Origin of the sequence: Legionella steelei (genome assembly GCF_001468005.1) — a bacterium.
Classification (GTDB): Bacteria; Pseudomonadota; Gammaproteobacteria; order Legionellales; family Legionellaceae; genus Legionella; species Legionella steelei.
On sequence record NZ_LNYY01000019.1, the window covers coordinates 1,139,958 to 1,255,300 of the forward strand.

Genomic DNA, 115,343 nt, shown 5'->3' on the forward strand with positions numbered 1-115,343 from the left:
CTATAAAAAGGGTTTTGTCGCAGAAAATATCAGACTCTGTTAGAGTTGCCGAATTTTTTGGAGTTCGACAATGCTCAGTTTCAAGTAGAAGCATTTCAAACAGGATATGATCCTGCTGTTAGTCAGGTGCTATCTGGCTTATTCCCTGAGTTATCGTGAAGTTGAGGAGCTGGCTCTGGAGCGTGGCTTGAAAGTAGACCATTTGACCATTCATCGCTGGGTAGTTGAATATTCTCCTCAACTAGAAGAGGCTTTTCGCAAGCGTCACAAACACTCCACGGGTGGTTCCTTAAGAATGGATGAAACCTATATTAAGGTGAAGGGACAGTGGATGTATTTGTATCGTGCAGTGGATAAAGAAGGCCATACGGTTGATTTCATGCTGTCAGAGAAACGGGATGAATCGGCAGCGAGGGCATTTTTCGTGAAGGTCATTGGTTCAAGCGGTATTCCGCAGACGGTGACTATGGATAAAAGTGGTGCCAACAAAGCGGGTATTGATACCATCAACCTGCATCTGGCACTGCTTTTCACGTTGGGCGGACTGTTCCTTCAGATCAAAGTGAGGCAGATCAAGTACCTCAACAACATTGTGGATCAGGATCACCGATTCATCAAAAAAATAACCAAAGCCACGCTGGCTGGCATTGAACTTCACCACATGCTTCGAAAAGAACAACATCTACAGGCAGGAAACCAGTCCATTTTCGAACAGTTTTATGGCCTTGCAGGATAGCCTCATCCAGCATTTCTTCAGCTGCGATCTAAACAATTTTCGAGACAAAACCCGAAAGATGTTCTGCAGTTTGACAGACAGCTTTTAGTTGACCGGCAATCAGTCCTCTCACATCTTTATGAAGTTCAGTAAAAGGAGTAAAGAACAGGAATAGAGACTTTTGAATTACGTATTTAGTCTCAAACAAAGATTTCATTTGCTGTTTTTCGTCTTCTGTATTTCTACTATGCAAAAGCAAAGAAAGAACCAGCCTGGCTATCTCACAATTTCCTTTATTAAGCGCTGAGTTTACCATCTTAATATCTAGCTTCAGAGTGGAAATAGTTCCAGGCAAGTTGAGATTTTCGTAAATAGTTTTTACATTTTTCAAATGATTGCGTTCAATTGCCAGGCTCAATGCTTCCAATCTCTGATCTAGCTCGATATGAAGAAGTCTTTCAGCCAGAGAGGGATCACCATCCTTTTCCAGCGCATCCTTTAATGCTTTCTGACTGGATGCTTCTGCTTTTGCTTTTTCTTTTACTGCTATTTCTTGACGAAGAATATCCATCCATACCATACGCCGCGCTTCACGCCCTTGAACCATTATGCTCTCCTAAATTAAGAAAACCGTAATGCTACCAGATTTATCTGTCGACGAATCAAAATAATAGGGCGTGTTTACAATTCATCTCTAATGCTCCTCCCCTACTGATTTCATGCAAGGCTCTTTGCTGAGTAACCTCTATCAATTGGCTAATATCAGCATATAACTGCTCTTCATTAATCCGGTCAGGGGATTTCAATCTATGAAAAATGCCTATGCCACCATCAGGGGCTTTGAAATCATGCGCATGTTCAAAAAGGGACAGTTCAATGTATGGATGTATGGATGTATGGATGTATGGATGTATGGATGTATGGATGTATGGATGTATGGAAATCGTACTGAGATCTCGTTTATTAATGAACAATTCGGGTTATATTGCTGACCTGTGCCTGAAATTCAGATTTTGGGTTCTTGATCTTATTTGCAACGGAGCCCATTTTTTTATATCTGAAAATGAAAAAGATATCATCTATTGATGGGTGTAAGTACAGAAACGGGGCAAATGCGAACTATGTTTTCTATATTCGTTATCTAACATGATCCTAGTTTTAATAGAATAATAATTTTTTTATCTGCCTAAGTGATTTATCAATTTCTTTTATCGATAAAGGAGCAATAAAGATAGAATCATCCCCAGCGATGGTTCCAAGTATTTGAATGTTATTCTTATTATAATCAAGAACTCGTGCCACTAATTGTGCGGCTCCGGGGCTCGTGTTAACTATAATAGTCGTTTCATTGGCAACAACATCAATCACCAAGCTAGATAACTGGCTAGAAGTAGTTGGTGGGGCTGGTTCTCGAGCTAAACGATAAACAATCTGACCCAATTCGTTTTTAGATTTAATTGCATTGAGCTTATGAATAAGTCGCGAAATTTTTGATTGATTAACATGATGCCCTTTGGTTTGAAGAGCGATACATATATCTTCTTGTCTAGTGACCTTCCCTTCCAATAATAATTGTCTTAAATCATCTAATAAATCTAATTTATCATCCATTTTCATCTCTACAAAATAATTTTTATTCAATATAAATGCATATAAATATATTATTTTGCCATATTTAAGAATAATTTTTCAAATTTATGTTGCACCCAATTAAAGTGTGATTTATTATGCAATAACAATGAATAAATAATCATATTAAATGTCAAATACAGGATAAATATTCATGAAAACGCATTATAAAGTAGCCGTCATAGGAAGAAATGGTTATGTAGGTAAAGAATTAATAAACCTAATACAAAAACATCCTCATCTAAACCTTCTAAATCTCGGGAGTATAGCAGAGTGTGTACAAAACAGTTTCGAACTAGATACTATATTTTTAGCTACTCCGACGGTTGTTTCTATAGATGCAGCATCAAAACTAATTAATACTGATATAAACATAATCGATTTAAGTGGTGCTTTTCGTTTACCAAAAGATGATTTTACCCACTGGTATGGAATGCAGCATGATGCCAGTTTTTTAATTGAAAAAGCTTGCTACGGATTATGCCCTTGGGAGACATTGCAATCTAAATCTCAATTAATTGCTAATCCGGGTTGTTATGCTACGGCTGCACTTATGGCTCTTTTGCCTTTATTTAAAACAAATATTATTGATAAAAAATCAATCATAATTGATGCCAAATCGGGAGTATCAGGAAGTGGTAAAAAGCCAACTCCGGAATTAATGTTCTGTGAAATCGCTAATAATTTTTATCCTTATAAAATTGGAATACATCAACATATTCCTGAAATTGAAAAAGCAATACGTGATTTCAGTGAGAAAGAAACAAAAATAACATTAACAACATCAATTCTGCCCATTGTTAGAGGACTTGCCATGACAATCTATCTACAGCCAGCGTCTTCTTTTACACCTGATGAGGATATTTCAGAAGCGATTCTTAATGCCTTTCAAATTCACTATCAATCCTATCCCTTAATCCGATACCAAGAAGTTGGCAAAGGTTCAACAGAAGATGAACAAAAACTATTAGGATTACAACAGCTGATACATACCCCCTATTGCCACATTGGTTTTTTTGTAAAAGAAGGCCAAATTACTCTGTTTTCTTCAATTGATAATTTACTAAAAGGTGCTGCAAGTCAGGCTATAGAAAATTTAAATGCCATGTATCAATTGCCATTACAGACAGGTTTAACGCTTTAAGGAGACATTATGATTATGGGCTCAGGTATTTTTAGAACTAAATTACCAACTGGATTTAAAGCCGGGGGTATCAATTGCGGGGTTAGAGTATATCGACCTGACTTAGGAGTCATTATTTCGGAAACTCCTGCAACAACAGTCGGAGTATTTACTAAAAATCATCTTAAAGCTGCTCCTGTAAAATATGCGCAGCATTGTCTACCCGCGAATAGTATTAGAGCCATCATTACGAACAGCGGTGAAGCGAATGCAGCAACAGGCTTCGAAGGGGAAAAAAATAATTTAATGATGGCCGAGTCTTTAGCAAAAGAATTAAACTGCCACCCCAATCAGGTAATTACCGCTTCAACAGGTGTAATAGGTAAACAATTGTCAATACAAAAAATAACTGAAGCAATACCTGCTTTGGTTAAAAAAGTAACGAATATTGCTGAAAATTTTGCTACTGCTATTTTAACAACCGATCTTGTTCCCAAAACAGTATATAAAGATCTCCAATTATCCTCAGGCACCGTCCGAATTACCGGTATTTGTAAAGGTTCAGGCATGATCCATCCCAATATGGCTACTATGCTCGGTTATTTTTTAACAGACGCCCAATTAGATATACATCAAGCCCAATCACTCTTAAAAGATATCTGTGGTAAAAGTTTTAATATGATTAGTGTTGATGGAGAAACCTCAACTAATGATTGTACTTTTCTCATGGCGAATGGAGCGAGTGATGTTTCTTTAGATAACTCTGATGATTACGCTACTTTCTATCAAGCTATTTTAGAAATGGCTATCACTTTAGCCAAAAGTATTGCCCGAGATGGTGAGGGTGCATCAAAACTTATTGAAGCAAAAGTGAGTGGTGCGACAAACGATAAACAAGCAAAAAAAGTAGCTAAAGCGATCATTACTAGCCCATTAATAAAAACCGCAATTGCAGGAGAGTCGCCTAACTGGGGAAGAGTTTTAGCGCGACTTGGCCAGGAGGATATTTCTGAATCCTTGTTAATTCATTGCGTGATCTCAATCCAAGGTATTGATTTATTCGCACAAGGTAGTCTAGTCGAATCTGTTGATTTATATGAATTGAAGAAACAATTAGCAAAAGATCAAATCATCATTCATGTTAATTTTTTTGAGGGGGGGGGGTGTGCTACTGCCTGGGGCTGCGATTTAACAGAACAATACGTCAAAATCAACGCCGAGTATGTATCATGAGTGACCAAGTGTATCAAAAATTCATTTTATCTCCTAACAAACCAATTTTAATTAAAGTAGGAGGCTCAGTCCTTCACAATGAAGAATCGACATATTCATTATGCCAAGAACTTAAGGCTATGAGCATTTGTGGTTTCAAGGTAGTTATTGTTCATGGTGGGAGTAAAGCAATCAATGAGGCCCTAAATATCTATAGGATTAAGTCCACCTTTATTCAAGGCTTAAGGCAGACAACGCAAGAAGCGATGAAAATTATTGAAATGGTACTTTGCGGCCAAGTTAATCAACATTTAGTGAGAAATTTAAATCGACTTGGTGTACCAGCAATTGGCTTGTCTGGATCAACAAATCAAACTTTGGTTTGTGATTATGTCAGCGAAGAGCACGGCTTTGTTGGAGAGATAAAAAAAGTAAATACGACTTATCTTGAATGCCTGCTCAATGCAAAAGAAAACTTTCTTCCTGTTATTGCTTCACTTGGTGTTGATGAATTAGGAAATGCCATGAATATCAATGCCGATTTAGCAGCTTCCTATTTAGCTAACGCTCTAAAAGTTCAGAAACTAATTTACTTTACTGATCAAGAGGGTATTTACGACAAGCAAGGTAACTTATTAGCTCTGTTATCAGAAGAGCATTTAGATGAGTTAGTTCAAAAATCAATAGTCAAAGATGGCATGTTAGTTAAAGTAAAGGCCATTTTAGAATCATTAAGGCAAGGATTAAATCGCATTTTAATAGCAAATGGTCATCAAAAAAATATTTTAACTCACGCTCTTTTGTCTGAGAAAAATGTGGGCACCTTATGTGTGAAAGAATATTAACGTCAAGAGGAGCAAAATGATGAATTCAAATAATACAACAAAAATAGTGTTAGCTTATTCTGGTGGATTGGATACATCCGTCATGATTCCATGGTTAAAAGGACTCCGTTGCAAAAAAGAATCAGCTTGAGAAAAAATAAGTTTTGGACAGATCTCTGCTGTAAAGTCCAAATTGCGCATTAATAAAAGATATTTCTGTTCGTGCTCCATACATCTAAATATTAAACTGTCCTTTTTTAAACATGCGCATGATCTCAAAGCCCTTAATAGTTGCGTAGGCTGTCTTCATCGATTGAAATCCTCGCACTGGATTAATAAGTCGTTTGAGTTTCCCTCTCGAATAACTCAATACATTTGTACCTTCATAATTTTCTGTTCCCAAACTAAATATTTTGCAAAAAATATTTTTATAAAATTTTTCAGTTATCAAATCTAATTTGTTGTGATTTTTTGCATCTTCTATTTCATTTAAAACTAAAGGCTGAAGTCCATCAACACAAATAAATGTACAATGAAGTGATTCTTGGAGGAGAAAATAAGATTCTTCTATATTTTTTTTCGTTAATTCAATATCTTTTTGTACATTATATATTGCAGTTCTCAATAAACTCATAATTTTTAATTTATTATTAAAACGAGTTTCTCTTGAGATCCCGGTAGAAGTTTTCATACACACCAAGTGCTAATAGAATCCTTAATGCAGGATCCCACTCATAAGCCAAAAGAAATTGTTGATGATTAGTTTTAAATTTATAAACATAGACTCCAATTAAATCCCCTTTTTTCTCTTCTCCAATTTTAGAATTATTGACAATTATTCGAACAGCCTCGTTAACGATGGGTTTATGTGAGGCAGGCAATTTCTTATAGACCCTCTGAAACGCTGGCATTTGCCTTATTTCAATATCACTCACCTTCACCCTCGAATTGAAAAGGCTCAGCTAAAGACTTATCTTGAAGTTTAGAAAGCAAAACATCTTTTATAAACTCAATTGGTAAATCAGGATTATCCAATGCACACTTTCCTAACGTAGCCCAATATTCTATTTGATTCGGAATAGAACGAAATTCTGCAGCGGCAACTTTTTTGGCCTCATAATAAATGTTTTCGTCAATTCTTATTGGGATTCCCATTATTTCACCTACAATAGTATTCTTTTGCTACGTTTGTAGTACAGCATGGTTCTGGTTTAAATAAAGTTCAAGCAAATATTTTTCACACGTAAATAAACCGGGGCGGCCTGTTTACTTTTCTAAGACCGTTATAAAATTTCAAACTTTCAGCCTAAAAATGGTAAAAAAATATTGAGCATAGAGAGCCTTGCTTCGTGCTTACTTGCTACTTCTCAAACTTGTGTTTATTTGATAATTTCTGGGTTAAGCACACAGCAAGGCCTGACCCTCTATGTTTCGGCAGACCGTTTACCACATTACGTTGGAGATAGCTCTGACTTGGGATTAGGTTTATAGAAACGATAACTTGAAATTGGCTCCATATCTTTTTGTAACCCACAGCCATCATATCCCATGACACTTATTTTTTGGTAAATATCCCTCGCTGCAAGCTGGGCTAGCATTTTTGTAGTTCCTTTTTTAGAGCTCCACACGTCTTTGCCTTCGGGAGCGGCAAAAGGAGAGGTATTGTTCTCTGCATGACGGGCATAATGCCTTAAGACATCGTAGTTTCCTACTTTATATGCTTCAAGAATTTGAGTAAGGGCTGTAATTTTCATCTCTCTTGTATTATCTTGATGATATAAGCGAGGATGGGTATATCTCTTTTCCTTTAACTCTACTAAATGTAACTGAATTTTACCCACAATCTTATCATCAGGAGTGAATTTATCTAATTTTTTGCTTTCAGAAAATGCAATTTTAGCAGCTAAATCACGATCTTGAGTTAAATCTTTGTAAGCTGTTGCAGGAGACCCTACTAAAGGAAGGCCTATTTTAGGGAAAAATGTCAAATCACTCGTAACGATACAGTCGTCATTTCGAACCCAGCAACCGAGCTCAGTACTCAGTTTTCTTTGTGCCTCCTGTCGTTTGGCTTGCCCTTCCTGAAGTGAGTGCCCATGAAAAAAATCAGTACCCCAAAAAACACGTATTTCTCCATGTGATTTTACGAAATTTCGTGCTAAAAACATGGGATTTTTAGGATCTTCGGTTGCATTGACTTGATCATATTGTCTGGCATGAGCGAAAAAAAGGTCTATCTTACCCGTTTTTTCATTTCTACCCAGTATTGCTAATCCCATACATCCTGTTAGTCCAGGAGTCCATGTCATGTGAATGTCTTTATTTTCTACATCTTCTAAAATAAGACCCGGGCCGGGCCCAGGATTATTTCCATTTAAACCAACCAGATAGGGAATTTGTGTTTCATACCATGTATCTTGGCCAACATAGGCGGTTGTACCAGATAAATGAAAATCTGTTCCCCAATGGTGACCGCAACCATTTAATTTAGATTTTACTGACTCGAGTTCTTTAGAAAACATAGCTACATACACGTTTGGAATTCTTGACTTATAAAAAAAGTATAGCAGCACAAAAAACATACAAATTAAAAAGGAGACCGAAGCAGTACGCTTAATAAAGCGATAGATATGGCAAGAAGAACTATACTTACAAATACCTGGGTATTTGATTGTGGTAAGGAGTGCTCAATGCAAACAAATCGAGGTGTGATTTATACCGGAAAAGGAATGGTTCAAGTAGACTCAATCGACTTTCCAAAATTTGTTAATCCTAAAGGGAAAAAAATTAATCATGCAGTAATACTCAAAGTGATATCCACGAATATTTGTGGTAGTGATCAGCATATGGTGAGAGGAAGAACGACTGCGCCAGTGGGAATGGTTTTAGGCCATGAGATTACAGGTGAAGTCATTGAAGCAGGATCAGATGTGGAATTTATAAAAGTCGGTAGTTTATGCAGGCCCTTTAAAACCATTGGCTAGGCTAATACCTGCTTTTAGAGTGAGTTAGTTTTAATGCTCTCAATTCATGAAAGAACATTTAAGCTCGATTCATGAATTGAGGCTATCTTTCATTACCATAATCTACATTTCAGAAACTGGTTGACCACGTCAGCCTAATCTTTCATAGTAAAGACTATCTATTTGCCTTTTTAATTCCCTAACTGATCAATTTCCTTTAATGCATTATTGTTCATAGAAACTCCTTTTCTGCTCATCATTTATTTCTACTAGCATCTTAAACATGCGATATGAAATGCTATTTAAAAGCTCGTGAGGTTGAGCTTTAAACTGTGCCGACATCGTCGGCACTTTTTCAGTAATTTGTGTTAAACCCGAAAGCCCTTCATTAAATTGTGCTGACACTGTCGGCGCAATTTGAGTATAAGTCCGATAAAACTTAATATAGTCATATAGTTGTCTTTTATTGCAATTGCTGACTTGGATGATTTTTCGGCAAGCGTGCGTGACTAAAACTCAGGTTTCAATTAGAGTGTACCTACAATTAATTCAATTTTTGAAAAAAACCAATATCAGTTCTAAAATTTATTCTAACTACATGAAACATACTGAACCAAGTTTATACATATGTTTATTAGAAATAGTTTAATAATAATGAACTTGTAAGCAACAACTTTCAGTAATATTCGCTTGGAGTTTCTATATGAAAGATATTTAAATACTCAAACATCTAAATATAAGGGATTGCTATGACTCGTATTTTTGTGCACTTTCCAACCCCAGATTCTAATAGTGAAATTGATTTAAGCGTCTCACAATTTTTAGCTAATGAACTTAATGAAGAATGTATAGAAGTTATAGATCCAGAGCATATCCCTATTATTCCTCATACACAAACTCGCGTATCATTTATGGCTCATGGTCATCGAGAATCATTTGGATTTTTTAACTCTCCAGAGCAACTGTTTAATTACATAGTCCTATTTAAAAAAATTAACCCTCATGTTTTAGATATAGATTTGTTAGCCTGTAACGTTGGCCTGATTACTGATGAACATGATGGATTCGCCCAAAAATTGGCGGAAAATATAGATGGGATGAGATTTGAGAATGGTTTGGCGCTTCATACTTTCATGGTACCTGATGATAGAATAGGAAATATGAATTTAGTTATTGATTGTAAAAATAATAACTTTTTTATCGAAAAAACAAATGAATTTGTAGAGCAACTAGATATACAATGTAAGTTAATTCTCCCTGAGCTTAAGGGTATATCTGATGCTCTAGTTGTGGATGGGATGGATAGTTACACCTCCATTTTTAGAATTGCAAGATACTTAGAAGTAGATAATTTGGAGTTCTATCTTAGAAAAATGATCAGATTGAGAAAAGACGATCAAATAACTATTGAAACATCCGAGGACTACCCATATTCGTTTAACCTCAACAACATTAATCAATTAAAGGACAACAAAGATGGGTCATATACAATAAATTACGATAATGGAGAAACAGAAGTAATTGATGGCACAATTTTACGTGTGATTGCTCAAGAAAGTTTTATCACTTCAATTAAATATCAATATGAGGACCCTAGTATTAACCTTAGTTTCGATTACCCAGGTACAAAAATAGGTCAGCGAGATGAATTCTCTAACGCTATTGGAAATGCTTTATTTAAAGTTAAAAGGGTTAGAGGCAATTATACCAATGAAGAAGACATTCGAGTACCAATTAGATCAGACCATTTTATCTACTCTATAAAAGTGATTCGTGGTGCTCTAGAAACGTTTACTCAAAACCAATGTGACTTTCATCCTCAAGGACATCAAAAAACCTGTAAGCTATATAAAAAAATACTCCAACACCTCCTAAAGTTAGAGGACGATTTAAATGAAAATAAACCACTGGGAGGAGGACTTTACAGACTGTTGGATTCAACTGATAAAAAAATAGAAAAAGCTAAAGCAATAAGGTCAGCAAAAAGAGAAGTATTATTGTCCGCAGCCAATTATTTACTTGAACCAACATCATTAGCCAAATATTATGATTTTACACAATCAATGATTGATAATCATTTATTTAAAGAAACTGGTAGTGATACCCTAAATCTTTGCTTAAAGGTACTCGATTTAGCAAGAACAAACTATAGCTTCGTAGATTATTTCAATCTTACAAAACTGAATAATGATATGGTAATATTTGAAAACCATGCCTTTGATAAAAAATCATTAACTAAAGACATAGTTCAACTTAAAAGGGACTTTAGAGAATTAGAAATTAAGCTAAAGATTTTTGAAGAGAACTTAAACGAATTTAAAAACAGTGAACATTTAAATAATTTATTAGCTGAGTTAATTAATGATTATAATAAATTACGAAAATTAATATCGATTGCAGAAAAGATAAATAAAAAAGAACTGTACAATCATTGTACTAAAATAGTGGACTTTTTCAAAACATTTAAATCAGATTATCGAGAATTAGTATCAGTACTTTCTGAGGAGGAACCAGAGATAGTTTCTAATTTGAATTCATATACTTCATCTTATGATATGAGAACCTAATTCAGTTTGTAACAAATTATTTCGGTAAATTTCTGTATAACCTTCACTTCAGTCAAAAAACTCAATGCCTCTTTGTTTAAAATGAACATTATAGAGAGAAAGCTGGATTAAACGTAGCAACGCGCCCAATAGCCTGAAAGTAAAAATAAACAGAGTAATTCGTAACAGCCAAAAAGGCATGTTGCATAAAGGTATAAACTCCATATTTAGCCATTTAGCTATGGGCGAAACTCTTTTCTTTTAATGGAATTAGATGATATGTGCCTTTATCAGCAGAACATTGTATTGCCCTACCACTCATCAACTAAATTTAAAATATTTCAGCCCCATTATAGACAGATAACTCAAATTGAGAGATTTCTTACATGATTATGCGCTATTTTGAGTGTAACTCATTAGAATTATTCGCTATGATTAAATCAGTACGAGGAAGGACAGTGGATGTCTTATAAGGATTATTTGAACGCATCAAGGACGATGCACTACCACAAGGATGTGGTCTGCCTCCTCGGAACACTAATCACCTTCCCCAATTATAAATAATCAAGAACTTATTGTGTTTTTTATCACATCTCAAGCCAATGAAACACGAGGAAAATCCCGCTATTAACTCGATTATTTTGATATCAACTTGAACCTTGATTAATGTATAGAGTTTTCGAACTAGTTTCCCAGGTAAATTACAAATTTTTGCACATCAATATTAAGCGTCCACAAACCCATGGTTTTATGGAGTACTAATTGAAAGTAAGTCCGAATAGGGGTATAAAAGTCTTGAAAAGAAACGTACATTAAGAAATCCGATTTTCTGAACAAATTAAAAATCTCTATATAATTAAAAAATACCTGGACCACACTTTATATAAGTATTATTCGTCAGCGAAGAACAGTCCCTAAATGAATTTTTTTTATCCTTAAGAAAGACATTAAAAAAATCAAGTAAATACAGATTTATTGACTTAGCAATTTGCAATCCATTGCCGTTACCAAGATAATTTCCAAAATCCTGGCGAACTTTTTTTGAATGATCATGGTTCATAGAGGCTTGGTATACTGGCATATATTGCAATGTTGAAAAATCAGTAAAATTCATATGATAACTATAATGTTTATCATTTTCAGTTGGTGATAATGTCACTAAAAATCCATTTTTATTTAATCGATAATGAAGATTTAGCCAACGAAACATTGTCCGCCAATAGGCGGAAATAAAATGCATAGATGGAATGGCGTTTTTAGGCTCAAAAGAACCCATATGAACTTCCATATCAAAAGTTGCTAGAGCCTGAAACCACTTTTCATGACGGTTTGCCACATTAGCTATAGCCCTTCCCCCAAAAGAATGACCTAAGGCTCCAATATGTTTTAAATCCATTGATTTAAATACATTGTCTTGCGCTGTATCATGAATTTTTTTGTAAACAAATACAATATCTCGTTCCAATATGGGGATTGTTTTTTGCGTCACCACATCCCAGCTTTGTGGATCTATCATGCTTACAATCCTATTATTTGGTAAGATAATATCGCCGTTAATAAATACTGAATTGATCCCAACCACGATATACCCCTGACTCACAAGTTCAGTAATCATGTTTTCATATAATTGAGCAACCCCTCCCAATCCAGAAATGAAGAGGACAACAGGAAATTGTGCATTTTGAACAATTGAAGCATTTTCAGTTGTATGACTCTTGAGTAATAATAATTGTTCAATATCTTCTGATTTGACTCCAGGCTTGGTTTTTAAAATATTTTGTTCAGTATTAATAGTAGGTCGATAGTACGGTACACCACTATAATCTTTTAAACTAACTGGATAATAAATTCTGACCATTAATTCATGGCAATGTTTCGTGTTATCTGAACTAAAATCTTTTTCTTGTCTTTTTGAAAAGTTTGGATCGGGACAAATAGTATTGTTAACCCAATGTAGATCTTTAAAAGATACACCATACTTACCAGTTGGCTTGAGTAAATAATCTGTTAAAGGCTGCCCTGCCATGACTGTATAACTAAATAAGATGCTATATAAAAAATATTTTTTAAATACTGTAATCATGGTTGTTTAATTTAAGTCAGCAAACATAACGTGCTCAAGCCTAAATTTTTTGAAACCTATTGTTATCTATTACAAGAAATCGGCGCAAGAAATTTTTTTTTTCGATCAATGCACTTTTTCAATGATGATGGCTATACATATTCCATGGTAATTGTATAACCCAGCGATGGATCAGAATCTTTTTCTACCACGACATCCACTTTATTCCTCCTGGAACAATTGGGATCTCGGGCATCCCCGATTTCAATATGGTATGTTTGCTCAAGTGTTGCAAGTGCTCCATTTTCCTCAAAAAAAGGAATAGTCAGCTCTCCTCTACAAACAGAACTCCTTACAATGACGATAAGTATATCCCCTTGAGCGCCCTCTTTCTTTATTGAACCGCGATAAGGAAACGGCGTGCTGCTTAATTTAAGATAGTCATCATAACTTCTGTTCTTTATAAAGGAATAATCCATATTGTAGATGTGATAAGTGATCTTGGCAAAATCTACCGTTTTTATTTTTAGCCATTGCGTCAGCGGAGTGTAGTTTGCAAAGCTTAGGGTAGAATACAGTGTACAACATAGAAATAGAGATCTGGATTTAAAATTAATGAACACGATAATATCCTTATCACATGAAACATGAATAACCCTTAAATCTCGACTTTGGATCATTTTTGTCTCTCATCGGAGACATTTCTAAAGCCATGGGTTGTATATGCAAAAAAATCATTATTACATGTTTCGACGTAGAAATACATGGACTAATTTCGTTCATGCTGAGCTTTTAGCAGTTGAAGCATGCATCTATGATCAGACATGGTCCAATTCAGGTGTGCTGACTCCAGTATATTCTGCCATCCAAACTAGATGTTCAGGCTGGTCATTTTCACATAATAAGATTCTAAATCCATTTTGTTTAATGGTATTTTTCATATTTGCATGACTGTACTTGGACTTAATATTACTTTTCCTTCGCAAAATTTCACTAAGCCTTTCATGCGGTATTGATCAAGCAAACTAGAAAATGAAGCATCAAGAACATTAATATTATTTTCTCTTATGAAATCATGCACCGCTTTTCCATATTGTTTCATTTTACGCTCAATTCGCAGGTTCCAAGTACGTGTTACCGTTTGATTTGATGTTGAAAAATGACTTTGTAAATCTTTGCGAACCGCAGTTTCTGCCGTTTCTCTTTTTTTGTTTACAATCGTATTTTTTTCTTGTGAATTAAAAATTAATGAATTAAGTCCCCTACGCTGAGGTTGAATGGTCGTATCATCGTCAATATAGTGCAACCCCATCATCATTCTCGCTGGCAATGTAGGACAACGTACATAAGAAACATGGTTTTCCTTAAATGGATGCTCCATTTTCTTGCCATATTTTTTCATATGCTCCATGACGTTTGGAACATAATCTCGCCCAGGGGTTGCTAACAGCATCCCACCATCAAGAGAAAAATAAGTACAACTGGCTCCTTTTTGCATCATTAAATCAGATTCCCCAATTTCAATATGAGCAAGCGGAGAAATTTCGCTTACAAAATCATTGGTGATTAGAACATTGTATTTAATAAGCTGCGGAAATGGATCAATATGGGCGTATCTTACTGTTGGCGGATTCGTCGTTTTATCAATTTCAAACTCACCAAAACAACCATGCCCTCCATAATAAGCAATTCGAAATCTAATGATACGTTCAGAAGTCTCATTCTCTAATATTTTTTTAATTTGTTCGATTAATGAAGTTAACTGATCTTCTTTTTTAATAACAAAGACAGAGTTTTGGTACGTTTTTTTACTCATTTTAGCAGCTAATATTAACGCCATATCCTCGCCTTGAATTAACCCTAACTGAGTAAATAAATGATCAATTCGTTCTTCTGCACATTGTTTTAAAATCGAATAGTTTTCACTGTGTTCAAAATTCGGGAAAACCTGAATGATTCTTTTGTAATATTCATTAAATTTATCTGTTTTCAATTTTGAGAAAAGAGAGGGGGCATTTTTTAATATCCAGGAAAGCATTTCTTCGTCTTTATTATCTAAGGCAACATCAATCAAATTTTTGCCTGCATAAAAATCATAAAAACTGCCAAAAGGATTCCTTCCTTCTCTTAGCAGAAGGTAAGCTGCTTCATAATTTTTTTCCTCAAGAGCAATTTCTATTAACTCATCATGCTTAGGATCGATTTTTTCTATTTTAGCTCCCATTCTCGTAACAAGAGCGCCCTTATGGATTAAATAGCAGGCTAATCTTATTTTGGTATGAGGACTGATCTCATCGTGGGTAATTGCAGCGCATAAAAGAGTCTGTTTTCTAAATTTACTTTGGGGATTATCATAAGGAGCATCAATATCCTGATGAGATTCTATATATTGATTCATTCCTTCTTCATTAATGGTGCCGTCTCTTTTAATAAGAATATCTTTAATCTCTTCAACTTTTTCCATAAGAACATCTTTTGTAGCGGGTTCAGAATCTGGAGAAGACAGTTTTTGGAAAAAGAAATTGAAAATACCTAGCATAGAGCGTGCTTCTTTTGTATGGATTTAAAATTATAAATCAATGTTTAAATTTGTGTCAAATTAATCACAAATATCACACATTTGGCTTGCACGTAGGTTGGGTCAGGATTTATTGACTAAATGAAGCAATTGCATCTGCACATACATTTCTCTTATTTTGTCGGCCAAGGCCCGACATACCTTTCTTGTAAAGTTTCAGGTGACATTAGCATTTTATATATTTCACCAACATGTATTTCCTCTTCATCAATCATTTTTCTTGCAAAGTCTTCAACTAACACCGACTTTTTTTCTGAATGATGTAATAGTTGATGATACAAATTCAAACCTTGTTTTTCATGCTCAAGAGACTCCTCCAAAATAGTTCGAATATTATGCCGCCCTGTCCCATCTCCCTTCGGGAGATGGTGCCTGAAGGGTATAAATAATATTGTATGAAAAATAAGGCCATTTCTTTTATCTAGCATTTATTATTTATGCGCAGTGCATTAATAATGACAGCAACAGAATTCAAGGACATAGTCGTTGCTGCAATAATGGGACTCAAAAACAATCCAGTCACCGGCTTTTTCATTGTTCTAATAGGAACTTCGCAAAAATATCAGGGTCTTTGTTTTAACTCATTTTTTTGCTGACGATCAACCACATTGACCACATTGTACAACATCCCAGCCAATAAAACCGTGATGTCATCCATAGTAATAATACCAATTAGCGATTTACCCGCACCCACTACAGGTAGGCGACGCACCCCTTTTGTTTTCATGAGTTCAAGACAATCAAACACACTATCATTTTCTTGAGCCACTAATAATGTACGGGTAACTAGATCTTGCACAGTTAAAACTGTTGTTTCCAGCCCTACGGCCATTACTTCTACTACTAAATCGCGATCAGTAACAATTCCAATTGGAATACGTTGCCCTTTATTTTCTTCAACCAATACAACATCGCCAACATGGTGTCTGCGCATCAGTTCGGCTGCAGTTCTCACTGACTCATCACCATTCATTATTATCACATCCCTATTGCAAAACGCACCAATCTTCATGATTGTCTCCTGACATATTGATTCATTTGAATCAATTAATATTTTAACCGTAGTTTAACTTCTATATTTTTGCTTAATTTTAGCTTAAAAATCGGCAATTTTTTTATCAGGTCTGTTATTCACACATAAAAAAAATGATGAAGCATCTAATTAAGTTCAATTTGTATCACTATCAAGAGACTGTAATGCCGTTGTTTTGTCAAAATGAATGATACTGTCAAATTGGTAGGTTAAATGGGTAAAGAAATAGTGGCTCAGGCGCTCTGTTTCAGGCCGATAAATAACGCCCATAGCTCTTTGTAAGCGTGGAATTTTAAGAAAATGTTCCAATTGATCATGACCAATCAGATTTAAAATAAACTTTTATATCGAATAAAATGAAATAATTCCTCATAGCTTCCTGGAAGTCCTGGAGCAATTTTTTTGCATTGAGCTGGCTCATCCCAATTTGAAGCGGCAGTAACAAAACCATCCTAGGTTGAAAAACCAATCGAATAAGTATCGGTATGCTGCTCTCTTACCAGTTGACCGATATTAACCTCTCCTCGTGCACCCATTTCTGTAGCACGAGCGTCTCCTAAGAATTTATCCATTATTCACCTTGCTGAAAGGCTGCCAAGTACATAGTTAATTATAGATTTATTAACACTTGCCCATGCGCATGGACATAACCAAATGACATCTAATAAATGACATAGTTAAGTCTATACTTAGTTCATATGTGCCATAACGAATATCCAAACAAGGAGTCATTACAATGTATAAGAATATTATGCTAGCACTTGATGGGAGTAAGATATCTGACTCATTAGTAGACGAAGTAATTAAACTAACTAAAGATCAGAGCTCTAATGTGCGGATTATCCATGTTGTTGATGAAAGCTGCATGCGTTATGGTGGGCCTTCTTTTGACTATCTTTCAATTATTGCTGCGTGGAAGGAAGATGGAGAAAAGATATTAGATAACGCTGCAAAAAAAATAGCTCAGCAAACATCTATCAAACCTGAAACATCAATCTTGGAATTAAAACCATTTCATGGAAGAGTAGCTGAGGTAATTGTTGACGCAGCAAAAGAATGGCCTGCTGATTTATTAATTATAGGCACACATGGCCGGCATGGCTTTAGTCGTCTCTTTCTCGGTAGCGTGGCGGAGAATGTTGTTCGAATTGCGACAACACCCGTGCTTCTTCTGCGCAGTACTGATGTATAGCAAGAACATTCTTCTTTAATACGCTCATATTCAGTACCTCCAAATTTTAATCCATCGATAAATTATAGTGCAGAAGAGGTATTTCTTTTGACGGTTTCGATAATTTCAATTTTTAATTGAAAAACCAGATTTTTGATAGCATTTTCAATAGGTTGAGAAAGAATGGATTCCAAGACAATATTATCGATTTCTATTCCATAAAATTGAATATTATCTGGAAGTTCATTTAGAGCACTGGCTAATTGTAGCGCTTGTAAGATACTGGCGTCATGAGTAGAAAGTCTGCTTTCAAATTCCCATATGCTCTCCTTTTGAAACCTGTGAATGGCACCTATTTCTCTGCCTGATTTTATTGCATCAATGATAAAAACCGTATTAAATCCTTTCATCAGCTCGATAAGACGAGCTCCTGGTCGATCATGGCTTTCAATGCGTATAAAAGGGAATATATCAGTATGCTGGGATAGATTCTGCTTTAACGCTTCTGCTACTTCCCATCCTGCTTGATCATCTCCGAAAGGTGAGCCGATACCTAGAACCTTTATAATGTTCATTCGCGACTCACCTTTAACTTTAAAAAATGGGTGGAACAAGAAATACAAGGATCATAATTGCGGATAAGCATTTCACTATAAGCGCGCAAAGAATCCTCCTCTTTATCCAAACCAAACTGGTTTAAGGAAATCCGTAAGTCCTCCTCAATACGTGCTTGATTTTGGCTGGTTGGAGGTACAATGCGAGCCATTTTAACTTGTCCTTGCGCACCCAATTGAATATGCTGCCATAAAGTGCCTCTAGGCGCTTCAGTACAACCAAAGCCTATCCCAGCGCGTGGTTTAATTTCAGGGTGTGATTCTTCAGGAATTTTATAATGCTCCAAAATCCGGATGGACTCCAAAATACAAAAATAGATTTCAACAGCTCGAGCAATAATGCTGTGATACATATTATAAGAAGGAAAATTAATTTTTAAATCTTGTAATAGAAGATGTATCGGAATAGGCAGATGACCAAAACAATTGTTTACTCGCGCAAGGGGCCCTACTAAATAGGGTTTATTCTTGAACAAGCAATGTAAGGCAGTGGAATAAGGGACTTGATGTTCTTTGAAATAGGTATCAAATTCGTCAATGCCAATATTTAATCCTTGATTAGAAACTAATCTGCCCTCATTGAGGGGATATTCTGTGGGATGATAGAGTGAGACACAAGTAAATTCATGTGAGTTATCAGGAATTGAAAGCCCTGCAAGCCAGCGAATTAATCCTTCACAATCTTCAACTCTGGATTTTGCTTTCTCTAATAGGATGCTGATTTCAGAATGATTGGGTGCTTTATAAAACCCACCCACACAGGCACCAACTGGATGAACAGAGCGGCCACCAAATAATTTGATTAAATCATTACCAAATGCTTGCAAACGTAATCCTCGCCGTACTTCTTCTGGATAATTTTTTGCCATTTCAGGCGCAGATCTAAAACCCATAAAATCAGGTAGCGCTAAAAAATGAATGTGCATGCTATGGCTTTCCAGCCATTCACCACAATAAAATAAGCGACGCATCTCGCGAACCCAAGGAGTAGGTTTTATCCCAAAACAATGTTCAATTGCTTGGGTGGCACTCATTTGATATGCAACAGGACAAATCCCACAGATTCGAGCAACGAAATCCAAAACATCAGAATAACTTCTTCCTTCCAGAAATTTTTCAAACATTCGCGGTGGTTCGTAAATTTTTAGTTTTAATGTTGTAATTTTATTGTCACGAATTTGTAGCTCAAGTGCTCCCTCACCTTCAACACGTGCCAATATGGGAACATTAATGGATATTATGTTACTCATGGCTGATTTTAATTCCCTTGAAATAGTTTCCTGCTTCATTAAAGGCTGAGGCTTGATTGTTAATATGAAAAAACTTTTGGGCAATCGTATCTTTGGTTAATCCAAGTTGATGTTCAAACCAATTACCTAGGGATTTGGTATTCGGATTTTCTTTGGGACCATAACAAGCATAACATCCTCGTCCTACTGAAGGACAAAGTGATCCACATCCCATTTGAGTAACAGGCCCCATACAGGGCTGTTTTTTGGTAACCAAAACACAAACATTTCCTTTGCGCTTACATTCCATACATTCAGCATCTCGCTTGATGTGAGGTGTCGCATTCGATAATAAAAAACGAATCGCGTCTAATACTTGGTTTGAATTAACGGGACAACCCCATAATTCCCAGTCTACTTTAACATGATGCGTAATTGGCGTTGAGGTGCTTAAGCTCTTGATGTACTCTGGGGATGCATAAATGCTACTCACCCACTCTTTAGCATCAGCAAAATGGCGTAAAGCTTGGACGCCACCTGCTGTTGCACAGGCACCAATGGTAATAATGTATTTACTGTGTTTGCGAATTTCTTGGATGCGTAACTCCTCATCAGCTGTAGAGATACTTCCTTCTACAAAAGCAATGTCGACTTGAGCATCACTATTCACTTCCCCTGCTTCAGAGAAATGAATGATATCAACGAGCTCAGATAAAGTGAGCAAGGCTTCGCCCGCATTTAAAAAGGCCAATTGACATCCATCACAAGAGGTAAATTTATGTACAGCCACTCGTGGCTTCATCATCATTAAAATCCAGGCTCATTAAATAATTCCTTAATTTCAGAATAGGCAAATATAGGACCATCTTTACAGATAAATAGACCGCCGTATTGACAATGACCACACTGTCCAAGCCCACATTCCATATTTCTCTCCATGCTTAAATACATATCTTGCTCTGCAATTCCTTTTTTATTGAATACCTTGATTGCCGTATTCATCATCATTTCAGGTCCACACATCATCACCAGTGTATTTGCAACATCTAATTTGATTTGCTCAATCATATCCGTAACAAAACCTATAGCCCATGGCCATTTTGGACCTGCTTGATCAGCAGCAATATGAATTACAGTATTAGGTGATTTTTGCCATAATGCATATTGTTTTCTAAAAATAAAATCATCGCTGTGTTTTACACCTTGCAAGACACTCAAATGGCCGTATTGCTCTCTTCGCGCTAATATATATTGTATAATTGACACTGAAGGAGCACAGCCAAGTCCGCCTGTAAGCACAACAACATCTTTGTTTTTTGCTTGCTCAAGTGGCCAGCCACGTCCGAATGGACCGCGAACGCCAATTCGATCCCCGGGCTGTAGTTTTTGTAATGCTCTGGTTACCCTCCCTATTGCGCGAATAGTATGTATTAAAATATCCTTATGTTCTGGATCCGAGACGATGGAAATAGCCACCTCTCCAACACCATAGAGATAAAGCATATTAAATTGTCCTGGATAAAAGAGAAATCGCTCATGATGTGCGGGATCAAAAAATCGCAAATGTAAGGTAAAAATAGTAGGCGATTCTTGTGTTCGTTCAACAATAATTGCCTCAAGAGGCAAATAAGGGTCTAAATCAGGTTTACTCACTTTCTGGAATCCTCACATTTGATTCTCCGGAAATTGATGCCAGCTCTTCAGTAAGATCAATACCGACCGGGCACCATGAAACACAACGTCCACACCCCACACAACCACTCGTATCAAATTGATCAAACCAACTACCGACCTTGTGCGTCAACCATTGTCTGTATCGTTTGCTTGTATCATCACGAATCACTTTTCCACTCGAGTAACTGTGACCAGCAGTAAAACAAGAGTCCCATTCGCGTTGATGTTCACTACTGGTTCCATCCAAACTTGGTTTTTCAATTTCACTATGACAAAAACAGGTTGGACATACTGAAGTACAATTTCCACAGGATAAACACCGTTCAGCAACTTCTTCCCATCTTGGGTGATTTAAATTAGAGAACAGCAAATCCCGTAACCCTCTTTGATTATCTAATGGAATTCTTTTTGTTTGCATGGCTGCAGCTTGTGCTACATTCTGATTTGCCTTTTTACATTGAGCTACTTTAGCCTTAGTTAACTGTAACCCTGCAATAATGGCTTGTCCACGCTCACTGCCAACATTAACGACAAACCCATCATCAACTTCACTCATCAGCAAATCATATGGATTTTTAACTTCTGGTCCAGTTCCTGCAGAAACACAAAAACAATTGTTAGAAGAATAAGAACAATTGACGGCGACCACAAATAATTGTTCCCGTCGTTTTTTATAACGTGGCTCAGGATGCTTACTTTCAATAAAAACTTTATCTTGGATACTCATCGCGCTTAAATCACATGAACGTGCACCAATAATCGCAACAGGCTTTTCTTCTGCCAGATAGGGTTGAAAGATTAATTTTCCTTCATCGTTGCGTACCACTTTCCACACCGTTTCCTGTGGTTTAAATAAAATAGGCTTGATTGCTTGTGGACCATTTGCAAAAGCAAAAGCTTTGTGTTTATCAATTTTTTTTAATTGATAACTCCCTGGGGTTTGATCATCTTGAATTCCCCAGGGTAATTGATCCATGTGCTGAAGTACATCATAAACAATAGCTCCATCACGTACTTGGGGTCCAACACAGGAGTATCCTGCATCTATTAAGCCTTGCAATAAATGTTGCAATCTGTTGTAGGGTAAAAAATAGCTGAGATTATTAGTTGTCATAAAATTCCTTTAGTAAACGTTTCTCACCTCAACAAATTCTTGGCAATTGTTCTCCTACCAACCAATCAACAATTCTCATACCACCCAATTTTGTTTTAAGCTGCACAAAATGACGAGGGTCTTCAATGACTACCCCAATTATTTCTGCATGCATGCCCAAAGGATGTGAATGCATTACTGCTAATAATCTTTCTGTATCATTTGGAGAACAAATAGCAACTAACTTTCCTTCATTGGCTACATATAAAGCATCAAGTCCTAACAATTCACAGGCACTAGCAACTTCGGTTTGAATTGGAATTTTACTTTCTTCAATAATAAATCCAACATTAGATTGCTGTGCCAATTCATTTAATGTAGTTGCCAGACCTCCACGAGTGGGGTCACGCATACAATGAATATCAGGCACTGCGCTGATCATGCATGATACTAAATCATGTAATGAAGCAGTATCCGATTGTATTGTTGTTTGAAATTGCAAATTATTACGATGCGCCATAATAGCAACCCCATGATTACCAATGTGTCCGCTGACAATTACACTATCGCCTGGCTTTGCTCTATTTCCAGAAACATGAATTCCCGAAGGCAATACACCAATACCCGTGGTTGTAATAAAAACACCATCGCCTTTTCCACGTTCAACCACTTTGGTATCTCCAGTAATAATGGAGACATTGGCATGTTTCGCCGCATGAGTCATCGAAACAACAATTTTTTGCAAATCGGCCAATGGGAATCCTTCCTCTAAAATAAAACTGGCTGATAGGTACAATGGTTTTGCACCAGACATCACAATGTCATTTATAGTCCCATGAATAGCTAAAGAACCTATATCGCCACCTGGGAAAAATAAGGGAGAGATAACATGCGCATCCGTAGTCATAACCATCCGACCCGTAGATACTGCAAAACAGGCCTGATCATTTTTTTCTCTCAACCAGTGATTATCAAAAGCTTTCAAAAACATTTGCTCGATGAGCTGAGCCATCGCTCGTCCACCACTGCCGTGAGTTAAATTAATGACCCCCTCTTTAAAATTAAGATTTGGCGCTTTTAATTTTTTCCTACTTGTTGTTTCCGTCATCATGCATGAATCCGTCCATAAGCATACACTGCGGCACATGCACCTTCAGAAGAAACCATGCACGACCCCAAAGGAGTTTCTGGAACACAGACTTTGGCAAATAATTTACATTCCATTGGTTTTTTTACGCCGCGTAGTATTTCCCCACACAGGCACTGTTTGTGTTCTTTGGCGATAACATCAGGTAATTCAAAACGTTTTTCTGCATCAAATTCAGCATATTCAGCTCTTATTTTTAAAGCACTCTGTGGAATAAAACCTAAACCACGCCATTCAAATTGATCGCGTAATTCCAAAATATCTGCCACAACCTGTTGTGATAGCAAATTACCAGAACGAGTTACTGCTCGAGTATATTGAATTTCTACCTCACATCGCCCTTCATTGATTTGACGTATTAACATTAAAATAGAATGTAACACATCTAATGGCTCAAAACCGGAAATCACAATGGGTTTGTTATACTTTTGACCTACCGCTTCGTAGGGTTTGCTGCCAATAACAATACTGACATGAGCAGGTCCTACAAAACCATCCAATTTGACTTCTTTGGATTGTAATAAATGCTCCATAGGGACTGGGGTTAAAACATGATTGCAAAAAACACTAAAATTAGTGAGTTTCAATTTTTTAGCTTGTTTAATGACTAGAGCCGTTGGTGGAGTAGTAGTTTCAAACCCTATAGCAAAAAATACAACCTCTTTTTGCGGATTTTCTTGAGCAATTTTTAAAGCATCACTTGCTGCATAAATCATACGCACATCAGAGCCTTTTGCTTTAGCATGCAACAAACTTATCTGCCCTGTTCCGGGAACTCGCATCATATCGGCGTAAGTACAGAGAATAATATTGGGCTTCTCGCTCAATGCAATGGCTTTATCGGTGATTGACATAGGCAAGACACATACAGGACACCCTGGTCCATGAATCATTTCCACATTATCTGGAAGTAAACTGGGAATCCCATAACGATGAATGGCGTGAGTATGGCCACCACAAAACTCCATAAACTGATAATGTCTATTGGGATTAACAATAGCGGCAATTTCTTTAGCAAGTACTTTTGCATAATCCCCATTGCGGAATTCTTCAATATATTTCATACAGAAGCGCCCTCCAGCATTTGGGCAAATAATTCTAAGGTTTTTTGTGCTTCATCTTCATCTAAACGTGTTAATGCATAGCCAACGTGGATAATCACATAATCACCCACAGCAATTTTTTCTAATAACGCAATTGAGATTTCTTTAGTAATACCGCCTAAATTAACTATTGCTCGGGCATCATCAAGAATTTGTGTAATTTGTGCAGGGATTGCCAAGCACATAAATTATCCTTTTATTCCGGCAACCCAGGCTTGTCCCAGGGAAATGCCTCCATCATTTGGTGGAAGAACGCGTGGTAAAAAGGATTTGATACCAACCTCGTTCAAAGCCTTAGTTAATCCTTCCGATAATATTTGATTCAAAAAGCAACCTCCACTTAATACTACCATATCCATTGCTCTTTCTCGACATATCCCCTGAATCCATGTGCTAAGCCCAGCAATGAGTGTACCGTGAAAAAGATTAGCTCCTTCAATTGGAGAAGTTTTATTTGCTAACAATTCAAAAGAGGGTAACAGGTTAAAATGATTGTCCTTAATTCGCCACCCATTGGGGATTATTTGTAATTGAGTGACCTGACTTTCTAAACTCTGAGCTGCCTGACCTTCATAGTGTGATATCAATTGAATTCCCAATAAAGCACTTGCTGCATCAAATAAACGACCACAACTACTCGTGCTAGGACTATTTATTTTCTTGTTCAACAGTTGATGTATTGCGTTCGCTTGTGGATAATCTGCAAAACGTGTTGCAATTTCCTTGCCTCGGCCCAAATGGTACAACATACTTGCTGCCATCCTCCAAGGTTCGCGTACTGCAATTTCTCCTCCAGGTTGTAACAGAGGGAAAAAAGATCCAATCCGAGTACAAGTCGAATGCTCTAATATAAAAAGCTCCCCGCCCCAAGCCTCACCATGGATACCATATCCATATCCATCAAGAGCTAAACCTAAAACACGTTTTTGAATGCCATGTTCTGCTACAACTGAGGCCAAATGAGCATGGTGATGTTGTATTGCAAAAGTAGGTAGTCCATAGTCTTTTGCAAAGCGTGTGGTGTAAAAATCAGGGTGTAAATCATGAGCAATTCGCTCTGGCTTTATGCTTAAGAAATCAAGCAAATGGTTTAATGATTCGTGAAAAAATTCAATGGTTGCCTTATTGTTTAAACTACCAATATGTTGCGAAACAAATGCTTCTTGACCACGAGTAATACAAAACGTGTTTTTTAGATGACCACCTACTGCCAGCGTTGAGGGAATTGCATAAGGTAGTTCTATTGGGGTTGGTACAAATCCACGAGATCGGCGAATAAGCATAGGGGTATGATTGACCAAGTGCATCACTGAGTCATCTACGCGAGTGAGGATTTGGCGATTATAGGAAACAATTTTATCTGCTATTTCTTTCAACTCATGCTTTGCTGAATCATCTTCAATAATAAGCGGTTCACCGCCTATATTTGCACTGGTTACTACTAAGATCATGGATTGAAATTCATTTAACCAGTCACAACCGTTTATATTCCCTGCAAAAGCATTAAACAGTAAATAATGTAATGGCGTATAAGGAAGCATTATTCCCAGTTTGTTTAAACCTGGGGCTAATGCATTACAAATCAATCCATCTTCCTTCCTTAATAAAACAATTGGGCGTGCAGCATTTTCCAATAAGTTTTGCTCTTGTTTACTGATTTTTACAAAGCGTTTAGCACTTAAAGTGTTAGCAACCATCAGAGCAAAGGGTTTGGCATCTCGATTTTTTCGCTCTCGTAACTTCAATACAGTGGCCTCATTTCGAGCATCACAAATAAGTTGGTAACCTCCCAGTCCTTTGAAGGCAATAATTTCACCTTGCAAAATACATCGTGCTATTTCTTCTATAGGTAACGAAAGTTGGGGGCCACAATGACGACAAGCAGTAGGCTGCGCATGATAGCGACGATTTTCTGGATTAGCGTAATCTGCCATACACTCGTTACACAAAGGGAAGAAATCCATGGAGGTTTGGTCACGATCGTAAGGAAGACTGCGTGTAATTGTAAATCTGGGGCCACAATGGGTGCAATTTAAAAAGGGATAACGATAATAACGACTTTGTGCGGAAAAGAGTTCTTGCAAGCACTCAGCACAAATACTGATATCAGGAGGAATAATTGTATTTCCTTTGTCTTTTTGACTTTCAATAATTTGAAAAAACAGTTCATTGATTTTTATAGGGATCGTTTCAGGTTGAATACGATGGACCTTAGCAAGCGGTGGTAAATTTGCTTTTAAATGAGAAATAAATTGGTGGGCTTCAACTCCTTGGATTTCAATCAATACTCCTAGACCATTATTTTGTACCCAGCCTGTTAATTGAAGCTGCTTTGCCAATTGGTAAACGTAAGGTCTAAAGCCAACTCCTTGTACTTGCCCTTGAATGGTTATTCGTAATCGCTCCATTAACTCTACTCAGGCATTACAATATGCTTACTTTTTAACCACTCATACCAATCATTTAGACCTTCCTTATTAACGGTCGAAAGCATTAAGGATTCAATATTAGGATTGATTCGACGTGCGTATTCGAGGCATTGCGCAGGATCAAAATTCACATAGGGAAGTAAATCCATTTTAGTGATGACCAGTAAATCGGCACAACGAAACATATCGGGGTATTTAAGTGGCTTATTATCTCCTTCAGTCACCGAAAGAATAACTACTTTAAATTGTTCACCTAAATCAAACATCGCAGGACAAACAAGATTACCTATATTTTCAATAAACACGATGGATCCTTCCTTTAAAGAAAGATCTTCTAATGCATGACGAACACTATGTGCATCTAAATGACAGACTTTTCCTGTATTAACTTGTATGGCATGACCACCACTGGCTTTGATCTGTTCCGCATCGTACTGTGTTTGCTGATCCCCAACGACAACAGCAATTTCAAGTTCATTTTTTAAATCCAGAATTGTTTTCGCCAAAAGAGTCGTTTTACCTGATCCTGGACTGGACATGATATTTAATGCCAACACATTTTTATTGCTTAAGTACTTTTTATTATCAAGCGCAAATTGGTGGTTTTTCGCTAAAATATTTTGCTCTATATGAACGAAATGCTCCTCATGAACATGATGCCGGTGCTCATGACTATGCGCATGAGCCTCATGATTTTCTTCAGAGCAGCCACAAATTCCACACATTATTCCACCACCATTGATTGAACACGTAATTCCTCGCCTTGAGTAATATTTAATGCATGACTACCACAGATTTGACATGCATCATAATACTGTTGCACAGGTCCTAATTTTTGGCACGATTCACAAAATGCTTCTCCTGGGATATCAATGATCTCAAGCGTTGCGTTTTGGGCAAAAGTCCCTTCTGTTACTATATTAAAACTAAAAATTAAAGCTGCTTTATCAATTGCAGCAAGGCTCCCCATCTCTAAAACAATTTTTTTAACATGCGTACATTTTTTTTCAAGTACTTTTTGCTTTATGATTTCGAGAACACTTTTACACAGCCATAATTCATGCATCACGGACTCAATGTTAAATTTTTTAATTATGCATTTTACTCAAACTAATCATAGCAATAATAAGACTAAATAGCGCAATCAATAAGCCAGTAAAGCGAGAAAATATGAGAGAAATATTATCAGTCCTTTGAATTAACGCTGAAACAAACAATCCATTTAATCCATCAGACATCATCATCCCCAGCATAAAGACAACTCCTAATAACCCCGAAAAGAAAAAACCAGACATAGCTCTTGCTGAAAGAGAAAATAAAACAACTTGGCTTACTGTATCAAAAGAAAGAGCAAAAAGAGCACCAATAAGAATAATAAAAAAAGGATTAAATTTTTTCTGGATTACTCTTTTTGTTACATAGTTTTTAAAACTTGTAGGCAAAGGCGATTTAGAGGGATCTTGAAAAACATTCCAAAGATTTAATGCGCCAAAGACCAATAAAAAAGTAATAGAAATACTGTTGCCAACTCCGTCTAACCATTGGGGAATATGAGCTAATTTAAATCCACTACCCACAATTAAACTGATTAAAATCACTACAAAACCATGTCCGAGAGAAAATAAACATCCTACACTTTTGGCAAGCAGGCGATTGGCACTGACGATTCGTGTGACTCCGTCAATGGTAGCCAGGTGATCCAAATCAAAACCATGACGAATACCTAATAAAAATGCCATTGTGATTAAAAGAAGTCCAGAGTCCTGCATACCTCTTTGCATCCTCTTTGGTTTTGATGAACATCCCCTCATGTTAGCTTATGTTTTAATAGCAAGCTATATTCGAATTATGTGATATGTTTCTTATTATAAATAAAGTTACAGGGATTCCAACTTACGCTCAAGAGGTAACGATGGTGCATTCAATGAATAAGCCAGGTCAAAAGCTAATTTATAGTAGCGTGCAAAAACCGGCTCCGTTGCAAAAAAGATTCAATATATAAAATCTTAAGTTCTAGATCTCAACTGTATAGACAAATTGTTCGTTTTTGGCAATGGAGCCCCAAAGCGGGTGGTAATTACTCCAATTAGAGCGTAGTTTCAATTCGTGGCTAAAGATTATTGCTCGGAGCAGACCCAAGCCCTGAGATCCTTGCTTTAGCCTCTTTAAATATTTTCTCAACCGCCACATGGGAATCTGTATGCTTTAGACGAAGCTTTCCTAATATATAGGTTGAGCGGTCCTGGGCTGTGTCGATGATTTTCATTTCTTCAGATTTAAAGAAATTTGCTTTTATCTCTTTCAGCTCATCTTCTGTCGTTACCTCTTCTAAAGAGTCTTTGAGTTCTTTAAGAATTGTTCTCTTGAGGGTATCCCCTCTTAAACTCTGGTATTCTTGAGAGTTTTTCTATCTGTTTTATCCAACAATTCGTTTGAAAAAGTAATTTTTATAAAACCAATAAGAAATTTTTTTAAATTCCATTCTACATTCTTTTTTCTCCTAAAATCTGGCACCCACAAAACTGATCAAATATTAACCACCTATCGCAATTGACTCCTATACTAAATGTTAAGTGTTGTTACATTTGGAGTTGATGTATGTATAGTCGATTAGAACAACAAAATGCATTATTGGCTGATGGACCTATTTGTGTTGGTGAATGTCATAACCAATCTGCTGCTCGAAAAGAACTGTTTCAATTAATTGACAAGGGCAATGTAACAAAATTATTCCTTGAGATTCCAGCTTGTAGTTCAACGGTGCAAGAATTTCTTGCTAATCCTGACACGAGACTGGATGGTTCGGAACCTCAAGAGGTAAAAGATTACATTGCTCATATGACTATGGAAACCGTAGGGGATAATAGAGAAATTCCCTGGTCTTCTATTATTAGTTATGCAAAAGAACACCAGATATCGGTTTATGGCGATGACTTACCGATGATAGATTCTTGTTTTATTGGGGCAGGTAAAAAATTAGAATATACGTTTTCTGGCAATAATTCAGGCGAAAGCTTTGATGTTGATCCAACAGGCTATTTTAATAAAATATTGAAGGAACTACAAACCTCTGTAAGACAGATGTCCCGAGTAAGAAATAAACTTACAGAAGCACGTGGATTATCCGTTGGCGTGCGGTTAAGAAATGAATATTCAGAAGCTATTGTAAAAAAATTTACCGATGGACTATCGCCAGAGGAAATGAAAGGAGTGGTTATTTTTGGGGGTATCGATCACTTTAACGACAATTATAAATCCCAATCGCTTCGAAGCTTATGTCAAATTAATTCTGAACGATTATTTAGCTATTACATACCGACCGCCAAAACGCAACCGCGTATTGCCGCGTCCTCCTATAGTATTATTGGGGTTAGTATTTTTAATGATAACCAGAATAAAGACGATCCTCCATTACATACCGTTATTCATGACATGGGCTCTAGAAAGTAATCTTTCTCCACTCGCAGTGCCTTGTAGACTGGCATGTTTTCTTGCAAATAAAGATAGGGCCGCAGTGGCTACCATGTTAAAATCGGTGAATGGTGAGGGATTAACTCCTATGGAATTTGCTAAATCACTCGATAACATCAAACCGTTTATCCATTTTTTAGAGGACAAATTCGAGGAAATAAACCCGACTGCGAATCGTAGCCCAAAAAGCTTTTTGAGCTGTTTCGCAAGTGGGAACAATCCGTTTCCTTATCCTAGATAAAGAAACGAACTGCTCCCTAAGGGCTATCGTTCATATAATATAATTAAAACAATTATCGATAGCTGCACACTCAGCCCTTATTTACACGCTAATTTAATTATTTGTCTGTAAAAGAAATGGTGAGTAAAAGCAAATGGGGCATGCCCCTCTTTGCTGCCCCTCCATCCTGACTTAACGACAGTCATTTTGATTTTTGAATGGGAACCTACTCGGATGAAAAGAAAATACAGTATTTTTAATAGAAATAATGATCTAGATAAAAAAATAGCCACAGTAACCAAGAAGTTAAGGCTATTCGACTTAAATGAACCTTCTGGACGAAAATCAACCTTAAATAAAAGTGAAGGTAATGGTAAGTTAAAGAAAGTTTGCACGATGACTCAATCAGGTTATCAAAGTGAAGAACAATGGCCAGAATTTATTCAAAAAATCATTGCCAATCATCAGCTAAATCCGGATTGGTGTGTTAATCTTTATGATCGATATTCCGTGTCCCCTGAGTTAAAAATGGATCCTCAACTTGTTTTGAGAAATGCAGTCCCACATCTTAAACAAGAGGGAATGGGTGTTTTTATATTTAAAGATTGTAATGGTTCTATTAGTCTTCAGGAGAGCTCTCTCGAATATTGCACGCGCTTGATCATTACCAATGCCGAACACCACGTGGTTCTAGACAGCCATTTACAATTAGCAACAACAGAGATAAATGAATTTTTAAATGAAGATTTTAGAGATATAACGAGGTATTTACAGGAGAATAATGTCGACTTGCATAGTCCATCAACTCAAATTACTGTGATTTATGGACCTTATCCTGATTATGTTAATGAAGAAGAGGAAGAGCACGAAAACTCGGAGCTTCCTGGATTTTTACTCGCATTTATGCTGGAAGAAACGCTGAAGAGGCCTATTGTTTCCATAAAGGCCTGTCCTGAAAAAATATCTCAAATTGATTTGGCAACTGGAGTGATCCGCAGAGCGTCTTTAGCTAAGCCATCAGATAGTGATGCGGATGATGAATATTACGCCAATGATGAAAAACCTTCTTTTAGCATGCAATTTTAGATTAAAACCTGCCGTGGATTTTAGTACGCATGCATCTAAGAGTGAGTTTTACTATTTTAAAAGCCACTGAATTGACTCGTCTTGTCTGTAATCAGAAGACCAGACGTCATCAATTCAGATAACTCTTTATGAATAAAGGAATTTATTTTTGTTTGTAAAATTTATCTTAAATTGTGATTTCATTATCCGCTCTTGAAAAAAACTATACCATTGAATTCCTTAAACTGGATATTGAGTAGATTTAAGAATAACTCATTTAAATAGCCCTAATAGTCCCTCCATAATAAGAACTGAATTCTCGTAAGACTACAAGGCTTTATCTTTTGTCTTCTTAATGGAAACACCTTTTATCCTCTATGAGGACATGCTTCGCAAAAACCCTAATTAGACATAATTTTTCCTTAATGATTAACAATTAATCTACTCATAATTCTTTTCAAGAACAGTGAGTCATCTCAATGTCCAAGATAACTGGTCGTGATATTTATTCAATTAATGAATGGCAAACTATTTTGCTTTATTCTCATTACGATAAAGAAAATAGAGTTATTATTGAAATTACTGATGCATTAACAAAATACCATCAATTGGAAAAGCACAATGCAGACACCATCCTCGTTCGAAAAGAAGCTTTATCGCAAATAAACAAACTGTGTGCTCGCTATATTGCAGAACGTCATGACACTCTCGATCAAAGACCAAGTGGAAGCCACAAAAAAGTAAAAGACCGTATTGATCATTGGATTGTATCATTACAAAAAAAAGCACATCATAAGTCACAATACCTCGGTAAACTCGAATCCTTCTTAGCCAGTGCCAAACCATATCATATCCATCGTGACAAGATGATTGAGCATTTAAAAGTACGTAACCAATCGAATACCCCATCACGATTAAAATTATTCAGTGGGACCTATCTCGAAAAAATTGATCCCATACATCGGCAATTTGAATTTAATATGAATCAATTATCCCATAAAAATTCTGGGCTAAATTCAGCATTTTTAGACTGGATAAAAAGTAATGATTCGACGCCATTTTTTCTCTGGTTAGAAAATCATGAAGTGCTCACTCAAAACCGGGTTTCTAAGGAAAAGCATGAAATTAATTTAATTGATTACAATTTGCAGGAAGCACATGTGGCAACCATTAGTATGATTCAGGATCAAAATTATCTGGTTTCAAAGCTTAAAAATAGCGATGAAAACACCCAGAAATTAAATTCAAGACAAATGAAAAATTACAGCTTTAAAATGGGGACGACCTATGGTTCAACTGCATTTATTTGGTGCCATAATGAAAATGAGTTTCTTACTCATCCCCATCAAGCGGGTAAATTCCATCATTCGTCTTTGAGTGCGGGTCATAGTGTACGATGTGCCGGGATGTGGGTCGTCAACAATGGAGTAATTACCCACATTAGCAATAGTAGCGGACATTACCGCCCAAGCTCACTTTCATTTTATTTGCTCATCAAATTCTTGGAAAGTAAGCAGGTCCTTCATGAGAACACAAAAGTGGCCGATTTGCGCAAACCCATTGAATTGGTCAATCCAAACCAACCATTTGGCTCTACAAAAAGCCCATATATTTCCCTAAGTGATTATTTGAATTGGGCTGAACAATTACCAGAGGTACAGGAATATTTACAATCAAACAATCCTCCTGACGACCCGTCCAATGGAACATCCCCCTTCTTTTAAACCAACTCCCCAAAATAGAATTCAAATCATTGCACCTGAGGCAATTGGAACTTGATGCGCAAAAACTCTAAAAGGCACTGCTCACGACGATGGTGAGGCAAACTGCAGTGGTTCTTAGGATAGCAATCAACGCATACCTTACTTGAAGCTGTTACAGCGATGAGGGATGTAATATCGGAACAAGCACATATCCCTAGCGAATGTTCCTGATTTGGCCTGGTTAATCAGGCTCTTACGGTGTAGCATTGCTTTGTAAATCGCTTCCTGCTTCTTCTTTTTTCATATCAGGCGCTTTCGTTGCAAAGAAAGAGTCACTACTTTGACTTGGTTGCAAACACGATTTTTTTCTACACATATCAATTATATTGGCTACTTCAGCTTCAAATGCGGGTGCCCTAATACCTATGTTTTTCAATAATCCGACAGCCAAATCACCTAACTCCTCTAATTGTTTTAGTGTTTTCTGTTGTGTGAGTGGGGCACTGGGCAATTGATCTGCATGTTTATGAAGAGCATCTTTAATGAGTAACGCAGTATGAGCTGCTTCATTTACAGTAATTTTGAAGCTTCTCATTATCAAATATTGATGTAATTTTTGAATTGCACCATTGTTTGCAAATTCAGCTATTTTGCCTAAACGATTAGAGGTTGTATCTAAAGAATCGATTGAATTAACGACTCTTAAATCGCTTTGGTTCACACTACCTCTTAAGCGTTGCAATGCGAGAGCAGCTGTTTCTCCCCGTTGCCCCACGGTTCCCCATTTAGATACCCATAAAATGGCCGTTAAATCTAAACCTAGTGTTTCGAGTCTTGTTAAAATTTTTAACGTCATGTGGTCGTCTGGTTTAATATGTCCGCTATTGTTATCCATAGAATGAAAAAACCATTCGATACTACCTGTACTACCATTCATTTTAGACCGTAAAATAATTCGTCCTGCGCCATCGACTTGGCCACCTCCAAAAAAGCTCGAGTGATTGATAGTCCCTCTTTTTTTCGGCCCACCAAAAAAATCTATAGTATCTCCTTCAGAATTACCCAGAGCATAAATTATTTCTAGTTCTTCCCCAGGTGTATTGCCCTTTGGAACATTCTTACCTTCTACAATATTTCCTTTTTTAAAATGTAATAACCATGGCTCTCTTTGTGTGGGACTAACCATATAATTAACTTTGGGTATTTCACTTAAATTAATATCAAATTCGCTTAATTTTTTGGGGCATAACCCGCTAACCCATTGCAGAAAATCATTTGGATTTTTAGTTGCAGAATCCGTATTTAATAAATATTCATGCCAAATATCTAATAGCTTTGCTCCATACAGTTGGTTACCATAAATTTCACATTGATACTCAATACTAAGACCATTATTTTTTATATGCTTATCATTAAATTCGTTAGCCAATGGCTTACTCATTTTTGTGGCAAGTAAGCGTTGTAACGCTTGATGAGAAGAAATAAGATGTGGTAAGCCAACATTACCCCATTGTTTCCACATCATTTGCATGCTGTCACAACGTTCAATTAGCTCGATATCTCCAATTGTTTGATTCAGATCAGCATATTTTTTTTCATCTGCGATTAAAAAAAACATTGGGAACTTTTTAAAAATGGCTTGTGATGATAAAGCTCGCAGCACTTCATCAATATCAGCAATTTTTATTGAGCGATTTGTTGTATTCTTATTGGGAAAAATAGCATCATCGCCTTTACTCAGAATTTTATCCATGCCTTTTTTAGTAAATGCAATTTCTGGTTTTTTAGAATTAGTAATACCAACAATGTCGTCATGTTGAAGATTAAAATATTCTGCTAAGGCAAGGAGAAGCATTCCTTTTTTAACTGTTATTAATCCATCTGAAATAACATAATTTTGTTTCTTACCCATAAGAATTTAGGCCGCAATTTAAACCAATTGACCCAATGTTATTCTTAAATTATTAGAGAAATATTAAGGGTATTTCGCAAAAATCACACCTAATAAAACCATGTTTCCAATATGCCCAAAACAGGTAATTTATTTGTTTATGGATTGGATAAGTCTGAAACAGGCAGTTTGGACTTTTTAGCTGATATTCTGCTTCTACAGGTAAGCTTTCTCATTTAGAGAAAATGAGTATTTTGTTATCTTTCATTATAAATATTTCATGCAAATGTATTTAAAGTAAGACACCCCTCTTCCACGACTCACAGGACATCAAGAGATCTTAGTCTATAATCTGTATTAATAAATAAGCACTTAATCCAGGAAGATTTTGTGATAAAAAATATAGATCATGTTACTGTCGCAGTAACCAACTTACTAACTGCTAAAGAATTTTTTTCACACTTGGGGTTTGTGGAAGAACGTTCCGTCATCATAGAGGGTGAGCGTTTTGCCAATTATATGCATATAAAAAACTTGAAGGCAGATCATGTCACACTTGTGCTTCAAGACTCAAATCCACGCTTTGAAATTCAACTACTTCATTTTTATTCTCCAGAACCACAATATGACCCCTATATCAATCGACTCGATAAAGTAGGTTATAACCATATCTGCTTTGTTGTTGACGATATTGAGTTCGAAATCGAAAAACTAAAAAGTAATGGTGTACGAATTATAAGTGACATTTTAAGCTTTCATAAACGCAAACTTGTTTACATTGAAGGTCCTGATGGGATTATTGTGGAACTGGCCCAATGGTAAAGATTTGATAAGGAAATTTTTATGAATGAAATTTATTATATGTCAGCGACAGAGACATTACAAAAAATACAATCCAAAAACTTATCTTGTGTTGAAGTCATGCAAGCTTATTTAGATAGAATTGATAAGATCAATCCTATTATTAATTCCCTGCAACAAGTCTTACCCGCCGAGAACGCATTAAAGCAAGCAAAATTAGCAGATCAAGCTATTGCTCAAGGTTTGCCATTGGGCAAATTACATGGTCTACCTGTAACCATCAAAGATGCTTTTTTTGTAAATGATTTTGTGACTTCGTGTGGCAGTTTGGGTTTTCGTGATTTTTTTAAAAATCAAAAGATGCAAGAAGCAACTGCTGTCTCTCGTTTACGAAATGCAGGGGCAATTATTATTGGAATGACTAATGTACCCGAGATGCTCATCTGCCCAGAATCAGATAATCTGGTCTATGGCCAAACCAAAAACCCTTATAATTTTTCACGCACCTGTGGTGGAAGTAGTGGCGGTGAAGGAGCCACGCTTGCTGCAGGATGCTCTTCATTAGGAATTGGGTCTGATGGGGGAGGAAGTATTCGTGTCCCATCTCATTTCTCCGGTGTGGCTGGTTTAAAACCAAGCCAATATCGTGTTCCCAATACCGGAGGAGGTTTTGGTTTAGATTTAGGCCTACTTAGCCATTTTGTAGTAACAGGCCCTATGGCACGCGCTGTTGATGATTTGCTGTTATGTTTATCTATCATAGCTGGGCCTGATGGTTATGATCCACATACTATGCCTGTACCTCTTCATTCCTCCAGCCCTGCATCACTAAAAAATTTACGTGTTGCTTTTTATACAGACGATGGCAATAGAACACCAACACAAGATATCCAAGACACGGTTAAAAATGCAGCTTTTGCACTCAAAGATTTTGTTGGCATTGTCGATGAAAATCGCCCCGAATGTCTTAGTAAAACCTGGCCACTAGTATGGGAGGCTGCATTTTTAGGCGGTGACGGAGCTAAAGGGCATAAAGAAACGCAACAACTCTTTGGTAATCCACAAATATCATCACTGTACCAACAATTTTTTCACTTGGCCGAAGCCTGTAACCTCTCTGTGACTGAAATGAACAGCAGAATCAGAGCCATGGATCAATTTCGCGTCGAACTACTTGGTTTCTTTCAAAAATATGACATTATCCTTTGTCCCGTAGTTGCTACTTGTGCGAAACCACATGGTATGGCACTGAAAGAAATTATGGACCTTTCTTATTGTATGAGTTATAACCTAGGTGGAAATCCCAGTGTGGTTGTACGTTGCGGCACGTCAAAAGAAGGATTACCCATTGGTGTGCAAGTCATAGCTAAACCTTGGCTGGATGATGTAGCGCTTCTCGTCGCCAAACAATTAGAAAGCCTATTCGGCGGCTGGAAACCATCGCCACATCTTACTTAAACTCTAGTAACAAAAGTAGACCTGAGGGTGCAGGAAGCGTCTGCATTGTCCCTCTACAAGCAAATTAAATACTAAGAGTAAGAGCCATAAGAATTAGAAAATGGTGTCGGATGAAATGTTTGCTCCTCTGGCATTCTTTCTTCAGTTCTTATTGATTCACCTTCTTGCATGGATACATGTGTTCGTGCTTCTTGCTCTTCAGATTGAAGCGTTTTTAATGCTAACTCTTGTTTGGGTGGCATCAGTTGAAACATTTTTTTTGTACTATCAATGGGGCCAGTAACTTCTTCTGGAGATTGAGATATTTTCGGTGATTGTTCTTGATAGTGCATTCCGCGATTACATCGTACATTTTGCAGCGCCTCCCAATTTTCTTCCCAACCGGTGGCAAAACCATATTTCTCTTTAAACCACCTCATCGCATGCTCCAATTGGAAATAGGGTTTGATGAGTGTTTCAGCAAGAATATGTCCATTTCCTTCACTTGGCCCCTTTGCAAAATAAACTGTTGCTTTCCTTTCTTTTAAATCACCAGTTAAATCGATTGCAACCCACCCTCGCCATGGTCCCATGTCACCGGTCTTAAACGCGGTAAGTGGCTTGCCATTTTCATCGACCTCCAGTTGAAAGCCCAAACATTCAGCTACATATTTTAAATCCTGGTGATCTGACACTGTTTCTTTCGCCCAAGGATCCTGCGTCATAAGAATTTGGGGATTAAAAGCATATTGCAATGTTTCATCATTCATCCAAGCTTGCACAAATAGTGCATAATCTTCCGCGGTTGTGGTTAATGTATTTGCTGCACAGGGTTTTTTTCCAAAACTGCTGTGGTTCATATGTAAAGGGTTAAACACATATTTCTTAGCAAGCACATCAAGGTTTGCGGTATGACCACGTTTTGCTACTTCTTCAAGAATTTTGGGTAAATAGGGATTAAGCTCCTGGACATCAGTAAGCTTTTGTAAATTACAATTAAGTGCGTTTAAGTCTATGGTACTGGATGTTCCTATCCCCGTATTATCAAAAATTGTATATCTTAGATTTGGAGGATTGATTGAAACATACAGTTTATTTTCCTCAAAAAAATCATTATCCGGCATTAAAGCAAGTTTGGGCTCGTGAAGTTTTTCAATCACTTTCTGCAAATAAAACAAAGGTAATCCTGAATACCTATAATATTCTTGGCCAGGCTCAAACTGATGATTCACTTCATTTTTTCGATTTAAATCAAATCCCGTTTTATGAGCAAGAATCATAGCCGGGGTAAATGCATTAATGCGCGCCATATCTGCTTCATTGATTTCTTCATCATTTTTCCATGCAAAACCATGTTGTTGACAAAAGTCCTTAAAGGGCAAAATGTCATTAAGCCTCTTCATATCCAAGGAGAGTTTGCCTGCTTCTGCAAGCTTTAATACCAGATAAGTAAATACTGGCTTACTCAGTGATGCAGCGCCAAAAACTGTATCTTTATTCACGGGTCCATAACCATGGGTTTCAGGAATGCTATTACCCACCACTGTGGCCACACTTACTTGTTCTATATTGGCTGTCTTCCTAATCCGTTCCACCTCAGACTCGGTGCTGTTAGTCCTACTTAAATCCTCTCTAAATGATGCCATTAATTTGATAATTTTTGCTTTCATGCTGTTCTCCTTCGACTTATAAATCCATTATACCGAAACACAAATCGCTAATTGTATAATCTTTGTATCAATTGGATATACTTAGACAGGAGTAGGGGAATTACGAACGGCTCTATCTCTCAACACTTTTTAACTGATTTTTATTTGGCTTGTGGTTTTTATAAGACGTATACCTAGTATTTGGGAATTCTAGACCAACATGACTACACTAATATTAAACCGCATAGAAATATAAACGATGAACATAAATATATTGTTGGTTGAAGATAACTCCAAATTAGTCAAGTATTTAAAAAAAATGCTTACTGATGAAGGATATCATGTTGCTACAGAGTCTCGAGGAGATAGCGCCGCCTATCGCATTATTAGAGAACAGCCCGATTTAGTGATTCTTGATATCATGTTGCCTGGGATGAATGGTGAGCAGATTTGTGAGACCGTACGCGATGAGTATCGTGGTAAAATTTTAATGTTAACTGCCTTAAACAGTGAGCAAAACGAGGTAACTAGCCTTAAACTTGGCGCAGATGACTATGTAACCAAACCAGTTAAAGAAGAAGTATTAAAAGCACGAATTGCAGCACTCTTAAGGAGGCCGAAACTAACCGTAGAGCCTCAAAAAATTCAATTTGATAATTTAATAATTGACCTAATAAAAAGAAATGTAAGTTATGCTGGAAAACTAATTGATTTGAGTCCAACTGAATATGAACTACTCACACTACTCGCAAAGAATGCTGATACTGTTTTGAGTAGGGATAATATTGTTTATGCATTACGTGGCAGAGAATATGATGGTGTAGACAGAAGTATCGACCTTAAGATATCAAGATTAAGGAAGATGTTAGGTGATAACATTGAGAATCCTTATCGAATTAAAACTATTTATGGAAAAGGATATCTACTTTTATCGGACTCATGGAAAGATAAATGATAAAATTATACCTAAAAACAATCTTCTCCTCTTTATTAATACTCTTTTTTATCCTGTTTGCGTTTTATCTATCCTTTACATACTCAATACGAATAAGCTCTCAAAAAGTTCATGACATTTTAGAAATAGGCAATTTTTCAGTACTCGAGCAAATAGTACTAAAGTCAAACAAATCACAAGGTTCTCATGGTGAATTTAAGAAATTATTTCCGCTAAACAGCCATGTCGCGCAAGTTATTGAGATGAATTCACTGCCCTTTACTGATAAAGAAAAAGAACAATTGCGTGCAGGTCATATCGTTTATAAAGATAAAAAAAACCTTATGTTTTTAACTTATAGCCTCCATGATGCCTATGCCTACAAATTGATTGATAAGAGCTCTTCTGTTTTGAAAATCCAAGTAGGCACAACGATGAATGAGATTATTTCCAACTCAACCTATTTGATGAGAGCGATCATTTTAAATAGGTTAAATAGTATCCCAATGAACCAATGGAGTGGCGTATTAGAAAAGCTCCAACGTCAATATCAGATTCCCTTAAAACTTTTATCAATTAATAACAAAAATATTTCTCAAAAAGCAAAAAATGAATTAATAAATGAGGGTATTGGTTATGAGAATCCGGCGAATGAGAAACCGATAACAACTATTTATTTTATAATTCCTAATAGCGACAAAATAATAAGTGTTGGCCCTCTAAACTATCCCTATTTTTCACTTCGATTGTCAAAAATTCAAATCTACTTTGTCCTCACAATGACTTTTTTAGCTGTTTTTACTGTGGCCATTCTCACGTGGCTATTCAGCAGAAATAGCTTAAAAATATACAAATTAACTCAAGAGTACAGTCAGGGGCATTTTAACTATGATGTGAATCTAAATCGCTTTTCAACTTTAAGAGGCGTCTATGAAAATGTTGTTGCTATGGGTAATAAAATAAATAAACTGATGCAGTCACAACAAAATATGGCACGATTTGTCGCACACGAAGTCCGCACTCCTTTATATACCATACAGCTGGCACTAGATTCTTTAAAAAAACTTAAAACCCAGTCAAGTAAAGAGCAAGAACATTTTGAAAGCATCCAAGAAGACATCCAAGAATTGAATCAGTTAATTCACACTTTTTTACTCTACTCACAAAGTACTACACATGAACTTAAAATCAATAAGGAACTACTTAATCTACGCAAGTGGCTTGAACATTTAGTAAAAGCACATCAGTCCTATGAAATAAAAGTGTTATTTAATTACCAACAAAGTGATAATGAATTGATATTTTTTGATCCAAAAATTTTATATTTTGCTGTAAACAATCTTATTAGTAACGCGCTTAAATACGCCCATAACGAGGTGCTAATAAGCTTGGAGTATCAAAATAAATCCGCGATTATTCGCATAGATGATGATGGTCCTGGTGTGCCTGAAGGTGATAGAGTAAAAATAGTGGAACCCTTTACCACATTAAATTCTAGTGACACAACAGGAAAACATATTGGGTTGGGTTTATCGATCACGAAATCAATAATAAAATTACATGAGGGGATTCTCTCAATAAATGATTCCAGCATATTACATGGAGCGAGTTTTAGCCTTATCTTGCCTAGAAAAACTTAACGCTCAGGAAGCAGGACTTATAAAGAAAATGCAAATATAACCTTATTGAGTCACCACGTTCAAGTCAGAAAATCATCATGTATTAGGATATTTCAGTATTTAGTAAATAGCCTATCCTCCAGAACATCCAAGTGAATTTCTTCAAATGGCTGTGCTGAAAGAGATCTAATTTGAATAATAGCTTCCTTTATTTCTGCTGGCAGGATTTCGTTTGGAGCATCTTCTCCTGGCCAAGATTCATCACGAGTTTTCTTATCCGGCCAACACGAATAAGCCAGAAAAGCTCCATCATGAGTTTTATGTAAACGAGATCCCATTGCCCCTCTCTTTTCAATGAAGTAACTTGCGATAACTTTCCATAGTTTTTTATACTCTTCTTCATTTTCAGAGGGTATATAACCTCGATAAATAACAGCAAACATAATCTATATCCAAAAAATTAAAAATGCCTCTATTCTAAACAACAGGAAGAGTGTAATCCAATCTGTGGTTCTAACTCTTGTGTTTTTGGGCATAATTAGCCATGCGTAGTCTGGCTGCTTGCAGCCAGGAACTCACAGAAACTCTCCAGAAAGTCCTGGTTGTAAGCAAACAGGCTACAGTAATGACTTTTTAATAAAGCAATTTGCTAAAAATCTCAAACTGACTTCATTAACTCATCCTGGCTGCTTTATAATGAGTAATATAATTTAGAGTAACAGATTACTATTATAGGAGTTTGTAGTGAGTAAGGCTTTTACTAAAGAAGATGATGAGTATACGGAGCCAGAGCGCCCAGACTTAAAGTTACCAAGTATCAAAAATTATATGACTCCCATTGGTTTTACAATGCTGCAAACTGAATTACGAAATTTAGTGAGTCATGAGCGACCTGAAATTGTGAAAGTAGTAAGTTGGGCAGCGAGTAATGGTGATCGCTCAGAAAATGGGGATTATATTTATGGAAAAAAACGCTTACGTGAAATTGACAGACGCATTCGTTATTTAACAAAACGACTGGAAAGTGCTCAAATAGTAGACCCTAAACTCCAAGTGGGTCTTACGCAAGTTTTTTTTGGTGCCACTGTCGAATACATCAATGAAAATGGTGAATCCCATTCTGTCAAAATTGTAGGCCTGGATGAAGCTGATATTAATGCAGGAAAAATAAGCTGGGTTTCACCCTTGGCGAAAACATTATTGAAAGCTAGAGTTGGAGATAGTAGGACCTTACGCGTTGGTGATGAGGAATATAATTTAACAGTGACACATATTTCTTATGTGGTCTGATTTTATATTTAAATTCAGGCTCTTGAAAACCAAAGTTAAAAATAAAATCATCCTCGCGAAGAATCCATTTCAGAAATGTGGCATAGAAATGAGAAGCTCCCCTTTCTTCGCGAAAACAATAAGCGCTTTAACTGAATGACTGTGGTACAAAGGCTCTATAATTGAGTAACTCCACCATCGACGAAGAGCTCACTTCCTGTGATATAAGATGATTCCGATGCAAGCAAGAAAGCGACAGCCGCGGCAACCTCTTCTGCAGATCCGAAGCGCTTCATAGGATTGGATGCCTTGATATCCTCCAAAACCTTATTCACCTGATTTGCAGGCAATCCTCCTTCTACGAACCATAGTGGTGTATCTATTGGCCCTGGGCTGACTGCATTGACACGAATTTTTCGCGCCACAAGACTAGCAGCAAAAGTGCGAGCCATAGATCGCACTGCCGCTTTGGTCGCACTGTAAACCGAAGAGGTAGGACGACCTGTACTCCCAGCAACCGAGGCATTAACCACAATGGAGGCACCATCCGCCAAATGTGGAATTGCTTTTTGGAGGGTAAAGAAGACACTTTTGACGTTCATATTCATCAGTCTATCGAAATGCTCTTCTGTTACTTCTTCTACCGGTTCAAAGATTACCGTGCCTGCATTGGCAAAAAGTCCATCAATGAGACCAACATCTTTTTTAATAAAAGAGAACAAGGCATCAATATCACGCATACTACTGGCATCAGAAACAATGAACTGCGCCATTTTTCCAAGTTTTTTTACAGCAGCATCCAGATTCGTTTGATTGCGGCCAGTGATAATCACTCGTCCACCTTCATCAGTAACTCGTTTTGCGGCAGCAAAACCAATTCCACTACTTCCACCAGTAACCAGTACAGTTTTTCCATTAAATCTCATTATATTCTCCCTAATATTGTATGGAATAAATACATTCTAAGCGCTGTCCAGCCTCTTGACTTACCGAGCCAATAACCAACCCACACTTTAAACTTCAACTTTATAACCTACATCAACATCACAGCCTGAGAGACCACCAAGAATTCCCCAATTTTCTCGGCTGCTTTCTCTCAAAAGAATTTTTATATGATCTTTAGGTATACCACATTGTTCTAAGTTTTCTGTAATTCAACAGTAGTGATAGCGTTTGGTTTCAATGGTTCGCCCCGTAAAGCAATCAATGGTAATCATTGTATATAATTCAGGATGGCTATAATTTTCTGATTTATTTTTTACAATTGCTCTTTTAGGCATTAGATCGATGCTCACGCCTTTATCTCAGTACATACATGTTCGACAGGCTTTTCTGCAAAACGATCAGCAACCCAAGGGACATATAAAGGTTCCGCACTTGCTGGAGTGGTAAAGTGGTTTTGATTTCCAGGGAGTTGTACCCTTATAACTTGACCACCTATTTTGCACATTTGCTTAAAATAAAGCGATCCCATAATGGGAGGTACGGTTGTATCATTTGTTCCCCAATAAATGATTACCGGGGCAAGTGGGGCGATAGGGTTTACACTACCCTTTATGTTTGCTTTTACCCATGAATTAGCATTCTTGATATCTGAACGTAAAAAGTTCTGATATCTATCCCCATAATTAAAACTCAACGTATCGGAAGCGCCGTGCATGCATTTTCTTGCCATCAGTTTATTTACGACATCAGCCCCCTCATCAGTCAGAATATCGCTCAGTTTCAGCTCAGGAAATGCCGCAACCAGTCCCCAAAGATTTTGCGCATAATGAGTAAAATTAAACACATTGGTGCCAAATAACTTACTGATATTCTTTAAATGCCCTAAGGCCTCTTGCTCTGTTTTAATCTGAGCAGGAAAAGTCGCAGCGATATCGTAAGGTGCCATAGCAACAAAGCCGAGAATTTTAATCTGATTATTCACGGAGTTTTTAATTTTAAGATAATGCTGCATGCCTCCTACCGCAAGAGTTGCTCCGCCACCTTGAGACCATCCGTACACTATAGCTCTATTACCCGCATGAGCTTCCTTAAGCTGGGTGGCTGCTCTGATAGAGTTAATGACGTCCTGGGCTTGGGTTGTTGCAACGGCATATTGATGCTTGCCTCCGCCACCCAGTCCTTGATAATCCGTCGCTACAATCACATAACCTGCTTTAATGAATGCATTCATCGCGGGCAAACCGAAATCTGTCCAGGAAGTACCATTCATTAAGAAATATTGATTCAATGGCTGAGCTGGATTCAATACTTGTGATGGACCGCAATTTTGAGCGGTTCCTGTTGTACCATGAGCCCAAGCCATAACCGGGCGCGGCTTTTGAGAATCAGATAAAGGAGCCACCAAAATACCTGTGGCTAGTGTTTTATTTCCATTCACATCGGAAGAGAGATAGGCTATTTTCCAAGCCTGAATACCAGGAAAAGTAGTCGCTATAGATTCATATTTGATCAACGAACCTAACCTGCCTTCGGAAGGGACATTAGGCAGAGTGTTATAAAATTCGCCCATGTCTACAGGACCAAAATCAGGGGAAGCATTAATCAGTCCTGAGAACAAAAGGATAAGGCCGAGCAATAATTTTCTTGATTGCAGCATGTTAATATCCTTTTATAGACCAGTTCATTTGGAATGAGAGAGTAGCATGTGACAAATAAAAAAGTCACTACCATACACACGACTCGAGCAAGGTATTACATCTCATACAGTTTTGGGTAGATAAAAAAATGGACTGGCTGAGCGGTTAAACCCAGCCAAGGCTAATTCATTTAGGTTCTAAGAGCACAAAACCTGCTGCTTCAAATGGCGCATTCTCAAAAGCAGTATTGCCCGCTAAGGGGATAACCTTTAAAAGATTGTTTGCGGCTACTTTAGGTGTCATTCCTCTTGAAAGAATCATGTCAAAATAGAGAAATTCGATAATTGCGCTCATCGACCAGTCAACAGCAGTTGTATATCCTGAAATTGGAAATTGTACGTTTTGTGACATATGTTCATGAATTACTTTAGGAACACTTTCTTTCATCATTAAACAGGCTGAAAAATGTAACAGTTCTAAATTTACAGCATAGCTTAGAGCCTGGCTTATTTTTTCGCCGCTAATGGTTTCGTCACCGACAGTGATTCCATCAACACTTCCATGCGATGCTACTGATAAAACCACAGGTTCAGGAAGATACGCAATTTGTTGCACCCATTTAGTGAAACTTTTTTCACCCGTAAAATATCGATGACGAACTTGTACATTAGATATTCTTGCGAAAAAGCTTTTAAGCATGTCGCCAAAGGAAAACTCTTGTTGTTCAAGTGCAGTCTCCCAACGCGCTTCAACAATGACCAACCATTTGATCCCAGGCATTGGAAGCACTCTTGATCCTTGCCAATCAGTCCATTCTGTATTGCCTTTCGCACGCCATTTCCCTTTAAAACCATTACCGGCCTCATTTAATTGGAACCATCCCTCTCCCTCGGCATTTGGTTCTTTATAGGTAAAATTAAACCGATTATTTTCTAAAGTGCCATGAATCGTTGAATTCATTGATGGATCATAGACGCCATCAATTTGATTATCTTTTTGGATTAAACGCATCGCACCATAATCTGTTTTCCAAACCCCATCAAAATTCATTTCCTTCGTGGCAAAACGCTCACCTTTCCAGGGGTGCCAATCACTATGCCCTTTTTCACGCCAAAAACCTGAAAAACTCTGTCCGTCTTCAGAAAGTTTAAAGTATCCCTCACCACTAGCCTGAGGCTCGCGATAAGTAAAAACAAATTTTTGGCCATTGTTTTCAAGATGCCCATCAATCTGACACGATTGCTGACTTAAAATATATGCGCCTTTGAGCTGATTTTCTCCAGCACTTTCTAATTTCATAATTCCAAAAGTAGTATTCCAACTTCCTAAAAAGTCGCCCGCGGCATTAGCCGTAAAACTTACAATACTTATTAAAAAGAAAAGAAAAAAGACGCGTTGCTTCATGCTGAATATCCTTTTCACAGGTGAAAATCATTCTAAAACTAATTGGCGAGTATTTACAATTGCATGCGACCAATTGATAAATTTATTGATATAAACAATAAACGAGATTTTGTTTCCTAATCTCATTTATTTTTGCCTCTAATCGCTGTAAGAGCTTGATAAATAAGGTAAAATTATCGAGTCCAAGTAATTAAAAATTTTTATGCATTCCAGTACATTAAATCAGTCAATATCTATATAATCATCCATAGCTTTATTGCTGAAGAACTTTATATGTCAGCATGTTATTTTGCTCAATAGATTATAAAGGGTAAGTGAACATGGATTTTAATCTCCGTGAAGTGAAAATCTTAGCTCAAATTCAGCCCCATCAACTATGGATGAAAATTGGATTTCCCTTTCCTTCGAAAAACTCAAAATTGTCTCTCTGATATTCAAAAACAAAATACTAAATAGAATATTAACATCGAATCCAGCATAGCACTTGAGTGAGCTATCATTTGATTTTAAGTTTTTTTGAATTATTGATGAGGGAATCTATAAAATGGAAATGAAATTATTTAAACCGCAAAAACCGAACGCAAAAAAATGTCCATATGCTCCTAACACAACACAAAATTCAGCAACATCGCCGCATGCAGTACTGCCAAACATATCCGAAGCAGAGACAACCTCTAAAGTACTACCGCAGCACCAACAAGGGTGGCGCAACTTAGGACGTTTATTCGATCAGGGCCCCTCTCTTTTCTCTTACGAGATGGCTGCACGCACAAAACAAAAGTTTTTCAAAATTAACATTGGCCCACAGAACCTTTATATGATAACTGATGGGAAAATTGCAAAAGAGCTGCTGACAAAACATCCAGAGCTTGGGCGCGGAGATATTCTCGAGCCTTTTACACATATGGTAGGAAGAGTTTTTTTCGCAGAAGATGGACAGGCAGCTTCTGAACCACGTAATGTTTTTTTGAATACCATTGCTCGCGGGCCAATAAATTTTGAGCGAATCACCCAAGTCAATCAGCGTACCTTTGACTCTCTGCAACTGACATCCAATGGCGGCATTGATGATCTCTATGCCAGTGTCGCATGGCATACTATAGGTTGCATTGCAGCATGTTTTGTAGGCACTTATGATCTGTCGGCGTTACCACCAGACACACACAAAATATTCATGGATGCAACGCGCTTAATTACCAAAGCAAGTATGGATCCTTTAAGCCGCCTGGTCCATCCAGGCCTACGATCTGACTTTCGGGCAACCAGCAAGGCTATGGCAGATATTGCACAGAAACTTCTTTATTCAAACCTAGACAACATTTGCAAAGGCAATAATTACATCTGGGATTTGGGGGTATTTCGTGCCGAGCAATTGCACCCCGAGATGAATTTTGATAACTGCACGCACTTTGATGAAAACAATCCACAAGCAAAGATTATACGTAATCTGATTGAACATGATCGCTTTATTCGAGAACACGGGCCTCTAACGATTTTCGCCTCCTCTAATGTAGGAGCAACGATGTTTTATATGCTAGATGTGCTCAGTCAAAGACCCGATGTAGTAAAGAAGATGCACGAAGAAATTGCTCGCGTTTTGGGCAATGAACCATTTACATACAAACGAATAGCAGACTTACCCTATGTGCAGGCAGTCGTTCAGGAAGCATTATGGCAAGCAACACCTATTCCCAATTTTCCCAGAGCGGTACTCAAACCCTTCCAGGCGAATATTAACGGAGAGACTGTATCATTTCAGAAAGGTGAGATGTTGATGTTTCTGTTTAGACCCATGCAGGGGCCCAGTCGCACGTTTTCACCAGAAAGGTGGCTTGACGGCGATGATGAGTTATTCTCATTCGGCGCAGGAGCAAGACGTTGTCCAGCGAGTCCTTTTGCAAAGCAAATGTTAATTCAGTTTTTGGTCGACATGAACATACATGGCCTGCGAATTATGCCAACGAGACAACCCACCTATACCACGCGCAACGGTTTATTAGGGCCTGATTATCAGCCAGGACAGCCCCTGTCTGCCGAGGTGGAGCATGATACAGAAGCGGAATATCCAAGAGCAACTGCGAGATTATAACGCTTTCTGAAGGCATGTCTGGTTGCCGCTCATGAGCAGTGATCTTACTGGGGGATGGATTCATCCTCCCCCTATTATTATCCTGAAAATAAAAAAACTTTATCCTATTAATTATGCACCACCTAATCCAGATGAAAAGCACAATCTTCTTCTATAAACTGAATATATATCATACAAAAAGATTGCTATTTATTGCCCTTTGCAGCACACTTCTCTTGCATAAAAGAGAGTAATAGTACATGCAAGACAAAAAATGCACACAACATTCTTATCCCTTTTCTAAAACCCTAAATAATCCCGCAGTTTTTATCACGAACTCCAAAAAAAGAGAACGTGGCTCAAGCTTATATTTTGTTCATGAAAATGGGACTATTCGCTGTTCTGGATCCAATGAGGGTAAAAGAAAAGCAACAACCTTTATAAGACCTTATCTTGTTGGTTATATCACATCTAAAAAACCTGTTATCTTCAATGTGCCTGCCATAGGACTTTTTCCATTTGAAGGACGTGCCAAAAACTATCATGAACTACTGCAAATTAAAAAACTTGGATATGGTCATAAAGGAAATATAATCACAGAAGTCATATCGTTTGAGAGCCTAATAAATCCCCGTTTTATTCCATTATCTTGGCAAGGATCAGAGAAGGGAGGAACAGATTGGAATATTGCACGACAAGAAGTACTTGATGCATTGAGCAATATTCGCTTAAAAAACGGTGATTTTAAAAAAGAAGAACATCATGTAGAAGACCCTGAGTTTAAAAAATCACTTATTTAACTGCAATAACTATGACGTTACCTAAGAAATCACTGTATCTAAATCGCGACCATTATGTAAATAAGCAGCAACATTGTATTGAACTACAGTGATTTTTTGGCTAATCGATTTAACATATGTTTAGGAAGCAGGAGCCAATAATGGCCTTCATTTTTCATATGCTCACCAAGAAATGCAGCAAGCTTACCTGAACCCCAGTAAATATCACCACGCATAAACCCACGAATCGCACCACCGGTATCTTGGGCAATCATGAGACGCTGGAATTGCTTTTCTTTTTCTTGATCTTTTTTATCAGGACGTTTTGTATCCAACCAAAGTGGAGCACCCAACGGAATCCATTTTTTATCTACAGCTAAGGAATAACCTGGTGTAAGAGCCATCCCTTGAGCGCCAAGCGCCATAGGTTCCTTTAAATCCTCAAAAAAGACAAACGATTTATTTTTTTGGATAATCGTTTTTGCTTTTTCAGGATGCTTCTCCAAATAACGGATAATCGCCTCTTTAGATGCATTATGGCGAGTCATGATCCCCCTATTAATCATAACCTTGGCAATTGATGTGTATGGAGCGCCATTTTCACCTGCGTAGCCTAAATATATATTTTCACCATCAGGCAGTTGAATCACACCTGAACCTTCTATCTCTAAAAAGAGCCGCTCAGCAGGACTATGGATCCATGCGATCACACGTGCTTTTTTCTTAAGCGCCCCATTATCAATTTGCTCCCGAGTATAGGAAGTTGAATATTTACCCTTTGGCATTCCATAAATCGGCGTATTGTATTTAGAGCTTTTTGTTAAATTTCCTTTTATTTTAGGCATATAATAGCCTGTAAATAAGCCATGAACTGGTTTCTTTTGTGCAAACTCAATAGGGTGAAACCACTTTTCAAAAAACTCTTTTGCCGAATCATCTGAAACCGAATCCAGAGCTAAAGCCGCTTTACATGCCGGATGCCAATCCCGGGCTTTTAATTTGATGTGTTGTGTTCTACTAATCGTATGTGATGGTGATTGTTTCAAGAACGTCTCACACGATTTCTGAAATGCCAATAAAGATTTTTTTACATCTGCAGTATCCCAACCAGGCAATTCATCGAAAGATACTTTGGTTAAAGCAACATTTCTGCTTTTCGCAATCACCTTGTGTGGGGGAGGGGTAGATCGATTGCTTTTTTTGGCAATCACAGTTTTTTTAGTATGCTGTGCTATTACTTTAGCACTTTGCGCAATTTTTTCAGCGTCTTTATGTGCTACTTCTTTAGCACGACGCGCAATTTTTTTAGCGCTTTTATGTGCTATCTTGTCAGCATTCTTATGTGGGGTATTATCTTTTGTCGTGCCCTTTTTTACCGTTTCGGTTTTTTTAATAACTTCCTTTTTAAGACTTAACGGCGTCTCATGAACCTTAGCTTTATTATAAAGTGCCAGTCCAATCGCCCCAAATGTAAGGCAACTAATACCGATTATTATGTAAATTAATTTCCTACTCATAGGGCGCAAGGTTTACATAAGATGAAATTTAAATCAACACTTTTTGGCCTTTTTTCTACAAAATTAGCTCCAATTGCATTATATTTGCACTATTTTTATTAAAAAAATACTGAAAATGGTATCATAAGTAAGAAAATTTATCGCTCAAAAAGCGTCAATTTGAACCTTGCTGCGTGTTTTTAACCTGATAGGCGGAGTATTTTTTTGCACATATTTGAGATTAATTGCAAACATGTGCAGAACGGATTTAGCCCCAAAAAACCAAAGCCACTCACCAAAATGATGTGTATTTATTTATAATTTTTTTGATTGAATTAAGGAGAGCAAGTCTTGGTCCATAGCTGTAAAAAATGCCATTTTGTCCTTAGCTTGATGGCTAGACTTAGGCCCTACGCAAACCAAAGATTAATCCCCTCAACCAACGTAGGATGGGCAAACATTACATCGCGTAACTTCTGATAAGGCATACCTAATTCCATCGCCAACTGTATTACACCTAGAATTTCACCTGCTTCCGCACAGAAGAGGGACACACCCAAAATATGATCTGTTTTTGCATCAATTACGGCTTTCAAAAGGCCTGTTGTTTCCCCTTGTGTTTTTGCCCTAGGAATAATCGCCGCAGGAATTTTTGCTATCTTCACAACATGACCTTGAGCAAGGGCTTGGCTTTCAGTTAGCCCAATACGCGCTAGTTCTGGGTCGAGAAATACTGTATAAGGAATGAGCCGTCCTTGAACTGAACGCTTATTCTGAGGATTTTGCAGATTATGCGTCACTAACCGATAATCATCTAAAGATAAATGCGTAAATTGAGCCCCACCCTTTACATCGCCTAAAGCCCAGATACCTTTGGCTGTTGTTTCTAAATAGTCATTAACCTTAATAAAGCCACGATCATCCAGCGCAACACCTGTTTTCTCTAAATTTAATCCGCTCGTATTCGCAGTACGCCCCACCGCAATGAGCACATCACTCCCACGAATCTGCTCGGGCTTTCCATTTTGATTAACATGGATAAGTACTTCACCATGTTCTTCTTGAATACTATTAATTTTAGTATTCAGCGCAATATGAACTCCCTCTTTGGTTAAAGTAGTGAAAACCTGTTCCGCAATATCTCTATCTTCACGACTAAGAAACGTGCTGTCTGCTTCGATTACCGTAACCTCTGCCCCTAAGCGTCGAAATAATTGAGCGAACTCTAAACCAATATAACCGCCACCAACAATAAGCAAATGCTGAGGCACTTTATCAACATTCATTAAGCTGTCGTTGGTAAAATATTTTATTTTGTCAAGGCCTGGAATTGCAGGTATAAAGGGTAAGGCTCCAGTATTAATAAAAATTTTATCCGCAGTAATTTCCAATACTTTTTGGCCATCTCTTGGTGAGGATAGGCTCACTTCAATCGTCTTTGGGCCAATGAAGTGTCCACGACCCAACAACAGATCCATACCTGAATCCAAAAACTGTTTTAAATTAGCCTCTCGCATCGCATGCACTACGGCATCCTTGCGCGCACGAATCGCTTTAAAATCAATGGGCGCAAGAGTAGCCTCTAATCCATAATCTGCTGCAGAACGACAATAATGTGCTATTTTTGCTGATTGTACGAGTGTTTTTGTGGGGATACACGCCACATTAATGCAGGTGCCACCAATTTGGTTGTCTTCAACCATCGCAACCCGCTGCCCAGCTTTAGCTAAATTAACAGCTAGGGTTTTTCCTCCTTTGCCACCACCTAAAACAATCACATCATATTCCATTAGCATGACGATTTCCCTGAGTTATAATAACTAGTCCATATCGCAAAAAGAACGTGTGAACAACAACTAGTCACCACCTTTCTCTAGAGCAAAATTTGCTGTGATATTTATGGTACCGATCCCATAATTGCTGTTATTTGAATTCGTCACCGCGCTGGTATTATTTTTATTAAAATTGACGGTAGAAAGATAGCGAAAATCAAGGCCAAGAGTAGTAAAGTCGTCAAGATAATAATTGAATCCGACGATACCTTGTATCGCGAAGCCATTGCTTGATGTATTCAAAGTTTGCGAGACAATCGGCGAACAAGTACCTAAGGAAATACATTGGTTATTACTATGAAATAAAGCATGGTTTTTAATCATAGCGCCTCCCAAACCGAGCCCCAGATAAGGGACAAAGTTTACGGTTGGATCGCTGGACAAAAAATCATAAAACGTATTAAAAAGCCCATAATAACCCATGGTGTTGCCATTAAACGCAAGACCAGTATTTTCAATAAAAGCAGAACAGTTACCATTAGGACCTAACACATCGGGACTAATAAGAGTACAAGAACCAACATTAAGTGAACCGTAATTATTTATATTAAAAAGGAGCTCTCCCTCTAAGCGAAAGTTTCTTATTTTATACCCTATAGAACCGCCAACACCACCACCTACTATGCTTAATTTAACTGATCCATTATAAGTATTCCCATCGGGGAGTGAAAAACTAAGATTTGTATTTGGTGCATGACTGAGTTGCCCCAGTAAACCCAAATAAAACCCTTGAACAGGGTCTGCACTAAAAGCGTTGCTACTCGCCGCTAAACCTAATATAAATCCAAATTTAATTATATGTCTCATTCTATATCCTATATTAATCCAAAGGACAAAGTCCAATACTCCTGCACAGGCTGCAAGGCTATATGAAAACATACTGCCCATGCAAATTTTTTATTTTAAGAAATTAGTGTGTACCTCAAAAATTCTTCTATGGGTAGAAAATTTATTTTTAAATAGACTAAGCCCCTCTTCACGCATTGTTACCGCAAACTCAGCAAAATAGACATTGAGAGCGTTTCTATTTTCTAATTGATATTGGACAGTTAATTGCTCCTGCTCCGTAGTTCCCTCATTTTCGGGTGCTAAAACACTTGCTTGAATAAATCCAGGAAGTTGCAGCATTTCTTTAATGTGCTTTTTTAGCCATAATTGAAACTGAGGGTAAATATCTCCATCAATGGCCAAATTTACTTCATATATAACCATATTCTTTCCTAAACAAAGTCAAAGCTAAAGCAACATAAATACTTAATAACACACCTGTTTAAACAAATATGAAGGTTACAATTAAATTGGATGTTAATCCAGCAGATAAAATAGGAAGAGAATAAAATTTTTTATGAATACATGACTCAGCCAATACCATACTGAATTATTTTTTCAGGGCTTTATGCCAATTGTTCTTTGTACTCAAAGTTGCAATTCTTTAAGTTGACACAAGTAGGCGAACGGTTAACATAAAACAATGATTAGTAGAAAAACTACCAATAACAGGCACAATAAATGAAATGCTTGTTTAAAAATTTTAAAACAAGAAAAGCATCAACACTGCTTCTCAGCATCATGCTCATTATTTTTTCTAAAGTAAATTTTGCTGGTGCCCCTTTTCTTACCGATGATCCTGTCCCCCTGAACTCCAAACAATGGGAAATTTTCCTGTTTACAATTTTCGATAAAAACAATGATCTTTTTTTAGAACCCGACCTATTTGCTCCTGCCATAGAAATAAATTATGGCCCACTCGATGATTTACAGTTGCATGCTATTGTTCCTTATGCATGGTCTTTACCCAATGCTGCGCCGCCTGCAAATGGTTTGGGGGATATTGAGGTAGGGGTCAAATACCGATTCATTCGCGAAACATCAAAGCAGCCACAAGTAGGTTTTGCGCCTTTACTTGAGTTACCGTCAGGGAATGTATATCAAAATTTGGGTAATGGCATCCCTTGGGTAAAACTCCCTGTTTGGGCACAAAAAAGCTGGGGGAAATGGACCACCTATGGTGGTACTGGTTATGCCATTAATACAGCGCCAGGCATGCTGAATTATTTTTACACAGGCTGGTTGTTACAACGAAAACTCAAAGAATCACTTACGTTAGGCAGTGAGATTTTTTACCAAGGTGCTATAACAGCTGATGGCAATGCCTCCGTCATCTTGAATGTTGGCGGTTTTTATAATTTCAATAAGAATTTTTCCCTGCTTTTTACGGCAGGACATAGCATTGCAGGACAAAACCATTTAGTCGGCTATTTAGGGCTTTATTGGACGTTTGGTAAAGTTTACTCACCTCCAACATCACATCGTCGGGGTGGTAGGATTTTTTTTGCAGAACATTGATTAGTAGAAATAATTATATGTCGTCAACTACCTCGCAGGTTAAAGTAAGTTTAAGTCGTTCTGGAGTGGTCCTTATTTTATTTTCTGGAAAGATAATACGAAATCCTGGTTCCAGAATTTGCCCTCGAGGATTTAATGAAATTTCAGAAGCACGAACCTCTGCTTGCCGTTGCGCCAATAAATGATACATCATAAGTACGTTGTTACTCTTTTGCAGTTTGAATTGGCAGTGTTGCAGATATTTCTTTGCTTTTCGCATATAAAACGCTGCATCGTGTTGTGACGCCATGAGATTTTTAAGTAGACTTTTAGCAGCCCAATCCCCTGATTGGTTAAGATTTTCTTTAAACACTTCGCGCCAATTCGCTGTGAGGGCATTAGGAAGGAAACGCAAAAGCCGACAACGTGCTGAGGAAAATATTGGATTTGTCATATCTACATCCAAAACATCCATCATAAATTTTTGATCAATAATCCCATTTTTTATTAGATTGTCCACTGCCAGCATATCTGACTGAGCCTTCACGGGGGTAAGCCAGGCATGATCAGCATCGTTTAAATCAGTTTCAGGAAAATGACTCCCTACTGCATTCAATGCAGCATTATAAAAAACTCTAGAAATCCTTATGGTTTGCTTTTCTTTAGTCTGCAACAATCTTGAGTCAAGAAAAAACTCTGCCGGGATATTGAGTTCGGCGCGTTGTTCATCGCTAGGGGCCGTATCTGACATTAAATTTAATTCAACAGGACAAAATAAAGGGCGGAGTTGCTCCGGTAATGAACGCGCTTTTTGGCTCCGATTCAATTTTTTAAGTCCTTTTAGAACATTTTTAGCTAAATGCTCAGGAGGAACTAATGTTTCTAGAATCTCTTGCAATAAAGCATCCGGGTTGTGCCCACCAAAATCCAATCTCCTAATAGGTTCCCACCAATCATTATGCGGTTTAGCCAGCTCTTTCATAATGGGTCCACCAGCACCATGACAACCAGAGCAACGAAGTCGATTACCAAACTCTGGGTGCTGGGGATTGGGCTGTCGATGTAGTAACTCATTATCGGCAAAAATATCCGATGAATCTCCTCGATAAAACCATTGCCCCTGTGAGCCATCACCACGTAATTCATAGAAATTAAATACTTTTTTCTTTGTATCCCAGGCAAACGCTTCGATCATCAGTGAGTTTTCTTCTGGATTTTGATCCGCTATTAAATCACCCTCTGCTCCTATTCCTGTAAAATGCCCAAAGAAAAAATCACCTGCATTAATGTACCAATGAGCATCTGATATTTTGAGCTCCCCCAAAGCCATTTCAAATAAACTAAAACTACCCTGAGTTGGATTATGAAATCCTCGATTTGCAACCATGGTGGTTTCCAATGTCAAACCAGCATTTTTGAGCAGTTGACGCAATGCAAAAACATTTTGCGGACATGGCATATTAGATAGAAGTAAACGCCCTAAAGCATCATCCACACGCTCAACAGTGTGGCTTGAAGAATCAATAAGGGAACAACGAGCACATATATTCTGAGAAAAAATTATTGTTATGAAGTAGAGAATAACTGAAAAATAAAATGTTCCTTTGTTCGCCATGACATTCCTATTTCTATATTTTCTACAAGAGATTAGTGTTCACTTAAAAAAGTGGTAATTGTTGTTTCATCCAAAAATCATTCTGCAACTGATAGTGCATTCGCGAACCTTTAAGAAAATCATTTTTATTAATTTCTAGAATTTGCCATAAGTTTGGAATGATTTGCAGGACACCAAAAGACGAAGAAATCCCATCCACAGTTTTATTGGTATTTATTAAGTAATAATTTCTCCAATATTCATCTAGAAAGTTTTGCCAATATAAACTGGTTAACGAAAGATTGCTCTCACTTGTATCTAATACCGCAGTTCCCTCTACGATTATTTGCCCGTAATCTGGATTCAAGATACAAACTCCTATATTAGGACAATGACTTAAATGTATCCATTTGGGTGAACTCGTATCAGTTAAAAAAATCAACGAACCTTTAGGGGTAACATGGTAGAGATCCATCGTTCTAATATGTGGTTTTTGATTCATTACCGTTGTTACTTGTGCAAATATTTTCCTTTTAGGAAAAGAAAACCACTCATATAGATAATGTTCTACGGTATTCATTAGCTCCAAGGAAGTAATTAGCATCATTTCTCTTTAACCAAATAAATCACATCATAAAACAAATATTCATTGAGTCAAAAATTAACTTAACCCACTGAAAGACAACCAATAAATCACTCCGACCAAAATAAGTGCACTTTTTCCAAAAACTACTATACTTTTAAAACTTGGACGAACAGGAATTGAGTGATATGGATGCCATTCAATTAGCACTGGATGTACATTTAAAAAGGACTTATCAAAACTCGCAACGATTTTTTTTTAACAAGCATGAATTATCAGAAACCACTCATCCACTATTCGTATTTTATCTGGAATGGCTTAGAGCAATTAATGCAGAGCCGAATAAATTTGATGTGCTGCAGCAAAATGAACAAAAAAAATATGCATTCAAATTCTTATTGAAACACAACCTGTTATTTTTTCTAACAGTTACACGCCAATTTAATGTCATTGCCAAATTGTACAAAACGCCGTCTTACAAGGCGAAATTACGTCATTTGCACGCTTTAGTTAGAAAAGCGCATCAGAAAGCAAGACAAAAAAAGAGGAAACGTCTGCTGATGGCCAAATTTAATGAAAAAGCAAAAACCTACAACTTAGACCGAAAAAAAATCGATACACATTACCCGGCGAATGCACACGATAACAAAAAAATTAGTAGCCGCTTATCGGATGAATATAATGCTAGAAAAATAAAAGATATGTCTTATGCTATCAAAATTAATCATGTTAGGAGCACTTTAAAAACAATCCCAAAAAATGCCTATGCGCGAGCAAGTACTCAAAAAACATTCCGGCATCAACTTACATCCATTCACCGGCACACATTAAACAATAAGACCTCACAACAGCTTACAAAAAACCATAGTAACAATGAAGACTCTACACCTCCATATGTTGGATTTCTATCTGAGGTTTGGCAACGGCCAACTACAGCTCTTTTTCACAACCAATTAACTCCCGAATTAGCAGAACGTTACAATGAAGAAGTAGCTGTATTTATAAAATGCGCATATGAGCCAGAACACGAACATCATGAATTACAGAATGAGTTAGATTTAGAAAAAATAGATGATGTATTCACTGAAGATATTGATACACATTTAAATACCTATTCAGAACATCCTGTAGACACTAAAAAAAGTTCTTTTATGAATCAACGCCTCACTTTTTTTGCAACAATACCTCAATATAAAAAGGAAGAGGCAGTGCAAGCTTGCTGTGAAACAACTCATAGTACTAGGAGGGTAGGTAAAGAGATTTAAATTTGGACTTTTTGCTGCAGTCAACACTGCAGCAAGATAACCGACTCTATGAGGGTGTGTATTTGATTCGACCTTAAACTTCGCGTCGAATACACTCGATACCACCTAAATAAGATCTTAAAGCCATTGGAATATGGATATTGCCTTCTTTATCTTGATAATTTTCCATCAAAGCAACCAATGTTCTACCGACGGCAAGACCCGAACCATTCAAGGTATGTACCAATTCTATGTCACGTGTTTGCTCTTGTCTGTAACGCGCTTTCATTCGGCGCGCCTGGAATGCTTCCATATTAGAACATGATGAAATTTCTCGGTACGTATTTTGGCTGGGTAACCAGACTTCCAAATCGTAAGTTTTTGCTGAACTAGGCCCCATATCTCCGGAGCAAAGGGTCATAACACGATAAGGCAGCTCTAAACGCTGTAAAACCGTTTCTGCATGGTTTACCAATTGCTCTAAAGCATGGTAAGAATCTTGGGGTTTAGTAATCCAAACTAATTCAACTTTTTCAAACTGATGTTGTCGGATCATCCCTTTGGTATCTTTACCATAGGAACCCGCTTCACTACGAAAACAAGGTGAATGACACGCATAACGAATGGGTAAGACATTCTCATCTAAAAGCACATCACGAACCGTATTTGTTACAGGAATTTCTGCAGTAGGAATCAAGTAATATCCTTGCTCCCCAGTTAACTTAAACAAATCTTCTTCAAATTTTGGTAATTGCCCTGTACCCATCAAACTGTCTGCGTTAACCATATAAGGCACATAAATTTCTTGATAACCATGTTGTTGCGTATGCATGTCCAACATAAATTGGATTAAAGCGCGATGTAATCTAGCCAATTGATTTTTCATGACTACAAAACGGCTACCCGTGAGTTTAGCAGCCAAAGCAAAATCCATTTGGTTTAAATTCTCACCCAACTCATCATGCGATTTAACAGGGAAATCAAAAGTAGGAATTGTACCCCAGCGTCTTATTTCCTGATTATGTTGTTCATCTTCACCAACAGGAACTGATTCGTGCGGTATATTAGGTAATCTTAGCGCAATTGCTTCAATTTGCTGTAACAAGTCATCGAGTTCACCTTTTTTTTCTTCTAATTCCTGAGCAAGACGGCTCATATCTTCACGCATTGGCTCGATATCTTCACCGCGAGACTTTGCTTCACCAATAGCTTTAGAACGTAAATTACGCTCATTTTGCAAAGTTTGTGTGGCTACCTGCAGCGTTTTACGTTTCTCCTCTAAAGCAGTAAAAGAGGAAACGTCAAACTTAAATCCCCGCTTTAGTAATTGCGACGCAACAAATTGCGGATCATCTCGTAATAATTGAATGTCTAGCATAAGATATCACTCTAATCATTAGAATTCGTCAGAAACCCTACTACAAAGGAGAATTGCTTCGGCGATACGGTGCTGCGCTCCACTTTTCTCTTTGTAGCGAGTTCCGAAGAAGTCTATTGTTTATAATCAATTTACCTAACAATCCCGCGCGTGGATTGATTTAATGCATCAATCATTAAAACTACTTCTGGACATTCATTTTGCATTAATTCTAATTCAGTAACAGCTTGTTGTACGGTTAGTCCTTTGCGGAAAATTATTTTATAAGCACGTCGCAAACCATCAATTGCTTCTGATGAGAATCCTCGTCTACGTAATCCAACGGTATTAATACCACATGCAGAAGTTGTGTCTCCGGAAATCATAAGATAAGGAAGTACGTCTTTAGCTACATAAGAGGCTCTAGCAATAAAAGCATAAGCTCCTACATGGCAAAACTGATGTACTGCAGCATAACCACCTATATTTGCATAATCGCCAACAGTTACATGTCCTGACAGTGCAGCATAGCTAACCAAAATAATTTGGTTACCGATCATGCAGTCATGTCCAACATGCGAATAAGCCATAAAAAAGTTCTTATTACCAATACGGGTAACTCCACCGCCTTTAACGGTTCCACGACTAATCATGCAGTATTCACGAATAATATTATCATCACCGATTTCTAATCGAGTGGATTCGCCTTGATACGTAATATCCTGGGGAGCATCGCCCACTGAAGCAAATTGGAAAATTTTGTTATTTTTTCCAATGGTGGTTGGGCCTTCAATGATTACATAAGGACCAATCCACGTATTCTCACCAATTTCCACATCAGCCCCGATTACAGTCCCAGGACCTACGGACACCCCTTTTGCCAGTTTTGCAGAGGGGTGAATTATCGCTCGTTCATCTATCACTTTTGAATTTCCTTTGCAGCACTTAATAAATCCGCGGAACAGGCCAGTTTATCACCCACATAGGCTTCAGCATGTACACGCCAAAATTCTCTTTTTCTTGCTAATATTTTTACTTCCAAGCGTAATTGATCTCCTGGAGTAACCACATGTTTAAATTTTGCATTATCTATGCCCGCAAAAAAATGCAAAATACCATAGTTTTCTTCAGGTGTTTGAGATAATCCTGCTAAAAGCGCACTAGCTTGTGCCAATGCCTCCAGCATTAATACACCCGGCATAATTGGATTTTCTGGGAAATGTCCCACAAAAAAATTCTCATTAATGGTGACATTTTTTATAGCCGTCAAACAGTCAAACGGTGTGAAATCAAGCACCCTGTCTACTAAGATCATGGGGTACCGATGCGGCAATATACTAAAAATCTGTTTAATATCTACAGGTTCACTCATACGCAGTTTCTCGCTTTAATAAGTATGCTTAGATAGTATGGTCCAAAAAGGGAGTCCAAAAGAAAAAACATTATCCTGATTTAGTCGGTTCAAATCAATTGTTAATTGTTAAAAACTTATTCTTCTGATTCAATATGACTTAACTTTTTCTCTAAGGCACCTAACTTTAAGATATAATCATCTAATCGTCGAAATCGGGCTGCATTACGACGCCAGCGGCGATGTTCATGTACTAGAGTACCGGATGAATAAATTCCAGATTTGGCAAGCGATTTACTCACTGTAGACATGCCAGTGATCACGACGTCATCTGTCAAATGCACATATGCAGCAATACAACTGGCGCCACCAATAACACAATCTTCTCCAATTTGCGCATAAGCACCTATCGCAGCACACCCGGCAATGACCGTATTTTTCCCCACCAACACGTCATGCGCAACCTGGACCAAATTATCAATACAAACCCCTTCGCCCAAATAGGTATCGCCTAATGCACCTCTGTCAATTACAGTATTCGAACCTATGTGTACTTGGTCCGCGATAACAACAGCACCTGCATTAAAGCCTTGTTGCCAGTGTCCATGTTGTTTCAAATAATTAAATGGGGGAGCACCAATCACACAGCCGGAATTTATCACTACGTGGACTCCCAGCTGACAGCCTGAGTAAACCACAACATCATGCCCAATCTGACTGTTTTTACCGATATGTACCGATGATTCAATCACACTATTTGTACCGATTATTACTCCATCCGCCAATTGCGTGTTTGCGCCAATTACACTATAAGCACCTATTGATACATTTTGGCCTAATTGAGCAGACTCATGAACTATGGCAGTAGAATCAATACCAGAATATGTAGGCCGAGAGTCTGATAAAAGTTGAGTCGCTTGCATCATTGCTTGCAAGGGATGAGAAACAACAATGCAGTTTCCCGGATATAAATGTTGATGTTCTGCTTTCAGTAATACCGCACCAGCTGCTGTGTTATTTAGAATGTGGCGCAATGCAGAGTTATCATAATAGGCAATATCTTGGGCGGTGGCTCGTGCAAGAGAAGCATAACAAAAAATGGCGTGATTGGCATTTCCATGCCACACGCCACCCAAATGACTCGCTAATTCTGCTAACGTCAGCAATTTTGCATCGCCGATTAGTTAATTGCTTTTACAACTTTATCAGTTACATCAAGAGTAGTTGCACTGAAAGGAGCTGCATCTTTTTGTACAATTAGATCGTACTTGTCATCTTTCGCAACTTTTGCAATTGCTGCACGAACTTTGGCATACAAACCTTCCATTGCTTCGTTATTTGCAGTGCTTAATTCTTGTTGATACTGCTGACCATCGCGCTCAAATTGTTGTTGTGCACTAACAATTTTTCTTTCAATATCTTTCTTTTGAGTCGCGCTCAGAATCGCACTATCACGTTTGAATTTTTCCATATCCGCTTTAATGCCAGCTTCAACTGCAACAAGCTTATCACGACGTGGCTTAAACTCTTTCTCTAATTTCTTTTGGATTTCTTTTATTTGGCTTGAAGTCTGCATGATTTTTTGCAGGTCCACTACACCAATTTTTGCTGCATCAGCAAACGCGCTTGCGCCAAATACACTGAAAACAAAGGCCACTAAGACCAGACCTAACCGCTTCATAACTAATCTCCTAAATTAACGTGAGTTTCGACAAACTAAAGAGCATGATGCTAGCACAATTCCCAATAGGTTGCGATATATACAGCATGATTTTCGATAATTTTGTAACAAATAGAAAATGCTCATCCCTCTTTTCTCCCAGCACAGGGAGAAAAGGAGGAACAATATAAGTTAGAATCCTGAGGATAGAGCAAATTGGAAGAATTGCTTTTGATCGAATTGTTGAGGATTCAATGCCTTAGCTAAGCTAAATGCCAAAGGTCCAAATGGAGAACGCCATTCAAGCGAAAGACCCGCTGAATACCTTAAAGGACCTTCATCTCGTCCAGTCAAAATAGGTAAGGTATTTACAGCAAATACGTTACCCGCATCAACAAAGGCGGTAGTTCGCACATTATCCCGGCTCAAAGGATAAGGCAATATAATTCCCGCAGTTCCACTGAGTAATAAGTTACCCCCCACAGAGTTACGGTAATTATCCAAGGGACCTAAAGAGTAACTGTCATACCCGCGGACCTGACCTGGCTGCGCAGTACCCCCTGCATAATAGTTTTCAAAAAATGGCAATCCTTTATTATTAAAGGAGTTTCCGTAGCCAGCAAAACCTTGTAAGGAGAAAATCCAGCCTCGTGCTATAGGCTGATACATTCGGGCTTGATAAGATCCTTTGTAGTAAGACAAAGAACCTGAAGTCGCAGGCAAGGCAACTACCGCAGAAAGCTGCTGGTTAACTCCTCGTGTGGGATAAGGAAATTGATCATAACTGTTTCTATTCCATCCTGTAGATAACCGAATTTCCTGGAAATGGGTTCCATACATCTTCACAAAATTCTGGATGGGGATTACATAACCTACACTCTTGATTTCTACATCCTGATATCCATAACCCAATTGCCATCTACTTGCTTCCCCAAGAGGAATACTGTAGTTCACATCACCACCAAAACGGTTGGAGTTGTAAGTACTGACATTAAGGTTTCTGGGATCAACGCGAGCATAATAAAGGTTTAAGCCACGTCCTATACCTGTATCGGTATAAAATGGATTGTAATAATTTACGGTATAGTCTTGCCCCCATTTACTCGCAGTAAATGCAGCACCCATGGAGCGTCCAGTACCCATAAAATTATGCTGATTTACTGAGGCATTTAATTGATATCCGTTAGTACCGTAACCAATGGAAGCACTTGCTTCAGCCGAAGGAGCTTCTTCAACGTTCACATCCAAATCCACTTGGTTATTTGCTTCTGGTACTGGATTCGTCTTGACATCAACATTTTTTAAATAGCCTAGTAAGCGCAATTGTCTTTCAGATTCTTTAATATTGTGCAGCGATAATAATCCACCCTCATCTTGACGAATTACACTTCGCAATACGTAATCACTGGTTTTTGTATTACCATGAAACTTAATACGACGGACATAAACATGTCGACCAGGCTGTACTATAAATGCAATGAATACGGTCTTATTATTTTCATCGATTTGGGGTTCTGCATTAATTGCAGGGAACCCATAGCCTATATCACCTAAAGCCAAACCAATGGCTGAAATTGAATCAGTTACTTTCTTACGCGAAAAAACAGCACCTTTTTTGACTTGTATTAATGAATTAATTTTCTCAGGCGGTAACATCGGTTTCCCCACTACTTTGTAGCCTGAGAAATGATATTGAGGCCCTTCTTCAATATGAACATTAATATAAACATCTTTTCTATCTGGCGACAGTAATACCTGCGATGAGACGATTTTAAACTTCAAATACCCTCTATCCAGGTAAAAAGAACGCAATGCTTCTAAAGACGCATCCATACCTGACTTTGAGTACTGATCTTTTTTAGTAAAATAGGTAAAGATACCTGATTTTGATAGTGTAAACTCTGGCAATAATTCATTGGTGGTAAAATCATGATTGCCGATTATTTTGATTTGTTTAATTCGAGAAACACGACCCTCAGAAATATTAATAGTAATACCAACTCTATTATCAGTGAGTGGACTAACTCGAGTATCGATACGTGCGTTATATTTTCCTCTGGCGTTATATGCTTGTTTTAGTTCTTTTTCTAAACGTTCCAAAGTAGATGTTTGAAATACGCGACCTTTAACTAAGCCCATTTCTTTAAGAAATTCTTTCATTTTGTCGCTAGGAATTTCTTTATTTCCTACCACACTAATTGAACCTATAGTTGCTCTTTCAACCACATTAACAATTAAAGTATTACCTTGGCGTTCTAATGAAACGGACTGAAAAAAACCGGTATCATAAAGGGTGCGAATAATTTCAGCAGTTGATTCAGGGCCGACCTCTTCACCAACCTGGACAGGTATATAATTGAGTACTGTTCCGGTTGAAACACGTTGCAAGCCTGTAACTTTAATATTGCGAACGACAAAAGTATCTGCTGCTATTGTTTGTGAAGACCAAGCGATGAGCGAGGAACAACAAACACCTAATATAAACTTACTACTGATTTTTTTCATTATTATTTTACGCCCAGTACTACGTGTACTACTACTCAAATTCGGTACACTGAAAATTGAACCACTTTTTATAGGAAGTAGAAACTACTGTCAAGTTTTTGTTCCCTGACTTTGCCAATACTTTGCGATTAAAGTCTGATTAATTTTCCTACTATCCTGTTAGTCTTGACAGATCATTTGTTAACGCGATAAACATCAGCGCGGCTAATAGCAATAGACCTAAATAGGCTCCTGCTGATTTTAAACTATCAGATAAAGGTTTACGTCGAATTGCTTCCAAAAGGTAATACAACAAGTGCCCGCCATCCAGCATTGGAATAGGTAGTAAATTTAATGCCCCTAAGCTAATACTTACTAAGGCAAGGAAAAATAAATAAGAAGTTAACCCACTACGTCCCGAATCCCCGGCGCCCTGGGCAATACCCACTGGACCACTAATACTATTTAATCCTAATTTACCAGTAACTAACCTACCCATTAAAGTAAATGTAGTGGCGGTCAGTTGTACCGTTTGCTTTAATGCTGTAGGTACCGCAGTTAAAGGATCCTGTCTCTCTAAACGTAACCAATGTGCCGGCCATTTGACCTTTTGTGAGCGAACTCCAATAAACCCTTCAATCTTGCCTTTATTGTCCTGGCTGCCAGTTTGTACTACAACATTTTGTATACTTCCTGCTCTTTTAATCGATAAAGTTAATTGTTTATCAGGACGAGCTTTTACGTAGTCCACTAAAAACAACCAATCATTAAAAGGTGTTCCATCTACACTTAATATTTTATCGCCATTTTCTAGTCCTGCTTTCGCTGCTGGAGAATCAGGAACTATCTCACCAACAATAGGAGGAATTGAAGGAATAAATGGCTGAATTCCAAGGCTACCTAGCGGATCAGGCTTTTTGCTGTCTATTTGCCAATGAGTCAACGGTAAAAATATCTGTCGTTCTTGTCCATTAACCAAAGATTTTATTGTTAGCTGAATTGTTTCATTAGAGCCAACCAGAGGCATGAGTGCGTACTGAAAATCACGCCAACTATTTATCTTAGTATGATCCAATGCAATAATTTCTTCTTGTGCATTTAATCCAGCTTGTGCTGCGATACTATTGGGTTTCACTGATTCGATCATTGGCGCTAACGATTGTATCCCAATAACCAAGACTAACCATAAAGCAACAAAAGCAAAAATGAAATTGAAAAAAGGACCTGCAAGTACAATTGCAGTCCTTTTCCAAAGCGATTGATTATTAAAAGCTAAATGACGTTCCTTTTCGTCTACATCACCTTCAGACTCGTCAAGCATTTTGACATAGCCACCCAGAGGAAATAAAGACCAGGCGTATTCTGTTCCTTTTTTATCACGCCAATGCGCTAAAATAGGACCAAAACCAAAAGAAAAACGCAGTACTTTAACACCACACCAACGCGCTACTTGAAAATGACCATACTCATGTACCGTAACTAACAAGACCAACGCCAAAAGAAAATACAGCAATGTTGAAAGCATAGTACTATCCTAAATTAAAGTATATCCTCGAGAATACCATCCCAAATTCGCCGAAACCCAGGTAAAAAGAGCCTTTCTTGCGATGCACGCTTGCAAAACATTTTTGATTGATTTTCACAAGCGTACTCTATGGACCCCTTTAATTCGAGAATTACCAAGTTAGTCCGAAATAAAATACAGGTAACGCCGCAATTAAACTATCTAAACGGTCTAAAATACCACCATGACCAGGAATAAGAGCGCCTGTATCTTTTAAATGACAACGACGTTTCAATATACTGATGAATAAATCACCAAAGATCGCAATAATTATAGTACATAAGGCTAAAATGAACCAATGCGCCATAGCGTCCGGTTTAAAATAGCTATAGCCAACCCACGCAATCAGCATAGACAGAATAAGGCCACCAATAACACCCTCCCAAGATTTTCCTGGGCTGACCTGAGGAATTAATTTATGCTTCCCCATCAGTTTACCGCTAAGATAAGCGCCTGTGTCTGAGACCCAGATTAAAAACAGCAAATAAACGAGCAATGCTTTACCATTAGGCAAGTTATATAAGTGAATCAAGCTTTGAACGAATAGCGGTAGCAACAGAAAACAAACAACTCCTACGATGACCGGATAGCCCCAATATTTTTGTGAACCAGGAAAACTGAGGATAGCCAGTATATTTAGACCCCAAATAATTAGTCCAAGAACCAACCAATAAGAAAAAACATAGCCACAAGCCCACAAACCCAAGATCATCACTACAAGAAATCCGGCTTGTAGCCCCCAATTCTTCAATGGAATTAATTGCACACATTCTCTACATGAAGCAAGAAAAACAAGTAAAACAATTCCTGCCAAAAGCCACTGATTACCATAAAAAATAAGCCATAAAACCAAGGGCACTAAAATCAGTGTTGTAATCAAGCGTTGCAAGAACATAATGTTCCCTTATGTTTGGGGCCTATTTACATGTCTTCGCTCTTGGCCAACTGTCTTGATTTTCTGAAAATTCAGACGTTTTGCTCATCTTAGCGAAATGTAAACAGACACTAGAGTTAATTAAGAAATTTGCCCAAATCTTCTTTTCCTTTTATTAAAGGAAGCTAATGCCAATTCAAGCTCCTGCTCACCAAAATCGGGCCAATGTACTTCACTAAAATAAAGCTCTGTATATGCAAGCTGCCAAAGGAAAAAATTACTAATTCGCAATTCACCACTAGTACGAATAAATAAATCAGGTTCGGGCAACCCATCTGTATCCAGATAATGGGCAAAATTGGTTTCATTGATATCATCTATTGCCAACTCACCGTTTAGGACGGCTTTGGTTATTTTTTTTGCAGCGTTTACCAAGTCCCACTTACCACCATAATTAACAACCACATTCAAAATTAATTGTTCATTATTTGCCGTCAAAAGCTCTGCTTCTCGCATTTGTTGTTGCAACAGTGGTGAGAGCAAACTACGGTCTCCCGTAAATCGCATACGTATTCCATGCTGATTTAACTCAGCGAGCTCCTTTCGTAAGGACTCTAGGAATAATTCCATTAAAAAATTAACTTCCTCAGAAGGCCGAGACCAGTTTTCCGAGCTGAACGCAAATAAACTAAGACAAGGAATTCTTTTGGTCATGCAGCATCGAATCATTTTTTTTACTGATTCAACACCTGCTTTATGACCTTCAATACGTGCTAATCCTCTACTTTCAGCCCAACGACCATTTCCATCCATAATAATGGCAACATGCTGAGGAATTTTTTGTTCCAAAACTTACTCTTCCCAATCAAATAAATGGTGCATAGTCTAACCTCTTTAATACAAAAATGTCACTACTGAGAGGCAGAACAGCATAAAAGAAGTCCTGAGAATACATTTCGAAATACTTATTAAGTAAGGTATAATTTTCCGCACTAAATTTAGATTGTGTTCCATGGAGAATTGCATGCCAAAAAAAGCACCCTTGTTGCTCATGATCTTAGATGGCTGGGGATATAACAAAAATAATAAATATAATGCGATTGCCCAGGCCAACACACCACAATGGGATGAATGGTGGGCAAACTGTCCCCATATTCTTTTACACGCCTCCGGATTTGCCGTTGGTTTACCTGATGAACAAATGGGTAATTCAGAAGTTGGACACATGCATATAGGGGCAGGTAGAGTCATACAACAAGATTTTACTCGCATCAACGAAAGCATAAAAAATGGGACGTTTGCTAATACCCCCGTTTTCCATGAAGTACTAGCTACATTAGAAAAAACCGGGAAATCATTGCACATTATGGGTCTGTTTTCTCCCGGAGGTGTGCATAGCCACGAACAACACCTATTTGCCTTACTTGATTTATGTGCACAACAACAATTCACTTCTGTGTATTTGCACCTATTTTTGGATGGGCGAGACACGCCACCACAAAGCGTCTTACACAGTTTAGAACGTCTCAATACAGAATTAAAAATACACCCTGTGGCCCGCATTTGCTCAATTAGCGGGCGCTATTATGCAATGGACCGCGATAATCGTTGGGAAAGAATCGAACCTGTCTATACCTTATTAACTCAAGGATACTCCCAACATCTTTTTCAAGATGCAGAAACCGCAATAAAGTCTTACTATCAACAAAATCTGTCTGATGAATTCATACCTCCTACACTCATAGGTGAAAAGAAAACGATAGAAGACGGAGATGCTGTTTTATTCTTTAATTTTCGCGCAGACAGAGCACGACAATTAACTAGTGCTTTTATTGATCCGACATTTAAACAATTTAACCGCACAGTACAACCGCAATTATCTTATTTTATCAGCATGACCCAATATGATAAAAATTTACCAACTACCCAAGCGTTTCCACCGATTTCTTTAAATAATACCTTAGGTGAAGTTCTTGCAAACCATGGCTTAAATCAATTACGCATTGCAGAAACAGAAAAATATGCCCATGTCACTTTCTTTTTCAATGGCGGGAATGAAAATGTTTTTCCGAATGAAGAGCGAATTCTCATTCCTTCTCCTAAAGTCGCGACCTATGATTTGCAACCAGAAATGAGCGCCCCCGAATTAACGGAATGCTTAGTCGAAGCAATTAACAGCAAAGCCTATGATGTCATTATTTGCAATTATGCCAATGCCGATATGGTAGGACACAGTGGAGATTTTCAGGCTACAATTCGCGCTATAGAGTGCCTTGATCAATGCATGAGTAAAGTATGGGCAGCCTTAGCCAAACAAGAAGGTAAACTACTCATTACAGCGGATCATGGTAATGCGGAAGAAATGTTTGACGAAACAACGCATCAAGCACATACTGCCCATACAAGTGAACCTGTACCATTAGTATATGTTGGCGGTCATTGGCATTTCACTTGTAATGAAGGAAACTTAATTGATATTGCACCAACTATGTTGGCCTTGCTTGGAATTACTCCTCCAGTTGAAATGACAGGACATCAATTGTTAGAAAAAAATACTCATGAATAAACGGAATTATGTAATTGTTTATAGTTTGATCGCTGTCATGCGCAAATTAAAATTTACGATCAGGAAGTTGCGGGTAATCTTTTTTAACAGATTGGCCTTGGGGATATTGTTTTGCTTTGGAGTGCATGCAGAATCGTCTACCGTACTCCAGACACAAAATAAGTTAAAGCAATTAGATGCACAAATTAACAGTCTCCAACAGACCTTAAACTCTGCTCATGACAAACGCGGTGTTTTAAATAAAGAATTATCGGAGACTGAAAAACAAATCGGTGAAGGAGTTCACAAACTGCACTCCATTCAAGAGGATATCAAAAACAAAGAAAATAAAATTACTGACTTACAAAAACGCGTAAATCAGTTAAATCAACAACTGAGTACCCAACAACAATTATTAGCCAATCATGTTCGCGCTCGTTATCAAATGGGCGAATATCAACCCCTTAAATTGCTACTTAACCAAGATGCTCCGAATAAAGTAAGTCGAATTTTAACCTATTATCAATATGTCGTTAAATCTCGGCAACAACTGATTGAGAAAATAGATAATACGCGCGCGAGCCTAAGTGAGAGCAAAGAAAAACTGCGTACAGAGCTTAATGCAAACAAACAGCTCAAAACCGAGCTTACTCAGCATCAAGATCAACTCCAAAAAAATAAAAGTTATCATACTGCCCTGATTCAATCCTTGAATCATGAAATTCAAGATAAACAAAACACCTTGCGTGATGTACGCAAAAATAAGGAGAATTTGGCACGATTACTTAAGTCATTGGCACAACAAAGTATTGCTCGAGAAGATAAATCCCTGCATCAGGCGAGCAGTCCATTTAGTCAGATGCGCAAAAAATTGCCGCTTCCAGTCCAGAGCCAGAGCCGATCGCTACGAAAAATGAACCAAGGAGTGACATTTTTTGCCGAAGAAGGAGCCGTGGTTACTGCCGTTTACCCAGGAAAAGTAGTATTTAGTGACTGGCTTAAAGGCTATGGGCTACTTATTATTATTGATCATGGACAGGGTTTTATGACCTTATACGCTCATAATCAATCCTTATTCAAAAGTAAAGGTCAATATGTACGTCAAAATGAACAAATTGCAAATGTAGGTCATAGCGGCGGAATTAAACAAAACGGTCTATACTTTGAAATAAGACTAAGGGGAAAGGCGATTCCACCACTTAATTGGTTGTCATAAGTGAACCCTGGCACCTTAATTGCATTTCAATAATTATAATAAAAGAAGATGGCTTATGTAGTAGCCTTGCATCTGAGGAGATCGCTATGTTGATAAGAAAACTATATCCATCCACGCTTGCGATAGTATACGCTTTTACTCTTATGTTACCTCTGACAGGCTTTGCAGATGATGAGGCGAATACGTCTACAAGCTCCAGTACCACTTCTAAAGCAGTTCCTTTAGAAGATGTTCAACGATTTTCCAATGCAATAGGTGAAATTAAAAAATACTATGTCAAGCCTGTTGATGATAAAGAACTTTTCGATAATGCAATTCGCGGCATGCTCAATGGTCTTGACCCTCACTCAAGCTACTTGGATGAAGAAGAGTTTAAAGAGCTGCAAACATCAACTAGTGGTGAGTTTGGCGGCTTAGGATTAGAAGTGACCATGGAGGAAGGAGTTGTCAAAGTGGTTACTCCCCTGGTTGACACACCAGCATTTAAAGCCGGCATTAAATCTGGCGACTATATTATCAAATTAGGAAAAGAGTCTGTACAAGGACTCTCGCTCAAAGATGCAGTCAACCTGATGCGCGGCAAAGCTGGAAGTACTATTCAATTGACGGTATTACGCAAAGGAGTGAACAAAGCGCTTACTTTCGATCTAGTACGAGAAGTGATTCAAATTAAGAGCGTACAAAGCAAAATGCTCTCTCCAGGCTATGGTTATATCCGTTTAACTCAATTCCAAGCGTTAACTGGAAAGGATATGTTACAAGCCATTGATCGACTAAAACAACAATCTGGTGGAAATTTAAAAGGCCTGGTCCTGGATTTACGTAACAACCCAGGAGGCTTGCTTGATTCAGCCATTCAGGTTTCTGATGCATTCCTTGGTAAAGATAAGTCAGGTAAACCAGAAACAATCGTTTCAACTAAAGGACGTTTACCTGGTTCAGACTTTACCGCCTTATCCAAAGGCGAAGACGTTTTACATAATGCACCAATAGTTGTATTAATCAATAATGGTTCTGCATCTGCTGCTGAAATTGTAGCTGGAGCACTTAAAGACAATAAACGAGCTGTTATTCTAGGTACAACAAGTTTTGGTAAAGGCTCAGTGCAAACTGTATTACCTTTAGATGAAAAAACAGGGATTAAGTTAACTACGGCTCTTTATTACACTCCTTCTGGAACTTCAATTCAAGCCAAAGGGATTGTACCTGATATCGTAGTCAATGAGTTAGAAATTCCTAAAAATGCTCCTAAGTCCCCTGATCTTACTGGATTTAGTGAAGCAAACCTTAGTGGGCACTTACTCAATAAAAATAATGAGGGAAATGCCAAAGTCAAAAGCGCTAAAGCTCAAGTAGAGGATTTAATGCATAACGACTACCAACTTTACGCCGCTTTAACTGTCTTGGAAGGCATGTCATTAGCTAACAGATAATTATACTTGTACACAAAAAGGAGCCTACTTAGGCTCCTTTTTTTAGCTTGTAGCACTCACCTTAGCTTGATTCATTATTCAATCATCTTAATCCCGGTTGCTTGCAACCGGGAATGGAACACGTTTGAATATCATAAAATCAGGCGGTAAGGGTCTGTTTCTTATAAGAAACCCCATTTTTACCCAAGTTAAATCTACCCATTACTCCTGTTCCTGGATCAAGCGCCAAAAGATGTGATGCAACTACCTGGCTAGAAAAATCAGAATGAGTCTTCATAGCAAGCACCGCGCTATTATGAATCATATGAAATATATCAAAAGCATAACCTGCTTCGCTCACTGGATGACTGAAATATTCCTGTTTAAATTGAGCAATAAACTCTGGTTTTAATGAGTGAGTCAAAACAGCAGCTTGTTTGTGGTTGGGGCTTTGTGCTAAGAAATTATTTTTCCCATCAGCAATTATCGAATCATCGGTCAGACAAAAATGAATAAGATTATTTCTTTTTGCTAAAGGTGCAACTAAAGACCCACTATCAGCACCCTCAGTTATCAGTACATTAATGTGGTGTGCATCAATAAATTTTTGCAAGGTTTTTGCTGTATTCGCAGTATTTGGCATTTTATCTAGAGTATAAAATTCATAATTAATATCTGAGGATTTAAGTTGATCACGTGCAATTTCCATTGCTCCTAACATATTTCTACCAATAAAAGCAGATTCACTAGAAAAAGGGGCATAAATACCAACATTGATTGTCATCTTGGTTTTATTTGTAGAGTCACTGATGTTAGATGCAGCGTCGCAAAAACCTGTCATTAGTGATAAGAAAAAAGTACCCAAAATAGCGGCATAAAATTTTGATAAAAAATGGTTCATATTCATCATCCTAATTGATTAGACTCTCTTGCTCTTCCATTCAAAGGATTGCTGAGTTCTTTGCTCCTCCCACTGCGCTACTCTAGATGCGCACGAGTAGTTTTGAAGCAGGAATTATTTTGATAGCTACCTAAGAATAGTAAAATCATTTTGCTATGAATGGAATCTAAATACAATGGTTGGGATTTAATAATAATTATGCGATAATCATTCGCAAAGTGATATTTTTTAGAAAATAATGAACTATATTAAATCAATTTTCGTTCTGAGCAGCCTCTTTTTTTTCTCTTTTGCACAAGCTAATGTTCAATCACATTTTAATCAAATAAAAAATGATCCGAATTCCTTATATACGTTTTTTAAGAGCATGCCTAAAGGTGGGGAGTTGCATTACCACTTATCGGGAGGTGCATACCCTGAAATCATGCTGGAACTAACATCTAAAGATAATTATTGCTTGAATACAACCACTTGGACGGCCAGTAAAAATCCTTCTGTTTGCAAAGGCGTGGAAACAAAAGATCTGTTTAATCATCCCGACCTCTATGCAAACGCGATAAAAAGTTGGTCTATGAAAGATTTTGTTCCAGGAAAAGAATCCGGCCACGATCATTTTTTCAATTCATTCTACAAATTCAATGCCATAGTCGCTGATCATCAGCCTGAATTACTTGCATCAGTAATGCAAACTGCAGCACTACAAAATGAACACTATATGGAAGTAATGATTTTACCTGATAATGCGCATTCACTCAGTTTTGGCGATATGCTCAAGGACACGACTTCATTTAGCCAAAAAAGAAAGCTTCTCTTAGCAAACCCAGACTTTCAAAATAATGTCAATTTTACGGCAATAGAATCAAATCGTATTTTACAACAAGCACACCAAGAACTCGGTTGTGAAAGCAATCCAGAAAAGAAAGTCTGCCAAGTAAAAATTAAATTTCTATACTATTCACTTCGAGAACAATCTTCAGACAACCTGTTTGCACAAACACTGAATGCGTTTGAGGCAGCAGCCCAATCTATAAAAAATAAGGGTGCTCTTGTTGGTGTTAATTTAGTACAACCAGAAGATGGCATTATTTCTTTACGTGACTATCGTAAACAAATGCAAATATACCAATACTTACATAAGGTGTACCCACAAGTTAATATTGCCTTACATGCTGGGGAACTAACCCAAGAAATTGTTACTCCAGAGGATTTGGAATATCACATTCATGACGCACTCTTTACTGGCCAAGCCCAAAGAATTGGACATGGAGTGGATATTGCCCAAGAGCATAATGCAAAAAAAACCTTAGACCACATGGCAAAGCATCATAAAGCGGTAGAAATTAACCTCATCAGTAATTTAAAAATATTACAAGTCTCTGGTACAAAGCATCCTTTGAATTTTTATCTTAAGCACGATGTCCCAGTTGTATTGTCTACCGATGATGAGGGTATTTTACGCACCAATTTAACCCAGCAATATGTAGAAGCTGTATTAAACCATGGCTTAGATTACCAAACATTAAAACAAATCAATAGGAATGCACTAACCTATTCGTTTTTACCTGGAAAAAGTATTTGGTCTGATGCAAAAAATGCCGAATTGACTCATGACTGCCAAGATTTAGAAAGCGATAGTTGCCAGCAATTCATCAAAACCAGCGAGAAAGCCCAACTACAGAGGGAATTAGAACAACAACTGCATGCATTTGAAAATAAATTTTAATAGTTCCGTTCACCCAAGCTACAACACAGCATGTTTAGGTCGGGCCTTGGCTCGACAATTCCTTGTGATTAGTAGGTTTATGCAAATAAAAGATTGGGTTGGTTAACACACTGCGCTCGGGTCACTTCAGAGCAATTACATTGTCGGGCCAAAGCCCGACCTGCTACCTTGTTATCCTTCCAAATATGCAGACTATTTATTGAAACCGGTACGAATTACACTCTAAAAGGATCGCGTAAGATAATTGTCGAATCACGCTCAGGGCCTGTTGATAATAAATCAATAGGCACATTCAGTAGATTTTCTATTCGTTTTAAATAAGCTATGGCATTAGCAGGCAAATCGCTCATATTCGTGACATCAGCTGTAGGCTCTTGCCAGCCAGGCATTTCTTCATAAACGGGCTCTAAACCTTGGAAATCAGCCGCTGCTTGAGGCGGACGAGAAATTAAATTACCCTTTTCATCTTTATAAGCAACAGCAATACGTAATACATCTAATTTATCCAAAACATCCAACTTTGTGATGCATAATCCCGTAATACTATTTAACTCAATTGAATGTTTTAACAAAACTGCATCAAACCAACCGCAACGTCTAGGTCTGCCAGTAACAGCACCAAACTCTTGGCCACGTTCAGCAATTTGTTTCCCTACTTCGTCAAAAAGTTCTGTTGGGAAAGGACCACCACCAACACGGGTAGTATAAGCTTTGGTAATTCCTAAAACATAGTCGAGGTACTTCGGACCAAATCCGGCACCATTAACTACTGAACCAACGCAAGTATTTGATGAAGTCACAAAAGGATATGTTCCATGATCAATATCTAGATAAACCCCTTGAGCGCCTTCAAATAAAATATTATCCCCACGCTCTCTATGCTCATGCAAACAAGCAGAAACATCACAAACCATAGGACGTAATTCTTCAGCCCATTGTAGTGCTGAATCCAATAAAGGTTGTAAATCTAGGGCAGGCTGCTTGAAATATTGTGTCAAAATAAAATTATAGTAGTCTAAAAGATCTGCTAATTTTGTTGCAAAGCGCTCAGGATGAAATAAATCACTGACTTTTAATGCACGACGAGCAACCTTATCTTCATATGCAGGACCTATGCCACGTCCAGTAGTGCCTATGGCAGAGTTCCCCATGTGCTGTTCGCGCGCTTTATCCATAGCAACATGACAAGGAAGAATCAGTGGGCAAGCCAAGCTAATACGTAAACGGGAGCGTACATCAAGTCCACTTTGTTCCAGCTCTTTAATTTCCCCCAATAGAGCATCAGGTGAGAGAACTACCCCATTTGCAATATAACAAGTCACATGAGGTCTCAGCATACCTGAGGGAATAAGACGTAGAACTGTTTTCACGCCATTAATTTTTAAGGTGTGGCCTGCATTATGGCCGCCCTGATAACGCACAACAGCTCGTGCATCTTGCGTTAATAAATCGACAATTTTACCTTTGCCTTCATCGCCCCACTGTGTTCCTAAAACAACAACATTTTTACCCATGATCCACTCTTAAATTTGCAAATGCTATTCGCAGCTAAAACTGAGAACTTCAGAACCCAATTTCAACACAATTTATAACTACACATTCTACCCGATTCCATATTGACACATCTTAAATGAAAAACATCCTGAAAAAGCGCTCTTATAACCATGGCCCTTTTTCAGAATGTTTTTTGTTCAAGCTGCCTACAAATATAGGCATTTCTCCAAGATTTGGTATAGAGGTGAATAGTTACCAAAACTCGACATTATAGTTACTTTTTAGCAGGTACACCATCATTTTTTGGTGTGGATTGCTTAAAATAATCGAAAAATGCGCTACTTTGATCCAACACTAAAATGTCTTTTCTACTTTTAAAACTCCCTTCATATGCAAGCAAACTACGATATAAAGCAAAAAAATCTTTATTTTTACCGTAGGCATCAGTGTAAATAGACGCCGCCTGTGCTTGCCCAACAGCTCGTACTTTTTGTGCATTACTACGCGTTTTTGCCAACAAAACCATAACATCAGCATCTGCCTTAGCTTTTATCTCTTCAGCAGCCGCTTGGCCATCAGCTCGATGTTTGTTCGCAATTTTTTGCATATCCGCCCGCATACGTTGATAAATCGCATTACTGGTATTGGCCGGTAATTCGATTCCTTTAATACGCACATCAACCACGTTAATACCTAATCCACCAGCTTGTTTTTGAGCAGCTTTACGCAGTAATTCCATAACATCATCACGCCCACCCGATACTACTTCTGGAATAGTACGTTTACCAAACTGGGCACGTAATAAGGTGTTTAATTGTTGCTCTAGTAATGTTTCTGCTTTAAATTCATTACCGCCTGTAGATTTAAAATATTGAGCCAAATCAGTAATATGCCATTTAACATAATAGTCGACCATGACATCCTTTTTTTCTTTGGTCACAATACGAGTCGACTTGATATCCATAGTTTGAATACGCGTATCAAAAATGCGTACGTTTTCGATAAATGGTATTTTAAAATGCAATCCAGGATTCAATACTTTAACCTTATCAGTCAACTCATCATTAACTAAACGGCCTAAACGCAAAAGAATTCCTTGCTGACCTTGGGTTATAGTAAAGACACTAGTCAATAAAAATAGAAGTAGTAAAAAGATCAAAATACCAAGAGTTCTACCGGTAGTTTTCATTGTTAATTTCTCCCTTGTCGATAAACAGGTCTGGTGAACTCACGACCATCGACCAAGTTTTCTGTCTCGTTGGATTCATCACTTTCCGCTTTGCTATTTTTTGCGGTCTCTGTTGGAAAACCCGAGGTCTTTTCAAATAGCTTATCTAAAGGGAGATACAGCAAATTCCCTGATTTACTATCAACAATGATTGTACTACTACTGCTTATCACTTTTTGCATCGTTTCCAAATACATACGTTCCGCCATAATCTTTGGCGCTGCAGTAAATTGAGGCAATAAAGCCAAAAACGCAGAAACTTCCCCTTGAGCATTCAATACAAGTTGCTTGGAATAGGCTTCAGCTTCTTGTTGGATACGACTCGCTTTTCCTTCTGCAATCGGAACTACTTTCGCCGCATAAGCAAGAGCTTGTTCTTTAAAGCGTTTTTCATCTTCTTGTGCTTTAATTGCATCGTCGAAGGCATCTTGTACACTTTCAGGTGCACGAGCTGGCTGTGGCGCGACATTAACGATAAAAATACCGGTTTTATATAAATCCAGTGTTTTTATCAAAGTCTCTTGAACTTGGTTGCCCCAAACCTCTCGCCCTTCAGTAATCATTTGATCCAATGTAGTCGTCCCTACAACTTGTCTCAGCGCACTGGAAGTCGCTTGTTGTAAACTTTCCTCAGGATTAGCAACATTAAATAAATATTCGTTCAGATCACCAATGCGATATTGTACAGCCAAAGACACCGACACCAGATTTTCATCACTAGTAAGCATTTGTGCGGAGTAAGAATAATCCAACACTCGGTCAACATTCATGATAATTTTGGAAGAAATAATTCGTGGTATCCAATGTGGCCCTGGACCTACCGTTTCCACATATTTACCAAAGCGAAGAATCACTGCTTGCTCCGCAGGATCGACAATAAAGACACCAGACAATACCCACAAAATAAAAGCAAGCAAAATAACTATAGTAGTTATTAAACCACCATTCGATTTTTTGGAAGGCTCATTACCCACTTTATTGGAACCTCCAAATAACATTTTCTTCAATTTGTCATGAACGCGTTTAAACGCTTCATCCAAATCTGGAGGTTGATTTTTACCCTTCCAGGGATCTTTGCCTTTGTCCGGCTCATTCCACCCCATGTACTACTCTCCCGGAGAATTTTAAGAAAATTAGAATTCTATGGGGTATATGAAGTTTAAGCAAGTTCTCATGCTGTAATTAGCTCAATCCAAATTTTTAGTATTCCCCATAAAGTTGGCATTTCTTAGGCAGTTCATACTAAGAGAATAGGATACTTACCTGGCTTAGATCGGTTATAAAATAGCAATTTATGAGTTTCTACTGACATTTTCCTCGAAGATCAATATCCCAGACATCAACTACAATATCATTCTCAGTAATAAAAAATTGATCAAATAAATTAATGGTTGGGTCGCAATGAGGAACAACCAGTTCTAAAACTTCACCATAAGCAGGTAGTTGAGCTCCAGGTACTGCAGTCACTTTACCGTGCTCATCACCAAATCCACCCCAATCATATTCCAATCCCTGATGGCTGATAATTTGCGGTTTATGATGATCCACATAAATGGATTTTGTACCTGCATCAACGGTAACATGTTCTGTTCTATTGTTACTGATAACCGTGGTCAAAAGAGTCATTGCCGGCTTAAAAGTGTTAAATCGCCGCTCATTACTTTTCGAGCCAATCACTGTATATTGCACATCCATAACGGTATACGAACCCGGTTGAATCTCTGTTACTGCAGTCGCCTCAACATCAATATCATAAGTTCCTGTTCCACTTCCTGTTAATATGGGACAATTAAGCCCCTTTTCCCGTAGATTTTTTACAAGATCACTCGCCATTTGCATGGTCTGTAATGATTTGCTTTTTCGTTCGCTAAACGAGGCTATGTGTTGTAAATTACCTGCATAACATTGAACTCCCATCAACTTTAACCAAGGTAACTGCTGCAGTTCTAGAGCAAAATTTAAGACGTCCTCTGGTTTAACTCCAGTACGTCCAATCCCTGGATCCACATCAACTAACACATTGATCACTTTTTTATTGAGCATACCTGCTTCATTCAAAGCAATCATATTTTCTCTATTATCGACAACCACCAAAGTAGAAGAGGCTTTTTCCAGGCAGGAAATAAGCTTAGAAATCTTATTCTTTGTGACAATTGGTGAGGTAATCAGTATATTGGCTATCCCATTTTGAATAAGAACTTCAGCCTCTGAAATTTTCGCAACGCTGACACCTATTGCACCATACTCGACCTGTAAGTGAGCTAATTTGGAGCATTTATGGGTTTTACAATGCGGTCTGATATTTATATTCGTTGCAATAGAATGCTGTCTCATAACCTCTAAATTAGATTTTAGGATGTTTTTATCAATGACTAAGCAGGGAGTATCCAACTCTGTTTTTTTTAATCCCACAGTTGCTTTTGGCATTTTATTCCTCTGAAAAAAACTAATCCGTACTCAACATCACTCGAATTCCCACATAAACCAACAAGCCACCAAATATGCGGGTCAAAACAGTTTGAAAATTAGCCAAGGCTTTTCGAATATTATTTGCCTGCAGGAATAAAACTAATAAAGGCCAATAAATGGAAGATTCAACGATGAAAACCCCAGCAACTACAGCTTTATCACTAATTGATGCGTTAATTGAAACAAACTGGGTAAATAAGCTAAGTAAAAAAACTGCAAGTTTTGGATTTAAGGCATTACATAAAACCCCTTCAATATACGCTCTGGAAGCGGTTATCTCTTTTAATGAAGAACGATCCTGATGTATTTGGGTAGATTGTTTTGATTTTAAACCTTTTAATCCAAGATAAATTAAATAACCTGCACCTGCATATTTTATAGTCGTATAAAGAACAATGCTCTGAGTAATAACGAAGGCTAGCCCTAAAATACAATAAGTTGCATGAAAAAAGCATCCAGTAACAATACCCAAAGCAGTGGCTAGAGCCTGACGTTTAGGATATAAAAGTGCATTTTTTGTAACCAATATAAAATCTGGCCCTGGACTAATCATGCCAATAAAACAAATCACGGTTAAAAGTAATAAGCTAATATTCATAATCGCTATAAAATAAAATATTTTCCGATTGATACCAATTTTAATTCAATACCCATGTTACGTCCATTCATGAGCATTCGTTACAAGAGGTGGGCTCCATTAAAACGCCACGGTTTCCACCTCCACTACCGATGACAAAATGTTGTTTTGTACTCTTCTTAACTCTTGAATGTGGGGCTCCCAGTTGAATTTTCAATGGACTCATGCATCTCCATTTTAGGTAATTTCTTAAACATATCATCATAGATGATCTGTGTTCTACTTCCAGGATTACTACCCGCGTATTGTTTTACTGTATCCCAACTACATTTTCCTTCGGCTATCATCCCATGCATAGTACTCCAAGTAATTCTTTGGTTCTGATAAGCTTCGTTATGTCGCTTGACAAATTCCGCATAGAGTTTGAATGGAGGCTCATTCCCTTTTAATGGCACTGCGGCAGCGGTTGGTAATTCGGGACTATCCATACTTCCTTCTTGACGACGGCTGTATTTGCGCGTGACTAATCGTTCAATGATAAAAGCTGCGTCACTCTGTCTACCAAAAAGCTGGCGCAACGCGCTTCCCCAAGAATGATCTACATAAATTATGTTGTACAATGCACTGTCAACCACATGGCATCGGTGTACAAAAGGATCAACCAATTTGGGCCTGGAATCCATATAATTATCAATTTCTTTGAGTAAATCACTACGTTTGTCGGCCAATAATTGACATAGAGCCTCACTTCGAGGGGGTTCTGCTCCACTACAAAGCAACATAGCAACACCTCGAAGTAAATCTTTATTATTGCGGTCACGAGCCAAGCGCTTACAGAGCGCTTCTATTGCATTACTGCCTGTTTTCTCATCTTCCTCAGGACAACTTTCCGCTTCCAACTTCAAGTCTTTTACTGGAGATTCATCCAATAAAGCTTCAAGAGCCTTTATTTTACCTTTTCGTGCCGCTAAGAGCAGCGGAGTATCTTTCCTCACCCCCACAGGATTAGCCACATCAGCACCAGCTCTTACTAAATTAATCACTCCAGAAGTAAAATCCAATACTATAGATTGATGTAGCGGTTGAAAAGGAATACGGGCTTCTTTAAAGCGAGTCGTTGCATTTACATCGGGATGGCACATTAAAATTTTTATTAATAATTCACGCTTTTTGGTAGGTAATGCTAAAGACAATAAAGTACGTCCATCTTCATCGCGTTTATTGACATCAAATGCATGAGTATCCAAAAGATGGAGAGCCAGTTGAATTTTGCCGGTTGTAATTGCTTGATGCAAGGGCAGGCCAATGTTTTTATCCTGAACTTTACTTAGTATAAAATCAATAAATTCAGTCAAATCAGAAGGGATTTCCCTGTCAACAGAACCTACATTTTTTCTCTTGTGTTGTTGAATCAAATAATTCAAGACAGTCATTTGAACACCACCCTTCATCCAGAATGGATGCTCAAGATAACTCTTATCGATTAGCAGCTTCTGTTCAATAAACTCTTTGAATCCTTCTAGTCCTAATTTTAGAGCTGCATTTATTTCCATGATCAATTCCATATTACGTCCCCTGTAGTGTTACTTCCGGATTTATATTACACATTGGACAATAGAAGATCAAAAGATTAGTTAAAATTTCTACAACGCTAATTTTTAAAAGAACTGTTTAATCGTATGATTTATATTACAAATTAAGATAATCCATCCCGCTTCGTGAAAATTAAATCCCATACACCATGTCCTAAACGTTCACCACGTTGCTCAAATTTTGTAAGTGGTCGTGATAAAGGTCTGGGAGAATAGCCACCCTCTTCCTGTGAGTTCTTCAAAGCAGGCTCTGTAGATAAAACATCCAATATATGCTCAGCATATTCTTGCCAATCAGTAGCACAATGAATAAACCCACCTGGTTTCAATTTTTGTATTAATAATTGGATAAATTCTTTCTGGATCAAACGTCTTTTATGATGACGTTTTTTATGCCAGGGATCTGGAAAAAAAATTTGTACTCCAGCAAGTGAGTTATCTAGCAATTGTTTACGAAATACTTCAACGGCATCATGGGCCACAATACGTACATTAGATAACTGTTGCTCATGTAAATCAGCAGCCAAACTACCCACACCCGCAAGATGAACCTCTATACCGATATAGTTACATGTAGGATTATTTTTAGCCATGGTCAACAAAGATGCTCCCATGCCAAAACCTATTTCAACTACTGTATCTGCATTACGTGCAAATTCACCAACTAAGCTCCAGGGATTATCATCCACAGTAAGTTCATAATCTTTAAGCCAAAGCTCCAACCCCTGGCGCTGTCGATTACTCACACGGCCAGCCCGTAAAACATAACTTTTTATTCGGCGTTGCATAAATCACACTCATCATTTTGTCAAAGTCGGAATTATATGTTCTTACAAAAATCTTGCAACTAATGCATTTTTTTGATATAAAACCGCTCTTGTATTTCACATCCGGCTATTTGCCCAGAATTTTACAAAGACAAGCAACTTAAAACCTATTTTGGAGTAACACAATGTCTAGAGTATGTCAGGTAACTGGCAAGCGACCCATGACTGGTAATAAAGTGTCGCACGCTAACAACAAAACTAAAAGACGCTTTCTGCCGAATATTCAGAACCACAGTTTCTGGGTTGAAGAAGAAAAACGATTTGTCACATTAAAACTCAGTACCAAAGGTATGCGTATTGTAGACAAATTAGGTATAAAAGCAGTTCTGGATAAACTCAGAGCTAACGGCGAAAAAGTATAACTAAGGGGATAAACCATGGCAGCCGTCACGATCAAAGTGAAAATGGAATCCACAGCAGGAACTGGATACTATAAGACCACTACTAAAAACCCAAGAAACCATCCTGAAAAAATGGAACTGATGATGTACGATCCTAAAGTACGTAAGCATGTTCTGTTCAAAGAGAAAAAAGTAAAATAAGGTGTTCAGCCCCATTACTTGGGGCCACACTTCATGTCGTTTTATATTTTTTTTTTGCCTAAGCTCATTTCTAAGCAGCTCATATTTTAATTGCTCTACCCAACAGATTTAATTAATGAGTTATTCATTGAGAATTCATTAATTTATGTCGTAACGATTTAACCTCACCCTACTCTCTAAATATCAGTAGCTAAAATGCAGTTTTTTTCAAGGCTTACGCCTAAAATAACGCGTAGATACTGGATTATCCTTACGAATCGTTTAAACTGATAGTAAATAGCAATGAATACAAAGAGGATTTGCATGAAACCATCATTGCAACTAAGTATCGGACAGCATTTAACACTAACCCCACAGTTACAACAAGCAATAAGACTGTTGCAATTATCAACGATTGACTTACAACAAGAAATTCAACTCATTGTTGAATCAAATCCAATGCTTGAAGCAACGCCCAACGAAGATAAAGGAGAGTTCGAAGCCAATGAGGCAGAACATCTCCATAACGACGAATCGTACGATTTTCAATGGTCAGAACTGTATCAAAGTTCAGGTAAGCGCACTACTTTTGAAGATAATGATTATAATTTTGATAACTTGCATTGCACCACAACTAATTTACAAGATCATCTAAGATGGCAACTTGAACTGTCTCCCATGAGTGATATAGACAGGGCGATAGCAACTACGATTATCGATGCAGTGAATAGTGATGGATTCCTAACGATGAGTATTACTGAATTACATGCAAGCCTCACAAGTGACACTCATCCGCTGGATTTAGATGAAATAGAAGCCGTACGCCATCGCTTACAATTATTTGATCCCGTAGGCTGTGCTTCTGTGAGTCTCGCAGAAACACTACTGGTACAACTAGAGCAGCTGCCTTTAGGTGCAGAAAACTTGGCATTAACTAAAAAGATTATTGCTGAAGATATTGAATTACTAGCCCAGCATAATTATAGACAGCTCATGAAAAATCATCAAATTAGCGAAAAAACAGTTGATGATGTATTGAAAACAATTCAAGGATTAAACCCCAAACCAGGTAACTTAATTCATGAAGACATTACCGAATACATTATTCCCGATTTAACTGTAAAAAAAGTTAACCACAAGTGGAGAGTGCAACTCAATCAAAGCGTACTCCCCCATCTAAGCATTAATAACCAATATGCATCTCTAATTCAACGAGCCGATAATAGTGCCGACAATCAATTTCTAAAAAATAACTTACAAGAAGCACGTTGGTTTTTAAAAAGTATTCAGAGCCGTCAAGAAACACTGCTTAAAGTAGCCACTTGCATTATGGAATACCAACAAGGATTCTTAGAATATGGTGATGAAGCAATGAAACCATTAATTCTCAATGATGTTGCTTCTGCTCTCGATATGCATGAGTCCACCATTTCGCGTGTCACCACACAAAAATTTATACATACTCCCCGAGGAGTATTTGAACTTAAATACTTTTTCTCAAGTCATGTTAATACAAATGCTGGAGATGAGTGCTCCTCAACTGCCATACGGGCAGTGATAAAAAAATTAATTTCTGCGGAGAATAGAAAAAAACCATTAAGTGACAGTAAAATTACCCAATTACTGGAAGAGCAGGGTATTAAAGTAGCAAGACGAACCGTAGCAAAATATCGTGAAGCAATGGGAATTGCTCCATCTAATGAAAGAAAAACAATTCGTAATTAATTAAGAATCATGATCCTATCATGGTTCTATGTAACTAGGAGAATTTTATGCAAATTAACATCACTGGACATCATATTGATGTTACTCCTGCACTCAGAGCATTTACCGAAGAAAAATTCGATAAGCTGGAGCGTCACTTTGATCACATCACATCCATCAATGTGGTATTGAATGTAGAAAAATTGCGTCAAATTGCTGAAGCTACTGTTCATGTAACTAAAGGTGAACTGCATGCAAGCGCAGAATCTGAAGATTTATATACTGCAATCGATACTTTGATTGACAAGTTAGAACGTCAACTGAGTAAGCACAAAGAAAAAAATCAACATCATGCTTAATAAATAAGCTTATACAGTAGCTTTGTAGGCGGCAAAGCTTATCCTAAATCTTCTTAGGATCAACTTTGCTGCACTTAGCTACACTTATAACCTGATTCGTGGTAGATTTGTGACGCTATGATTAAAACTAAAATTAAAATAATTAATAAGCTGGGCTTACATGCACGTGCTTCGGCAAAATTTGTTTCTACTGCAGCACGATTTCAAAGCCAAATTGATGTAACCAGCAACTCACAAACCGTTAATGGAAAAAGCATTATGGGTGTCATGATGCTCGCAGCCAATAAAGGTAGTGAGCTCATTATGGAAATAGATGGTCCTGATGAAGTGCAAATGAACGAAGCCTTAACTCTTTTAATTAATAATTATTTTGGTGAAGGTGAATAATTAGGATTGAATTTCAAAATTTTCTTTTTGAAATCAACCCTAACGTCATTGGATTTTCGTTACAGTTTATCATTACTAATTTCTTTGGACTTTTTCTTTCTCATTTTTTGCAGAGCAAGTAACGTCATCAATAATCCAGATAAAGCGTAAATAGTAAAGCCAACAAATAAAACTAATGAAGGATTAGCTGCAATGGCTACAAATAAAATAATCATCACCAAAACATAAATGAATGGAACTTTGCCCTTAAAATCTACTTCCTTAAAACTATAATAACGAAAGTTAGAAACCATTAATCCTGAAGCAATTAATGATAAAATCGCAGCCAATATGGCAACAAATATATTCTGCCAATCGTGTTGATAGCATAACCAAGAAAAAGAAGCCATAACTGCTGCCGCAGGAGGGCAAGGTAAGCCCTGAAAATATCGTTTATCAGCTATTTCAAGCTGAGTATTAAAGCGAGCTAATCGTAAAGCAACAGCAGCAGTATAAACAAAAGCTACCAGCCAGCCGACTTTCCCTAATTGGCTCAAAATCAAATTATACATGAGTAATGATGGCGCAACCCCAAATGTAACCATATCCGATAAACTATCATATTCGGCGCCAAATTCAGTTTGTGTATTCGTTAAGCGTGCAATTCGCCCATCGAGCCCATCTGCAATCATACCAATAAATATCGCGATAATGGACGCCTCAAACTGCCCTTTCATTGAGGCAACAAGAGAATAAAATGCTGCGAACAAGCTGGCCGTTGTAAATAAATTGGGCAGCAAATAAATGCCAGAATGACTTTCTTTTTCCATTCCTAATAACCTTCAAAAAAATACCAAATAGAATATGTTGACATAATAGGGATAAAAATTAATTTTGAAAACCAAATTTAACACAAATTTATTTTTACAAAATGAATAAATTTCCGTACAGCACCCATCATATGATGATATACTTGGCACTCTGTATTTATATTGCATAAACATATGGCAACAGCTGAAAGCAAGACAATTATCATAGAAGGAATAACCTCCCAAGGAAAAACCTTTCGTCCCAGCGATTGGGCAGAACGAATGAGTGGCTCGTTGGCAAGCTTTAAAAACAGTCGCATTCGTTACTCTCCATTATTAAGACCAAGCATGAATAGTGAAGGATACCAATGCGTTTTGCTGGATCCTAAACTTAAAGAATCAAGCCCCTTGTTGTACCAATCTATCCTTGATTTTGCCAAAGCAAATAACCTGAGAATATGTGGAGAAGAAGATTAGGATATCTAAAATCCTGCGCTTGTTTTAACTGTCATAGTCCAAGTCGTCATAGTGCTCATCATATAATTTAACATCGCGATGGTGTTGTCAAAATTCATTGCCAATATGCCCGCAATTATAAATACCAAACCTTTAGGCCCATGCTGGGTTCCTGGTTGGCTGGAATGTGCGACTAATACACTCCCACGTACAAACCACAATACTCCGGCAGTTCGAACTACTAATCCCATGGAGCTGAAAATATTTGACGGATTATATGATGTATAAGTTAATACATTCCCGGTACCAAAAGTAGTATTAGCCATAAGGTCTAAAGCAGAAGGTAAATACAGTAATGCAGCTCCCATTACTAAATACATCATTGGTGTATACATCTTTTCTTGTGATGAAGATTGGGCCCGGTGATCTGCAATTTTTCTGAGTTTGGCGATAGCGGTCATAAAAAATAAAATGCCTAAAATATACGCCCCACCAGTAATTAAATGCTGCACAGGGTATAAAGAACGGCTAAGATTGCCTATAATTGCAATAAGATCTGGTGTATTCATAATTTAATTATACGCCGTTAAAACTTGTAATGCATAATTTTTTGCTTATTATTAACCCTAATTAAGGGTTATAATCTCAGATTTTTACAGTAAGTTGATATCCGCCATGCAAATAAATACATTTCCCGTCACTTTAAAAGAGTCTTTTATGATCTCTCCTAAAGTAAAACACTTCATTTTTACTTGTGAAGTATCCCCACATTTTAATTATCTACCTGGCCAATTTATTACTGTTCATTTTGAACATCAAGGTAAAACATTAAAACGTAGTTATAGTATAGCTAATACGCCCAAACAAGATAATCAAATTGAACTCGCGGCAGGTTATTTTGAAAATGGACCAGGCACTGAGTTCCTTTATAATTTAAAACCTGGAGATACGATCCAGATTAGTGGTCCATATGGCAGATTAATTCTTAAAGATGAAATACCTGGCCGACTTATCTTAGTTGCTACAAGTACTGGGATTACGCCCTATCGCTCAATGATTCAAGAACTTGGCATACTCATGGAGCAACACTCTGAATTAGAAGTGGTTATTTTGCAAGGAGTACAAAGACGAGAAGAAATTCTCTATGCCAATGAGTTCCATGCTTTTTCTCAGAAATATCCTAAAGTCATGTTCAAGCCTTACTTAAGTAGACAACCAGCACATGAGTTAAATGAAAATGAGTGCAGCGGTTATGTGCAACATGCTTTTCCTACGCTCAACCTGAATCCACAGCGCGACGTTGTTTATTTATGTGGAAATCCAAGTATGATTGACGAGGCGTTTAACTCGTTAAAAGAACAAGGCTTTGCGATGCAACACATTATTCGAGAAAAATATATATCTAGATAAATAACAAATCAGGAGCAAATACAATATGAGTTATGAAGAATTGTCCAATACTATGGAGCTAATACTGCAAGAGGGTAAAGGAATTTTAGCCGCAGATGAGAGTAATTCAACTATAGGTAAACGCTTTACCTCCATTGGTATTGAGAATACAGAAGAAAACCGTAGGGATTATCGATTGCTTTTAGCAACTACTCCCGATTTAGAGCAATACGTTAATGGGGTCATTTTATTCGAAGAAACCTTTAACCAGACTGATGAACATGGAACTCCTATCGCTAAGATATTTGCAGATAAAGGTATCGTTCCTGGCATTAAAGTCGATAAAGGATTAGTTCCGTTAGCAAATACTGAAAACGAACAAGTGACTCAAGGTTTGGATGGATTAGCCGAACGCTTACAACATTTTAAAAAATTAGGTGCAAAATTCGCTAAATGGCGTAATGTGTACTCTATTTCTGAATTTGCTCCTAGTTTAACAGCAGTAAAAACAGGTGCAGAAAATCTGGCTCGTTATGCTGCAGTTTGCCAAGAAGCAGGAATTGTTCCTATCGTTGAACCTGAAGTACTGATGGATGGGGATCATACTATTGAACATTGCGCAGAAGTTTGTGAAATCGTTCTTCATGAGTTATTCCATGCTTTATTTATTCACCAGGTTGAGTTAGAACACATTATCTTAAAACCAAGCATGGTTACCTGTGGTAAAGCACATAGTCCATTCAGTGAGCCTGATGAAATTGCTGACTATACGATTAGCGTATTCCGTAATAATGTACCTGCTGCAGTGCCCACCATTAACTTCCTATCTGGCGGTCAAACACCACAACAGGCTACAGCAAATTTAAATGCGATTAATAGCATCGATCATCAACCCTGGTTATTAAGCTTTTCTTTCGGAAGAGCATTACAGGAAAATTGTTTAACTGCCTGGGCTGGAGATAAAGCGAATGTTGCTAAAGCACAAGAGGCTTTATTGAATCGTGCTCGCTTGAATAGCTTAGCCTGTGTTGGTGAATATAATCACAAAATGGAGTAATTATCTTTTGGCGACCTTGTTTGTAGAAGTAAGTTAGTCCCCAATGATGAATACCCTGTACTGCATTAGAGAATTTGCAGCTTAATTGTTATTACTAATCGTGCCTATGCTCACTAAAATAGCATAGGCTTTTCCGAGCACACATATGTTCACGTAAACGAAAAGTAATTAGTTGTGATTCAAATAAGCAACTCAAAACGTGCATAAAGAGGTAAATGGTCAGAAAGCATACGCCAGGGTTTACCATGCAAACAAGCCACTTCTTGTACCTTCATCCCACGAAAATATACACGGTCAATGCAAAGTGCTGGTCTAATAGCCGGGAATGAGCGTGCATGTTGGCCTTCCACAGAAACAAAAGCTTCTTCTACATTTAAGTGTTCAGCCAGAGGTTTGGAAATAACCGTACGCCAATCATTGAAGTCTCCTGCCATCAATAAAGGCTCATCTTGCGGTACTACATCCTGAATGCGTTGCATTAAAGTATTGAATTGTACTATGCGCTCGGCCTTAAAAAGGCCCAGATGCACACATAACAAATGAACTGTTACTTTATCGAGTTTAAGTTGCGCGTGTAATATTCCTCTTGAAGCTCTACGAATGTTTGCCAGATTAATATTTTCAATGCGTTCAAAAGCATATTTGCTTAAAATTGCATTCCCATGGTGTCCTGACTCATAAACGGCATTTTTTGCGTAAACGTAATGAGGCCATATGTTTTCAGCGATATACTCAAATTGAGGGGAGTCAGGCCATGCATCAATTCGTTTTTGTCGTTTCCTGTGTTCACCCTGAACTTCTTGTAAAAAAACAAAATCAGGATTTAAACTGGTAATTGCGTCACGCATTTTAGGCAGCAAGAAACGTACGGCCCCTACTCCGAATCCTTTATGCATATTATAAGTTATTAATGAAACGCTATTTGCCTCTTTTTGCATAGTTTACTCTTTTCAAGTTCCCCTATTAGGGATAACAACCAAATGTATAAAAAAATTGTACTACACCCCCATCAAGGATCTCGCAACTTATCCAAAGATTAAGGACACAATCATTGTACTTGTTGAAACAGATGAGGTAAAAATTCTACTCTATAATGAATTATAGCCTTCCTGTTTGTAGTAGATATATAATGTTTACTAAATAAAAGTTAAAAAAATCGCAAATAAAATGAATACTCTAACGCTCTCTATTCCGGGTTTTTCTATAGCATGTAAAATTTGGGGAAACCCTGATAAACCTACTATCCTAGCTCTGCATGGATGGCTAGATAATGCAAATAGTTTTGCTCCTCTTGCGACGTACTTAGAAAGTGACTTTCAGGTTGTAGCCGTTGATTTACCTGGACATGGTCATTCATCACATCTGCCTGAAGGATGCCACTATCACTTTTTTGATGGTATTTTTATCGTTATTGAAATAATCAATGCACTTAAACTTGATAAAGTACACCTGTTAGGACATTCCATGGGGGCTTGTCTGGCAAGTTTAGTCGGAGGTGTAGCTCCAGAGCGATTTCTATCTCTAAGTTTAATTGAGGGATTGGGACCATTTTCCAATCCCGCAGAAACCGCATGTCAGCAATTAAGAGAGTATGCGCATGTTCTTAGTCAAAAAAGCAAAGAATCGAAAGGCTATGACCATATCAATAGTGCCGCCCTTGCTCGTGCATTTAAGGGGTATGTCTCTTTAGACATTGCAAAAATTCTTTGTGAGCGCAGTTTGCTTGAAAACAAGGGAAAATTTTATTGGCGGCATGATCAACGCTTACTGGTGCGCTCCCCCTTACGTATGACAGAAACGCAAATACTTTCTTGTTTACGGGAAATTACCGCGAAAACTTATTTACTTTTATCTAGTAATGGCTTTTCTTTTGACGCAGACATAATGAATCAGCGTGTGCAGGCAGTAAAAGATCTCACCCTTAAAAAAATGGAGGGAGGACATCACATTCATATGGAACAGCCAGAGGTTATAAGTAAGCTTCTAGCGAGCTTTATTCATCAGTAAATAGTCAGGAACGACCATATTACAAACTCGACCGTTCACTCAAAGATTTTTAACGTGATCATAATTAAGATTGGTTTTGCGATATAAAGGCAGTAAATGCCTTTATATCGCACTCATGTTAATTAGAAGTACATCCATCCATATTGATCATGATCTTAACTTCACTTAATGACTTTTTAACATCACATACAGCAGTTTCAGGATACTTCGCATGGCTTGGATCACCAGCTACCAAATCATTGATTGCACTGACCAAACCCTCGCCACCATCATCAAAGTTTGAGTAAGGAGTCCAGTAATCCATGTTGGCTTTAACCATGACATCAAATGCCAATCGAGTATTCCAATTCGCTTGGTTTGCTAATATGTAGAATAAATGGTTGTATACCCCACTGGAATAGTGAACATCCAAACCACCATAATACTCATCAGCAGTGTCAATAGACTCACCATCACGGCTTGGCATATCCATGTAGCGTAATGCGTCATAACCGCTGTCTTCTTTCATGATTTCGCCACCAATTTGCCAGGTGCTTTTATTTACAGAATAATATTCAGCTGCTTGAGCCGCCATATCAGAGAACGCTTCGTTCATACCACCTGATTGGCCATAATATTCAAGGTTAGAATGCTGTTCTGTAAAACCATGGCTGATTTCATGCGCTGCTACACCAAGAGATACCAAAGGATACATCATGGTATCACCATCACCGAAAGTCATTTGTCGGCCATCCCAATAGGCATTCTCATAGCCCTCGCCATAGTGAACACGCATCACTAATTGCATCGGCGTTCCATCTTCGTTGCTTAAGGCATTAGCATTATACCAATCTTTATACATGTGGTGTATTACATGGCCAGAGTACAATGCATCATTCGTTGGAGAAGCAGCACCATTGTCTTTATCGTAACCATCTGCTTTGTAACCTGTAAGATAAATATTTGCATCATTAGTGGGGCAATTAAACTTCATTGCTCTACTTCTTGCACTGTATTTATGCCCCATGTCAATTACTTTAACATCGGCATTTTCCATAAAGCAGAGTTCATTGGTCGCATCACGAGTTAAATCAAGATAGGGTAAATCCGTACCGTACTGAATAAAACCTACTTTATTATTTCCACCAAAACCAGACCCATTTACAGAGTCTCTATTTTGAGTTTTTATGTCGTTCCATTGCACAAAAGCTTGATTGGTTTTTGCATCAATAATTGCAGTGGGACGCTCTGGTATTTTATCTTGATGGACAACAAGAGCACTCACTTTGTATGCCCAGTGTGCTTTATGTTGCGCATCAATATAAACCATAGGAGTGACTTTCTCGTCACTGACGTCTTTACCTACATACTTCGCTTTAAATTGTTGTAACGCTGCATCAGCATTTTTCACAAAAGAAGCATCAGGTTGACCTAATTCAGTCTGCAAACCTTGATAAACAACACCATTCATCGCTACATTTGACTTAGCTTTCGCTAACGAATTTACAGTATGCATACTGTGCATAATTGCATAACCACCATACACAGGAAATCCTACATATTGCTGTTGCATACGGACGTGCGTTACTTTATTGCTGTCAGTGTGCTCACTAACGAATCGTAAACTGTCTTTAACAACGGAGACGCCTTGTATCGTCAAACCAAATTTTTGTTTTACTTGCTCTATAGATGCCTTTTGTAACAGCATGGGTTCAGCAGCTCTTGCAGAAGATGCTATTCCTAAAGCCAGGGCGACAGCCAGGGGAGATAAATAGTAATTATGATGCATTTTGAAACCTACTCCTTTATTTGCAACTTAATTGAAGCAACTCATCCCTGTCGAACCAATTTATCCATAAAATCAAAGCTATAAAATAACCTGACTGGCCCAGACAGTGAGTTACGCCTGTGGACACTACTAAATAAACTTTAAAAACTTATTCAAGCTAGCATAGTTTTGGCATTTTTGAAATATTATTTGATGCTTCGTGAGCAACTTATGTGAAAATAATGACCATGAGCGAAGGAACTTTTCATGCAGTCTGGATGCAGCGAAACCCCGGCTACATGAGAAATAAGGAGGGCTTTTACTTATTGAGTGATGGTATTTTGATAATACCATGCCACCAAAGCACCCAGACCTAATACAAGTAATATTACCGCTAAAGACAGCTGACCTTGTATCCTGTTTACAGCAATAATGCCGCTTGTTAATGCAGCTGTTAAATCTTGCATGCTGACATACAACGCAGCCACTGTTCCTGCAATTTGTGGAAATGGGTGAAAAACGCCTGCAAATGCGTTAATAAAGGTAAGGCCTGCTCCCATGCTAAATAAAGCAATCGGGAACATGATTGTCGGTACATTCATTATTCCAGCAAGTGCAAAAATGAGCATAATCCCGCTGCCGCCAATCATCAGCAAGACACCAATAAAGAGCATATAAGCAACTCCTTTAAGCATCACCAATTGACTATTAATTATCCCACTAAAACAAATAGCACCCGCAATGAAAATGGACAGTTGACCATACTCTAAAGGTGTTAAGCCCAATACATTTTGAAATAAAAACGGGGCAATAGTCAGATAAGCAACTAAACCTGCACAAGCAAAACAGGCACATAGGGTATAACCTAAAAAAATCTTTGATTTTAACAAAGCGTAATAATTTTGCAGAATGACGCTTATTTTAGTGGCATTAGGGTTAAGATTTTTATTGGTCTCAGGCAAAGCAAAAAAAATAAAAACCCAAAAGGTCAGACCTACAATGAAAATAAATAAAAAATTAGCTCTCCATCCGAAGTGCTCTTGAATAAATCCGCCCCAAATTGGTGAAACAACTAAAAGAAGTGTGCTTGCAACACCAACATAAGAGCCAATTTTCGATAAATATCTGTCAGCGAAGAGATCACGAATTAAAGAGCGCCCTACAGAGCTGCAAGAACCGATGCCAAACCCTTGCAAAAATCGCCCCAAAGTTAAAACGGCAACAGAAGGAGCAAGTAAACAGCAGAGGCATCCTATAACGCTGATTCCAATACCATAAATCAATGGTAGTTTTCGCCCAATTTTATCGGATAAAGGCCCAAAAAAAACATGGGAAATTCCCAGCCCAAACATAAAAAGAAACAGCGTGAGTTGAATTGATGATTCACTACTATTAAAAGATTTAGCAATAGCAGGTAGTGATGGAACATATTGATCGATAGAGATTTGCACCAATATCATCATCATAAAAATAATAACATATATGACAGGTCGTACCTTTTGTACCTCCTGTTGCTCAAGCATTTCCTGCATTAAAAGTTCCTTTTTCCAAAAGGAGTTGGAAATTTATGCCATTTTTAGTCTAAAAATGATTCCATCATTATCTAAAGTAAAGTCTAGGTTACTGTGATAAACCGTGCAAATGTCTCCTGGAATTTCATATAAAAAAATATAAAAAAAGTGGAGAACTTGCAGATATCCTCGGAGATATATAGACAATTTTAGGAAGATCAGGCAAAATCTGCCGAAATCGCTTGATACTAACTAAAACATGAAAAAAATTCTGGTTTTACATGGACCAAATTTAAACCTTCTGGGGACTCGAGAGCCTTCAGTTTATGGGGTCACTACGTTAGATAATATCAACACACGTTTAATCAAAGAAGCAACACTAGCTGGATTTTCATTAAACTGTTATCAAAGCAACTCTGAAGCAGATTTAATTCAAGCAATCCACCAGGCTCACATCGATAAAATAAATTATATAATTTTTAATCCCGCAGGCTTCACACATACCAGCGTGGCCTTAAGGGATGCTTTAAGTGCGGTTGCAATACCATTTATTGAAGTACATATCAGTAATGTTTATTCCCGAGAACCTTTTCGTCACCATTCCTATTTTTCTGATATAGCAAAAGGTACTATCAGTGGATTAGGGGCGCATGGGTATTCATTAGCATTAACATCAATTATTGAAAGAGAATCAAATAATGGACATTCGTAAGATAAGAAAATTAATCGAATTGCTGGAAGAAACTGGCATTTCTGAAATTGAAATTAAAGAGGGTGAAGAATCGCTGAGGCTAAGCCGTCACAGCAGTGCTCCTGCGATAGAAGCACCTCAAGTTCACTATGTTTCTTCTCCTGTCCCTCGTCAGGAACTTCCTATTATCAATAATGCACCTGCTTCTCCTATGGCGCCACATACGGAAAGTAAATCCGCAATGCCTGTCACTCCAGGTCATAAGGTTCGCTCTCCTATGGTAGGTACTATGTACACTTCTCCATCACCAGAAAGCGCTCCTTTCGTAGCTGTTGGCCAAATGGTTAAAGCAGGCGACGTGTTATGCATTGTTGAAGCAATGAAAATGTTCAATGAAATTGAAGCGGATCGTGCCGGTAAAATCGTTGATATACTCGTCGCTAATGGAGAACCTGTAGAATACGATCAGGTCCTGTTTGTTATTGAATAGAGGGTGCATTCATGCTCAGTAAAATTGTTATTGCCAACAGAGGTGAAATTGCTCTTCGTATTTTACGTGCGTGTAAAGAGCTTGGCATTCAGACTGTAGCCGTACATTCGGATGTAGATAAAGATTTATTGCATGTTCGTCTTGCTGATGAAACCGTTTGTATAGGCCCTGCGCCAGCACAAAAAAGCTACCTCAACGTCCCAGCGATTATTTCTGCTGCTGAAATTACTGATGCCGTAGCAATTCATCCTGGCTATGGCTTTCTTTCTGAAAATGCTGATTTTGCAGAAATAGTCGAACAAAGTGGATTTTGTTTTATTGGACCTCGGGCTGACACTATTCGCCTTATGGGTGACAAAGTTTCTGCCATTAATGCGATGAAGGCTGCCGGAGTCCCTTGTGTTCCTGGATCAGATGGCCCTTTATCTGATGATGACCGCTTGAACCTAGAAATTGCCCAAAAAATTGGCTATCCCGTTATCATCAAAGCAGCAGGTGGTGGTGGTGGTCGAGGTATGCGTGTTGTACATAGTGAAGCAAGTCTGCTTAACTCTATTGCACTTACCCGTAGTGAAGCGAAGGCCGCATTCAATAATCCCATCGTTTATATGGAAAAATTCTTGGAAAACCCACGTCATGTTGAATTCCAAGTGCTTGGCGATGGCCAAGGCAAAGCCATTCATCTAGGTGAGCGTGATTGTTCTATGCAAAGACGCCACCAAAAAGTAGTGGAAGAAGCACCCGCTCCAGGGATTAGTCCCGAACTGAGAAAAGAAATTGGTGACTCTGTAGTCAAAGCGTGCCAAGAGCTGAAATATCGTGGTGCCGGAACTTTTGAATTCCTGTATCAAGATGGATGTTTTTATTTTATTGAAATGAATACACGTATCCAGGTCGAACACCCAGTCACTGAAATGATCACTGGAGTTGATTTGATTAAAGAACAAATCAAAATTGCCAGTGGCATACCCATGTCCCTTACTCAAGAAGACATCAAATGGCGTGGCCACGCAATTGAATGTCGAATCAATGCCGAAGATGCCAAAACCTTCATGCCTTCACCAGGAACAATAAAATTATTACATCAACCCGGTGGACCAGGTATTCGTTTTGATTCACATATCTACAGCAGCTACACAGTTCCACCGAATTACGATTCGATGATAGGCAAGCTCATTAGTTATGGAGAGACTCGTGCTGAAGCCATTGCCAGAATGCGAAATGCACTCGATGAAATCATTATTGATGGAATAAGAACCAATATTGAATTGCATCAACGCATTTTCCATGACCAGTCTTTTATTGCTGGCGGCACTAATATTCACTATTTGGAAAAAATGTTGAAGGATTAATGCTGTGTGGTTTCAATTAAAGATAGAACATTGTCCAAGTCAAGAAATCGAACTGCTTAGCGAGGAGTTGGAAGAATTCGGTGCGCTATCGATTATGCTGACTGATAAAAATGATAATCCAGTTCTTGAGCCCGAGCCAGGAACAACCCCATTATGGCCTGAAGTCATCATTCAGGCCTTATTTTCAGAAGTATTCCAAGCACAGTATACACGTGATCACATACAGCAAACCTACCCTAAGTTGCTATGCACCCTGGAGGTTTTGGAAGACAAGGACTGGGAAAGGGCTTGGATGGATGATTTTAAACCCCAACGTTTTGGCCGACGCCTATGGGTTTGTCCTACTTGGTCTACTCCACCTGAACCTAATGCCGTCAACCTCATGTTAGATCCAGGCTTAGCTTTTGGTACCGGGACTCATCCTACGACTGCTTTGTGTTTAACTTGGTTGGAACAAGCTGATTTAAAAAATAAAGTAGTTATCGATTACGGTTGTGGTTCAGGAATACTTACCTTAGCTGCTTTGAAACTAGACGCAGCTGAAGTACATGCAGTCGATATTGATCAGCAAGCCTTACAAGCAACCCAAAATAACGCATTAGCTAATGAAATTGATGAGCACAAATTGTCAATTGGTATGCCTGATGCGCTATCTAGTCCTGTAGATTTAATTATTGCTAATATTTTATTGGCACCATTAGTTTCCCTGAAAGAGCGTTTTCAACAACTACTCACCTCAGAAGGTATGCTTATCGTATCAGGAATACTAGAAGAACAGGCCCCTGAACTGATTAAAAGATATGCTTCAATATTTGTCGTAGAGCGTCAGGAGAACCTTAATGGGTGGTCATTATTGGTTTTTTCTAAGTTAAATAAATAGATTTAAATTACTGTAATTGTTTTTAGTGCACGCACAAACATATTCTTAGAGCCTGTCTACGGCTTCAGGCCTATTTTTAGCGAATTTGCAGACAATTCTCATCCAGCTTACGATTGTTAAGGAAGGTATAATGGCCCAAGAACGTACATTTTCTACTTTTACTCCCAAAAGAGCTCTGCTTAGTGTTTCCGATAAGCGAGGCATTGTTGAACTGGGAAAAGAGCTGCACCAACAAGGTGTAGAACTCATTGCAACAGGAAATACTGCGGCATTACTCAGAGAACATGAATTACCAGTTACCGATGTAAGTGAATGCACAGGCTTTCCTGAAATGTTAGATGGCCGAGTAAAAACATTGCATCCAGGTATTCATGCTGGTTTGCTTGCGCGTGGGAAAAAAGATGCAAAAATACTCCGTGAACACTCAATCAAACCCATTGATTTGTTGGTAATTAACTTATACCCTTTTGAGCAAACCATCAGCCGCCCTGACTGTAATTTCAATGAGGCTATAGAAAATATTGATATTGGCGGACCAGCAATGATTCGCTCAGCTGCCAAAAATCATGCGCATACTTATGTGGTGGTTAAACCCGAGGATTATGCTGAGCTAATACAGTATCTAAAAAGCAAAAAAAGCCCTTCTGATTGGGGATTCACTTTAGCTAAAAAAGCCTTCGCTCATACAGCAGCCTATGATGCAGCAATTACAAACTATCTGACCACATTAGATGAACAGTACACCCCTTGCGGCTTCCCAGAGGTTCTTACCTGCCAGTTTAATAAAATAACCGACTTACGTTATGGAGAAAACCCGCACCAACAAGCTGCTTTTTACATTGATAAAAATGTTGAATCCGGTTCTCTCGGCGCTGCACAATTAATTCAAGGAAAGCAGTTGTCCTATAACAATATTCTTGATGCAGATGCGGCGTTGGACTGTGTGAAATCTTTTTCCTGCGAAAAACCAACGTGCGTTATTGTCAAACACGCTAATCCTTGCGGTATTGCCATAGGGGACTCTTTGCTTCATGCTTATCTCAAAGCATTTCAATGTGATCCGAGCTCAGCATATGGCGGTATCATCGCTGTGAACCAAAAATTGGATGCCAATACGGCAAAAACCATTCTGGAAAAACAATTTGTGGAAGTCATTGTCGCTCCCGATGCCAGCAAGGAAGCCAAAGAAGTTCTGGCTAGCAAAGAAAATATTCGTGTCTTGTTGACTGGAGCATGGAAACAAGATGATGCATTTCGTTTAAACATGAAAAAAGTAGATGGCGGATTGCTCGTCCAAGAACACGATTCACTCTCTCTTGGAAGTTATGAATTAAAAACTGTGACTCAAAAGAAACCTTCCGAACAACAAATGAATGACTTAATGTTTGCCTGGCGTGCAGTAAAACATGTTAAGTCCAATGCCATTGTTTATGCTAAAGACGCTGCAACCATTGGATTGGGTGGTGGTCAAACCAGCCGGGTGATGAGTGCACGCATAGGTCTTTGGCAAGCAGCACAAATGGGATTTGACGCTCATGGTGCAGTCATGGCTTCTGATGCATTTATACCTTTTCCCGATACTGTAGAGATTGCTGCTGAAGCAGGTATTTCTGCTATTATTCAACCAGGAGGCTCGATCAGAGATGCACAAATAATAACTTGTGCTGAAGAGCATGGGATAATTATGCTATTCACTGGAGTCCGTCACTTTAAGCATTAGCAAAGACACCAAATTGTAGCCTTGGTGCAGCGCAGCGAAACCCGGGATTACATCTTTAGATTTCCCGGGTGAGGGCTACGCCTTCACCCAGGCTACAAAGTATAATGGAGAATACTGTGAATACACTTGTAATTACAGGGATTAGTCGAGGGATAGGACTTGAAACAGCTAAAATCTTTTTAGCAAATGGTTGGCTCGTTATTGGAACATCAACGAATGGACATACTCCTTTAAAACATAAAAACCTACAAATCCATCCGCTTAATTTAGTGGATTCAGAACAAATAAACCACTTTGCAAAGCAATTACCCAAAATCGATGTATTAATTAATAGTGCTGCTGTTCTGTTGGAGGATTGGCGTGCAGAAAAAATTAATATGAGCCAGTTAAAAGAAACTTTTGCGATCAATGTATTTGGCACCATAGAATTAACGGAACAATGCATTCCTAAGCTAAATCCTAATGCACAAATAATTAACATTTCTTCAGGATGGGGAACGTTCAGCGGCAACGACTCCGCCTGTGTACCCCATTACAAGATGTCAAAATCATGCCTCAACATGTATACCCTACTTTTAGCAAAAAGGTTACCCGAAACTACAGTTTCCAGTTTTGATCCCGGTTGGGTCAAAACAGATATGGGTACCAACAATGCCCCAACCCTACCTTCCAAAACAGCACAAGAACTATATGAGCTCATCAATAAACCAAAGAAAAGTGGTTATTTCTGGCATGAAGGAACAATTAGGGATTGGTAAAGGGCATCCTTTCTATCCTTAATTTAAATCTATATAGCCAATTAGCTATCTGCTCAACAATACACTTAATGCTCGCTTAATAATCTTTTTGTATAATTTTAATTGTGCTGTTTACAAAAAGAGATTTACATAATGTCAATAGAAGCTCAAAAAACTCAACAAATACAGGATTTTCGTTGTGCTTTTCTAAAATACTTGCTTGAGCCTTCTGAAAAAAGACAAAGTGCGTTAATAGAAAGCTGTATCGAGTTAGGTAACCTTACCTGCTTAATTGCAAAACAAAAAGCAGGATCCAAAAAAATAGGGACAGACGAAATTAATGAGGAACTAGAACCTTTAGTTCAAGAGGCAATTAAAGACATTTGCATTACTACAGCACAATCAGAAGTTATTCAGGATTTTCGAGATAAGCTACTTAAAAACAATAGAAATAAAGCGTTTAAGGTCGACTCGGTATTAGAACCTGCGATTCAAACGTTAAAAGATGAAAATCGAGTAGTAGATAATAAGCATCAGAAAGTATTCGCGACCATTTATCCCATTGAACTTGATGGGCATCGCTTAAAAAAATCATGGTTCGAGGCATCGCAGCATGCCGGCGAAGCCGCTTTAACTCTAAGTCAAAAGCTTATGCAAACGACATTGGGCGTTTGTAAAAAAGATCAGATAGAGGAGAGCGATGCACGAGCTTATGCTCAGGCTTATGAGGATGCAAAAGGTCATGGTATCGAAAAACATCGTGGTCTCAAAGAAAAGTTCTATAATTTTTGTAGGGCTTTAAGTTGCGTATTGGTCGTCCCTTATTTTCATTACAGTTCTCAGCCTTCTTTTTGGACTACAGCGAAGACAACAACTCAAGAGGATGTTGATAAATCTCACGAGGCCATTGAGAATTATCAAAAATCTTTTCAAAAACAATAAAACTTGCTAATTACTAATAAAAAAACCAAAATATACTCCTGTTAATTTGTCTCGCAGGAGTTAGGATGACCCATGACAAAGAGCTTGGAGAGCTATTACACGCAATAGCTGAAAAAAGCCTGCAAATTATTTCTGAAATAAAGGAAACTCCCTTACAACTTTCCTTAATAATCAATCAGTATATTGAGCTAACGGAACACTTTCAAAGTGTAATGAGTATTCTGTTGCAGAATCCAGAAAAAATCTGGGAAATGCAGCTTGCATATTGGCAAGATGCTATTAATTTGGCTCAAACCCAAATGCAGCATTGGTTAGATGGGACTTCCATGCCCATTCAGGATCCACGTTTTCGTGAGGAAGAATGGCTCAATAATCCATTTTTTAATATGTTAACTCAGCATTACCTTTTAGCCAGTCAGCATATGAATACTTTGTTTGAACAACTGGAATATCCTGACAAAAACACAGCAAAACGCCTGCAATTTTTTACCAAGCAATATTTAGATGCATTGTCTCCCGCTAATTTTGTGCATACTAATCCCCAGATCATGGATGAAACATTGAAAAGCCATGGCAAAAATTTATTGCATGGCTTGCATAATTTGCTCTCTGATTTAGAAGTCGAGTCCTCGCGTCTCATGATTAAAATGACAGATACTGAAGCATTTAGGCTAGGTGAAAATATTGCGATAACTCCTGGAAAAGTAGTTTTTCGCAACAGCATGATGGAACTAATTCAATATGCGCCACAAACAGCGAGCGTCAAGTCTATCCCTCTGCTTATTGTTCCACCGTGGATCAACAAATATTATATTATGGATTTAAGCCCACATAACTCCCTCATTAACTGGTTAGTGAAGCAAGGAATTACTGTATTTATTATTTCTTGGGTCAATCCAGACTCAAATTTCTCTCATAAAAGTTTATTTGATTATTTAAATGAAGGACCATTAACCGCAATTAGTACAATTAAAAAACAGCTTAATATAAAGCAGGTTAATACCATGGGATTTTGTATCGGTGGAACCCTTCTATCCATGTTGCTTGCATACAATAAAGCGCATCAAGATAAATCCGTTCGTAGTTCCACCTTTTTAGCGTCAATGATTGATTTCAGTGATCCAGGTGATATTGCAGTTTTTATTGATGAGCAACAAATTGCAAAACTAGAAAATGAAATGAAATCTAAGGGATATCTTGCTGGAAAATTTATGGCCTCCAGTTTTAACTCACTCCGGGCAAATGACTTAATTTGGTCGTTCTTTATCAAAAACTATCTGCGCGGTAAAAACCCGGTTCCTTTTGATATCTTGTACTGGAACTCTGACTCCACCAACATGCCAGCAACGATGCATTCTCAATATTTAAGATGGATGTACCTACATAATGATCTGGTCAAACCAGGCAAGATTCATCTTAATCATACTCCGATTGATGTCAGTACAATTGATATCCCCACTTTTTTCCTGTCTACGGAACGAGATCATATAGCACCATGGAAAACAACCTACTTAGGCTTTAAACTGATGAATGGACCTAAGCGCTTTGTTCTCGGAGGTTCAGGACATATTGCAGGAATTATCAATGCACCTGAAGCAAAAAAATATGGCTATAAAGTGAATAGTCATGCCCCTGCTCATGCAGAACAATGGCTGGAACAAGCAACAGAACACCCGGGTTCTTGGTGGCCAGAATGGTTAAAATGGTTAAAACCTCATTCAGGAAAACTTGTTCCGGCTCCTGATTTTGAACAATTGCCATTAAAACCGATAATGGATGCACCAGGCAGTTATGTTTTGAAAAAATGAAAGAGCAAGCCGTAACCCGGGAAATTCGCGCTAGAAAAACCCGGGTTTCGCTTCGCTGTACCCAGGCTACATTGAAACTAAGCCTTCTTCGAGCTCTTTTTCAATAGTTAAGTAATCAATTTTTCCTGAAGGTAAAACAGGAATCTTACTTCCTGGAACAATCTGATGTGGAACGAGTAATTCCGAATATTCCAAGTCTTGTATTTTTTTAACAAAACTTGCTTTATCGGCATTGTTTGCCTCGCTATACAATATAATTTTTTCCCCTTTACTTGGGCTTTTCGTGCTCACTGCCGCATGTAACAATTCAGGCCAAATAGACGCAGCCACCCCTTCTACAGCAGTAAGCGAAACCATTTCACCCGCAATCTTCGCAAAACGTTTTGCACGTCCGGCAATCGTAATGAATCCTTCATCATTCATAGTGACTATGTCTCCAGTATCATGCCATCCCTCTTCAGAAGTAATCAACGCTCCTGGCTTTTCGGAAGAGAGATACCCCTTCATCACATTAGGGCCACGCAATATTAAACGTCCCCCTTGAGCAATGCCATCTACTGGTTGAATTCGACTTTCCATAAAAGGTAATATCATCCCTACACTACCCGGGATAGAGGCTAAAGGACAATTCATAGAAATTACGGGAGAAGCCTCGGTAGCCCCATAACCTTCATAAATTTTTACCCCAAAAGTATCTATCCAATGTCGAATCGTTTCCGGCTTCACTTTCTCAGCACCTGCAAAAATATAACGCACACCACTAAAATCATGCTGCTCTGCAGCTCGAGCATAACCGGTTAAAAAGGTATCAGTCCCGAACATGATGGTAGCCCCGGTTTGATAAACCAATCCTGGAATTATTTTATAATGCAAGGGAGAGGGATAATAAAAGCAACTGAGCCCATGTATTAAAGGAAGAATTGAACCGGTAGTTAATCCAAACGAGTGGAATATGGGTAAGGAATTAAAAAATTTATCACGAAAAGAAAAATCTACTCGCGAAGTTAATTGAGAACAATTCGCGAGCAAATTAGAATGGGTTAAAACGACCCCCTTGGGAACACCTTCTGAACCGGAAGTAAATAATATAACGCTTGGATCCTCTGGAGAAACTGGAGCGCCAAGGAGTTGATAAGCCAGAGCAGCAAATCTCCCCTTTAATAATCCAGAAAGCTTATGGCCCAAATGTATGGAATCCTTAAAGTCTTCAAGAAAATAAACTTTTATTCCTTTTTCCTGTAATCCCTCGACCAAATCCTCGAGCTTTGCCGTAGTAATGAATTGTTTTGCCGTATAAATTGTTTTTACTTCAGCAATCTTACATGTGGCCAGCACATTATGGAGTCCCAGGCTGAAATTAAGCATAGCCGGGATACGTCGATATGCATGCAGTGCAAAAAAGCTAACCATACCGGCAATGGTCGTAGGCAACATGATGCCTACATGTTCTCCAACATGGGTTTGCTTTTTAATTTGCCGTCCCAAAATAAAGCAGCGAGCAAGAAATTGCTTATGCGTTAACGGAGCACGATTTGCATCTTCAATGAGCGCTTTATTCTTTGTTCCCAAAGCAGCTCCCTGAATAAGGGACTTAAACATTGGCATGGGCTGAAAGCTGTTTGCAAAGGTTAACTCACTGATCAAACGAAACAAACGGGTACTCACTGCATTTCGGTCAAGAGGCTTATCTTTGTCTTGCATATAAGATTGTGTCGGTAATACATGCAAAATAATCTTGGGAAATAAACGAATAAGATGTTTGTCTTTGCTTATAGAGAAAATACTGTGTTGTGCTCCATCAATACGTATAGGGATAACTGAAGATCCCGCTTTTTGTAATACCATTCCAGGGGCATCAAAGACCTTCAAGCTCTCTTCCTGTAAGCCAATTCCTTGAGGAAAAATAACGCAACGCTTTCCATCTCGTATGGCATTAACTAATGCTCTTGCTGCAAAAGCGTTAGTAGAGTCGATGGTAATAACATCGGCAAAAAGCGCCATCATCTTAATCCAAAATTTACTTGATGAGTGAGGTGGGAAAGCTACAGTTAACTGCTCGGGTAAAAAAGCGGCAAGCAAAAGTAAATCAATTGTTGACGTTCTGTTGGCAATAATCACCGAGTTGAGTTCGGGCTGATAATTACCTCGTAACTCCACTTTAAACCAGCGAGCCAATATTGCTCTAATCCACTTACGAGCGCGCTGCTTTTGTCTTTCCTTCCAGGTAACTTGTTCCATGTTTCTGCTTCTCTTATAAAAAATTCGCTTTGGTTATACCCAATCAATCATTTTTTTTCAAGATTGCAACGTACACCCAGGTGTAATAGACTTCTTGATAAAATTGAATGCTAAGGGCAGTAGTGCGATTACTGAAGATTTATCCGACGTCAAAACAAATCCTATGAATTACCGTATCATTCATCCCATTAAAGCTATCATCATTGTTTTAACCTTGGTATTCCTAATTACCACTGCCTTCTTTTTTCAGAAGTATTCAAGTGAAATCATTAATTGGGTTGATCATCTTGGCTGGTTTGCTCCCCTTCTATTTTTAATTATATATTGTTTTGCAACGATTATGTTCTTACCAACTATGGTGCTCACTTTAGCAGGAGGAGCGCTTTTTGGCCCCTTCCTGGGCACCCTAGTCAATTTATTAAGTGCAACCAGCGGTGCAGCATTCTCTTTCTTAATTACCAGGCATCTCGGTTATGACTGGTTTTCGCAAAGAAAAGGAAAAAGACTAAGAAAACTAATTGCCGCCGTAGAACAACGAGGATGGATGAGTGTTGCCTTTCTACGACTAGTCCCAATTGTTCCTTATAATCTAGTCAATTATGGCCTAGGATTAACGGCAATAAAATTCCGCTCCTACCTAATCACTACGTTTATTTTTCTAATTCCCGCTGAAATTGTTTACACCTATTTTGGATATGCAGGAATGGAGGCTTTATTAAAACAAGGCGCATTTTATAAAAACAGAGGAGTCCTCATAGCAGGCTTAGTCATTTTGTTGCTGTGTATTATCAAGATAGCGCATCTTAATGGCTTTCGTTTCAAGCGCTCAGAAAAGAAGATAATTGAGTAAGTAATGGATGCGCTACTGCGAATACGAGCTCGTCCAAAGAAAGCACCGGACGAATTCCCTGTAAGGAGTTCGTTGTAAAAAGAACATCGGCTTCTTGAAGCATTGTTTTTGTCAACGAAACTTCCATACAACTTAAGCCTTGTTGTTGAGACCATTGCAACAATCTTGAGCGAGTAATGCCAGGAAGTATGCCATCAGTTATAGGCGGAGTCAGTAACCCATTTTCTTTTATCAAAAATAGATTCGCACACGTAGTTTCTGTTGCATGCTGCCGCGTATTAAAAAACAAAGCATCATTTGCACCAAGAGCATTTGCTTGGCGACGAGCGAGGATAGCCTCTAAATAATTGACCGATTTGACTTGATATATGGGGTTATTTTCATCTCTTAACCACGGTACGCTCACCAAACGTAGTGGATGAGTTTCCACCGTATAATTAAAAGTCTGGAATATGAGATGACTGACCTGTCCTTGAGCAACTAATCCCCTAGACGCAGCACCCCCACTTAAAATTGCTTTAATGCCGCCATGATATAAATTATCGCGTTTAATTTTATTCAGTAGATGCTCTAGCCATTGCTCATAAGAAAGATCAAAGGGGATCCCCAGTTTTTGTGCGGAATCGCCCAGCCGTTGCCAATGCAAAAAAGCATAACATGGTTTGGCGCCTTCCACTTTAAGCGTTTCAAACAAACCCTCACCCAAAAAGATGCGATCATCTATCGGAAACGCAAAACTGCTCTCCCCTTCTGTGAGTACTCGTGTTCGTATCATAACTGTAATCCTAGAAAAAGCAGCTGAATCTACAACGAGTGTTTATTGACGAACCAGATTAATAGTCTCCAAAATCGTCTTCCAGTTCATCACGTAAACGTTTTTCATCCAACATATTTTCCAACCGTCTACGTGCGTCTAAATCACGTGGAACAGCTTCTGTAACCTCAGCTTCAACATCCAATTCACTATCGACATCGCCGAAGTCTTCTCCGACTTCTACAACAGCATCTTCATCATCTTCAAACAAATCACTCATACCATTCTCTCAATGAGTTTATACTGTACCTGGAGTCTAAGGGGCAACAAACCCTCATAAAAAACCAGGACGGCTTATATACCTTATTTTTTCTTTCTTGCCTAGTATTTTAAAAAAAAACTAGCACTTTCCTGAGATTTTCAGAGTGACAAATTTTTTTGAGTATTTCAATACCTTGAATTTTTGCAATAAAGAATCGATAATTTAAAGAGAATAATACACCGACACCTGTATGACAGATCAAGTCAAAAAGGCTTTAAGAGATACAATGAAACAAATACGCTCTAAGATGTCTGTTTCGTATCGAGCCGCAGCATCAAGTCAAGTATGTAATCGTATTCGCTTGTTAGAGCAATATCGAGAGGCAAAAAAAATCGCTCTTTATTGTGCAGTTAAAGGTGAAATCGATTTAGATGAGCTTTGGAAAAATGCGCTCTTACAAGGGAAAATCTGTTATTTTCCTGTTCTTAATGAAGAAAATTTAACTCTTTCTTTTTTACCAGCAACATCCGATACCCCTTTCCACAAGAATCGTTATGGAATTGCTGAACCTGATGTTCATCCTGATTTGTCCATTCCTGTAGAAGAGTTAGACTTAGCTTTAGTACCATTAGTTGCTTTTGATGTACGCTGTAATCGTCTGGGCATGGGAGCTGGTTATTACGATCGCACCTTTAAAAACAAAGGAAATTGTCCCTTATTTGGGGTAGCGTACCAATTCCAACGTGTAGACTGCCTTGAGTCCGAACCTTGGGATATTCAACTCAATGCAGTAATTACTCAACGTGCCATTTATTGGTATGGTGGTTTTTAGGTTAACGCATCCGCATTAATTTCTCCGGTACGCACACGGACCACTTGTTGCAACTCATAAACAAAAATTTTACCATCGCCAATTTTACCGGTATAAGCAGATTTGCAAATCGCTTCAATTGCAGATTCGACCATATCATCAGGTAAGGCTAATTCGATTTTAATTTTAGGAAGAAAATCGACTACATATTCAGCCCCCCGATACAACTCAGTATGACCTTTTTGTCGTCCAAAGCCACGAGTTTCAGAAATAGTTATCCCCGGTACCCCTATTTCCATTAATGCCTCATGTACATCATCCAGTTTAAAAGGCTTAATAATTGCCATAATCATTTTCATAATATATTCCGCTGTGATTATACTTTTGTTAGACTCTTTGCAAAAACAAACATGGAGTGATTATGTTCGACCCCAAACAATTTGACGACTTAGCAAAAAAACTTTTTGCTGCTCTTCCCCCAAGTCTACAAAACATTGAAAAAGACATCCAACAAAAATTTAAAGAGGTGCTGCAAGCGGCTTTTGCTCATATGGATCTGATTACTCGCGAAGAGTTTGATGTACAAACCAAAGTTCTGGCGCGTACCCGAGAAAAAGTAGAGCACCTACAAAAGCAAGTCGATGTTTTAATGACCCAGCTTAACAAAGAACAGAAGTAATTGCAGCATAAGCAACGACAATAGAATTCTTGCAGGATGCAAGAATTCTATTAGGAAATTTTGTCGTTCACTTTGTCCAACATCACAGGAATAAGCAATGAATCTTGCGTTTACTAAAACACGTAGTACTGTTGGGATATTGGCACAACCGGTGTCAGTAGAAGTTCATTTGTCGAATGGTTTACCTGGTTTTACAATAGTAGGCCTTGCTGAAACTGCCGTAAAAGAAAGCAAGGATCGGGTTCGCTCTGCAATTATTAATAGCCAATTTGAATTTCCTTGCCGTAAAATCACTGTAAATTTAGGACCTGCAGATTTGCCTAAAACAGGGAGTGGTTTTGATTTACCAATCGCTCTGGGTATTCTTGCTGCGTCAAACCAAATCCCTAAAAACCAATTAGCCGACCATGAGTTTATAGCTGAACTTGCCTTAAGTGGCGAGCTTCGTGGCATTTCCGCTATTATTCCTGCTGTCTTAGCAGCAAATAAAGACCAAAGTTCGCTTATTATCGCCAATGCAAATGCTCATGAAGCCTCGTTAACCGGATATCAAAATATCTACAGTGCTAACAACTTACGTGAAGTATGTAGCTACCTTTGCCAAGGAACTTCGTTGCAGTCGCTGCCACCGCAACCAGACTCTTACTTCATGCAATATGCAGAGGATTGGTCTGATATTAAAGGGCAGTTTCACGCAAAAAAAGCCATGGAAATTGCAGCTTATGGCGGACACAGTATTCTACTCAGTGGTGCGCCTGGAAGTGGAAAAACCATGTTAGCAAAGCGCTTTAATACACTATTACCCCCTTTATCTGAAACAGAAGCTCTAGAATGCGTGGCGATTAACTCCATACGCGGTAAATTACCTGATTTTGCTGAATGGCGTTCCCCACCTTTTCGTGCGCCCCATCATACAGCCTCACCTGTCTCTTTAGTTGGCGGAGGAAATCCACCGAAACCAGGAGAAATATCTCTGGCACATCATGGAGTCTTGTTTCTGGATGAACTACCAGAATTTAACCGGCAAGTTCTAGAAACATTAAGACAACCACTGGAATCGGGAACAATATGCATTTCAAGAGCTGCGGCACAAATAGAGTTTCCAGCTAAATTCCAGTTCATTGCCGCAATGAACCCCTGCCCATGTGGACAATGGGGTAATCCTCAGGCGAACTGTTTATGTAGCCCTGACCGCATCAAGCGATATCATGCGAAGATTTCAGCACCCCTACTCGATCGTATTGACATGCATATCTCCGTCCAGGCACTCTCTCAGGAAGAATTAGTTGCACCCAATATTAATCCCAGCAAACAAAGTCATCTGATTCGAGAACAGGTCATTAAAGTGCGAACCCTCCAGTTGGAACGACAAAATTGTCTTAATGCATCTTTAGCAGCAAACACATGTGAAAAAATTTGTGCCTTGGGTTCTCAAGAACACGATTTTTTACGCCAGTCTATGTTGCAATTCAAACTGTCTGCTCGGGGATATCATCGTTTATTGAAAGTCGCACGAACTCTTGCAGACATGAATGAAAGTAGTCAGGTTTGTCTAGAACATTTGCAGCAAGCCTTGTCTTTTAGACACCCCCTACGCACCCCCGGATGAAGAAAAATCGAATGTTCCTTCTCTCCGCAAGAGAGAAGGTGCTGGCCAGAGCGGATGAGGGTATTGATTATGGCCATACACCTCTCATAGGAAAGGAAATTTCTTAGGTTATTGGTAAATTAAAAGTCAAATTGACCAAGCGTATCAGATAATATATTACAGGGACGAGCACTCCAAATATAAGAATAACGATCATTGCTGATATCGAGTAATGTTTTGTTGCAATACATTGGAGTTCATTATTCCCATAGATTTTTTTTCTTGTGCCTAAAAGATAACTGAGCAGCAATAAGCCATAAAATGGGCAGGAGAAAAAACTGATGCGTACCCACAAATGAGACATGTCCTGGCTGTTTACATAATCAACAGGAAAATTGATAAGAAAAAGACATAGGAGCCAAATAAATATTGTTTTTGTCGAAGCGTCTTGTTCTGTTAAAGCCACAAACCAAATAAGTATCATGGGAAAAACTAACAAAGGAAAATAATAAATCCAACCAAAAGGACTCATCAATAACATCATAGCCAGAGTCAAACAAAAAGGTTGGTGGTTTATCGGCTCGCTTTCCGTTGGTCCTAATTTTCTCCAGTACCATAAAAGCAAAATAAAAAATAGCACACTATAAACTAGATTAACGATCTTTAAGTAAAACATGTTAGGGAGTTTGTCGCCTCCCCAAAGTAGACGAAAAAAGTATCCATAAATTGAGGCATTCCAATTATCACCATACCAAAATACCCCCTTCATCATTCTAAAATATTGCTCATAAATCACCGGGCCATGAATCAGTAAGGGCAGCAATGAAGCAATGAATACCGTAACCAGCATGATTGCAAAGACTCGTTTACGGCCTTGTTTTAACGCATAGAAAAATAACAATGCAGGAAACAATTTAATTGCAACGATGATGCCCCAGGATATACCTGCCAGGTAGTCGCGATGATTTAAATAAAAATAATAACCCACCATAATTAAAAACAACAAAATACAACCAAACTGTAGGGTCACAAAATTCATTAGTGTCGGGAAAAATGCAAAATAAAGAAGGTACACATTAATATAATTTTTCTGTAAAAATTGCTTAGAAAATGCGTAATAAAAGGTAATGGTTATCCCTATTATTCCTAAAATAAAAGACATGCACACCCAAACAAACAATGCGCTGGAATAACTTAATTGCGTCAAAAAACCAAATCCCCACAAAACAAATGGTGGATTTAAATTAGCCGGCAATATCTTTATAGAGGGCAAAAAAGTAGTATAGAAATTTCTATAAGGATTTTCGTCCTGCGTTAATGCCTGAGACGATAGATAAAAAGAAGAAAAATCTACCCGTTGATAATACTTAAAAATAAAATAAAACAACAAACAGTAAAAACTCAGCAATACTAAAATGCATATATGCTGATAGCGTTGGCTCATGGGCATATCCTTGGATGTTCCATATTCAATATCACTGCCGTGTGAATTCCTAAATACTACCCTCGATTACTTATAGCATCAAAAATTGCCATACGCACAAAAACACCGTTCGTAACTTGATTCAGTATAAAAGAATTTGCTCCGTCGGCAACAGCACTGTCTATTTCGACACCTCGATTTATAGGCCCTGGATGCATCACCATTACATCAGGCTTAGCATAAGCGAGACTTTCTTCTGTTAGAGCAAAATCACGTCGATAAGAATTGAGATCTAAATGATCGGATTCCAATAAGCGTTCATGCTGCACACGTAAACAAATCACGACATCTGCATCAGTTAATCCATCGCGTAAATTATGGGTGACGCGTCCAAAATGTACTGCTTTGGGTTGCCAAAGTTCAGGAGCAACCAATACAAGCTCCCCTATACCTAATTGGGCGCACATACATTGAAATGAATTAGCCACTCGTGAATGCCTAATATTGCCAAGGATTGCTATTTTTAATTGATCTAATCGTGGCTTTTGTTCGATGATCGTCATCATATCAAGTAAAGCCTGGCTTGGATGTGCATGGGTACCATCGCCCGCATTAATTATATGAATCTCATCGCCAATTTGATTGGCTAAACTTTGCTGCAAACCATCTTGTCGATGGCGAATTACAAAATATTGGATTCCCATAGCAGCAAGGGTACGAATTGTATCCTCAATGGCCTCACCCTTAGTCTCTGAAGAACTCTGCAAGTCCAGATTAATCACCGGCATAGATAAACGCTTGGCAGCCAACTCAAAACTCACACGCGTGCGAGTACTGTTTTCATAAAACAAATTGGCAACAGTATATTGTGCATATGAAGGATAATGATTATGGTGTTTGAAATACACTGCGCGTTGCAGTAGAGACTCAATCTGTTGTCGTGATAATTGACTAATTTCTAAAAAGTGATTCATAAAACCCTTATTTTTTAACCACCAGGAATCTAGATCTGTTTGCATTTTGCGAGCATGAACCCAAATGATCTAATTTTCGAGCATTGAAGTACTGAAAATCAGGTTATTTGAACTAAGACAGTAGAAATGGAATAGACCCTATTCAGGATGTTGCAGCCATTGCTCAAGTATAACACACGCAGCGATACTATCTACCTCAGATTGTTTGATTTTACGATATCCACCTTGTGCAAACAATTGCTCCCTCGCCTCAACCGTTGAGAGCCGTTCATCAACTAAATGCACGGGTAAAGAAAATCGTTTACGCAACTCTTTGGCAAACCGACGCGCGGCAGAAGTTGTATATAATTCACTGCCATCAATACACGTAGGAAAACCAACTATTAGCGCTTGGGGTGACCATTCGGCAATGACCTTAGCCACTACGCTCCAATCAGGAACACCAGAGCGAGCACTCAAAGTTGCTAAAGGGGATGCACTACACGTGAGTTGTTGGCCAACAGCAACACCAATGCGTTTATAACCAAAATCAAAACCTAAATATACAGGACTAGGCATGGCCGACATTTGAACTCAATTGACTCATTCTGATCCCTAGGGTAGTTCCAGCATATTCCCAACGATCTTCGAAGGGAACCTCATACAAAATCTCGGAACGATACGGGCAAACCAACCAAGTATTTTCTAGAATTTCTTTTTCCAATTGACTTTCCACCCATCCAGCATAACCTAAAGTAATTAAAACGTCTTTAGGCCCTTTATCTTCTGCGATGGCACGAATAATATCATTTGATGTCGTTACCGTCACCTCATCCTGTAGAAACAAACTGGAG

The 115,343-nt window shown here is 38.1% G+C and carries 108 protein-coding genes and 5 pseudogenes (1 of these 113 only partly in view); 46 read left to right on the forward strand and 67 right to left on the reverse strand.

Features of this window, described 5'->3' with window-relative positions; translation table 11 throughout:
* Positions 1 to 91 precede the first annotated feature (91 nt).
* Positions 92 to 736, forward strand: a pseudogene (locus Lste_RS09130) (IS6 family transposase); the annotation flags it as partial.
* 28 nt (positions 737 to 764) lie between these two features.
* Here the strand turns inward: Lste_RS09130 and Lste_RS09135 are convergent.
* Positions 765 to 1,322, reverse strand: coding sequence for a hypothetical protein (locus Lste_RS09135; protein ID WP_058510719.1), 558 nt, complete (start codon positions 1,320 to 1,322; stop codon positions 765 to 767).
* A 175-nt stretch (positions 1,323 to 1,497) separates the two neighbouring features.
* Here Lste_RS09135 and Lste_RS09140 point away from each other — a divergent pair.
* Positions 1,498 to 1,707 (forward strand): annotated as a pseudogene (locus Lste_RS09140) (hypothetical protein); the annotation flags it as partial.
* A gap of 166 nt (positions 1,708 to 1,873) precedes the next feature.
* On the opposite strand, the gene Lste_RS09145 reads toward Lste_RS09140, so the two are convergent.
* Complete coding sequence (locus tag Lste_RS09145; RefSeq protein ID WP_157070721.1) at positions 1,874 to 2,326, reverse strand: arginine repressor; 453 nt, start codon at positions 2,324 to 2,326, stop codon at positions 1,874 to 1,876.
* Positions 2,327 to 2,498: 172 nt separating this feature from the next.
* Between Lste_RS09145 and argC the strand changes: the two genes are divergently transcribed.
* The 4 genes from argC to Lste_RS19140 are packed head-to-tail and all read left to right on the forward strand — an operon-like array spanning position 2,499 to position 5,654.
* The gene (argC, locus tag Lste_RS09150) at positions 2,499 to 3,488 is read left to right on the forward strand and encodes an N-acetyl-gamma-glutamyl-phosphate reductase (RefSeq protein ID WP_058510722.1); all 990 of its coding nucleotides are present in this window, start codon (positions 2,499 to 2,501) and stop codon (positions 3,486 to 3,488) included.
* Positions 3,489 to 3,497: 9 nt separating this feature from the next.
* On the forward strand, positions 3,498 to 4,700 hold the full coding sequence (gene argJ, locus Lste_RS09155; protein WP_083503938.1) for a bifunctional glutamate N-acetyltransferase/amino-acid acetyltransferase ArgJ: 1,203 nt from the start codon (positions 3,498 to 3,500) through the stop codon (positions 4,698 to 4,700).
* A gap of 8 nt (positions 4,701 to 4,708) precedes the next feature.
* A complete protein-coding gene (gene argB / locus Lste_RS09160; protein WP_058510723.1) occupies positions 4,709 to 5,524 on the forward strand; it encodes an acetylglutamate kinase in 816 nt (271 codons plus the stop codon).
* A 16-nt stretch (positions 5,525 to 5,540) separates the two neighbouring features.
* Positions 5,541 to 5,654, forward strand: coding sequence for an argininosuccinate synthase domain-containing protein (locus tag Lste_RS19140; protein ID WP_237760454.1), 114 nt, complete (start codon positions 5,541 to 5,543; stop codon positions 5,652 to 5,654).
* An 84-nt stretch (positions 5,655 to 5,738) separates the two neighbouring features.
* Here Lste_RS19140 and Lste_RS18770 read toward each other — a convergent pair.
* The 4 genes and pseudogenes from Lste_RS18770 to Lste_RS09180 all read right to left on the reverse strand — a co-directional run.
* Positions 5,739 to 5,861 (reverse strand): annotated as a pseudogene (locus Lste_RS18770) (DDE-type integrase/transposase/recombinase); the annotation flags it as partial.
* Between the two features lie 292 nt (positions 5,862 to 6,153).
* Positions 6,154 to 6,438: a type II toxin-antitoxin system RelE/ParE family toxin gene (locus Lste_RS09170; RefSeq protein WP_202814164.1), complete on the reverse strand. Its 285-nt coding sequence runs from the start codon at positions 6,436 to 6,438 to the stop codon at positions 6,154 to 6,156.
* Entirely contained in the window at positions 6,431 to 6,658 is a 228-nt protein-coding gene (locus Lste_RS09175) for a TA system antitoxin ParD family protein (protein WP_058510726.1), read from the reverse strand. The genes Lste_RS09170 and Lste_RS09175 overlap by 8 nt, the downstream gene beginning before the upstream one ends.
* 296 nt (positions 6,659 to 6,954) lie before the next feature.
* Positions 6,955 to 8,025 (reverse strand): hypothetical protein, encoded by a 1,071-nt coding sequence (locus tag Lste_RS09180; RefSeq protein WP_058510727.1) that lies wholly within the window; start codon positions 8,023 to 8,025, stop codon positions 6,955 to 6,957.
* Between the two features lie 168 nt (positions 8,026 to 8,193).
* Here Lste_RS09180 and Lste_RS09185 point away from each other — a divergent pair, with 168 nt between their 5' ends.
* Both Lste_RS09185 and Lste_RS09195 read left to right on the forward strand, forming a co-directional pair.
* A complete protein-coding gene (locus Lste_RS09185) occupies positions 8,194 to 8,487 on the forward strand; it encodes an alcohol dehydrogenase catalytic domain-containing protein (protein WP_058510728.1) in 294 nt (97 codons plus the stop codon).
* Between the two features lie 728 nt (positions 8,488 to 9,215).
* Positions 9,216 to 11,033 (forward strand): hypothetical protein, encoded by a 1,818-nt coding sequence (locus tag Lste_RS09195; protein WP_058510730.1) that lies wholly within the window; start codon positions 9,216 to 9,218, stop codon positions 11,031 to 11,033.
* Between the two features lie 835 nt (positions 11,034 to 11,868).
* On the opposite strand, the gene Lste_RS09200 is transcribed toward Lste_RS09195, so the two are convergent.
* The 6 genes and pseudogenes from Lste_RS09200 to Lste_RS19880 all read right to left on the reverse strand — a co-directional run bounded on the left by Lste_RS09200 (position 11,869) and on the right by Lste_RS19880 (position 17,257).
* Positions 11,869 to 13,095, reverse strand: coding sequence for an alpha/beta hydrolase (locus tag Lste_RS09200; RefSeq protein ID WP_058510731.1), 1,227 nt, complete (start codon positions 13,093 to 13,095; stop codon positions 11,869 to 11,871).
* Positions 13,096 to 13,226: 131 nt separating this feature from the next.
* Positions 13,227 to 13,754, reverse strand: a complete 528-nt coding sequence (locus Lste_RS09205) for a hypothetical protein (protein WP_058510732.1) — start codon at positions 13,752 to 13,754, stop codon at positions 13,227 to 13,229.
* Between the two features lie 257 nt (positions 13,755 to 14,011).
* Entirely contained in the window at positions 14,012 to 15,613 is a 1,602-nt protein-coding gene (locus Lste_RS09210; protein WP_058510733.1) for a hypothetical protein, read from the reverse strand.
* A gap of 152 nt (positions 15,614 to 15,765) precedes the next feature.
* Positions 15,766 to 16,080 carry a hypothetical protein gene (locus Lste_RS09215; protein ID WP_237760455.1) on the reverse strand — a complete coding sequence of 105 codons (315 nt, stop codon included), beginning with the start codon at positions 16,078 to 16,080 and terminating at the stop codon, positions 15,766 to 15,768.
* A gap of 134 nt (positions 16,081 to 16,214) precedes the next feature.
* Positions 16,215 to 16,664 carry a CBS domain-containing protein gene (locus Lste_RS09220; RefSeq protein WP_058510734.1) on the reverse strand — a complete coding sequence of 150 codons (450 nt, stop codon included), beginning with the start codon at positions 16,662 to 16,664 and terminating at the stop codon, positions 16,215 to 16,217.
* A 156-nt stretch (positions 16,665 to 16,820) separates the two neighbouring features.
* Positions 16,821 to 17,257 (reverse strand): annotated as a pseudogene (locus tag Lste_RS19880) (erythromycin esterase family protein).
* 164 nt (positions 17,258 to 17,421) lie between these two features.
* Between Lste_RS19880 and Lste_RS09225 the strand changes: the two are divergent.
* Positions 17,422 to 17,877 carry a universal stress protein gene (locus Lste_RS09225; protein ID WP_058510735.1) on the forward strand — a complete coding sequence of 152 codons (456 nt, stop codon included), beginning with the start codon at positions 17,422 to 17,424 and terminating at the stop codon, positions 17,875 to 17,877.
* Positions 17,878 to 17,939: 62 nt separating this feature from the next.
* On the opposite strand, the gene Lste_RS09230 is transcribed toward Lste_RS09225, so the two are convergent.
* The 13 genes and pseudogenes from Lste_RS09230 to Lste_RS18780 all read right to left on the reverse strand — a co-directional run.
* Complete coding sequence (locus tag Lste_RS09230; protein ID WP_058510736.1) at positions 17,940 to 18,431, reverse strand: hydrogenase maturation protease; 492 nt, start codon at positions 18,429 to 18,431, stop codon at positions 17,940 to 17,942.
* Positions 18,428 to 19,720 carry a Ni/Fe hydrogenase subunit alpha gene (locus tag Lste_RS09235; RefSeq protein WP_058510737.1) on the reverse strand — a complete coding sequence of 431 codons (1,293 nt, stop codon included), beginning with the start codon at positions 19,718 to 19,720 and terminating at the stop codon, positions 18,428 to 18,430. Before Lste_RS09235 ends, Lste_RS09230 begins: the two co-directional genes overlap by 4 nt.
* Positions 19,713 to 20,501 carry an NADH-quinone oxidoreductase subunit B family protein gene (locus tag Lste_RS09240; RefSeq protein ID WP_058511699.1) on the reverse strand — a complete coding sequence of 263 codons (789 nt, stop codon included), beginning with the start codon at positions 20,499 to 20,501 and terminating at the stop codon, positions 19,713 to 19,715. Before Lste_RS09240 ends, Lste_RS09235 begins: the two co-directional genes overlap by 8 nt.
* A 5-nt stretch (positions 20,502 to 20,506) precedes the next feature.
* On the reverse strand, positions 20,507 to 21,352 hold the full coding sequence (locus Lste_RS09245; RefSeq protein ID WP_058510738.1) for an FAD/NAD(P)-binding protein: 846 nt from the start codon (positions 21,350 to 21,352) through the stop codon (positions 20,507 to 20,509).
* The gene (locus Lste_RS09250) at positions 21,345 to 22,487 is read right to left on the reverse strand and encodes a 4Fe-4S dicluster domain-containing protein (RefSeq protein ID WP_058510739.1); all 1,143 of its coding nucleotides are present in this window, start codon (positions 22,485 to 22,487) and stop codon (positions 21,345 to 21,347) included. Before Lste_RS09250 ends, Lste_RS09245 begins: the two co-directional genes overlap by 8 nt.
* Positions 22,488 to 22,515: 28 nt before the next feature.
* Entirely contained in the window at positions 22,516 to 23,574 is a 1,059-nt protein-coding gene (hypE, locus tag Lste_RS09255; RefSeq protein WP_058511700.1) for a hydrogenase expression/formation protein HypE, read from the reverse strand.
* A complete protein-coding gene (gene hypD / locus Lste_RS09260) occupies positions 23,574 to 24,677 on the reverse strand; it encodes a hydrogenase formation protein HypD (RefSeq protein ID WP_058510740.1) in 1,104 nt (367 codons plus the stop codon). The genes hypE and hypD overlap by 1 nt, the downstream gene beginning before the upstream one ends.
* On the reverse strand, positions 24,674 to 24,901 hold the full coding sequence (locus tag Lste_RS09265) for a HypC/HybG/HupF family hydrogenase formation chaperone (RefSeq protein WP_058510741.1): 228 nt from the start codon (positions 24,899 to 24,901) through the stop codon (positions 24,674 to 24,676). The genes hypD and Lste_RS09265 overlap by 4 nt, the downstream gene beginning before the upstream one ends.
* 3 nt (positions 24,902 to 24,904) lie before the next feature.
* Positions 24,905 to 27,124, reverse strand: coding sequence for a carbamoyltransferase HypF (gene hypF, locus Lste_RS09270; protein WP_058510742.1), 2,220 nt, complete (start codon positions 27,122 to 27,124; stop codon positions 24,905 to 24,907).
* A gap of 5 nt (positions 27,125 to 27,129) precedes the next feature.
* Entirely contained in the window at positions 27,130 to 27,870 is a 741-nt protein-coding gene (hypB, locus tag Lste_RS09275) for a hydrogenase nickel incorporation protein HypB (RefSeq protein ID WP_058510743.1), read from the reverse strand.
* Positions 27,870 to 28,211 (reverse strand): hydrogenase maturation nickel metallochaperone HypA, encoded by a 342-nt coding sequence (hypA, locus tag Lste_RS09280; RefSeq protein ID WP_058510744.1) that lies wholly within the window; start codon positions 28,209 to 28,211, stop codon positions 27,870 to 27,872. Before hypA ends, hypB begins: the two co-directional genes overlap by 1 nt.
* Positions 28,212 to 28,233: 22 nt before the next feature.
* Positions 28,234 to 28,914: a HoxN/HupN/NixA family nickel/cobalt transporter gene (locus tag Lste_RS09285; RefSeq protein ID WP_058510745.1), complete on the reverse strand. Its 681-nt coding sequence runs from the start codon at positions 28,912 to 28,914 to the stop codon at positions 28,234 to 28,236.
* A 341-nt stretch (positions 28,915 to 29,255) separates the two neighbouring features.
* Positions 29,256 to 29,537 (reverse strand): annotated as a pseudogene (locus Lste_RS18780) (hypothetical protein); the annotation flags it as partial.
* Between the two features lie 206 nt (positions 29,538 to 29,743).
* Here Lste_RS18780 and Lste_RS09290 point away from each other — a divergent pair.
* The 3 genes from Lste_RS09290 (at position 29,744) to Lste_RS09305 (ending at position 33,625) form a co-directional block, all read left to right on the forward strand.
* Positions 29,744 to 30,595 (forward strand): hypothetical protein, encoded by an 852-nt coding sequence (locus Lste_RS09290; RefSeq protein WP_058510746.1) that lies wholly within the window; start codon positions 29,744 to 29,746, stop codon positions 30,593 to 30,595.
* A gap of 475 nt (positions 30,596 to 31,070) precedes the next feature.
* On the forward strand, positions 31,071 to 31,922 hold the full coding sequence (locus Lste_RS09300) for a hypothetical protein (RefSeq protein ID WP_058510748.1): 852 nt from the start codon (positions 31,071 to 31,073) through the stop codon (positions 31,920 to 31,922).
* Positions 31,923 to 32,380: 458 nt separating this feature from the next.
* Positions 32,381 to 33,625 (forward strand): hypothetical protein, encoded by a 1,245-nt coding sequence (locus Lste_RS09305; protein ID WP_058510749.1) that lies wholly within the window; start codon positions 32,381 to 32,383, stop codon positions 33,623 to 33,625.
* Positions 33,626 to 33,857: 232 nt separating this feature from the next.
* Here the strand turns inward: Lste_RS09305 and Lste_RS09310 are convergent, their stop codons facing one another.
* The gene (locus Lste_RS09310; RefSeq protein WP_058510750.1) at positions 33,858 to 35,516 is read right to left on the reverse strand and encodes a hypothetical protein; all 1,659 of its coding nucleotides are present in this window, start codon (positions 35,514 to 35,516) and stop codon (positions 33,858 to 33,860) included.
* A gap of 369 nt (positions 35,517 to 35,885) precedes the next feature.
* Between Lste_RS09310 and Lste_RS09315 the strand changes: the two genes are divergently transcribed.
* Together Lste_RS09315 and Lste_RS09320 are read left to right on the forward strand one after the other, a co-directional pair.
* Positions 35,886 to 36,317, forward strand: coding sequence for a VOC family protein (locus Lste_RS09315; RefSeq protein ID WP_058510751.1), 432 nt, complete (start codon positions 35,886 to 35,888; stop codon positions 36,315 to 36,317).
* 21 nt (positions 36,318 to 36,338) lie between these two features.
* Positions 36,339 to 37,754 carry an amidase gene (locus tag Lste_RS09320; RefSeq protein ID WP_058510752.1) on the forward strand — a complete coding sequence of 472 codons (1,416 nt, stop codon included), beginning with the start codon at positions 36,339 to 36,341 and terminating at the stop codon, positions 37,752 to 37,754.
* A gap of 71 nt (positions 37,755 to 37,825) precedes the next feature.
* On the opposite strand, the gene Lste_RS09325 is transcribed toward Lste_RS09320, so the two are convergent.
* Positions 37,826 to 39,403, reverse strand: a complete 1,578-nt coding sequence (locus Lste_RS09325) for a serine hydrolase domain-containing protein (RefSeq protein ID WP_058510753.1) — start codon at positions 39,401 to 39,403, stop codon at positions 37,826 to 37,828.
* 238 nt (positions 39,404 to 39,641) lie between these two features.
* On the opposite strand from Lste_RS09325, the gene Lste_RS09330 reads away from it, so the two are divergent.
* Together Lste_RS09330 and Lste_RS09335 are read left to right on the forward strand one after the other, a co-directional pair.
* On the forward strand, positions 39,642 to 40,337 hold the full coding sequence (locus tag Lste_RS09330; RefSeq protein WP_058510754.1) for a response regulator: 696 nt from the start codon (positions 39,642 to 39,644) through the stop codon (positions 40,335 to 40,337).
* Positions 40,334 to 41,956: an ATP-binding protein gene (locus tag Lste_RS09335; RefSeq protein WP_058510755.1), complete on the forward strand. Its 1,623-nt coding sequence runs from the start codon at positions 40,334 to 40,336 to the stop codon at positions 41,954 to 41,956. The genes Lste_RS09330 and Lste_RS09335 overlap by 4 nt, the downstream gene beginning before the upstream one ends.
* 92 nt (positions 41,957 to 42,048) lie before the next feature.
* Here the strand turns inward: Lste_RS09335 and Lste_RS09340 are convergent, their stop codons facing one another.
* Positions 42,049 to 42,378: a hypothetical protein gene (locus Lste_RS09340; RefSeq protein WP_058510756.1), complete on the reverse strand. Its 330-nt coding sequence runs from the start codon at positions 42,376 to 42,378 to the stop codon at positions 42,049 to 42,051.
* Positions 42,379 to 42,679: 301 nt separating this feature from the next.
* Between Lste_RS09340 and greB the strand changes: the two genes are divergently transcribed.
* Complete coding sequence (greB, locus tag Lste_RS09345) at positions 42,680 to 43,225, forward strand: transcription elongation factor GreB (protein WP_058510757.1); 546 nt, start codon at positions 42,680 to 42,682, stop codon at positions 43,223 to 43,225.
* 155 nt (positions 43,226 to 43,380) lie between these two features.
* Here greB and Lste_RS09350 read toward each other — a convergent pair whose 3' ends face one another.
* From Lste_RS09350 to Lste_RS09360, 3 genes are all read right to left on the reverse strand, one after another.
* Positions 43,381 to 44,130 (reverse strand): SDR family oxidoreductase, encoded by a 750-nt coding sequence (locus Lste_RS09350; protein WP_058510758.1) that lies wholly within the window; start codon positions 44,128 to 44,130, stop codon positions 43,381 to 43,383.
* Between the two features lie 365 nt (positions 44,131 to 44,495).
* A complete protein-coding gene (locus Lste_RS09355; protein ID WP_083503941.1) occupies positions 44,496 to 45,806 on the reverse strand; it encodes an alpha/beta fold hydrolase in 1,311 nt (436 codons plus the stop codon).
* 166 nt (positions 45,807 to 45,972) lie between these two features.
* Complete coding sequence (locus tag Lste_RS09360) at positions 45,973 to 47,190, reverse strand: hypothetical protein (RefSeq protein WP_058510759.1); 1,218 nt, start codon at positions 47,188 to 47,190, stop codon at positions 45,973 to 45,975.
* A gap of 544 nt (positions 47,191 to 47,734) precedes the next feature.
* On the opposite strand from Lste_RS09360, the gene Lste_RS09365 reads away from it, so the two are divergent.
* Both Lste_RS09365 and Lste_RS09370 read left to right on the forward strand, forming a co-directional pair.
* Complete coding sequence (locus Lste_RS09365) at positions 47,735 to 49,279, forward strand: cytochrome P450 (RefSeq protein WP_058510760.1); 1,545 nt, start codon at positions 47,735 to 47,737, stop codon at positions 49,277 to 49,279.
* A gap of 239 nt (positions 49,280 to 49,518) precedes the next feature.
* Positions 49,519 to 50,058 carry a hypothetical protein gene (locus Lste_RS09370; protein ID WP_058510761.1) on the forward strand — a complete coding sequence of 180 codons (540 nt, stop codon included), beginning with the start codon at positions 49,519 to 49,521 and terminating at the stop codon, positions 50,056 to 50,058.
* Positions 50,059 to 50,141: 83 nt separating this feature from the next.
* On the opposite strand, the gene mltA is transcribed toward Lste_RS09370, so the two are convergent.
* The 4 genes from mltA to Lste_RS09390 form a co-directional block, all read right to left on the reverse strand.
* Positions 50,142 to 51,554, reverse strand: a complete 1,413-nt coding sequence (gene mltA / locus Lste_RS09375) for a murein transglycosylase A (protein ID WP_237760458.1) — start codon at positions 51,552 to 51,554, stop codon at positions 50,142 to 50,144.
* 389 nt (positions 51,555 to 51,943) lie between these two features.
* Positions 51,944 to 53,329 (reverse strand): mercuric reductase, encoded by a 1,386-nt coding sequence (locus Lste_RS09380; protein WP_058510762.1) that lies wholly within the window; start codon positions 53,327 to 53,329, stop codon positions 51,944 to 51,946.
* A 60-nt stretch (positions 53,330 to 53,389) separates the two neighbouring features.
* On the reverse strand, positions 53,390 to 54,172 hold the full coding sequence (locus Lste_RS09385) for an outer membrane beta-barrel protein (RefSeq protein ID WP_058510763.1): 783 nt from the start codon (positions 54,170 to 54,172) through the stop codon (positions 53,390 to 53,392).
* 90 nt (positions 54,173 to 54,262) lie between these two features.
* The gene (locus tag Lste_RS09390; RefSeq protein WP_058510764.1) at positions 54,263 to 54,577 is read right to left on the reverse strand and encodes a DUF4286 family protein; all 315 of its coding nucleotides are present in this window, start codon (positions 54,575 to 54,577) and stop codon (positions 54,263 to 54,265) included.
* A 297-nt stretch (positions 54,578 to 54,874) separates the two neighbouring features.
* Between Lste_RS09390 and Lste_RS09395 the strand changes: the two genes are divergently transcribed.
* Positions 54,875 to 55,711, forward strand: coding sequence for a transporter (locus tag Lste_RS09395; RefSeq protein WP_058510765.1), 837 nt, complete (start codon positions 54,875 to 54,877; stop codon positions 55,709 to 55,711).
* Between the two features lie 13 nt (positions 55,712 to 55,724).
* On the opposite strand, the gene Lste_RS09400 is transcribed toward Lste_RS09395, so the two are convergent.
* Positions 55,725 to 57,305 (reverse strand): hypothetical protein, encoded by a 1,581-nt coding sequence (locus Lste_RS09400; protein ID WP_058510766.1) that lies wholly within the window; start codon positions 57,303 to 57,305, stop codon positions 55,725 to 55,727.
* Positions 57,306 to 57,348: 43 nt separating this feature from the next.
* Positions 57,349 to 57,864, reverse strand: a complete 516-nt coding sequence (locus Lste_RS09405) for a pyridoxamine 5'-phosphate oxidase family protein (protein ID WP_237760459.1) — start codon at positions 57,862 to 57,864, stop codon at positions 57,349 to 57,351.
* 191 nt (positions 57,865 to 58,055) lie between these two features.
* Here Lste_RS09405 and Lste_RS09410 point away from each other — a divergent pair, with 191 nt between their 5' ends.
* Positions 58,056 to 59,132 (forward strand): hypothetical protein, encoded by a 1,077-nt coding sequence (locus Lste_RS09410; RefSeq protein WP_058510767.1) that lies wholly within the window; start codon positions 58,056 to 58,058, stop codon positions 59,130 to 59,132.
* A gap of 73 nt (positions 59,133 to 59,205) precedes the next feature.
* On the opposite strand, the gene serS is transcribed toward Lste_RS09410, so the two are convergent.
* The 9 genes from serS to uppS all read right to left on the reverse strand — a co-directional run bounded on the left by serS (position 59,206) and on the right by uppS (position 69,250).
* Positions 59,206 to 60,489 (reverse strand): serine--tRNA ligase, encoded by a 1,284-nt coding sequence (gene serS / locus Lste_RS09415; protein ID WP_058510768.1) that lies wholly within the window; start codon positions 60,487 to 60,489, stop codon positions 59,206 to 59,208.
* Positions 60,490 to 60,620: 131 nt separating this feature from the next.
* Entirely contained in the window at positions 60,621 to 61,391 is a 771-nt protein-coding gene (gene lpxA, locus Lste_RS09420; protein ID WP_058510769.1) for an acyl-ACP--UDP-N-acetylglucosamine O-acyltransferase, read from the reverse strand.
* On the reverse strand, positions 61,388 to 61,840 hold the full coding sequence (gene fabZ, locus Lste_RS09425) for a 3-hydroxyacyl-ACP dehydratase FabZ (protein ID WP_058510770.1): 453 nt from the start codon (positions 61,838 to 61,840) through the stop codon (positions 61,388 to 61,390). The genes lpxA and fabZ overlap by 4 nt, the downstream gene beginning before the upstream one ends.
* 116 nt (positions 61,841 to 61,956) lie before the next feature.
* Complete coding sequence (gene lpxD / locus Lste_RS09430) at positions 61,957 to 62,985, reverse strand: UDP-3-O-(3-hydroxymyristoyl)glucosamine N-acyltransferase (protein WP_058510771.1); 1,029 nt, start codon at positions 62,983 to 62,985, stop codon at positions 61,957 to 61,959.
* Between the two features lie 14 nt (positions 62,986 to 62,999).
* On the reverse strand, positions 63,000 to 63,500 hold the full coding sequence (locus tag Lste_RS09435) for an OmpH/Skp family outer membrane protein (protein WP_058510772.1): 501 nt from the start codon (positions 63,498 to 63,500) through the stop codon (positions 63,000 to 63,002).
* Between the two features lie 171 nt (positions 63,501 to 63,671).
* Positions 63,672 to 65,984: an outer membrane protein assembly factor BamA gene (bamA, locus tag Lste_RS09440; RefSeq protein ID WP_058510773.1), complete on the reverse strand. Its 2,313-nt coding sequence runs from the start codon at positions 65,982 to 65,984 to the stop codon at positions 63,672 to 63,674.
* 151 nt (positions 65,985 to 66,135) lie between these two features.
* On the reverse strand, positions 66,136 to 67,488 hold the full coding sequence (rseP, locus tag Lste_RS09445) for an RIP metalloprotease RseP (RefSeq protein ID WP_058510774.1): 1,353 nt from the start codon (positions 67,486 to 67,488) through the stop codon (positions 66,136 to 66,138).
* Positions 67,489 to 67,639: 151 nt separating this feature from the next.
* Complete coding sequence (locus Lste_RS09450; protein ID WP_058510775.1) at positions 67,640 to 68,422, reverse strand: phosphatidate cytidylyltransferase; 783 nt, start codon at positions 68,420 to 68,422, stop codon at positions 67,640 to 67,642.
* 120 nt (positions 68,423 to 68,542) lie between these two features.
* The gene (gene uppS / locus Lste_RS09455) at positions 68,543 to 69,250 is read right to left on the reverse strand and encodes a polyprenyl diphosphate synthase (RefSeq protein WP_058510776.1); all 708 of its coding nucleotides are present in this window, start codon (positions 69,248 to 69,250) and stop codon (positions 68,543 to 68,545) included.
* Between the two features lie 175 nt (positions 69,251 to 69,425).
* Here uppS and gpmI point away from each other — a divergent pair, with 175 nt between their 5' ends.
* The 3 genes from gpmI (at position 69,426) to Lste_RS09470 (ending at position 73,595) form a co-directional block, all read left to right on the forward strand.
* Positions 69,426 to 70,967: a 2,3-bisphosphoglycerate-independent phosphoglycerate mutase gene (gene gpmI / locus Lste_RS09460; RefSeq protein ID WP_058510777.1), complete on the forward strand. Its 1,542-nt coding sequence runs from the start codon at positions 69,426 to 69,428 to the stop codon at positions 70,965 to 70,967.
* Between the two features lie 37 nt (positions 70,968 to 71,004).
* Positions 71,005 to 72,162: a murein hydrolase activator EnvC family protein gene (locus Lste_RS09465; protein WP_193393396.1), complete on the forward strand. Its 1,158-nt coding sequence runs from the start codon at positions 71,005 to 71,007 to the stop codon at positions 72,160 to 72,162.
* A gap of 86 nt (positions 72,163 to 72,248) precedes the next feature.
* Positions 72,249 to 73,595, forward strand: coding sequence for a S41 family peptidase (locus Lste_RS09470; protein ID WP_058510779.1), 1,347 nt, complete (start codon positions 72,249 to 72,251; stop codon positions 73,593 to 73,595).
* A 139-nt stretch (positions 73,596 to 73,734) separates the two neighbouring features.
* On the opposite strand, the gene Lste_RS09475 is transcribed toward Lste_RS09470, so the two are convergent.
* Complete coding sequence (locus Lste_RS09475) at positions 73,735 to 74,475, reverse strand: ABC transporter substrate-binding protein (RefSeq protein WP_058510780.1); 741 nt, start codon at positions 74,473 to 74,475, stop codon at positions 73,735 to 73,737.
* A 238-nt stretch (positions 74,476 to 74,713) separates the two neighbouring features.
* On the opposite strand from Lste_RS09475, the gene Lste_RS09480 reads away from it, so the two are divergent.
* Positions 74,714 to 76,198 carry an adenosine deaminase family protein gene (locus tag Lste_RS09480; protein ID WP_058510781.1) on the forward strand — a complete coding sequence of 495 codons (1,485 nt, stop codon included), beginning with the start codon at positions 74,714 to 74,716 and terminating at the stop codon, positions 76,196 to 76,198.
* Between the two features lie 215 nt (positions 76,199 to 76,413).
* On the opposite strand, the gene Lste_RS09485 is transcribed toward Lste_RS09480, so the two are convergent.
* The 7 genes from Lste_RS09485 to trmB all read right to left on the reverse strand — a co-directional run bounded on the left by Lste_RS09485 (position 76,414) and on the right by trmB (position 84,346).
* Positions 76,414 to 77,712 (reverse strand): adenylosuccinate synthase, encoded by a 1,299-nt coding sequence (locus Lste_RS09485; protein WP_058510782.1) that lies wholly within the window; start codon positions 77,710 to 77,712, stop codon positions 76,414 to 76,416.
* Between the two features lie 254 nt (positions 77,713 to 77,966).
* A complete protein-coding gene (gene hflC, locus Lste_RS09490) occupies positions 77,967 to 78,881 on the reverse strand; it encodes a protease modulator HflC (protein ID WP_058510783.1) in 915 nt (304 codons plus the stop codon).
* Positions 78,882 to 78,883: 2 nt separating this feature from the next.
* Entirely contained in the window at positions 78,884 to 80,023 is a 1,140-nt protein-coding gene (gene hflK, locus Lste_RS09495; RefSeq protein WP_058510784.1) for an FtsH protease activity modulator HflK, read from the reverse strand.
* A 199-nt stretch (positions 80,024 to 80,222) separates the two neighbouring features.
* Positions 80,223 to 81,347 (reverse strand): DSD1 family PLP-dependent enzyme, encoded by a 1,125-nt coding sequence (locus Lste_RS09500; protein ID WP_058510785.1) that lies wholly within the window; start codon positions 81,345 to 81,347, stop codon positions 80,223 to 80,225.
* 19 nt (positions 81,348 to 81,366) lie between these two features.
* Positions 81,367 to 81,987 (reverse strand): LysE family translocator, encoded by a 621-nt coding sequence (locus tag Lste_RS09505; RefSeq protein WP_058510786.1) that lies wholly within the window; start codon positions 81,985 to 81,987, stop codon positions 81,367 to 81,369.
* A 158-nt stretch (positions 81,988 to 82,145) separates the two neighbouring features.
* A complete protein-coding gene (gene ankC, locus Lste_RS09510; RefSeq protein ID WP_272947118.1) occupies positions 82,146 to 83,519 on the reverse strand; it encodes a Dot/Icm T4SS effector AnkC/LegA12 in 1,374 nt (457 codons plus the stop codon).
* A gap of 143 nt (positions 83,520 to 83,662) precedes the next feature.
* Positions 83,663 to 84,346 (reverse strand): tRNA (guanosine(46)-N7)-methyltransferase TrmB, encoded by a 684-nt coding sequence (trmB, locus tag Lste_RS09515; protein WP_058510788.1) that lies wholly within the window; start codon positions 84,344 to 84,346, stop codon positions 83,663 to 83,665.
* A gap of 164 nt (positions 84,347 to 84,510) precedes the next feature.
* On the opposite strand from trmB, the gene rpmB reads away from it, so the two are divergent.
* The 5 genes from rpmB (at position 84,511) to Lste_RS09540 (ending at position 87,356) form a co-directional block, all read left to right on the forward strand.
* On the forward strand, positions 84,511 to 84,747 hold the full coding sequence (gene rpmB / locus Lste_RS09520) for a 50S ribosomal protein L28 (protein WP_058510789.1): 237 nt from the start codon (positions 84,511 to 84,513) through the stop codon (positions 84,745 to 84,747).
* 15 nt (positions 84,748 to 84,762) lie between these two features.
* Positions 84,763 to 84,927: a 50S ribosomal protein L33 gene (rpmG, locus tag Lste_RS09525; protein ID WP_003635328.1), complete on the forward strand. Its 165-nt coding sequence runs from the start codon at positions 84,763 to 84,765 to the stop codon at positions 84,925 to 84,927.
* A gap of 303 nt (positions 84,928 to 85,230) precedes the next feature.
* Entirely contained in the window at positions 85,231 to 86,631 is a 1,401-nt protein-coding gene (locus Lste_RS09530) for an RNA polymerase factor sigma-54 (protein ID WP_058510790.1), read from the forward strand.
* A gap of 47 nt (positions 86,632 to 86,678) precedes the next feature.
* Entirely contained in the window at positions 86,679 to 86,969 is a 291-nt protein-coding gene (gene hpf, locus Lste_RS09535; protein ID WP_058510791.1) for a ribosome hibernation promoting factor, read from the forward strand.
* 117 nt (positions 86,970 to 87,086) lie between these two features.
* Entirely contained in the window at positions 87,087 to 87,356 is a 270-nt protein-coding gene (locus Lste_RS09540) for an HPr family phosphocarrier protein (protein ID WP_058510792.1), read from the forward strand.
* 59 nt (positions 87,357 to 87,415) lie between these two features.
* On the opposite strand, the gene pssA is transcribed toward Lste_RS09540, so the two are convergent.
* Complete coding sequence (gene pssA, locus Lste_RS09545; RefSeq protein WP_058510793.1) at positions 87,416 to 88,165, reverse strand: CDP-diacylglycerol--serine O-phosphatidyltransferase; 750 nt, start codon at positions 88,163 to 88,165, stop codon at positions 87,416 to 87,418.
* A 174-nt stretch (positions 88,166 to 88,339) separates the two neighbouring features.
* Here pssA and Lste_RS09550 point away from each other — a divergent pair, with 174 nt between their 5' ends.
* On the forward strand, positions 88,340 to 88,621 hold the full coding sequence (locus Lste_RS09550; RefSeq protein ID WP_058510794.1) for a DUF3579 domain-containing protein: 282 nt from the start codon (positions 88,340 to 88,342) through the stop codon (positions 88,619 to 88,621).
* A 5-nt stretch (positions 88,622 to 88,626) separates the two neighbouring features.
* Here the strand turns inward: Lste_RS09550 and Lste_RS09555 are convergent, their stop codons facing one another.
* Positions 88,627 to 89,169 (reverse strand): hypothetical protein, encoded by a 543-nt coding sequence (locus Lste_RS09555; RefSeq protein WP_058510795.1) that lies wholly within the window; start codon positions 89,167 to 89,169, stop codon positions 88,627 to 88,629.
* Positions 89,170 to 89,275: 106 nt separating this feature from the next.
* Between Lste_RS09555 and Lste_RS09560 the strand changes: the two genes are divergently transcribed.
* Together Lste_RS09560 and Lste_RS09565 are read left to right on the forward strand one after the other, a co-directional pair.
* Positions 89,276 to 90,010 carry a ferredoxin--NADP reductase gene (locus Lste_RS09560; RefSeq protein WP_058510796.1) on the forward strand — a complete coding sequence of 245 codons (735 nt, stop codon included), beginning with the start codon at positions 89,276 to 89,278 and terminating at the stop codon, positions 90,008 to 90,010.
* Between the two features lie 25 nt (positions 90,011 to 90,035).
* Positions 90,036 to 91,046: a class I fructose-bisphosphate aldolase gene (locus tag Lste_RS09565; RefSeq protein WP_058510797.1), complete on the forward strand. Its 1,011-nt coding sequence runs from the start codon at positions 90,036 to 90,038 to the stop codon at positions 91,044 to 91,046.
* Between the two features lie 179 nt (positions 91,047 to 91,225).
* Here Lste_RS09565 and Lste_RS09570 read toward each other — a convergent pair whose 3' ends face one another.
* Positions 91,226 to 91,984 (reverse strand): endonuclease/exonuclease/phosphatase family protein, encoded by a 759-nt coding sequence (locus Lste_RS09570; RefSeq protein ID WP_058510798.1) that lies wholly within the window; start codon positions 91,982 to 91,984, stop codon positions 91,226 to 91,228.
* Positions 91,985 to 92,213: 229 nt separating this feature from the next.
* On the opposite strand from Lste_RS09570, the gene Lste_RS09575 reads away from it, so the two are divergent.
* On the forward strand, positions 92,214 to 93,053 hold the full coding sequence (locus Lste_RS09575; protein ID WP_058510799.1) for an alpha/beta fold hydrolase: 840 nt from the start codon (positions 92,214 to 92,216) through the stop codon (positions 93,051 to 93,053).
* A gap of 118 nt (positions 93,054 to 93,171) precedes the next feature.
* Here Lste_RS09575 and proA read toward each other — a convergent pair whose 3' ends face one another.
* Both proA and Lste_RS09585 read right to left on the reverse strand, forming a co-directional pair.
* Positions 93,172 to 94,821 (reverse strand): zinc metalloprotease ProA, encoded by a 1,650-nt coding sequence (gene proA / locus Lste_RS09580; protein ID WP_058510800.1) that lies wholly within the window; start codon positions 94,819 to 94,821, stop codon positions 93,172 to 93,174.
* A gap of 302 nt (positions 94,822 to 95,123) precedes the next feature.
* Positions 95,124 to 96,323: a multidrug effflux MFS transporter gene (locus Lste_RS09585; RefSeq protein WP_083503984.1), complete on the reverse strand. Its 1,200-nt coding sequence runs from the start codon at positions 96,321 to 96,323 to the stop codon at positions 95,124 to 95,126.
* A gap of 247 nt (positions 96,324 to 96,570) precedes the next feature.
* Between Lste_RS09585 and aroQ the strand changes: the two genes are divergently transcribed.
* The 8 genes from aroQ (at position 96,571) to Lste_RS09625 (ending at position 104,931) form a co-directional block, all read left to right on the forward strand.
* Positions 96,571 to 97,023 carry a type II 3-dehydroquinate dehydratase gene (gene aroQ / locus Lste_RS09590; RefSeq protein WP_058510802.1) on the forward strand — a complete coding sequence of 151 codons (453 nt, stop codon included), beginning with the start codon at positions 96,571 to 96,573 and terminating at the stop codon, positions 97,021 to 97,023.
* Positions 97,010 to 97,492 carry an acetyl-CoA carboxylase biotin carboxyl carrier protein gene (accB, locus tag Lste_RS09595; RefSeq protein ID WP_058510803.1) on the forward strand — a complete coding sequence of 161 codons (483 nt, stop codon included), beginning with the start codon at positions 97,010 to 97,012 and terminating at the stop codon, positions 97,490 to 97,492. Before aroQ ends, accB begins: the two co-directional genes overlap by 14 nt.
* Before the next feature lie 11 nt (positions 97,493 to 97,503).
* Positions 97,504 to 98,844 (forward strand): acetyl-CoA carboxylase biotin carboxylase subunit, encoded by a 1,341-nt coding sequence (gene accC, locus Lste_RS09600; RefSeq protein WP_058510804.1) that lies wholly within the window; start codon positions 97,504 to 97,506, stop codon positions 98,842 to 98,844.
* Between the two features lie 4 nt (positions 98,845 to 98,848).
* The gene (gene prmA, locus Lste_RS09605) at positions 98,849 to 99,724 is read left to right on the forward strand and encodes a 50S ribosomal protein L11 methyltransferase (protein ID WP_058510805.1); all 876 of its coding nucleotides are present in this window, start codon (positions 98,849 to 98,851) and stop codon (positions 99,722 to 99,724) included.
* A gap of 130 nt (positions 99,725 to 99,854) precedes the next feature.
* Entirely contained in the window at positions 99,855 to 101,444 is a 1,590-nt protein-coding gene (purH, locus tag Lste_RS09610; RefSeq protein WP_058510806.1) for a bifunctional phosphoribosylaminoimidazolecarboxamide formyltransferase/IMP cyclohydrolase, read from the forward strand.
* Positions 101,445 to 101,560: 116 nt separating this feature from the next.
* On the forward strand, positions 101,561 to 102,202 hold the full coding sequence (locus Lste_RS09615) for an SDR family NAD(P)-dependent oxidoreductase (RefSeq protein ID WP_058510807.1): 642 nt from the start codon (positions 101,561 to 101,563) through the stop codon (positions 102,200 to 102,202).
* Positions 102,203 to 102,334: 132 nt separating this feature from the next.
* A complete protein-coding gene (locus tag Lste_RS09620) occupies positions 102,335 to 103,123 on the forward strand; it encodes a hypothetical protein (RefSeq protein WP_058510808.1) in 789 nt (262 codons plus the stop codon).
* 65 nt (positions 103,124 to 103,188) lie between these two features.
* A complete protein-coding gene (locus Lste_RS09625) occupies positions 103,189 to 104,931 on the forward strand; it encodes a PHA/PHB synthase family protein (protein WP_058510809.1) in 1,743 nt (580 codons plus the stop codon).
* 66 nt (positions 104,932 to 104,997) lie between these two features.
* On the opposite strand, the gene Lste_RS09630 is transcribed toward Lste_RS09625, so the two are convergent.
* Positions 104,998 to 107,169 carry an AMP-binding protein gene (locus Lste_RS09630; RefSeq protein ID WP_058510810.1) on the reverse strand — a complete coding sequence of 724 codons (2,172 nt, stop codon included), beginning with the start codon at positions 107,167 to 107,169 and terminating at the stop codon, positions 104,998 to 105,000.
* Between the two features lie 163 nt (positions 107,170 to 107,332).
* On the opposite strand from Lste_RS09630, the gene Lste_RS09635 reads away from it, so the two are divergent.
* The gene (locus Lste_RS09635; protein ID WP_058511704.1) at positions 107,333 to 108,019 is read left to right on the forward strand and encodes a TVP38/TMEM64 family protein; all 687 of its coding nucleotides are present in this window, start codon (positions 107,333 to 107,335) and stop codon (positions 108,017 to 108,019) included.
* On the opposite strand, the gene Lste_RS09640 is transcribed toward Lste_RS09635, so the two are convergent.
* Together Lste_RS09640 and Lste_RS09645 are read right to left on the reverse strand one after the other, a co-directional pair.
* Positions 107,988 to 108,794 (reverse strand): aminotransferase class IV, encoded by an 807-nt coding sequence (locus Lste_RS09640; protein WP_058510811.1) that lies wholly within the window; start codon positions 108,792 to 108,794, stop codon positions 107,988 to 107,990. The two genes, Lste_RS09635 and Lste_RS09640, sit on opposite strands and share 32 nt — an antisense overlap.
* 58 nt (positions 108,795 to 108,852) lie before the next feature.
* Positions 108,853 to 109,053 (reverse strand): PA3496 family putative envelope integrity protein, encoded by a 201-nt coding sequence (locus Lste_RS09645; protein ID WP_058510812.1) that lies wholly within the window; start codon positions 109,051 to 109,053, stop codon positions 108,853 to 108,855.
* Between the two features lie 232 nt (positions 109,054 to 109,285).
* Here Lste_RS09645 and Lste_RS09650 point away from each other — a divergent pair, with 232 nt between their 5' ends.
* Positions 109,286 to 109,867 (forward strand): 5-formyltetrahydrofolate cyclo-ligase, encoded by a 582-nt coding sequence (locus Lste_RS09650; RefSeq protein ID WP_058510813.1) that lies wholly within the window; start codon positions 109,286 to 109,288, stop codon positions 109,865 to 109,867.
* On the opposite strand, the gene Lste_RS09655 is transcribed toward Lste_RS09650, so the two are convergent.
* Positions 109,864 to 110,205 carry a P-II family nitrogen regulator gene (locus tag Lste_RS09655; protein WP_028380978.1) on the reverse strand — a complete coding sequence of 114 codons (342 nt, stop codon included), beginning with the start codon at positions 110,203 to 110,205 and terminating at the stop codon, positions 109,864 to 109,866. The genes Lste_RS09650 and Lste_RS09655 overlap by 4 nt on opposite strands.
* 62 nt (positions 110,206 to 110,267) lie before the next feature.
* On the opposite strand from Lste_RS09655, the gene ubiK reads away from it, so the two are divergent.
* Positions 110,268 to 110,525 (forward strand): ubiquinone biosynthesis accessory factor UbiK, encoded by a 258-nt coding sequence (ubiK, locus tag Lste_RS09660; protein ID WP_058510814.1) that lies wholly within the window; start codon positions 110,268 to 110,270, stop codon positions 110,523 to 110,525.
* Positions 110,526 to 110,622: 97 nt separating this feature from the next.
* Positions 110,623 to 112,134: a YifB family Mg chelatase-like AAA ATPase gene (locus Lste_RS09665; protein WP_058510815.1), complete on the forward strand. Its 1,512-nt coding sequence runs from the start codon at positions 110,623 to 110,625 to the stop codon at positions 112,132 to 112,134.
* Between the two features lie 103 nt (positions 112,135 to 112,237).
* Here the strand turns inward: Lste_RS09665 and Lste_RS09670 are convergent, their stop codons facing one another.
* From Lste_RS09670 to Lste_RS09685, 4 genes are all read right to left on the reverse strand, one after another.
* On the reverse strand, positions 112,238 to 113,557 hold the full coding sequence (locus Lste_RS09670) for a glycosyltransferase family 87 protein (protein ID WP_058510816.1): 1,320 nt from the start codon (positions 113,555 to 113,557) through the stop codon (positions 112,238 to 112,240).
* A 56-nt stretch (positions 113,558 to 113,613) separates the two neighbouring features.
* Positions 113,614 to 114,510 carry an aspartate carbamoyltransferase catalytic subunit gene (locus Lste_RS09675; RefSeq protein WP_058511705.1) on the reverse strand — a complete coding sequence of 299 codons (897 nt, stop codon included), beginning with the start codon at positions 114,508 to 114,510 and terminating at the stop codon, positions 113,614 to 113,616.
* Positions 114,511 to 114,648: 138 nt separating this feature from the next.
* A complete protein-coding gene (gene ruvX, locus Lste_RS09680) occupies positions 114,649 to 115,068 on the reverse strand; it encodes a Holliday junction resolvase RuvX (protein ID WP_058510817.1) in 420 nt (139 codons plus the stop codon).
* Positions 115,061 to 115,343: the 3' portion of a YqgE/AlgH family protein gene (locus tag Lste_RS09685; RefSeq protein WP_058510818.1), read on the reverse strand. Its footprint extends 281 nt past the window's final position; 283 of the gene's 564 nt are visible here — the last part of the coding sequence; its start codon lies off the right edge, out of view; it ends in the stop codon at positions 115,061 to 115,063. Before Lste_RS09685 ends, ruvX begins: the two co-directional genes overlap by 8 nt.

What these genes read in the sequence shown, in the direction of transcription:
- Lste_RS09210 (WP_058510733.1), bottom strand. Translation starts at nt 15,613, where the DNA reads ATGCTAGGTATTTTCAATTTCTTTTTCCAAAAACTGTCTTCTCCAGAT.
- ankC (WP_272947118.1), bottom strand. Translation starts at nt 83,519, where the DNA reads ATGGAAATAAATGCAGCTCTAAAATTAGGACTAGAAGGATTCAAAGAG.
- purH (WP_058510806.1), top strand. Translation starts at nt 99,855, where the DNA reads ATGGCCCAAGAACGTACATTTTCTACTTTTACTCCCAAAAGAGCTCTG.
- Lste_RS09390 (WP_058510764.1), bottom strand. Translation starts at nt 54,577, where the DNA reads ATGGTTATATATGAAGTAAATTTGGCCATTGATGGAGATATTTACCCT.
- Lste_RS09300 (WP_058510748.1), top strand. Translation starts at nt 31,071, where the DNA reads ATGAAAAGAAAATACAGTATTTTTAATAGAAATAATGATCTAGATAAA.
- Lste_RS09400 (WP_058510766.1), bottom strand. Translation starts at nt 57,305, where the DNA reads ATGGCGAACAAAGGAACATTTTATTTTTCAGTTATTCTCTACTTCATA.
- Lste_RS09465 (WP_193393396.1), top strand. Translation starts at nt 71,005, where the DNA reads ATGCGCAAATTAAAATTTACGATCAGGAAGTTGCGGGTAATCTTTTTT.
- Lste_RS09385 (WP_058510763.1), bottom strand. Translation starts at nt 54,172, where the DNA reads ATGAGACATATAATTAAATTTGGATTTATATTAGGTTTAGCGGCGAGT.
- Lste_RS09435 (WP_058510772.1), bottom strand. Translation starts at nt 63,500, where the DNA reads ATGAAGCGGTTAGGTCTGGTCTTAGTGGCCTTTGTTTTCAGTGTATTT.
- Lste_RS09500 (WP_058510785.1), bottom strand. Translation starts at nt 81,347, where the DNA reads ATGCCAAAAGCAACTGTGGGATTAAAAAAAACAGAGTTGGATACTCCC.
- Lste_RS09350 (WP_058510758.1), bottom strand. Translation starts at nt 44,130, where the DNA reads ATGAGATTTAATGGAAAAACTGTACTGGTTACTGGTGGAAGTAGTGGA.
- proA (WP_058510800.1), bottom strand. Translation starts at nt 94,821, where the DNA reads ATGCATCATAATTACTATTTATCTCCCCTGGCTGTCGCCCTGGCTTTA.
- fabZ (WP_058510770.1), bottom strand. Translation starts at nt 61,840, where the DNA reads ATGAGTGAACCTGTAGATATTAAACAGATTTTTAGTATATTGCCGCAT.
- argC (WP_058510722.1), top strand. Translation starts at nt 2,499, where the DNA reads ATGAAAACGCATTATAAAGTAGCCGTCATAGGAAGAAATGGTTATGTA.
- trmB (WP_058510788.1), bottom strand. Translation starts at nt 84,346, where the DNA reads ATGCAACGCCGAATAAAAAGTTATGTTTTACGGGCTGGCCGTGTGAGT.
- hypB (WP_058510743.1), bottom strand. Translation starts at nt 27,870, where the DNA reads ATGTGTGGAATTTGTGGCTGCTCTGAAGAAAATCATGAGGCTCATGCG.
- Lste_RS09145 (WP_157070721.1), bottom strand. Translation starts at nt 2,326, where the DNA reads ATGGATGATAAATTAGATTTATTAGATGATTTAAGACAATTATTATTG.
- Lste_RS09485 (WP_058510782.1), bottom strand. Translation starts at nt 77,712, where the DNA reads ATGGGTAAAAATGTTGTTGTTTTAGGAACACAGTGGGGCGATGAAGGC.
- Lste_RS09640 (WP_058510811.1), bottom strand. Translation starts at nt 108,794, where the DNA reads ATGATACGAACACGAGTACTCACAGAAGGGGAGAGCAGTTTTGCGTTT.
- Lste_RS19140 (WP_237760454.1), top strand. Translation starts at nt 5,541, where the DNA reads ATGATGAATTCAAATAATACAACAAAAATAGTGTTAGCTTATTCTGGT.
- Lste_RS09620 (WP_058510808.1), top strand. Translation starts at nt 102,335, where the DNA reads ATGTCAATAGAAGCTCAAAAAACTCAACAAATACAGGATTTTCGTTGT.
- Lste_RS09305 (WP_058510749.1), top strand. Translation starts at nt 32,381, where the DNA reads ATGTCCAAGATAACTGGTCGTGATATTTATTCAATTAATGAATGGCAA.
- Lste_RS09240 (WP_058511699.1), bottom strand. Translation starts at nt 20,501, where the DNA reads ATGAAGCCACGAGTGGCTGTACATAAATTTACCTCTTGTGATGGATGT.
- Lste_RS09450 (WP_058510775.1), bottom strand. Translation starts at nt 68,422, where the DNA reads ATGTTCTTGCAACGCTTGATTACAACACTGATTTTAGTGCCCTTGGTT.
- pssA (WP_058510793.1), bottom strand. Translation starts at nt 88,165, where the DNA reads ATGGAAAAAGAAAGTCATTCTGGCATTTATTTGCTGCCCAATTTATTT.
- Lste_RS09335 (WP_058510755.1), top strand. Translation starts at nt 40,334, where the DNA reads ATGATAAAATTATACCTAAAAACAATCTTCTCCTCTTTATTAATACTC.
- Lste_RS09175 (WP_058510726.1), bottom strand. Translation starts at nt 6,658, where the DNA reads ATGGGAATCCCAATAAGAATTGACGAAAACATTTATTATGAGGCCAAA.
- ruvX (WP_058510817.1), bottom strand. Translation starts at nt 115,068, where the DNA reads ATGCCTAGTCCTGTATATTTAGGTTTTGATTTTGGTTATAAACGCATT.
- Lste_RS09285 (WP_058510745.1), bottom strand. Translation starts at nt 28,914, where the DNA reads ATGCAGGACTCTGGACTTCTTTTAATCACAATGGCATTTTTATTAGGT.
- bamA (WP_058510773.1), bottom strand. Translation starts at nt 65,984, where the DNA reads ATGAAAAAAATCAGTAGTAAGTTTATATTAGGTGTTTGTTGTTCCTCG.
- mltA (WP_237760458.1), bottom strand. Translation starts at nt 51,554, where the DNA reads ATGAGTAGGAAATTAATTTACATAATAATCGGTATTAGTTGCCTTACA.
- hypE (WP_058511700.1), bottom strand. Translation starts at nt 23,574, where the DNA reads ATGACGGAAACAACAAGTAGGAAAAAATTAAAAGCGCCAAATCTTAAT.
- Lste_RS09470 (WP_058510779.1), top strand. Translation starts at nt 72,249, where the DNA reads ATGTTGATAAGAAAACTATATCCATCCACGCTTGCGATAGTATACGCT.
- hflK (WP_058510784.1), bottom strand. Translation starts at nt 80,023, where the DNA reads ATGGGGTGGAATGAGCCGGACAAAGGCAAAGATCCCTGGAAGGGTAAA.
- Lste_RS09625 (WP_058510809.1), top strand. Translation starts at nt 103,189, where the DNA reads ATGACCCATGACAAAGAGCTTGGAGAGCTATTACACGCAATAGCTGAA.
- serS (WP_058510768.1), bottom strand. Translation starts at nt 60,489, where the DNA reads ATGCTAGACATTCAATTATTACGAGATGATCCGCAATTTGTTGCGTCG.
- Lste_RS09560 (WP_058510796.1), top strand. Translation starts at nt 89,276, where the DNA reads ATGCAAATAAATACATTTCCCGTCACTTTAAAAGAGTCTTTTATGATC.
- Lste_RS09365 (WP_058510760.1), top strand. Translation starts at nt 47,735, where the DNA reads ATGGAAATGAAATTATTTAAACCGCAAAAACCGAACGCAAAAAAATGT.
- Lste_RS09205 (WP_058510732.1), bottom strand. Translation starts at nt 13,754, where the DNA reads ATGATCCAAAGTCGAGATTTAAGGGTTATTCATGTTTCATGTGATAAG.
- Lste_RS09310 (WP_058510750.1), bottom strand. Translation starts at nt 35,516, where the DNA reads ATGGGTAAGAAACAAAATTATGTTATTTCAGATGGATTAATAACAGTT.
- Lste_RS09225 (WP_058510735.1), top strand. Translation starts at nt 17,422, where the DNA reads ATGTATAAGAATATTATGCTAGCACTTGATGGGAGTAAGATATCTGAC.
- Lste_RS09650 (WP_058510813.1), top strand. Translation starts at nt 109,286, where the DNA reads ATGACAGATCAAGTCAAAAAGGCTTTAAGAGATACAATGAAACAAATA.
- Lste_RS09220 (WP_058510734.1), bottom strand. Translation starts at nt 16,664, where the DNA reads ATGAAGATTGGTGCGTTTTGCAATAGGGATGTGATAATAATGAATGGT.
- Lste_RS09250 (WP_058510739.1), bottom strand. Translation starts at nt 22,487, where the DNA reads ATGACAACTAATAATCTCAGCTATTTTTTACCCTACAACAGATTGCAA.
- Lste_RS09200 (WP_058510731.1), bottom strand. Translation starts at nt 13,095, where the DNA reads ATGATTACAGTATTTAAAAAATATTTTTTATATAGCATCTTATTTAGT.
- Lste_RS09670 (WP_058510816.1), bottom strand. Translation starts at nt 113,557, where the DNA reads ATGAGCCAACGCTATCAGCATATATGCATTTTAGTATTGCTGAGTTTT.
- gpmI (WP_058510777.1), top strand. Translation starts at nt 69,426, where the DNA reads ATGCCAAAAAAAGCACCCTTGTTGCTCATGATCTTAGATGGCTGGGGA.
- Lste_RS09195 (WP_058510730.1), top strand. Translation starts at nt 9,216, where the DNA reads ATGACTCGTATTTTTGTGCACTTTCCAACCCCAGATTCTAATAGTGAA.
- Lste_RS09405 (WP_237760459.1), bottom strand. Translation starts at nt 57,864, where the DNA reads ATGAATACCGTAGAACATTATCTATATGAGTGGTTTTCTTTTCCTAAA.
- Lste_RS09215 (WP_237760455.1), bottom strand. Translation starts at nt 16,080, where the DNA reads ATGCTAGATAAAAGAAATGGCCTTATTTTTCATACAATATTATTTATA.
- Lste_RS09665 (WP_058510815.1), top strand. Translation starts at nt 110,623, where the DNA reads ATGAATCTTGCGTTTACTAAAACACGTAGTACTGTTGGGATATTGGCA.
- Lste_RS09235 (WP_058510737.1), bottom strand. Translation starts at nt 19,720, where the DNA reads ATGAGTAACATAATATCCATTAATGTTCCCATATTGGCACGTGTTGAA.
- hpf (WP_058510791.1), top strand. Translation starts at nt 86,679, where the DNA reads ATGCAAATTAACATCACTGGACATCATATTGATGTTACTCCTGCACTC.
- hypF (WP_058510742.1), bottom strand. Translation starts at nt 27,124, where the DNA reads ATGGAGCGATTACGAATAACCATTCAAGGGCAAGTACAAGGAGTTGGC.
- Lste_RS09355 (WP_083503941.1), bottom strand. Translation starts at nt 45,806, where the DNA reads ATGCTGCAATCAAGAAAATTATTGCTCGGCCTTATCCTTTTGTTCTCA.
- Lste_RS09530 (WP_058510790.1), top strand. Translation starts at nt 85,231, where the DNA reads ATGAAACCATCATTGCAACTAAGTATCGGACAGCATTTAACACTAACC.
- Lste_RS09505 (WP_058510786.1), bottom strand. Translation starts at nt 81,987, where the DNA reads ATGAATATTAGCTTATTACTTTTAACCGTGATTTGTTTTATTGGCATG.
- aroQ (WP_058510802.1), top strand. Translation starts at nt 96,571, where the DNA reads ATGAAAAAAATTCTGGTTTTACATGGACCAAATTTAAACCTTCTGGGG.
- Lste_RS09230 (WP_058510736.1), bottom strand. Translation starts at nt 18,431, where the DNA reads ATGAACATTATAAAGGTTCTAGGTATCGGCTCACCTTTCGGAGATGAT.
- Lste_RS09265 (WP_058510741.1), bottom strand. Translation starts at nt 24,901, where the DNA reads ATGTGCTTGGCAATCCCTGCACAAATTACACAAATTCTTGATGATGCC.
- Lste_RS09645 (WP_058510812.1), bottom strand. Translation starts at nt 109,053, where the DNA reads ATGAGTGATTTGTTTGAAGATGATGAAGATGCTGTTGTAGAAGTCGGA.
- Lste_RS09340 (WP_058510756.1), bottom strand. Translation starts at nt 42,378, where the DNA reads ATGTTTGCTGTTATTTATCGAGGTTATATACCCTCTGAAAATGAAGAA.
- rseP (WP_058510774.1), bottom strand. Translation starts at nt 67,488, where the DNA reads ATGCTTTCAACATTGCTGTATTTTCTTTTGGCGTTGGTCTTGTTAGTT.
- Lste_RS09570 (WP_058510798.1), bottom strand. Translation starts at nt 91,984, where the DNA reads ATGCAAAAAGAGGCAAATAGCGTTTCATTAATAACTTATAATATGCAT.
- Lste_RS09370 (WP_058510761.1), top strand. Translation starts at nt 49,519, where the DNA reads ATGCAAGACAAAAAATGCACACAACATTCTTATCCCTTTTCTAAAACC.
- Lste_RS09180 (WP_058510727.1), bottom strand. Translation starts at nt 8,025, where the DNA reads ATGTTTTCTAAAGAACTCGAGTCAGTAAAATCTAAATTAAATGGTTGC.
- argJ (WP_083503938.1), top strand. Translation starts at nt 3,498, where the DNA reads ATGATTATGGGCTCAGGTATTTTTAGAACTAAATTACCAACTGGATTT.
- Lste_RS09655 (WP_028380978.1), bottom strand. Translation starts at nt 110,205, where the DNA reads ATGAAAATGATTATGGCAATTATTAAGCCTTTTAAACTGGATGATGTA.
- Lste_RS09475 (WP_058510780.1), bottom strand. Translation starts at nt 74,475, where the DNA reads ATGAACCATTTTTTATCAAAATTTTATGCCGCTATTTTGGGTACTTTT.
- Lste_RS09480 (WP_058510781.1), top strand. Translation starts at nt 74,714, where the DNA reads ATGAACTATATTAAATCAATTTTCGTTCTGAGCAGCCTCTTTTTTTTC.
- rpmG (WP_003635328.1), top strand. Translation starts at nt 84,763, where the DNA reads ATGGCAGCCGTCACGATCAAAGTGAAAATGGAATCCACAGCAGGAACT.
- Lste_RS09575 (WP_058510799.1), top strand. Translation starts at nt 92,214, where the DNA reads ATGAATACTCTAACGCTCTCTATTCCGGGTTTTTCTATAGCATGTAAA.
- accB (WP_058510803.1), top strand. Translation starts at nt 97,010, where the DNA reads ATGGACATTCGTAAGATAAGAAAATTAATCGAATTGCTGGAAGAAACT.
- ubiK (WP_058510814.1), top strand. Translation starts at nt 110,268, where the DNA reads ATGTTCGACCCCAAACAATTTGACGACTTAGCAAAAAAACTTTTTGCT.
- Lste_RS09290 (WP_058510746.1), top strand. Translation starts at nt 29,744, where the DNA reads ATGTATAGTCGATTAGAACAACAAAATGCATTATTGGCTGATGGACCT.
- Lste_RS09630 (WP_058510810.1), bottom strand. Translation starts at nt 107,169, where the DNA reads ATGGAACAAGTTACCTGGAAGGAAAGACAAAAGCAGCGCGCTCGTAAG.
- Lste_RS09325 (WP_058510753.1), bottom strand. Translation starts at nt 39,403, where the DNA reads ATGAAAGCAAAAATTATCAAATTAATGGCATCATTTAGAGAGGATTTA.
- Lste_RS09360 (WP_058510759.1), bottom strand. Translation starts at nt 47,190, where the DNA reads ATGAAGCAACGCGTCTTTTTTCTTTTCTTTTTAATAAGTATTGTAAGT.
- Lste_RS09135 (WP_058510719.1), bottom strand. Translation starts at nt 1,322, where the DNA reads ATGGTTCAAGGGCGTGAAGCGCGGCGTATGGTATGGATGGATATTCTT.
- hypA (WP_058510744.1), bottom strand. Translation starts at nt 28,211, where the DNA reads ATGCATGAATTATGGCTGTGTAAAAGTGTTCTCGAAATCATAAAGCAA.
- hflC (WP_058510783.1), bottom strand. Translation starts at nt 78,881, where the DNA reads ATGAAAACTACCGGTAGAACTCTTGGTATTTTGATCTTTTTACTACTT.
- Lste_RS09565 (WP_058510797.1), top strand. Translation starts at nt 90,036, where the DNA reads ATGAGTTATGAAGAATTGTCCAATACTATGGAGCTAATACTGCAAGAG.
- hypD (WP_058510740.1), bottom strand. Translation starts at nt 24,677, where the DNA reads ATGAAATATATTGAAGAATTCCGCAATGGGGATTATGCAAAAGTACTT.
- Lste_RS09410 (WP_058510767.1), top strand. Translation starts at nt 58,056, where the DNA reads ATGGATGCCATTCAATTAGCACTGGATGTACATTTAAAAAGGACTTAT.
- rpmB (WP_058510789.1), top strand. Translation starts at nt 84,511, where the DNA reads ATGTCTAGAGTATGTCAGGTAACTGGCAAGCGACCCATGACTGGTAAT.
- Lste_RS09635 (WP_058511704.1), top strand. Translation starts at nt 107,333, where the DNA reads ATGAATTACCGTATCATTCATCCCATTAAAGCTATCATCATTGTTTTA.
- Lste_RS09395 (WP_058510765.1), top strand. Translation starts at nt 54,875, where the DNA reads ATGAAATGCTTGTTTAAAAATTTTAAAACAAGAAAAGCATCAACACTG.
- Lste_RS09550 (WP_058510794.1), top strand. Translation starts at nt 88,340, where the DNA reads ATGGCAACAGCTGAAAGCAAGACAATTATCATAGAAGGAATAACCTCC.
- Lste_RS09585 (WP_083503984.1), bottom strand. Translation starts at nt 96,323, where the DNA reads ATGCTTGAGCAACAGGAGGTACAAAAGGTACGACCTGTCATATATGTT.
- Lste_RS09330 (WP_058510754.1), top strand. Translation starts at nt 39,642, where the DNA reads ATGAACATAAATATATTGTTGGTTGAAGATAACTCCAAATTAGTCAAG.
- Lste_RS09320 (WP_058510752.1), top strand. Translation starts at nt 36,339, where the DNA reads ATGAATGAAATTTATTATATGTCAGCGACAGAGACATTACAAAAAATA.
- Lste_RS09555 (WP_058510795.1), bottom strand. Translation starts at nt 89,169, where the DNA reads ATGAATACACCAGATCTTATTGCAATTATAGGCAATCTTAGCCGTTCT.
- accC (WP_058510804.1), top strand. Translation starts at nt 97,504, where the DNA reads ATGCTCAGTAAAATTGTTATTGCCAACAGAGGTGAAATTGCTCTTCGT.
- Lste_RS09540 (WP_058510792.1), top strand. Translation starts at nt 87,087, where the DNA reads ATGATTAAAACTAAAATTAAAATAATTAATAAGCTGGGCTTACATGCA.
- Lste_RS09675 (WP_058511705.1), bottom strand. Translation starts at nt 114,510, where the DNA reads ATGAATCACTTTTTAGAAATTAGTCAATTATCACGACAACAGATTGAG.
- Lste_RS09185 (WP_058510728.1), top strand. Translation starts at nt 8,194, where the DNA reads ATGCAAACAAATCGAGGTGTGATTTATACCGGAAAAGGAATGGTTCAA.
- Lste_RS09380 (WP_058510762.1), bottom strand. Translation starts at nt 53,329, where the DNA reads ATGCTAATGGAATATGATGTGATTGTTTTAGGTGGTGGCAAAGGAGGA.